The sequence below is a fragment of the Curtobacterium sp. RM9 genome (assembly GCF_054956955.1).
Window position 1 is genome coordinate 2,039,681 of the sequence record NZ_CM143271.1, and the last position, 114,331, is coordinate 2,154,011.

At 70.7% G+C, this 114,331-nt stretch carries 100 protein-coding genes, 3 tRNA genes, 3 rRNA genes and 2 pseudogenes (2 of these 108 cut by a window edge); 24 read left to right on the forward strand and 84 right to left on the reverse strand.

The window, feature by feature from the left end:
• Positions 1-1,946, forward strand: partial view of a 1,4-alpha-glucan branching protein GlgB gene (glgB, locus tag ACY3FI_RS09630; protein WP_462547308.1) — the 3' portion only. 823 nt of this gene lie to the left of the window's left edge; the window shows 1,946 of its 2,769 coding nt (coding positions 824-2,769); its start codon lies beyond the left edge, outside the window; the stop codon is at positions 1,944-1,946.
• A gap of 181 nt (positions 1,947-2,127) precedes the next feature.
• Here the strand turns inward: glgB and ACY3FI_RS09635 are convergent, their stop codons facing one another.
• Both ACY3FI_RS09635 and ACY3FI_RS09640 read right to left on the reverse strand, forming a co-directional pair.
• Positions 2,128-3,129, reverse strand: a complete 1,002-nt coding sequence (locus ACY3FI_RS09635) for a tetratricopeptide repeat protein (RefSeq protein WP_462547309.1) — start codon at positions 3,127-3,129, stop codon at positions 2,128-2,130.
• Entirely contained in the window at positions 3,126-4,865 is a 1,740-nt protein-coding gene (locus ACY3FI_RS09640; protein WP_462547311.1) for a DUF8094 domain-containing protein, read from the reverse strand. Before ACY3FI_RS09640 ends, ACY3FI_RS09635 begins: the two co-directional genes overlap by 4 nt.
• A 218-nt stretch (positions 4,866-5,083) precedes the next feature.
• Between ACY3FI_RS09640 and ACY3FI_RS09645 the strand changes: the two genes are divergently transcribed.
• Positions 5,084-6,946, forward strand: coding sequence for a coiled-coil domain-containing protein (locus ACY3FI_RS09645; protein WP_462547312.1), 1,863 nt, complete (start codon positions 5,084-5,086; stop codon positions 6,944-6,946).
• A gap of 48 nt (positions 6,947-6,994) precedes the next feature.
• Here ACY3FI_RS09645 and ACY3FI_RS09650 read toward each other — a convergent pair whose 3' ends face one another.
• From ACY3FI_RS09650 to ACY3FI_RS09695, 10 genes are all read right to left on the reverse strand, one after another.
• Positions 6,995-7,723: an alpha/beta hydrolase gene (locus ACY3FI_RS09650; RefSeq protein ID WP_462547313.1), complete on the reverse strand. Its 729-nt coding sequence runs from the start codon at positions 7,721-7,723 to the stop codon at positions 6,995-6,997.
• Positions 7,720-8,025, reverse strand: a complete 306-nt coding sequence (locus ACY3FI_RS09655) for an Rv1322 family protein (protein ID WP_462547314.1) — start codon at positions 8,023-8,025, stop codon at positions 7,720-7,722. The genes ACY3FI_RS09650 and ACY3FI_RS09655 overlap by 4 nt, the downstream gene beginning before the upstream one ends.
• A gap of 12 nt (positions 8,026-8,037) precedes the next feature.
• Positions 8,038-9,099, reverse strand: coding sequence for an aggregation-promoting factor C-terminal-like domain-containing protein (locus tag ACY3FI_RS09660; RefSeq protein ID WP_462547315.1), 1,062 nt, complete (start codon positions 9,097-9,099; stop codon positions 8,038-8,040).
• 72 nt (positions 9,100-9,171) lie between these two features.
• Positions 9,172-9,720, reverse strand: coding sequence for a DivIVA domain-containing protein (locus ACY3FI_RS09665; RefSeq protein WP_462547316.1), 549 nt, complete (start codon positions 9,718-9,720; stop codon positions 9,172-9,174).
• A gap of 81 nt (positions 9,721-9,801) precedes the next feature.
• Positions 9,802-10,797, reverse strand: coding sequence for a phosphatidate cytidylyltransferase (locus tag ACY3FI_RS09670; protein ID WP_462547317.1), 996 nt, complete (start codon positions 10,795-10,797; stop codon positions 9,802-9,804).
• Entirely contained in the window at positions 10,797-11,351 is a 555-nt protein-coding gene (gene frr / locus ACY3FI_RS09675; RefSeq protein WP_462547318.1) for a ribosome recycling factor, read from the reverse strand. Before frr ends, ACY3FI_RS09670 begins: the two co-directional genes overlap by 1 nt.
• 47 nt (positions 11,352-11,398) lie before the next feature.
• Entirely contained in the window at positions 11,399-12,118 is a 720-nt protein-coding gene (gene pyrH / locus ACY3FI_RS09680) for a UMP kinase (protein ID WP_462547319.1), read from the reverse strand.
• 108 nt (positions 12,119-12,226) lie between these two features.
• Complete coding sequence (gene tsf / locus ACY3FI_RS09685; protein WP_462547320.1) at positions 12,227-13,054, reverse strand: translation elongation factor Ts; 828 nt, start codon at positions 13,052-13,054, stop codon at positions 12,227-12,229.
• A gap of 80 nt (positions 13,055-13,134) precedes the next feature.
• A complete protein-coding gene (gene rpsB, locus ACY3FI_RS09690) occupies positions 13,135-14,037 on the reverse strand; it encodes a 30S ribosomal protein S2 (RefSeq protein ID WP_462547321.1) in 903 nt (300 codons plus the stop codon).
• 271 nt (positions 14,038-14,308) lie between these two features.
• Entirely contained in the window at positions 14,309-15,751 is a 1,443-nt protein-coding gene (locus ACY3FI_RS09695; protein ID WP_462547322.1) for a sugar porter family MFS transporter, read from the reverse strand.
• 268 nt (positions 15,752-16,019) lie between these two features.
• Between ACY3FI_RS09695 and ACY3FI_RS09700 the strand changes: the two genes are divergently transcribed.
• Complete coding sequence (locus ACY3FI_RS09700; RefSeq protein ID WP_462547323.1) at positions 16,020-16,664, forward strand: murein hydrolase activator EnvC family protein; 645 nt, start codon at positions 16,020-16,022, stop codon at positions 16,662-16,664.
• Positions 16,665-16,690: 26 nt separating this feature from the next.
• Here the strand turns inward: ACY3FI_RS09700 and ACY3FI_RS09705 are convergent, their stop codons facing one another.
• The 4 genes and pseudogenes from ACY3FI_RS09705 to ACY3FI_RS09720 all read right to left on the reverse strand — a co-directional run.
• A complete protein-coding gene (locus ACY3FI_RS09705; RefSeq protein ID WP_462547324.1) occupies positions 16,691-17,722 on the reverse strand; it encodes a tyrosine recombinase XerC in 1,032 nt (343 codons plus the stop codon).
• Entirely contained in the window at positions 17,719-18,960 is a 1,242-nt protein-coding gene (gene dprA / locus ACY3FI_RS09710; protein ID WP_462547325.1) for a DNA-processing protein DprA, read from the reverse strand. The genes ACY3FI_RS09705 and dprA overlap by 4 nt, the downstream gene beginning before the upstream one ends.
• Positions 18,957-19,295: a magnesium chelatase subunit ChlI family protein gene (locus tag ACY3FI_RS09715; RefSeq protein WP_462547326.1), complete on the reverse strand. Its 339-nt coding sequence runs from the start codon at positions 19,293-19,295 to the stop codon at positions 18,957-18,959. The genes dprA and ACY3FI_RS09715 overlap by 4 nt, the downstream gene beginning before the upstream one ends.
• A 51-nt stretch (positions 19,296-19,346) precedes the next feature.
• Positions 19,347-19,514 (reverse strand): annotated as a pseudogene (locus tag ACY3FI_RS09720) (ATP-binding protein); the annotation flags it as partial.
• On the opposite strand from ACY3FI_RS09720, the gene ACY3FI_RS09725 reads away from it, so the two are divergent.
• The 4 genes from ACY3FI_RS09725 (at position 19,455) to ACY3FI_RS09740 (ending at position 23,028) form a co-directional block, all read left to right on the forward strand.
• Positions 19,455-21,071 carry a recombinase family protein gene (locus ACY3FI_RS09725; RefSeq protein WP_462547327.1) on the forward strand — a complete coding sequence of 539 codons (1,617 nt, stop codon included), beginning with the start codon at positions 19,455-19,457 and terminating at the stop codon, positions 21,069-21,071. The pseudogene ACY3FI_RS09720 and the gene ACY3FI_RS09725 overlap by 60 nt on opposite strands.
• A gap of 59 nt (positions 21,072-21,130) precedes the next feature.
• The gene (locus ACY3FI_RS09730) at positions 21,131-21,760 is read left to right on the forward strand and encodes a hypothetical protein (protein ID WP_462547328.1); all 630 of its coding nucleotides are present in this window, start codon (positions 21,131-21,133) and stop codon (positions 21,758-21,760) included.
• A gap of 288 nt (positions 21,761-22,048) precedes the next feature.
• Entirely contained in the window at positions 22,049-22,408 is a 360-nt protein-coding gene (locus ACY3FI_RS09735) for a hypothetical protein (RefSeq protein WP_462547329.1), read from the forward strand.
• Positions 22,405-23,028 (forward strand): recombinase family protein, encoded by a 624-nt coding sequence (locus ACY3FI_RS09740; RefSeq protein WP_462547330.1) that lies wholly within the window; start codon positions 22,405-22,407, stop codon positions 23,026-23,028. The genes ACY3FI_RS09735 and ACY3FI_RS09740 overlap by 4 nt, the downstream gene beginning before the upstream one ends.
• Here the strand turns inward: ACY3FI_RS09740 and ACY3FI_RS09745 are convergent.
• The 6 genes from ACY3FI_RS09745 to ACY3FI_RS09770 all read right to left on the reverse strand — a co-directional run bounded on the left by ACY3FI_RS09745 (position 23,025) and on the right by ACY3FI_RS09770 (position 27,489).
• Positions 23,025-23,588, reverse strand: coding sequence for a hypothetical protein (locus ACY3FI_RS09745; protein ID WP_462547331.1), 564 nt, complete (start codon positions 23,586-23,588; stop codon positions 23,025-23,027). The genes ACY3FI_RS09740 and ACY3FI_RS09745 overlap by 4 nt on opposite strands.
• A complete protein-coding gene (locus ACY3FI_RS09750) occupies positions 23,585-23,989 on the reverse strand; it encodes a hypothetical protein (RefSeq protein WP_462547333.1) in 405 nt (134 codons plus the stop codon). Before ACY3FI_RS09750 ends, ACY3FI_RS09745 begins: the two co-directional genes overlap by 4 nt.
• 92 nt (positions 23,990-24,081) lie before the next feature.
• The gene (locus ACY3FI_RS09755) at positions 24,082-24,585 is read right to left on the reverse strand and encodes a hypothetical protein (RefSeq protein ID WP_462547334.1); all 504 of its coding nucleotides are present in this window, start codon (positions 24,583-24,585) and stop codon (positions 24,082-24,084) included.
• A gap of 158 nt (positions 24,586-24,743) precedes the next feature.
• Complete coding sequence (locus ACY3FI_RS09760; protein WP_462547335.1) at positions 24,744-26,150, reverse strand: DNA primase family protein; 1,407 nt, start codon at positions 26,148-26,150, stop codon at positions 24,744-24,746.
• Positions 26,147-27,145: a bifunctional DNA primase/polymerase gene (locus ACY3FI_RS09765; RefSeq protein WP_462547336.1), complete on the reverse strand. Its 999-nt coding sequence runs from the start codon at positions 27,143-27,145 to the stop codon at positions 26,147-26,149. Before ACY3FI_RS09765 ends, ACY3FI_RS09760 begins: the two co-directional genes overlap by 4 nt.
• Before the next feature lie 83 nt (positions 27,146-27,228).
• Positions 27,229-27,489: a hypothetical protein gene (locus ACY3FI_RS09770; RefSeq protein ID WP_462547337.1), complete on the reverse strand. Its 261-nt coding sequence runs from the start codon at positions 27,487-27,489 to the stop codon at positions 27,229-27,231.
• Between the two features lie 405 nt (positions 27,490-27,894).
• Here ACY3FI_RS09770 and ACY3FI_RS09775 point away from each other — a divergent pair, with 405 nt between their 5' ends.
• Positions 27,895-28,488: a hypothetical protein gene (locus ACY3FI_RS09775; RefSeq protein WP_462547338.1), complete on the forward strand. Its 594-nt coding sequence runs from the start codon at positions 27,895-27,897 to the stop codon at positions 28,486-28,488.
• The gene (locus ACY3FI_RS09780; RefSeq protein ID WP_462547339.1) at positions 28,485-29,261 is read left to right on the forward strand and encodes a hypothetical protein; all 777 of its coding nucleotides are present in this window, start codon (positions 28,485-28,487) and stop codon (positions 29,259-29,261) included. The genes ACY3FI_RS09775 and ACY3FI_RS09780 overlap by 4 nt, the downstream gene beginning before the upstream one ends.
• Here the strand turns inward: ACY3FI_RS09780 and ACY3FI_RS09785 are convergent.
• From ACY3FI_RS09785 to rplS, 10 genes are all read right to left on the reverse strand, one after another.
• The gene (locus tag ACY3FI_RS09785; RefSeq protein WP_462547340.1) at positions 29,258-29,707 is read right to left on the reverse strand and encodes a hypothetical protein; all 450 of its coding nucleotides are present in this window, start codon (positions 29,705-29,707) and stop codon (positions 29,258-29,260) included. The two genes, ACY3FI_RS09780 and ACY3FI_RS09785, sit on opposite strands and share 4 nt — an antisense overlap.
• Positions 29,708-29,903: 196 nt before the next feature.
• The gene (locus tag ACY3FI_RS09790; RefSeq protein WP_462547341.1) at positions 29,904-30,434 is read right to left on the reverse strand and encodes a hypothetical protein; all 531 of its coding nucleotides are present in this window, start codon (positions 30,432-30,434) and stop codon (positions 29,904-29,906) included.
• An 81-nt stretch (positions 30,435-30,515) separates the two neighbouring features.
• Positions 30,516-31,610: a hypothetical protein gene (locus ACY3FI_RS09795; RefSeq protein ID WP_462547342.1), complete on the reverse strand. Its 1,095-nt coding sequence runs from the start codon at positions 31,608-31,610 to the stop codon at positions 30,516-30,518.
• Between the two features lie 157 nt (positions 31,611-31,767).
• Positions 31,768-32,736 (reverse strand): YifB family Mg chelatase-like AAA ATPase, encoded by a 969-nt coding sequence (locus ACY3FI_RS09800; protein WP_462547343.1) that lies wholly within the window; start codon positions 32,734-32,736, stop codon positions 31,768-31,770.
• Positions 32,733-33,101 carry a YraN family protein gene (locus ACY3FI_RS09805; protein WP_462547344.1) on the reverse strand — a complete coding sequence of 123 codons (369 nt, stop codon included), beginning with the start codon at positions 33,099-33,101 and terminating at the stop codon, positions 32,733-32,735. The genes ACY3FI_RS09800 and ACY3FI_RS09805 overlap by 4 nt, the downstream gene beginning before the upstream one ends.
• Before the next feature lie 157 nt (positions 33,102-33,258).
• Positions 33,259-33,615: a histone-like nucleoid-structuring protein Lsr2 gene (locus ACY3FI_RS09810; protein WP_462547345.1), complete on the reverse strand. Its 357-nt coding sequence runs from the start codon at positions 33,613-33,615 to the stop codon at positions 33,259-33,261.
• A gap of 113 nt (positions 33,616-33,728) precedes the next feature.
• Complete coding sequence (locus tag ACY3FI_RS09815; RefSeq protein ID WP_462547346.1) at positions 33,729-34,052, reverse strand: DUF2469 family protein; 324 nt, start codon at positions 34,050-34,052, stop codon at positions 33,729-33,731.
• A gap of 35 nt (positions 34,053-34,087) precedes the next feature.
• Positions 34,088-34,792, reverse strand: coding sequence for a ribonuclease HII (rnhB, locus tag ACY3FI_RS09820; RefSeq protein ID WP_462547347.1), 705 nt, complete (start codon positions 34,790-34,792; stop codon positions 34,088-34,090).
• Entirely contained in the window at positions 34,789-35,535 is a 747-nt protein-coding gene (gene lepB, locus ACY3FI_RS09825) for a signal peptidase I (RefSeq protein WP_462547348.1), read from the reverse strand. Before lepB ends, rnhB begins: the two co-directional genes overlap by 4 nt.
• A gap of 121 nt (positions 35,536-35,656) precedes the next feature.
• Entirely contained in the window at positions 35,657-36,010 is a 354-nt protein-coding gene (gene rplS / locus ACY3FI_RS09830; RefSeq protein WP_462547349.1) for a 50S ribosomal protein L19, read from the reverse strand.
• A gap of 165 nt (positions 36,011-36,175) precedes the next feature.
• On the opposite strand from rplS, the gene map reads away from it, so the two are divergent.
• The gene (map, locus tag ACY3FI_RS09835) at positions 36,176-36,967 is read left to right on the forward strand and encodes a type I methionyl aminopeptidase (RefSeq protein ID WP_462547350.1); all 792 of its coding nucleotides are present in this window, start codon (positions 36,176-36,178) and stop codon (positions 36,965-36,967) included.
• 224 nt (positions 36,968-37,191) lie between these two features.
• On the opposite strand, the gene trmD is transcribed toward map, so the two are convergent.
• The 8 genes from trmD to aroA form a co-directional block, all read right to left on the reverse strand.
• A complete protein-coding gene (trmD, locus tag ACY3FI_RS09840; protein WP_462547351.1) occupies positions 37,192-37,881 on the reverse strand; it encodes a tRNA (guanosine(37)-N1)-methyltransferase TrmD in 690 nt (229 codons plus the stop codon).
• A gap of 7 nt (positions 37,882-37,888) precedes the next feature.
• Entirely contained in the window at positions 37,889-38,431 is a 543-nt protein-coding gene (gene rimM / locus ACY3FI_RS09845; protein WP_462547352.1) for a ribosome maturation factor RimM, read from the reverse strand.
• 19 nt (positions 38,432-38,450) lie between these two features.
• Positions 38,451-38,687: an RNA-binding protein gene (locus ACY3FI_RS09850; protein WP_022902329.1), complete on the reverse strand. Its 237-nt coding sequence runs from the start codon at positions 38,685-38,687 to the stop codon at positions 38,451-38,453.
• A 4-nt stretch (positions 38,688-38,691) separates the two neighbouring features.
• On the reverse strand, positions 38,692-39,108 hold the full coding sequence (gene rpsP / locus ACY3FI_RS09855) for a 30S ribosomal protein S16 (protein WP_462547353.1): 417 nt from the start codon (positions 39,106-39,108) through the stop codon (positions 38,692-38,694).
• Positions 39,109-39,276: 168 nt separating this feature from the next.
• The gene (locus ACY3FI_RS09860) at positions 39,277-41,400 is read right to left on the reverse strand and encodes an FAD-dependent oxidoreductase (RefSeq protein ID WP_462547354.1); all 2,124 of its coding nucleotides are present in this window, start codon (positions 41,398-41,400) and stop codon (positions 39,277-39,279) included.
• A 4-nt stretch (positions 41,401-41,404) separates the two neighbouring features.
• Complete coding sequence (locus ACY3FI_RS09865; RefSeq protein ID WP_462547356.1) at positions 41,405-42,229, reverse strand: SDR family oxidoreductase; 825 nt, start codon at positions 42,227-42,229, stop codon at positions 41,405-41,407.
• A gap of 88 nt (positions 42,230-42,317) precedes the next feature.
• Positions 42,318-43,487 carry an acyl-CoA dehydrogenase family protein gene (locus tag ACY3FI_RS09870; RefSeq protein WP_462547357.1) on the reverse strand — a complete coding sequence of 390 codons (1,170 nt, stop codon included), beginning with the start codon at positions 43,485-43,487 and terminating at the stop codon, positions 42,318-42,320.
• Complete coding sequence (gene aroA / locus ACY3FI_RS09875; RefSeq protein ID WP_462547358.1) at positions 43,484-46,735, reverse strand: 3-phosphoshikimate 1-carboxyvinyltransferase; 3,252 nt, start codon at positions 46,733-46,735, stop codon at positions 43,484-43,486. Before aroA ends, ACY3FI_RS09870 begins: the two co-directional genes overlap by 4 nt.
• 126 nt (positions 46,736-46,861) lie before the next feature.
• Between aroA and ACY3FI_RS09880 the strand changes: the two genes are divergently transcribed.
• A complete protein-coding gene (locus ACY3FI_RS09880) occupies positions 46,862-47,992 on the forward strand; it encodes a glutamate--cysteine ligase (RefSeq protein ID WP_462547359.1) in 1,131 nt (376 codons plus the stop codon).
• Between the two features lie 71 nt (positions 47,993-48,063).
• Here the strand turns inward: ACY3FI_RS09880 and ffh are convergent, their stop codons facing one another.
• Positions 48,064-49,623, reverse strand: coding sequence for a signal recognition particle protein (ffh, locus tag ACY3FI_RS09885; RefSeq protein ID WP_462547360.1), 1,560 nt, complete (start codon positions 49,621-49,623; stop codon positions 48,064-48,066).
• Positions 49,624-49,717: 94 nt separating this feature from the next.
• Between ffh and lipB the strand changes: the two genes are divergently transcribed.
• Together lipB and lipA are read left to right on the forward strand one after the other, a co-directional pair.
• Complete coding sequence (gene lipB / locus ACY3FI_RS09890; protein WP_462547362.1) at positions 49,718-50,425, forward strand: lipoyl(octanoyl) transferase LipB; 708 nt, start codon at positions 49,718-49,720, stop codon at positions 50,423-50,425.
• The gene (gene lipA / locus ACY3FI_RS09895) at positions 50,422-51,405 is read left to right on the forward strand and encodes a lipoyl synthase (RefSeq protein ID WP_462547363.1); all 984 of its coding nucleotides are present in this window, start codon (positions 50,422-50,424) and stop codon (positions 51,403-51,405) included. The genes lipB and lipA overlap by 4 nt, the downstream gene beginning before the upstream one ends.
• 99 nt (positions 51,406-51,504) lie before the next feature.
• Here lipA and ACY3FI_RS09900 read toward each other — a convergent pair whose 3' ends face one another.
• Both ACY3FI_RS09900 and ftsY read right to left on the reverse strand, forming a co-directional pair.
• Positions 51,505-51,663 carry a DUF4175 domain-containing protein gene (locus tag ACY3FI_RS09900; RefSeq protein ID WP_137767577.1) on the reverse strand — a complete coding sequence of 53 codons (159 nt, stop codon included), beginning with the start codon at positions 51,661-51,663 and terminating at the stop codon, positions 51,505-51,507.
• A 90-nt stretch (positions 51,664-51,753) separates the two neighbouring features.
• Positions 51,754-52,623, reverse strand: a complete 870-nt coding sequence (gene ftsY / locus ACY3FI_RS09905) for a signal recognition particle-docking protein FtsY (RefSeq protein WP_462547364.1) — start codon at positions 52,621-52,623, stop codon at positions 51,754-51,756.
• Between the two features lie 216 nt (positions 52,624-52,839).
• Between ftsY and ACY3FI_RS09910 the strand changes: the two genes are divergently transcribed.
• Positions 52,840-53,868, forward strand: a complete 1,029-nt coding sequence (locus ACY3FI_RS09910; RefSeq protein WP_462547365.1) for a TerC family protein — start codon at positions 52,840-52,842, stop codon at positions 53,866-53,868.
• Between the two features lie 176 nt (positions 53,869-54,044).
• Here the strand turns inward: ACY3FI_RS09910 and ACY3FI_RS09915 are convergent, their stop codons facing one another.
• The 7 genes from ACY3FI_RS09915 to ACY3FI_RS09945 all read right to left on the reverse strand — a co-directional run bounded on the left by ACY3FI_RS09915 (position 54,045) and on the right by ACY3FI_RS09945 (position 63,376).
• A complete protein-coding gene (locus ACY3FI_RS09915; RefSeq protein ID WP_462547366.1) occupies positions 54,045-57,854 on the reverse strand; it encodes an AAA family ATPase in 3,810 nt (1,269 codons plus the stop codon).
• Between the two features lie 32 nt (positions 57,855-57,886).
• Positions 57,887-58,936 carry a bifunctional DNA-formamidopyrimidine glycosylase/DNA-(apurinic or apyrimidinic site) lyase gene (mutM, locus tag ACY3FI_RS09920; protein ID WP_462547367.1) on the reverse strand — a complete coding sequence of 350 codons (1,050 nt, stop codon included), beginning with the start codon at positions 58,934-58,936 and terminating at the stop codon, positions 57,887-57,889.
• 4 nt (positions 58,937-58,940) lie between these two features.
• Positions 58,941-59,666, reverse strand: coding sequence for a ribonuclease III (gene rnc / locus ACY3FI_RS09925; RefSeq protein WP_462547368.1), 726 nt, complete (start codon positions 59,664-59,666; stop codon positions 58,941-58,943).
• A gap of 13 nt (positions 59,667-59,679) precedes the next feature.
• Positions 59,680-59,883: a 50S ribosomal protein L32 gene (gene rpmF / locus ACY3FI_RS09930; protein WP_071292475.1), complete on the reverse strand. Its 204-nt coding sequence runs from the start codon at positions 59,881-59,883 to the stop codon at positions 59,680-59,682.
• Between the two features lie 47 nt (positions 59,884-59,930).
• On the reverse strand, positions 59,931-60,524 hold the full coding sequence (locus ACY3FI_RS09935; protein ID WP_462547369.1) for a YceD family protein: 594 nt from the start codon (positions 60,522-60,524) through the stop codon (positions 59,931-59,933).
• An 88-nt stretch (positions 60,525-60,612) separates the two neighbouring features.
• Positions 60,613-61,107 carry a pantetheine-phosphate adenylyltransferase gene (coaD, locus tag ACY3FI_RS09940; protein ID WP_462547370.1) on the reverse strand — a complete coding sequence of 165 codons (495 nt, stop codon included), beginning with the start codon at positions 61,105-61,107 and terminating at the stop codon, positions 60,613-60,615.
• Positions 61,108-61,147: 40 nt separating this feature from the next.
• The gene (locus tag ACY3FI_RS09945; protein WP_462547371.1) at positions 61,148-63,376 is read right to left on the reverse strand and encodes an ATP-dependent DNA helicase RecG; all 2,229 of its coding nucleotides are present in this window, start codon (positions 63,374-63,376) and stop codon (positions 61,148-61,150) included.
• 96 nt (positions 63,377-63,472) lie between these two features.
• Between ACY3FI_RS09945 and ACY3FI_RS09950 the strand changes: the two genes are divergently transcribed.
• The gene (locus ACY3FI_RS09950) at positions 63,473-64,036 is read left to right on the forward strand and encodes an RsmD family RNA methyltransferase (protein ID WP_462547372.1); all 564 of its coding nucleotides are present in this window, start codon (positions 63,473-63,475) and stop codon (positions 64,034-64,036) included.
• Between the two features lie 56 nt (positions 64,037-64,092).
• Here the strand turns inward: ACY3FI_RS09950 and thiL are convergent, their stop codons facing one another.
• Positions 64,093-65,100, reverse strand: coding sequence for a thiamine-phosphate kinase (gene thiL / locus ACY3FI_RS09955; protein ID WP_462547373.1), 1,008 nt, complete (start codon positions 65,098-65,100; stop codon positions 64,093-64,095).
• A gap of 24 nt (positions 65,101-65,124) precedes the next feature.
• On the opposite strand from thiL, the gene ACY3FI_RS09960 reads away from it, so the two are divergent.
• Positions 65,125-65,610, forward strand: coding sequence for a DUF3515 family protein (locus tag ACY3FI_RS09960; protein WP_462547374.1), 486 nt, complete (start codon positions 65,125-65,127; stop codon positions 65,608-65,610).
• A 150-nt stretch (positions 65,611-65,760) separates the two neighbouring features.
• Here the strand turns inward: ACY3FI_RS09960 and ACY3FI_RS09965 are convergent, their stop codons facing one another.
• The 6 genes and pseudogenes from ACY3FI_RS09965 to leuC form a co-directional block, all read right to left on the reverse strand.
• On the reverse strand, positions 65,761-66,846 hold the full coding sequence (locus ACY3FI_RS09965) for a D-alanine--D-alanine ligase family protein (protein WP_462547375.1): 1,086 nt from the start codon (positions 66,844-66,846) through the stop codon (positions 65,761-65,763).
• Between the two features lie 61 nt (positions 66,847-66,907).
• Positions 66,908-67,918, reverse strand: a pseudogene (locus ACY3FI_RS09970) (NAD(P)H-dependent glycerol-3-phosphate dehydrogenase); the annotation flags it as partial.
• Positions 67,919-68,009: 91 nt separating this feature from the next.
• Positions 68,010-68,870, reverse strand: a complete 861-nt coding sequence (locus tag ACY3FI_RS09975) for a lysophospholipid acyltransferase family protein (RefSeq protein WP_462547376.1) — start codon at positions 68,868-68,870, stop codon at positions 68,010-68,012.
• 4 nt (positions 68,871-68,874) lie between these two features.
• Entirely contained in the window at positions 68,875-70,242 is a 1,368-nt protein-coding gene (murA, locus tag ACY3FI_RS09980; protein WP_462547377.1) for a UDP-N-acetylglucosamine 1-carboxyvinyltransferase, read from the reverse strand.
• Positions 70,242-70,838 carry a 3-isopropylmalate dehydratase small subunit gene (leuD, locus tag ACY3FI_RS09985; RefSeq protein ID WP_462547378.1) on the reverse strand — a complete coding sequence of 199 codons (597 nt, stop codon included), beginning with the start codon at positions 70,836-70,838 and terminating at the stop codon, positions 70,242-70,244. The genes murA and leuD overlap by 1 nt, the downstream gene beginning before the upstream one ends.
• The gene (gene leuC / locus ACY3FI_RS09990) at positions 70,838-72,301 is read right to left on the reverse strand and encodes a 3-isopropylmalate dehydratase large subunit (RefSeq protein ID WP_462547379.1); all 1,464 of its coding nucleotides are present in this window, start codon (positions 72,299-72,301) and stop codon (positions 70,838-70,840) included. Before leuC ends, leuD begins: the two co-directional genes overlap by 1 nt.
• Before the next feature lie 203 nt (positions 72,302-72,504).
• On the opposite strand from leuC, the gene ACY3FI_RS09995 reads away from it, so the two are divergent.
• Complete coding sequence (locus ACY3FI_RS09995) at positions 72,505-73,572, forward strand: FUSC family protein (protein ID WP_462547381.1); 1,068 nt, start codon at positions 72,505-72,507, stop codon at positions 73,570-73,572.
• Between the two features lie 270 nt (positions 73,573-73,842).
• Here the strand turns inward: ACY3FI_RS09995 and ACY3FI_RS10000 are convergent, their stop codons facing one another.
• The 4 genes from ACY3FI_RS10000 to ACY3FI_RS10015 are packed head-to-tail and all read right to left on the reverse strand — an operon-like array spanning position 73,843 to position 75,702.
• Positions 73,843-74,448 carry a histidine phosphatase family protein gene (locus ACY3FI_RS10000; protein WP_462547382.1) on the reverse strand — a complete coding sequence of 202 codons (606 nt, stop codon included), beginning with the start codon at positions 74,446-74,448 and terminating at the stop codon, positions 73,843-73,845.
• Positions 74,445-74,819: a fluoride efflux transporter CrcB gene (gene crcB / locus ACY3FI_RS10005; RefSeq protein WP_462547383.1), complete on the reverse strand. Its 375-nt coding sequence runs from the start codon at positions 74,817-74,819 to the stop codon at positions 74,445-74,447. Before crcB ends, ACY3FI_RS10000 begins: the two co-directional genes overlap by 4 nt.
• Positions 74,816-75,289, reverse strand: coding sequence for a fluoride efflux transporter FluC (locus tag ACY3FI_RS10010; RefSeq protein WP_462547384.1), 474 nt, complete (start codon positions 75,287-75,289; stop codon positions 74,816-74,818). Before ACY3FI_RS10010 ends, crcB begins: the two co-directional genes overlap by 4 nt.
• Before the next feature lie 5 nt (positions 75,290-75,294).
• The gene (locus tag ACY3FI_RS10015) at positions 75,295-75,702 is read right to left on the reverse strand and encodes a RidA family protein (protein ID WP_462547385.1); all 408 of its coding nucleotides are present in this window, start codon (positions 75,700-75,702) and stop codon (positions 75,295-75,297) included.
• A 72-nt stretch (positions 75,703-75,774) separates the two neighbouring features.
• On the opposite strand from ACY3FI_RS10015, the gene ACY3FI_RS10020 reads away from it, so the two are divergent.
• A complete protein-coding gene (locus ACY3FI_RS10020; protein WP_462547386.1) occupies positions 75,775-76,659 on the forward strand; it encodes an ATP-grasp domain-containing protein in 885 nt (294 codons plus the stop codon).
• 71 nt (positions 76,660-76,730) lie between these two features.
• On the opposite strand, the gene ACY3FI_RS10025 is transcribed toward ACY3FI_RS10020, so the two are convergent.
• From ACY3FI_RS10025 to ACY3FI_RS10035, 3 genes are all read right to left on the reverse strand, one after another.
• Positions 76,731-78,224 carry a reverse transcriptase family protein gene (locus ACY3FI_RS10025; RefSeq protein ID WP_462547387.1) on the reverse strand — a complete coding sequence of 498 codons (1,494 nt, stop codon included), beginning with the start codon at positions 78,222-78,224 and terminating at the stop codon, positions 76,731-76,733.
• 93 nt (positions 78,225-78,317) lie between these two features.
• A tRNA-Glu gene (locus ACY3FI_RS10030) sits at positions 78,318-78,393 on the reverse strand.
• A gap of 55 nt (positions 78,394-78,448) precedes the next feature.
• A tRNA-Glu gene (locus ACY3FI_RS10035) sits at positions 78,449-78,524 on the reverse strand.
• Positions 78,525-78,626: 102 nt separating this feature from the next.
• Here ACY3FI_RS10035 and ACY3FI_RS10040 point away from each other — a divergent pair.
• Positions 78,627-79,535 (forward strand): DUF72 domain-containing protein, encoded by a 909-nt coding sequence (locus ACY3FI_RS10040; RefSeq protein ID WP_462547388.1) that lies wholly within the window; start codon positions 78,627-78,629, stop codon positions 79,533-79,535.
• A gap of 354 nt (positions 79,536-79,889) precedes the next feature.
• Here the strand turns inward: ACY3FI_RS10040 and ACY3FI_RS10045 are convergent, their stop codons facing one another.
• The 6 genes from ACY3FI_RS10045 to ACY3FI_RS10070 all read right to left on the reverse strand — a co-directional run bounded on the left by ACY3FI_RS10045 (position 79,890) and on the right by ACY3FI_RS10070 (position 85,354).
• The gene (locus ACY3FI_RS10045; protein ID WP_462547389.1) at positions 79,890-80,525 is read right to left on the reverse strand and encodes an MBL fold metallo-hydrolase; all 636 of its coding nucleotides are present in this window, start codon (positions 80,523-80,525) and stop codon (positions 79,890-79,892) included.
• A 127-nt stretch (positions 80,526-80,652) separates the two neighbouring features.
• Positions 80,653-81,663: a LacI family DNA-binding transcriptional regulator gene (locus ACY3FI_RS10050; protein WP_462547390.1), complete on the reverse strand. Its 1,011-nt coding sequence runs from the start codon at positions 81,661-81,663 to the stop codon at positions 80,653-80,655.
• Between the two features lie 19 nt (positions 81,664-81,682).
• Positions 81,683-82,030 (reverse strand): hypothetical protein, encoded by a 348-nt coding sequence (locus tag ACY3FI_RS10055; RefSeq protein WP_462547391.1) that lies wholly within the window; start codon positions 82,028-82,030, stop codon positions 81,683-81,685.
• A 6-nt stretch (positions 82,031-82,036) separates the two neighbouring features.
• On the reverse strand, positions 82,037-82,948 hold the full coding sequence (locus tag ACY3FI_RS10060; RefSeq protein ID WP_462547392.1) for a carbohydrate ABC transporter permease: 912 nt from the start codon (positions 82,946-82,948) through the stop codon (positions 82,037-82,039).
• Positions 82,945-83,916 (reverse strand): carbohydrate ABC transporter permease, encoded by a 972-nt coding sequence (locus ACY3FI_RS10065; RefSeq protein WP_462550343.1) that lies wholly within the window; start codon positions 83,914-83,916, stop codon positions 82,945-82,947. Before ACY3FI_RS10065 ends, ACY3FI_RS10060 begins: the two co-directional genes overlap by 4 nt.
• 148 nt (positions 83,917-84,064) lie before the next feature.
• Entirely contained in the window at positions 84,065-85,354 is a 1,290-nt protein-coding gene (locus ACY3FI_RS10070) for an ABC transporter substrate-binding protein (RefSeq protein WP_462547394.1), read from the reverse strand.
• A gap of 352 nt (positions 85,355-85,706) precedes the next feature.
• Between ACY3FI_RS10070 and ACY3FI_RS10075 the strand changes: the two genes are divergently transcribed.
• Positions 85,707-87,023, forward strand: coding sequence for a glycosyltransferase family 2 protein (locus tag ACY3FI_RS10075; RefSeq protein ID WP_462547395.1), 1,317 nt, complete (start codon positions 85,707-85,709; stop codon positions 87,021-87,023).
• Positions 87,024-87,307: 284 nt separating this feature from the next.
• Here the strand turns inward: ACY3FI_RS10075 and ACY3FI_RS10080 are convergent, their stop codons facing one another.
• Entirely contained in the window at positions 87,308-88,630 is a 1,323-nt protein-coding gene (locus ACY3FI_RS10080; RefSeq protein WP_462547396.1) for a glycosyltransferase family 2 protein, read from the reverse strand.
• Positions 88,631-88,787: 157 nt separating this feature from the next.
• Here ACY3FI_RS10080 and ACY3FI_RS10085 point away from each other — a divergent pair, with 157 nt between their 5' ends.
• The 4 genes from ACY3FI_RS10085 to ACY3FI_RS10100 all read left to right on the forward strand — a co-directional run bounded on the left by ACY3FI_RS10085 (position 88,788) and on the right by ACY3FI_RS10100 (position 92,908).
• Positions 88,788-88,961 (forward strand): hypothetical protein, encoded by a 174-nt coding sequence (locus ACY3FI_RS10085; protein WP_462547397.1) that lies wholly within the window; start codon positions 88,788-88,790, stop codon positions 88,959-88,961.
• Positions 88,962-89,109: 148 nt separating this feature from the next.
• Positions 89,110-90,063 carry a beta-1,6-N-acetylglucosaminyltransferase gene (locus ACY3FI_RS10090; protein WP_462547398.1) on the forward strand — a complete coding sequence of 318 codons (954 nt, stop codon included), beginning with the start codon at positions 89,110-89,112 and terminating at the stop codon, positions 90,061-90,063.
• A 110-nt stretch (positions 90,064-90,173) separates the two neighbouring features.
• Complete coding sequence (locus tag ACY3FI_RS10095) at positions 90,174-91,622, forward strand: lipopolysaccharide biosynthesis protein (protein WP_462547399.1); 1,449 nt, start codon at positions 90,174-90,176, stop codon at positions 91,620-91,622.
• Positions 91,619-92,908, forward strand: a complete 1,290-nt coding sequence (locus ACY3FI_RS10100; RefSeq protein WP_462547400.1) for a glycosyltransferase family 4 protein — start codon at positions 91,619-91,621, stop codon at positions 92,906-92,908. The genes ACY3FI_RS10095 and ACY3FI_RS10100 overlap by 4 nt, the downstream gene beginning before the upstream one ends.
• A gap of 232 nt (positions 92,909-93,140) precedes the next feature.
• Here ACY3FI_RS10100 and ACY3FI_RS10105 read toward each other — a convergent pair whose 3' ends face one another.
• The 13 genes from ACY3FI_RS10105 to ACY3FI_RS10165 all read right to left on the reverse strand — a co-directional run.
• Positions 93,141-93,872: a glycoside hydrolase family 16 protein gene (locus ACY3FI_RS10105; RefSeq protein WP_462547401.1), complete on the reverse strand. Its 732-nt coding sequence runs from the start codon at positions 93,870-93,872 to the stop codon at positions 93,141-93,143.
• Between the two features lie 566 nt (positions 93,873-94,438).
• A complete protein-coding gene (locus ACY3FI_RS10110) occupies positions 94,439-96,826 on the reverse strand; it encodes a PIG-L family deacetylase (protein WP_462547402.1) in 2,388 nt (795 codons plus the stop codon).
• Positions 96,813-100,427 carry a glycosyltransferase gene (locus ACY3FI_RS10115; RefSeq protein ID WP_462547403.1) on the reverse strand — a complete coding sequence of 1,205 codons (3,615 nt, stop codon included), beginning with the start codon at positions 100,425-100,427 and terminating at the stop codon, positions 96,813-96,815. The genes ACY3FI_RS10110 and ACY3FI_RS10115 overlap by 14 nt, the downstream gene beginning before the upstream one ends.
• On the reverse strand, positions 100,424-101,386 hold the full coding sequence (locus tag ACY3FI_RS10120; protein ID WP_462547404.1) for a glycosyltransferase family 2 protein: 963 nt from the start codon (positions 101,384-101,386) through the stop codon (positions 100,424-100,426). The genes ACY3FI_RS10115 and ACY3FI_RS10120 overlap by 4 nt, the downstream gene beginning before the upstream one ends.
• Positions 101,383-102,300, reverse strand: a complete 918-nt coding sequence (locus ACY3FI_RS10125) for a glycosyltransferase family 2 protein (RefSeq protein ID WP_462547405.1) — start codon at positions 102,298-102,300, stop codon at positions 101,383-101,385. The genes ACY3FI_RS10120 and ACY3FI_RS10125 overlap by 4 nt, the downstream gene beginning before the upstream one ends.
• Before the next feature lie 346 nt (positions 102,301-102,646).
• Positions 102,647-105,364, reverse strand: a complete 2,718-nt coding sequence (locus ACY3FI_RS10130) for an alpha/beta fold hydrolase (protein ID WP_462547406.1) — start codon at positions 105,362-105,364, stop codon at positions 102,647-102,649.
• A gap of 367 nt (positions 105,365-105,731) precedes the next feature.
• Positions 105,732-105,803 (reverse strand) — tRNA-Gln (locus ACY3FI_RS10135).
• A gap of 63 nt (positions 105,804-105,866) precedes the next feature.
• Positions 105,867-106,829, reverse strand: a complete 963-nt coding sequence (locus tag ACY3FI_RS10140) for an NAD(P)/FAD-dependent oxidoreductase (RefSeq protein WP_462547407.1) — start codon at positions 106,827-106,829, stop codon at positions 105,867-105,869.
• A gap of 10 nt (positions 106,830-106,839) precedes the next feature.
• Positions 106,840-108,327, reverse strand: coding sequence for a glutamate--tRNA ligase (gene gltX, locus ACY3FI_RS10145; protein WP_462547408.1), 1,488 nt, complete (start codon positions 108,325-108,327; stop codon positions 106,840-106,842).
• Between the two features lie 98 nt (positions 108,328-108,425).
• Positions 108,426-108,542, reverse strand: a 5S ribosomal RNA gene (gene rrf, locus ACY3FI_RS10150).
• A 140-nt stretch (positions 108,543-108,682) separates the two neighbouring features.
• Positions 108,683-111,811: ribosomal RNA gene (locus ACY3FI_RS10155) — 23S ribosomal RNA — on the reverse strand.
• 432 nt (positions 111,812-112,243) lie between these two features.
• A 16S ribosomal RNA gene (locus ACY3FI_RS10160) occupies positions 112,244-113,765 on the reverse strand.
• Together the 16S, 23S and 5S rRNA genes form the textbook arrangement of a ribosomal RNA operon.
• 449 nt (positions 113,766-114,214) lie before the next feature.
• A protein-coding gene (locus ACY3FI_RS10165; RefSeq protein ID WP_462547409.1) for a fumarylacetoacetate hydrolase family protein crosses the window boundary here: on the reverse strand, positions 114,215-114,331 show its 3' portion. It continues 654 nt past the right edge of the window; only the last 117 of its 771 coding nucleotides appear in the window; its start codon lies off the right edge, out of view; it ends in the stop codon at positions 114,215-114,217.

Consider the following 114,331-nt stretch of genomic DNA (forward strand, 5'->3'; position numbering starts at 1 on the left):
GCCGGTACCGCGTCGAGGCCGACTACGACCCGGACCCGTCGACCGACACCGACGACACCACCTGGACGACCGACGACGCCTACCGCTTCGCGCCCACGATCGGCGAGCTCGACCTGCACCTCTTCGGCGAGGGCCGCGACGAGCAGCTGTGGCACCACCTCGGCGCACGCCTCCGCACCGTCGACAGCGTCGACGGCGTTGCCTTCACGGTCTGGGCGCCGCGAGCGACCGCCGTCCGCGTGATCGGCGACTTCGAGGGCTGGGAGGGCCGCACCACCGCGATGCGCCGCCTGAACGACCTCGGCGTCTGGGAGCTGTTCTGGCCCGGCGCGCTCGTCGGCCAGCGCTACAAGTTCCAGCTCCTGACCGACTCCGGCTGGGTGGAGCGCGCCGACCCGTTCGCGCGCCGCACCGAGGTGCCGCCGCTGACCGCCTCGGTCATCGACGACGTGCACCACGAGTGGTCCGAGGGCGACGCAGCGTGGATGGAACGCCGTGCGCAGACCACCACGCACGACCAGCCGATGAGCGTCTACGAGGTGCACCTCGGCTCGTGGCGTCCCGGGCTCTCCTACCGTGAGGCCGCCGACCAGCTCATCGGTCACGTGCAGTACCTCGGCTTCACCCACGTGGAGTTCCTGCCGCTCGCCGAGCACCCGTTCGGCGGCTCGTGGGGCTACCAGGTCACCGGGTACTACGCACCGACGGCCCGGTTCGGCTCGCCGGACGACCTGCGGTACCTGATCGACCGCCTGCACTCCGCGGGCATCGGCGTGATCATGGACTGGGTGCCCGGGCACTTCCCGAAGGACGAGTGGGCACTCGCCAAGTTCGACGGCTACGCCCTCTTCGAGCACCCGGACCCCCGTCGCGGCGAGCAGCTCGACTGGGGCACCTACGTGTTCGACTTCGGGCAGCCGCAGGTGCGCAACTTCCTCGTCGCGAACGCGCTGTACTGGCTCGAGGAGTTCCACATCGACGGCCTCCGGGTCGACGCCGTGGCCTCGATGCTGTACCTCGACTACTCCCGCACCGAGTGGCTGCCGAACGTGCACGGCGGGCGCGAGAACCTCGAGGCGATCTCGCTCCTGCAGGAGACCAACGCCACGGCGTACAAGCGCTACCCCGGCATCGTCATGATCGCCGAGGAGAGCACCTCGTGGCCCGGCGTCACCCAGCCGACGAGCGCCGGCGGCCTCGGGTTCGGGCAGAAGTGGAACATGGGCTGGATGCACGACACGCTCCAGTACATCGAGCGTGACCCCGCGTACCGCAGCTACCACCACGACGAGATCACGTTCTCGTTCGTGTACGCGTTCAGCGAGCAGTTCACCCTGCCGATCAGCCACGACGAGGTCGTGCACGGCAAGGGCTCCCTGTACGGCAAGATGCCCGGCGACGAGTGGCAGAAGCTCGCGAACGTGCGCGCCTACCTGGCGTTCATGTGGGCGCACCCCGGCAAGCAGCTGCTCTTCATGGGCCAGGAGTTCGCGCAGCCCTCGGAGTGGAGCGAGGCCCGCGGGCTCGACTGGTGGCTCCTCGACGACCCGGGCCACCGGGGCGTGCAGGACCTCGTCGCGGAGCTGAACCGTGTCTACCGCGACTCCCCGGCGCTGTGGACGCACGACGCCAGCGCGGAGGGCTTCGAGTGGATCGAGGGCGGCGACGCCCCGCACTCCACGCTCGGCTTCCTCCGGAAGGACGGCGACGACCGCATCGCGGTGTTCACGAACTTCTCGGGCGTTCCGGTCGAGCGGCGCTTCGGCCTGCCGGCGGCGGGCACGTGGCACGAGGTGCTGAACACCGATGCCGTGCAGTACGGCGGGTCGGGTGTCGGCAACCTCGGTGCCGTGACGGCGGAGGAGACGCCGTGGGCGGGACGCCCGGCGTCCGCGCACTTCGTGGTGCCGCCGCTCGGCGCGGTCTGGCTGCGGCTGGAGGGCTGACCCGCCCCACGACGGACGGGAGGCGCGGTGCCGGCTGGCACCGCGCCTCCCGTCCGTTCGGGGTCAGGTCCACGCTTCGACGCGTTCGTGCTCGTGCAGACCGTCCGTCGAACCAAGAAAGCGACGTCGGACCAGGCCGAGAGCCTGGTTCGACGTCGCTTCCGTGGCGCGTCGCGCCGCGTCAGTACAGCGCGTTCGCGAGGCGGCGGCGCGCCGCCACGACCCGCGGGTCCTCGCTGCCGATCAGTTCGAAGTACTCGACGAGTCGGACGCGGATCGCGTCACGGTCCTCGCCGAACACGGTCGGCACGAGGTCGAGCAGCCGACCGAACGCGTCCTCGACGTGTCCACCGGAGACGTCGAGGTCGGCCACGGCGAGCTGCGCCTCGACGTCGGACGGCCCCGCTGCCGCGGCTGCCCGGACCTCGTCCGCCGTCCGGCCCTGCAGCCGGTCGAGGAGCGACACCTGCGCGAGCCCGGCGACCGCCATCTGGTCGTGCGGGTCCTGCGCGATGGCGGTCTTGTACTCCTGGATCGCCGTCGCGTAGTCGCCCTGCTCGATGGCGTCGTAGGCGGCCTGGTGGTGCGGCGGCAGGGGCTCCGATTCCGGTTCGCCCTGCGGCTCGCTCGGCGCGGCACCGTCGACGGTGACCCGGCCGGAGACGCCGTTCTGCTCCGCGGCCGCGAGGACCTGCTCGAAGACGTCGCGCACCTGCGCCTCGGGCAGCGCGCCGACGAAGAGCCCGAGGGGGCGCCCGCCGATCAGCGCGGCCACGGTCGGGATCGACTGCGCCTGGAACGCCTGGACGAGCTGGGGGTTCGTGTCGGCGTCGACCTTGGCGAGCAGCACGCGGCCGTCGTACTCGGCGGTGAGCTGCTCGAGGATCGGCGAGAGCTGCTTGCACGGCCCGCACCACTCGGCCCAGATGTCCACGATCACGGGGACGACGGTCGAGAGCTGCAGGACGTCCTGGAAGGTCTGGTCGGTGACGTCGAGGACGAGCGACGGGACGGACAGGTCACCATCGGTCTCGGAGCCGACGACGTCGGCACCGGGGCCCGGGGTCCCGGATCCGGGTCCGGCACCCGGAGCGGGCGGCTGCGGCCGCTGCGCGCGGTCGACGAGGGACGACAGGTCGACGGCTCCGCGGAGACCGGACGGTGTCGGGGGGACGTTGGTCATTGCACCTCACTCGCTGCGGTCAGGCCCTGCGTGAACCCGAGCAGGACCACCTTCTCATCACTGCCCACCGGGGGCACGGAGAAGAGCAGCTGCACGCTGTAGGTCGCGCTGATGCCCTTCTTGCTGGAGTCGACGCCGGACAGCGCCTTCACGGCGCCCTCGGTGTTCACCTCGGCACCGGCCGCGGTCGGCGTGACCTTCTCGATCTCGTCGAGGTCGGCGGAGACCAGCGCACCGGCTCCGTCCGTCGCGATCGCGACGGCGCCGTCCTCGGGCACCTCGGACGAGTACTCGATCTTCGCGGTGTCCGGCAGCCCGCTCGACTTCTTGTCCTTGTAGGACTTGCCGATCGTGGACCGCAGACCGTCGCCGTCCGCCTGGAACAGGTCGGCGTACTCGCTGTCGTCGTCCTTCGACAGGATGTCGCCGTACGCGGCGGCGATCTGGTCGGGCTGGATCGTCAGGAGCTTCGAGTTCGGGGCGAGCAGCGCGGCACCGATCGACGTCGGAGCGAGGCTCGGGATCGTCGCGGCGGCCTCGAGCGACACGTCGTAGGCCACCTTGTAGTCGTCACGAGCGGAGTCCTGCACGAGCGTGAGGGCCTGCGGAGCCGACTTCGCCTCGCAGTCCTCGGCGACCACCGCGAACACCGTGCGTGGCCACGAGTCGGTCTGCTGCGGCAGCGCCACGCACACCTGCTCGGACGAGATCGCCGGCGGGGCGTCGACGTCCGAGTCCTTGCCACGGATCGTGTAGTTGGCCTTGCGGAGCTGGAGCGCCGCACCGGTGAACCGCTCGGCGGCGGTCTTCGCGTCGCGCTTCTCGTCGGCCTGCTTCGCGACCTCGGCCACGCGGTCGACGATCCGCGCGATCTGCTGCTTGGTCGCCGCCGTCGGCTCGTCGGACTCAGCCGCCCCGGTGGCCGACGCGCTGGGGGTCGGCGTCGCCGCGGCACCGCCGCCCTGGGGCCAGTACTCCGAGGAGCACCCGGCGAGGACCAGCGTCCCGACCAGCACGACCGGGAGTGCGACGAACGCCCGGCGTCCGCGACGACCGCGGCTCGGCACCTGGGCGCCGGCGGCAGCGGCACGACGGGACGCCCGCACGCGCGGCGGTCGGGAACCCCCGCTGCGTCGACGCGGACCGCGCCCGCGACGCTGGTGCACGAACGCCCAGACGAGCAGGGCGACGCCGCCGACGAGGAAGAGCCCGCCCGCGACGAGCAGCGGTCCCACCGACGGGGTCGCCGTGTCGCGCGGCCAGGTCACGGAGACGTCGGACGGTGCCGCGGACTTGCCGTCGCCGACCACGATCATCGAGACGTCATCGGGCAGCCGCACGGTGAACTGCCCGGCGCCGTCGTACTCCTGGTACCAGAGGTCGCTGCCGGCGGGGTCGGGCACCGAGGTCTCGGAGCCGGTGGTGCGCCCGACGAGTCGGTCCTGCTCGGCGTCGAAACGCAGCGTGGTGTGCTTCGCGTCCCCGACCCAGGCGTCCACGTCGCTCGTCTTGCCGTAGGCGGCGAACACCTTGCCGGAGCCGGAGACGTTGATGCGCTGGTACCCGGGGTTCGCGTTGAGTGTCGAACCGGGGATGACCGTCACGGGCGCGGAGCTCGTCGAGGGGGCGGACGCCACCAGCGAGGACGGTGGCGCGAACACGGTGCGCTGTCCGACCGCGAGCGCCACGAGCAGCAGGCCGATGACGAAACTGACGATCGCCAGGACGAATCGCACGGATCTTCTCCCTACCGCGCCGGGGGTGGGGGTCGGCGCGCGAATGCAGCGCCCCAGGATAGCGAGGGAGCCTGGACGGCGCATCCCCGTCCGTCCGACGCGGTCACCACCACCGGCCGTCCACGGCCCCGTCGACCGCTCAGCCCGACGTCCGGACCCGCCGCTAGGATCGTGCCCGGGCCGGACCGGGCCCTCCGCCGAACACCAGGAGCGACACAGTGGCGAACGACGAGGCCGAGTTCGGGACCGAGCTGCGCGGGTACCGCCGCGACGACGTGGACCGCGCGCTGAACGACCTCCGCCGCGAACTCATCAAGTCGAACAACGACCGCGCGGACGCCGCGAAGGAGATCCGTCTCCTGCAGGGCCGCGTCTCGGAACTGCAGGGCGAGCTCGACGAGGCCGGCACCCCCACGTACAGCGGACTCGGCACCCGCCTCGAGTCCACCCTCCGCGTCGCCGAGGAGCAGTCGACGCGCCTGATCAGCCAGGCGGACATCGACGCCCAGCGCCTGCGTGCCTCCAGTCGCGCCGAGGCCGAGCGCACCCTGCGTGAAGCACGCGACGAGGCACGCGACACGCTCGAGGACGCCCGGACCCGCTCCACCGACGAGCTCACCCGTGCCCGGGCCGAGTCGGCCGACACCATCGAGCGCGCCCGCGCCGAGGCCGGCCTGCTCACCCAGGACGCCCGCAACGAAGCCGCGGCGATCCGCGGGGCCGCCGTCACCGAGGCCGCCGAGGTCCGGTCGATCGCGATCCGCGAGACGAACGCGCTCCGCGCCCGGGCCGACCACGAGGTCGCCGAGATGCGCGAGGTCGCCCAGCGCGAGTCCGCCGACGCCCGTGCGGCCGCCGCCGACCTGCAGCGCGAGACCGAGCACCGCCGCAGCGTGTTCGAGGCCGAGCACGCTCGACGCGTCGAGGACCTCGACCGAGACGAGACGACCCGTCGCGCCGCCCTCGAGCGCGAGATCGCCGAAGGGCGCGCCGCCTGGCACCGCGAGCGGGACGACCAGCGCCGCGAGCACGAACTCGCGCTCGAGACCGGCCGCGCCGACCTGGCGTCCGAAGTGGACCGCCGTCGTGCCGAACTCGACGCCGAGCTCACCGACCGCCGCCGCGTCCTCGACGAGGAGCTCGCCGCCGCCCGGGCCGGGTGGGAACGGGAACTCGCGAGCGTCCGCACCGCGCTCGACCAGGAGATCGAGGCCGCGCGCGCCCAGCTCCGCGTCGACGAGGAGCAGACGCGTGCCGAGAACGCGAGGCTCGTGCAGGAGACCGCCGACCGGGTCGCCCGTGAACTCGAGGAGCACCGGGCGCGCATCGAGCGCGAGCGCGACGAGGCCGATGCCGCCCACGAGCGGGCCGTCCGCGAGCACGAGGACGAGCTGGCCGCGCGCCGCGAGCGCGAGCACGCCGAGGTCGACACCGAGATCGCCGACCGTCGCGTCGCCGAGCTCGGCACGCTCGAGGCCGAGCGCACCACCCTCCGCGAGGAGATCGAGACCGCCCGCGCTGACCTCGCCCGCGAGCAGGACGCCGTGCGTACCGAGATCGTCCGCGAGCGAGAGGAGGCCCTCGCCGCCCTCGAATCAGAGCTGACCGCGCGCCGCGACGACGCCGAGCAGGACTACCTGCAGAAGCACCACGAGACCGTCACCGAGACACAGAAGTACCTCGACGAGGCGAACCTGCAGCTCGCCGAGGCGACACGCCGCGCGACCGAGGCCCGCGAACGTGCCGAGCGGCTCCAGCAGGAGGCCGACGACCTCGAGCGCACGAGCACGTCCCAGGCGCAGGAGCACGCGCGCACCATCGTCGCCGACGCCCAGGACCGGGTCCACCGCATGGTCGCCGAGGCCGAGGAGCGCACCGCAGGCGTCATCGCCGAGTCGGAGGACCGGCTCGCGGCGATCCGGACCGAGCGTGACGCCGTCGCCGGCTACCTCGAGAACCTGCGGGGGGTGCTGACGCACGCCACCGGCCTGCTCGGCACCGACCCCTCGCACGCACCCCGCGATGCGGACGTGGTCGAGGCGGAGTCCGTCACCGACGGCGAGGAGCCGGACCGAGGCTGACCGGCGACCGGTCTGGAGGCGCGTGGCGCGCCTCCAGGTCGGCCCGCGTCAGTCGGCGACGTGCGTCGGCAGCGGCGCCGAGCCCGGGACCACCAGGTCCGCGACGGCGTCGAGCACGGTGCGGACGTACCGCTCCCCCACCCACAGGTGCTTCGCACCCGCGACCGGGACGACCCGGACGGCCGGTGCGATCGCGAACCGACGCGCCGCCTCGTCCGGCTGCAGGAAGTCGTCGTGCTCGGGCACGAGCGCGACGACGGGGATCCCCACGTCCGCCCACCGTGCGAGCTCGTCGTCGGACGTGCGGTGCAGGGGCGGCGAGAGCAGGACGACGCCCGCGACGGTGCCGGCCTCGACGTGCTCGATCGCGTGCTTGAGGATCACCTCGGTGCCGAACGACCACCCGACCAGCCACGGCGTCGGCAGCCCGCGGTGCACGACCTCGGCCACTGCGGCGCGCAGGTCGAAGCCCTCGGAGACCCCATCGCCGAAGACCCCCTCGGACGTCCCGCGCGGGGAGCTCACGGACCGGAAGTTGAACCGCAGGACGGCGATGTCCGCCAGGGCGGGAAGACGCGCCGCCGCCTTCTTGAGGACGTGCGAGTCCATGAAGCCGTGCGCCGTGGGCAGCGGGTGGAGCGTGACGACGGTGCCGCGGGCCTGCCGGTCGACCGGCTCGGCGAGCTCCCCGACGAGCGTCAGGTGGTCGTCGGTGACGAGTTCGACGTCGGTGCGTCGGGCTGGCAGCTCGGTGTTCGATCGGATCTCGGTGCTCACGCGATGCTCCAGCAGTGGTTGTGCCAGTGACGGCGCGACGCCAGGTCGGCCTCGTCACCGAGGACGCCGTCGGTCCGCCAGACCACCACGTGCGCGATGCCCGGCATCACCGTCCCGCCGCAGCCCGGGCAGACGTACTCCTTCTGCGCGGAGGCGGCGGAGATCGGCTGCACGAGGTACTCACGGCCGCGACGCACCTCGGTGCGCTTCCACGAGCTCATCAGCCGGTCGAGGCCGGTCTCCTGGTCGACGGGCTCGACGTCACGACCGCGTGGGCGCCGCGGCCGGTTGCTGCGCGGCACGCGGGGCCCCGATCAGTACCAGTTGACGGACTGGCTGTGACCCCAGGCGGCGCACGGGGTGCCGTAGACGCCCGAGATGTAGTTCAGACCCCAGGTGATCTGCGTCGCCGGGTTGGTCTGCCAGTCCGCACCAGCGGTGGCCATCTTGCTGCCGGGGAGCGCCTGCGGGATGCCGTAGGCACCGCTCGGGTTGTAGGCGTTCACGCGCCAGCCCGACTCCTTGTTCCAGAGCGAGACGAGGCAGTTGTACTGGTCGCTCCCCCACCCGCGGGCGCTCACCAGCTGCTGCGCGATCGCCTGGGCGCTGCCCGGGTCGGGTGCAGCGGCGACGGCGGCGAGGGTGTTGGTCGGCGTCACCGTGGCGGTCGCGGAGTCCGCGGTCGCGGCGGTGTCGTCCGTCGGGGTCACGACCGGCTTGGGCTTCGGCTTGGGCTTCGGCAGCGTCACGCCGTACTCGTCACGGGAGACGTCGAACGCGGCGTAGGTGCCGTGCGCCGTGTACTGCTGCGGCGCGACCGGGGCCTTGACGAGCACCGGAGCGGTGACCGCGGCCTGCGCGACGTCGGGCTGCATCGGGTTGAACAACGAACCGCCCACGAACCCGAACACGGCGAAGAACGAGAGCGCGGGGATCGTCGCACGCTTGCGCATGAAGGAGTTGACGCTGTTGACCGGCCGGGGCTTCGCAGCCGCGGTGGCGCGCCCACGGCGGCGCTGCACGATGCGCGGGTCCGCCGGGGTGGCGGGCACGGCCGCTGCCTGCGCGAACTCGGCGTCCGAGACGCGGTTCGCGGCGACGGACTTCGGCGCGATCGCGGGCGCCTCGTGCGGTGCGACGTCGGACGGGAGCGCGTCGACGGCGCTGCTGTCGGGGACCGTCGCGACGGGAGCGGTGCGCGTCGTGACCGGACCGGTCGCGATCGCTGCCGTCACGGTCGCGGGGTTCGCGTGGAGGACCGAGTTCGCCGCCGTGCGGGTTCGGTTCAGTGCCGCGCGGCGCTCACCGCCGGCCGAGAGGCCGGGGTTGTCGCGGGTGTCGCGGTCGGAGCTGATGTCTGCCGTGTGCCTGCCCATGAGTCCGATCAGGATAACGGAACGATCACGGGATGAGAAGCACCCCCACCTCCGCGTGTCCGCGGCGGGTCGTCAACGGACCGCGAGCATGACCTCGACGACGGCGTCGAGCAGCGCGTCGACCTGCCCTTCGCGGTAGCCACCGTGCTTCGGGCGGAAGACGACGGAGCGCACCTCGGTGAGGCTGAGCGCCTTGCCCTCGCGGAAGTAGCCGCTCAACCGCTGGGCGAAGGCGTCGACGTCCTTCGGGTGGTAGCCGGTGCCGAGGACGCTCGTCCGGCTGAAGCGCTGCCCGTCCGGCCGCTCCAGACGTGCGACCACGTCGGAGGCCTTCTCGCGTGCCTCGGCGTACCAGGCCTTCTTCCCCGTCTCCGCGATCTCCCGCTCACGCTCGCGCGCGGCGAAGGCGTCCTCGAGCCGCTCGAGCGCCGCGTCGACGTGCGTCGTCGAGTAGCCGCCCTTCCGCATCGAGAAGGCCGTGGCGCGGATCTTCGCGGCCTCGAGGCCCGGAGCGGTGTCGTTCGCCGTGTACGCACGTCGGGCGTCCTCGAGGAAGCGCTCGACCTCGTCGACGTCGTAACCCAGGGCGGAGCGGTCTGCGTTCGGGAAGGTGGTGGCCACGGCGACATTCTGCCAGCACAGGACCCGGGCGTGACCTGGACGCGCGGTCGTGCGGTCCCGCCGGACTCCCGAGCCGGACGATCAGTGCACGACGACCAGGAACATCACGTACGCGACGGCCGACGACGGCAGGATGCTGTCGATGCGGTCGAGCAGACCGCCGTGCCCGGGCAGGAACGACGAGATGTCCTTGATGCCGAGGTCGCGCTTGATCATCGACTCGGTCAGGTCACCGAGGGTCGCCGAACCGGAGATGAGCACCCCCAGGACGACACCCGTCCACCACGGCAGACCGAGCATCAGCCAGGACACGATGATGCCGACGATGATGCTCGCCGCGACGGACCCGGCGAAGCCCTCCCACGTCTTCTTCGGACTGATCCGCGGTGCCATCGGGTGCTTGCCGAGGTTGAGCCCCGTGGCGTACGCCCCGGTGTCCACCGCGACCACCACGAGGATGAACGCGATCACCCACAGCTCGCCGCGTTCCTGCGCGGACAGGAGCACCACGCAGGCGCCGAGCAGCGAGATGTACGCCTGCACGAACAGGCCGTTCGTCAGGTCGCGGACCACGTGCCCCGCCGGTGGCTTCTCCCGCGACAGGGCGACCTCGACCAGCCGCCACACCGAGATGAGGACGATGCCGCCGAGCAGCGTGAACAGCGCGACTACCTGTCCGCCGAGGTACGCGGCCGGCACGACGCCGACCGCGACGGCGACGCTGGGGATCCGCGGGACGTCACGTCCGGCGAACCGCATCGCGCTCGAGAGCTCGTAGACGCCGACGCCGAGCAGGAACGCCGCCACCACCATGAACGACGGCTTCCAGATGAGCAGCGTGCCGAGCATCACCACCGCGAACGCCAACGCGATCGCGATGGCCGCCGGGAGGTTCCGGCCGGTCCGTGCCGTCAGCGCCTCGTTGCGCGCACCGAACTCCGCCTTGCGCTGCCGGAGCTGCGCCTCGAAGTCGGTGCGCGCAGCGCGGGCGCGCGCATCGAAGTCCTGCCGGAGGCCCTTCTTGGCGGAGGGTCGCGGTGCTGTGGGGCGGTCGTCGCCCTGGTCTGGGAGCCGCATCAGACCTCGAGGAGTTCGGCTTCCTTCTTCTTCAGCGCGTCGTCGATCTGGTCGACGTGCTTCTTCGTCAGGGCCTCGAGGTCCTTGTCGCCCCGCGAGATCTCGTCGTCCGAGATCTCACCCTTCAGCGCGTCGAGGTCGTCCTTGGCGCGGCGGCGGATGTTGCGGATGACGACCTTGTGGTCCTCGCCCTTGCTGCGGACGAGCTTCACGAACTCCTTGCGGCGGTCCTGCGTGAGCTCGGGGATCGTCACGCGGACGATCTCGCCGTCGTTCGACGGGCTCGCTCCGAGGTTGGGGAACGTCGCGATGGCGCGCTCGATCTCCTTCAGGGCCGACTTGTCGTACGGCGTGACGACGAGCGTGCGCGCCTCGGGCGTCTGCATGGACGCCAGCTGCGCGAGCGGCGTCGGCGTGCCGTAGTAGTCGACCGGGATCTTCTGGAAGAGCGCGGGGTTGATGCGTCCGGTGCGGACGGTCGCGAAGTCGTCCTTGGCGACGTCGACGGCCTTCGCCATCTTCTCGGTGGCTTCGGTCAGGACATCACTGATCACGGTGGTTCTCCTTCGGTACTGGCGTCGAGTCTAGCGAGCGGCGGGGGTCAGTTGCTGACCACCGTGCCGATGCGCTCGCCCCGGATGGCCGCGGCGACGTTCCCGTCGCCCTCCATCCCGAACACGTGCATCGGCATGCCGTTGTCCATGCAGAGCGAGAACGCGGTGGCGTCGACGACCTTGAGGCCCTTGAGCAGCGCGTCCTGGTAGGTCACGTGGTGCAGCTTCTCCGCGCTGGCGTCCTTCTTCGGGTCGGCCGTGTAGACGCCGTCGACACCGTTCTTCGCGACGAGGACCTCGTGCGCGTCGATCTCGAGGGCGCGCTGCGCGGCGACGGTGTCGGTCGAGAAGTAGGGCAGCCCGGCACCGGCGCCGAAGATGACGATGCGGCCCTTCTCGAGGTGCCGCTCGGCCCGCCGCGGGATGTACGGCTCGGCGACCTGGGTCATGTTGATGGCCGACTGCACCCGCGTCGCGGCCCCGGCCTGCTCGAGGAAGTCCTGCAGCGCGAGGGCGTTCATCACGGTGCCGAGCATGCCCATGTAGTCCGCTCGACCCCGGTCCATGCCGCGCTGCGAGAGCTCGGCGCCGCGGAAGAAGTTGCCGCCCCCGACGACGATGGCGACCTCCACGTCCTGCGCGGCGACCGCGATGTCCTTCGCGATCGCGCTGATGACGTCCGGGTTCACGCCGAGGGACCCGGCCCCGAACGCCTCCCCCGACAGCTTCAGCAGGACCCGGCGGCGTCCGGTCTTCTCGTTCGTCATCTGTCGCACCCTTCGTCGAATGTCCTCGTGGGAATGTACTCGCGGCCCGTCCGGCGCGCGAAAACGGGGCCCGGAACCGATGTGGTTCCGAGCCCCGTCACGGGTTCGTTACGCGCCGACCTTGACGCGGGCGAAGCCCTGGATCGTGATGCCGGCGTTCTCGGCGGCCTTCGCGACGGACAGCTTGTTGTCCTTCGCGTAGTCCTGCTCGAGGAGCGCGACCTGCTTACGGTAGGCGTTGAGGCGACCCTCGACGATCTTCGGGAGGGCGGCCTCGGGCTTGCCCTCCTCGCGCGTGATCGCCTCGACGGTCGCGCGCTCCTTCTCGATGGCCTCGGCCGGGATCTCGTCACGGGTGAGGTACGTCGGGTTGGCGAACGCGACGTGCTGCGCGATCGAGCGCGCCTCGGCGGCGTCGGAGCCCGAGTAGGCGATGACGACGGCGATCTGCGGCGGCAGGTCCTGGCTCGTCTTGTGGAGGTAGACCTCGAAGGCGTCGCCCTCGACACGGACGACCGTGCGGAGCGCGAGCTTCTCGCCGAGCGCAGCAGCGGCCTCGTCGATCGCCTCGGCGACCGTCTTGCCCTCGAGCGGCGCGGCGTTGCCCGACGCGACGTCGGCGGCACCGGCGGCAGCGACCGCGGCGACGACCTTGTCCGCGAGGGTCGTGAACTTCTCGTTCTTCGCGACGAAGTCGGTCTCGCTCGCGAGCTCGACGACGGTGGCGGCGCCACCCTCGGTCGACGCGACGACGACGCCCTCGGAGGTCGCACGGTCGTCGCGCTTGGCGACGGCCTTCGCGCCCTTGATGCGGAGGAGCTCGACGGCCTTGTCGTAGTCGCCGTCGGCCTCGACGAGGGCGTTCTTGGCGTCCATCATGCCGGCCCCGAGGTCCTCACGGAGCTTCTTCACGTCAGCAAGGCTGTAGTTGGCCATTGACTGGAGTCCTTTCTGGACTGAGGTTGTGGAGAGAGGAGGAAGGGGCGCCGAGCCGACCGGCCCGACGCCCCGACCGGTCACTCGGCGGGGGTGGTCTCCGCTGCGGCCTCGGCCTCGGCCGTCGGCTCGGCGTTCTTGTCGGCGTCGGCGATCGGCTCGCCGATCTCCTTCGCGGCGACCTGCGCGTCGGCGTCGTTCTCCTCGACCGTCGCGCCCTCGCCCTGCGTCTGGCCGGCGAGGAGCTCCTGCTCCCACTCGGCGAGCGGCTCGGCCTCGGCCTCGTCGCCACCGTTGTGGCGGGTCTTCAGGCCCTCGGCCGCGGCGTCGGCGACGATGCGGGTGAGCAGACCGACGGAGCGGATCGCGTCGTCGTTGCCCGGGATCGGGTAGGTGATCTCGTCCGGGTCGCAGTTGGTGTCGAGGATGCCGATGATCGGGATCCCGAGCTTCTGCGCCTCGTCGACCGCGAGGTGCTCCTTCTTGGTGTCGACGATCCAGAGCGCGCTCGGGGTCCGCGTGAGGTTGCGGATTCCACCGAGGGTCTTGTGGAGCTTGTCCAGCTCGCGCTTCTTGATGAGGAGCTCCTTCTTGGTGAAGCCCTTCGTCGTGTCGTCGAAGTCGATCTCCTCGAGCTCCTTCATGCGCGCGAGGCGCTTGGAGACCGTCTGGAAGTTCGTGAGCAGACCGCCGAGCCAACGCTGGTTGACGTACGGCTGGCCGACGCGGGTCGCCTGCTCGGCGATGGAGCCCTGCGCCTGCTTCTTGGTGCCCACGAAGAGGATCGTGCCACCGTGCGCGACCGTCTCCTTGACGAAGTCGTACGCACGGTCGATGAAGGCCAGCGACTGCTGCAGGTCGATGATGTGGATGCCCGAGCGCTCGGCGAGGATGAAGCGCTTCACCTTCGGGTTCCACCGACGGGTCTGGTGTCCGAAGTGGACGCCGCTGTCGAGCAGCTGGCGGATGGTGACGACGGCCATGCCGTCCCTCCTTGTTCTCGGCGCGCGGCTCTCTGGCCGCGTGCACGGTTGCGGTTGTGTCGGTCACGACCGGAGGTCGTGGCCCCTGGCGCCCTGTCCGCACGGCCGCCCGCTCGTGAGAGCGGGACCGATGGCCACGGGACGCGAGTGGACGCGCGAAGTCAGCGCGCGAGAGCGCGCTGCGGTCGCAATGGTAGCAGGTCGCGGACGCACAGGAGGCGCGGTGCGGGTCGGACCCGCACCGCGCCTCCCGGCTGGTGGTGACGCTGCGTCAGGACTTGGCGTTGACCGTCTCGCCCTCGGCGGTGATGCCCATCTCCTCGAGGGAGCGGCCCTTCGTCTCCGGGATCTTCGCGATGACGAAGAACAGGGACAGCAGGGCGAACAGCGCGTAGATGCCGTAGGTGACCGTCAGGTTGAAGCCGGACAGGACCGGGAAGGTGATCGTGACGACGAAGTTCGCGATCCAGTTCGCCGCGGAACCGACGCCCAACGCGGTCGCACGGATGCGGTTCGGGAACATCTCGCCGAGCAGCACCCACATGAGCGGGCCCCACGTGGCGCCGAAGGACACGACGAACAGGTTCGCGAAGACCAGCGCGATGACGCCCCAGGCACCGGGCAGCTGCGGCTGGCCGTTCACGATGGACGCCTGCGAGAACGCGATCGCGACCATGGTGAGCGAGACGAACATGCCCGACGAGCCCGCCACGAGCAGCGGCTTCCGGCCGAGCTTGTCGACCGTGAAGATCGCGATGAAGGTCACCGCGACGTTGACGATCGACGTGATCGTCGAGATGAGGAACGACTGCTCCTCCTTGAACCCGACCGCCTGCCAGAGCGTCGTCGAGTAGTAGAAGATCACGTTGATGCCGACGAACTGCTGCAGCACGGCGAGGATGATGCCGACCCAGACGATGGGCTGCAGGCCGAAGCGGTTGCCCCGGATGGAGCCCTTCTTCTCGTTCGCTTCCTTCTTGATGCCGTCCTGGATCTCCTCCAGGCTCGTGTTAACGGTGTCACGCGGCACGATCTTGCCCATCACGTCGCGGGCGTCGTCGGTGCGGCCCTTCGACAGCAGGAACCGCGGCGACTCCGGCAGCGTGATGGCCAGGACGCCGTAGACCACCGACGGGACCACGCCGACGAGGAACATCCAGCGCCAGGCTGCGAGCCCGAGGACCTGCTCCGAGGCGCCGCCGGCGGTCACCGCGAAGAGCTGGTCGGAGAGCAGCGCGGCGAAGATGCCGAGTGTGATGGCGAGCTGCTGGAACGAGGCCAGCCGGCCGCGGATCGCCTTCGGGGAGACCTCGGAGATGTACGCCGGCGCGATGACCGACGCGGTACCGATGCCGAGACCGCCGACGAGACGCCAGATGACCAGGTCCCAGGTGGCGAACGCGAAGGCGCTGCCGATCGAGCTGACGAAGAACAGCACGGCTGCCCAGAACATCACGCGGGTCCGACCCCAGCGGTCGGCGAGGCGACCGGCGAAGTAGGCGCCGAACGCGCAGCCGATGAGCGCGGAGGCGACCGCGAAGCCGCTGGCGGCCTCGGACAGGCCGAACTCGCCCTTGATCGCGTCGACGGCTCCGTTGATGACGGAGGAGTCGAATCCGAAGAGGAAGCCGCCGACTGCCGCCGCGATGGCGAACAGGGTGACCTTCCCCTTGAACGCACGGTCCTCGCCGTGCTGGGTGGACGTGTTCGACACGGTGCTCCAGGTTCTTGCCGCCGTGCTGGGTGGCGCACGGTGCCCCGGCGGTCGGCTGGTTCGCCGTCCGAGCGGCGTTGCGTGTTCCGGAGCGGCCCCGATGGTACTCGCTGGTCGCGCGTGGGGCACATCGGGGAGATCCACGTCGCCGTGCCGCTGCGGCAGCGCCGCCGGTTGGTCGTCCCTGCACCGTGCTCAGCGGACCCCGGTTCTCCACCGGGGTCGCTGTCCGGCATCGGGCCCGATCGGTGCGCGAGAGGCTCGAGACATGCGCTGCTTCGTCCTCGTCCTCGTGCTCGCCGGCGCGTTCCTGCCGGGCGTGCCGCTCGCCGGTGCGCCGGGCCCGGCGGCAGTGTCCGGCTCGACCGGCTCGACCGGCTCGACCGGCTCGACCGGCTCGACCGGCTCGACCGGCTCGACCGGCTCGACCGGAGCGTCCGGCTCGACGGCGGCGTCCGGGTGGACGGCAGCGTCTGGCTCGACAGCGCAGGCCACGCCGTGGGTCTGGCCGACCGGGTCCCGCGTCGTCAGCCGCCCCTGGGAGGCCCCGGAGCACGACCACGGCCGAGGGCACCGTGGCATCGACGTCGCGGCGTCGATCGGGGCCCAGGTCGTGGCCGTCGACGACGGCACCGTGGACTTCGCCGGCCAGGTCGCCGGGCGCGGCGTGGTGACGATCGACCACGGCGACGGGCTCGTCAGCACGCTCGACTCCGTCGTCCCGCTCGTGGCCGCCGGCACGGTCGTCGAGCAGGGCGACCCGGTCGGGACGGTCGCGGTGGGCCACTGCCCCGCGTCCTCGCCCTGCCTGCACGTCGGTGCGCGGCAGGACGATCGGTACGTCGACCCCCTGCCGTTCCTACCGCCGGCGGCGTGGCCGGTGCTGCTCCCCGAGGACGCCTGGACGGGGTGAGTGGACTCCGGGCGGAGCGCGCCGGGTCAGGCCCGCGGGTGTGCCGTCCGGTAGACCTCCCGCAACCGCGCCGAGGACACGTGCGTGTAGATCTGGGTCGTCCCGAGGCTCGCGTGCCCGAGCAACTCCTGCACCGCGCGCAGGTCGGCCCCGCCGTCGAGCAGGTGCGTCGCGGCCGTGTGTCGGAAGGTGTGCGGCCCGCTCGGTCCCTCACCCGGCAACTCGCGCAGCACGCGGGCAACGATCCGGTACACGCTGCGCACGCCGAGTCGTGCGCCCCGGTCGCCGAGGAACAGCGCATGGTTCGCGCGGTCGCGGTCCGCGCGGTCGCGGTTGCCCGGCGAGGCGCCTCCCGCATCGAGCGCCGACGTGGTGCTGCTCGCGGCGAGCGCCGACGCGGTGAGCGCCGACGCGGTGCCCCTCGCGGCGAGCGCCGGCCGACCGCGCTCGAGCCACGCCTCGAGCGCGTCCCGTGCCGGCACCCCGAACGGCACGACCCGCTCACGACCGCCCTTGCCGAGCACCCGCACGGTGAGCCGGCCGCGGTCGACGTCGGACTCGTCGATGCCGACGAGCTCGCTGACGCGGATGGCCGCCGCGTAGAGGAGTTCCACGACGGCGAGGTCGCGGAGTGCCCCGGGATCGTCGGTGCTCGCGCGGGCCGCGAGGCCGTCGAGGATCTCGCGCACCTGGTCCGAGGAGACCACCCGCGGCAGGTGCGCCGCGCCCTTCGGCGCCCGGAGCCGTGCGCCGGGGTCGTGGTCGAGCACCCCGTTCTCGCTCGCCCACCGTGTGAACGCCCGGACCGAGGAGGACCGCCGGGCGATCGTGGAGCGTGCGAGACCGCGGTGGTCGGCGTCCCAGAGCCAGTCCCGCAGCAGGTCCAGTCCGAGCGCTTGCACACGGATGAGGCCACGTGTCTCGGCGAAGGCGACCAGTTGCTCGAGGTCGCTCGCGTACGCGCGCACGGTCTGCGCGCTGAGGCCCCGATCGTGCGCCACGTGGCCGAGGAACACCGCCACCACCGCCACCAGCCGGTCGTCCGTCCGATCCGTCACGGGTCCAGCGTAGATCGGGCGGGCCGGCACCATCCGTCCGCCACCGAGTCTGCCGCTCCCGCGAGTTGCGCCAGCGCGAGCGCGTCCACGGTGTCGTCGATCGACAGACCGCTCCGCCGGGCGATCTCGCCGACCGGCCTCGGCCGACGGTCGAGCGCGTCGACGGCTCGCCGCACGTGCGGATCCGACGCCGTGTCGAGCGCGGTCCGCGACACCCGTGCGGTCGGGTCGGCGAGCGGGTCGGCCCCCTGCGTGAGCACGGCGGCCACCGGGTCGTGCGGCGTCACCACGATCTGCGCTCCCCCGTCGGCGATCAGCCGGTGACACCCGACGGACGCCGCCGATGCGAAGGCCCCGGGCACGGCGAACACCGGTCGCCCGAGCTGCAGTGCGTGGTGTGCGGTGTTGAGCGCCCCGGACCGCGCCGCCGCCTCGACGACGACGGTGGCTCCGGCGAGCGCCGCGATGAGCCGGTTCCGCGCGAGGAAGCGCCATCGCGTCGGCCGTGTCCCGGGCGGCGACTCGGCGAGCAGTCGTCCGCGACGGCTGACGTTGCGGAGCAGTTCGTGGTGACCGGCCGGGTACAGCTGGTCGACGCCGCCGGCGAGCACCGCCGTCGTCGGGGTGCCGGCGGCGATCGCGACCCGGTGTGCGACCGCGTCGATGCCGTACGCGCCCCCGGACACGATCTCGAGTCCGGCGTCAGCTGCGCCGGACGCGATCTCCGCCGTCGCCTCCGCTCCCGCGACCGTGTTCGCCCGGCACCCCACGACGGCGAGGGCACCGCGGGTCTCGTCCTTGACGACCGACTCGCGGCGGTCCGACCGCGACCAGAGGACCATCGGCCGGTGCGGACCGAGGTCGTCGAGGCCGCTCGGCCACTCGTCGTCCTCGGGCACGAGTGCCCGCGCGCCGACGGCCCGCGCGGCGGCGATCGCTCCGGCGGGGTCGAGGCCGCTCAGCCGCGGGCGCCACCGTTCGAGCGCCGTGCCGAGCTCGACGTGTACCCGCTCCTCGTCACCGGCGAAGGAGACGCCGGCGTCGAGGAGCCCGGTGAGCATGCCGGCCCCGCTCTGCCCTGCTCGGCGGACCAGGTCGAGCGCAGCCGCGGGCCCGCAGGCTGCCACGAGCTCTCCGGCGACGGCGTCCCCCGGCTCGGCCAGGATGCTCCAGGCGACCCGGGCCGCCCGGGCATCGCGCGCGCCGGGGTCGCCGTTGTCGGCCGCCCTGCCGGTCACAGTGCGCTCCGGAGCGCCAGCGCACGACCGACCTCGTGCGCGCCCGGGCGGTCGACGTCGCCGAGGTCCGCCATGGTCCATGCCAGGCGCATCACGCGGTCCCACCCACGCATCGTCAGCGTCCCGAGGTCGAGCGCCCGGTCGAGCGGGTCGGTGGCCCCGCGTTCGGCACGGCCCTCCGAGCGGAGCCACGGGCCGGCCACCTCGGCGTTCGCCGCCCACCCGGTCCCCCGCAGCCGCTCGTGCATGCGCCGGCGCGCGGCGCGCACGCGTCCGGCCGCCTCGGACGTCGTCGGTGCCGTGCCGTCCGCCGCCCGCAGCGACCCGACCGTCACGCGGGGTACGGCGACACGGATGTCGATCCGGTCGAGCAGCGGCCCGGACAGCCGGCCGAAGTACTGGCGGACGGCGTTCGGCGGGCAGCTGCACGCCGGCCCGCCCCGCGTGCCCGCCCAGCCGCAGGGACAGGGGTTCGCAGCGAGGACGATCTGGCAGTGTGCCGGGAACTCGGCGCTGCCGCCGCTGCGGTGGATCGTGATGCGCCCGGACTCCAGCGGTTGCCGGAGGGCGTCGAGGACGGCGCGGGGGAACTCCGTCGCCTCGACAACGGATCACAAAATACAATCCGTCTGTCGGAAGGACATCTGATGGCTGGCACCGCCGCGATCTACGCGCGCATCTCGAAGGATAAGGAAGGCCGCCAACACGGCGTTGACCGTCAGGAAGCGCTGTGCCGTGAGCTCGCGCAGCGTCTTGGGCTCGCCGTCGGAGCCGTCTTCGTCGACAACGACATCTCTGCTTCTACGAACTCGACGAAGCCCCGTCCCCAGTATGAGGACATGCTGCGTCGAGCCCGTCATGGCGAGTTCTCGACGCTCCTCTCTTACTCGAACAGCCGGCTGACCCGGCGGCCGAGGGAGTACATCGACCTGATCGACCTCTCTACGAAGCTCGGCGTAATCATCCGCACTGTGGCATCAGCCGATGTGGATCTGAGCCGCGCCGAAGGCCGAGCGCTCGGGATCACGGTTGCCGCATGGGACGCAGCGGAAGCCGAACGCGCTTCCGAGAGAGTGCGAGCCGCAGTAACTCAGCGAGCAGCCTCCGGCAGATGGCACGGAGGGACCGTCCCGTACGGCTTCACGATCGAGAACGGACAGCCCGTTCCGAACCCGGCTGAAGTCACTGTGATCGAGGAGGCGGCACGACGGCTGCTCAGCGGCGACACCCTCTACTCGCTCGTGCAGGAGTGGAACGAGAGCAGCAGGACAACTCGAACCGGCAAGCATTGGCGGCAGACCAACCTCCGATCGATCCTGACCAACCGATCACTTCTCGGGGAGACCAAGACAGGTGTTCAAGGATGGGAGCCAATCCTTGACCGACGGACCTTCGACCGTCTTGGACGGTTGTTCGGCCAGCAATCGAGGAAGATCACGCACTCCCCCGGCGTCAAAGGCGGAAAGTACGCGATGGGCGGCGGCGTTACGGTCTGCGGCAGGTGCGGACACCGCCTCATCACCACCTCTCACCACGGCAAGATCGGGCTTCGCTGCTCGAAGCAGGTCAACGGCCCGACCGCCTGCGGACGCCTGACGGTTCCACATGACGCGCTTGAGTCTTACGTACTTGACCTTGTTACGCGCTCCCTAGCCGAGAGCCCGCGGTGGCAGCAGCGCAGGTCGGAGCCAAACCCTTTCGCTGAGGACTCGGTTGACCGCCTCAGCGAGCAGAAGGCCGACCTTGACGAGCAGCGGAAGCGTGCCAACGACGCGTTCGTTCGGGGGCTGATGGACGATCGCGAACATCGGGAGCACGTCTCTCGCATCCAAGCGGAAGTGGATCAGGTCGAACGACAGCTTGGTGAGGCGCTCGGAACCACTCACCTGGTCAATGCGCTCGCCGACGGACTCGACTGGCGCGCCTGGACGTCCATGAAACGGCGGAACTTCCTCCGGCTAGCGATCCAGCGTGTCGAGGTCGATCCGTGGCCGACCGGTGTCGTCGTGACGCTCAACCGTCGGCGCGGCGAGACCGACCAGCAACTAGACCAGCGTCGAGCCGAGCACACTCATGCCGTGCTGACACGCCGCGTGCGCATCGTCACGTAGGGTCGTCGGCGGTCGACGTTAGCCTGAGCCTTGCTCGACGCTGACCCGAAGGACTTTCAATGCACACCTGGCTGCTTGCGGCTGCAACAACGGCACCCTCTCCGTCCGATGGTCCTGGTTGGACGGACATCGGCGGTTTCTGGGTCAGCGTGGGTGGCTTCGCCCTGGCGATCGTGTTGGCGATCGTGGGCTGGGTTCAGGCCTACGGCGCAAAGGCGGACGCGAAGGTCGCGAAGGAACATGCGGACGCAGCGTCGACGACCGCGGAAGAAGCTAAACGTCAGAGCACAGCGGCAGAGAAGGCGGCAGAGGCAGCGGAGGCACAAGCGCGATCCGCTCGCGAAGCGCTCGATCTGGAGCGGGAGGCGAAGCCCGCGATCCGAGCTACTCATCAAGGTGCAGACACGACTACCTGGTGGGTCGTCAATCTTGGTCGTGGGTGGGCTACTCAGGTGAACGTCTACCTCAAGTTCGATCCGTCTCAGCGAGAGTTTGGGTACTTCCAGCTCGGTGACATCGGACCGGGTGCACGCAAGGAGATGAAGCCCTTGACGGAGTTTCCTCTGCTGTCCGATCTGATTGCAACTGGCCCCGGGAGAACTTTGGTCGGCACCAACGAGGTTGTGATCGAGTGGACGGTGCCGAACGGTCCGCGACGTTCATTGACGACGACGCCTGACTACGAATAAGGCCGAGCCCTTGGACAAGGGAGGGCCTTGGTCCGTCGGTGTCGGTTGGGCAGTCGCACCTCCGCCGGGGACTGCCTCCGACTCCTACGTAGAAGACGACCAGACGGCCCTCGATCTGCCAGCCGGATCAATCAGCAGCCGGCCTGATTCGTCCTGTCTGACGCACTCCTGACGCACTCCTGACGCCCTCCGTACAACAGACCAGCGATCGTTGTACATTTCACACAACACCTGGTTCTATTCGATCGACGGCAGCAGGTAGCTGCCACTGACGATCGGATCGAACTGATGACTGACACGACTCCCACCCGCACCGCAACGGCTCCCACGCGCAAGGATCTGCTGGACTCCTTGGCTGAGCGCGGCTACGCCGGACCCACCAGCTTCACGGCTACCATCCTGCGTCGAGTCCTCGTCTGGGTTCGTGCAGGCAGTCCAGCAGACCAGGCCGACGGTATCCCGACCGGCGTCCTCTACGCCATCCACCCCGACCTTCGTCCCCAGCCCGTCAAGGCCAAGCGGATCAGCCATCGGCAGCAGGCCGTCCTCGAGGCGCTGGTGCAGGTCCAGTTTGTCCTGTCGAACGACGGCGCAGCGAAGGCCAAGACCTACCTGGCCGACAAGATCGACGAGCTGTCCGCCGCGTGAAGGTCATCGGCTACCTGCGCGTCTCGACGCAGGGCCAGGAGTACGGGATCGAGGCGCAACGCTCTGCGATTGCGTCCCGTGCCCAGCAGCAGGGCTGGGAGGTTGAATACGTCGAGGACGCTGGACGATCAGGCAAAGACATCAACCGCCCCGGAATCACCCGAGCCCTGGAACTCCTTCGCACCAAGCAGGCTGACGCGCTGGTGGTATCGAAGCTCGACCGGCTCAGCCGCAGCCTGGCCGACTTCGCTCGTCTGATGGAGACCGCGTCGAAGCAGGGGTGGGGCGTCGTGGCGATCGACCTCGGCATCGATACAACGACTCCAACTGGTCAGCTGGTGGTCAACATCATGGCGTCCGTCAGCCAATGGGAGCGTCAGATGATCGGCCTTCGAACCAAGGAGGGATTGGCTGAGGCTCGACGCAACGGAGTCCGGCTCGGCTCCCCCGTTCGGATGGATCCTGCCGTTGAGCAGCGCATCCTGCTTGAGCGCCAGGCCGGCCGATCGCTAGCGGCCATCGCGCGCGGGCTCAATGACGACCAGATGCCCACTCCAACCGGGAGCGGCAGCTACTACCCCAGCACAATCAAGGCGGTTCTGACGCGCCTCTGCGGCTAGAACGTGTCTGGGAGCTTCACTTCGGCATGCTGTGGGTCGCCATTGGCATCGTGCCACGTGACGATGAAGGGCACGCCGAATAGAGCGCCGTCGTTAGTGCGTTGGCCGGTGAAGCGGAGCGCCGTAACTCCCTCTACCTCTTCCCACCTCGCCGCGTCGTAGAAGTGGAAGAAGCGATCGGTCGTATGCAGCTCAATGAAGCGAGCCACTGCGTCTCCAGCGGTGTTCGCGAGGATGTAGGTGTTGGGGCCGCCTTCTCGAGCCTTCCCGACAGTCCAGCGAGGCCGAGGAACCGGTCGTGCCCGTTCCTCGTCAAGCTCCTGCTGACGTCGATCCCACCCCGTCTGCTCACGAGCGCGGAGGCGCCTTGTAGTCGTGAGTCGAACAGTGAAGGGCCACTTCACGGCCCGCCACAGCCCTGAGCGGAAGCGCTGGCTCTTGATCCCGGCCCATACCAGGCCGACGATGAACAGCGTGAGCGACACGGCAAGCGGCCAAAAGTAGTTCTCTGCCAGGGGGCCGAAGATGACGTCCGTATCGGGTGACGGGGAGGAAGTCATGCGTCACCCTCATTAGCGAACTTCTCGAGCTCGTCCACTGCCTGAACGGCCTTCTCGCGGTTGTAGCGATCGAGATCGGCCCGAGCATCCTTTCGAGCTCGCGCCAGCCAGTCCCAGACTGCTGTGTCGCCGCGCCCGTGGTAGCCAGCCTCCGTAACGTCGACGACCATCAGGCGACCAGTATCGATGCCGTTGTAAGGCTGGAGAGCATCCTCCGATACGTCGACTGCGGTGGAACGAACGCGCATCAGCACGATAGAACGTTGAACCCGAACCCAGCCCTCCCCTTCCTCCCCTGACCATCCCCGGATCCAGGTGCGCATCCAGGGGTGCTCGTCGGAGGGCAGGTCGTACATCACGAGGAAGACGCGCAGCGGAGGGTGGACGTAACTCGAGCTCATGTCCGCGAGAGTAGCGGCTGCCCTCCCACAGAAGGGAGTCCCCTTACTTGTGACGAAGGGCCCCGGCCGTAGCCGGAGCCCTTCAGGAATAGCTACGCCCCGAGGTAGTCCATGACTTCCATAGCGACGGCCGGTCCATGAGCTGTCGAGAGGTCGTTCTCCAGGTCAGTGGCGGCCTTCCCCCTCGCGAGGCTTTCTCGAACCCAGCCAGCTAGCGCCCCGATCAAGGGCTTCTGGGTCTTCTCGAACCACGGGAACGCCTCTGCGACGGTCGAGCTGCCCCCCGAGTACGACCGAACGTTGAGGTAGATCGTGCCGTCGTTGAAGAGATCGTCGGCAGGCACGAGGTACTGGTCCTGACGAACGACCGGCTGCACCCTGCCGCCCTTCTCGATCCAGCCGAGCACGGCACGCTCGATGACCTCCCCTCGAACGTTGAGATAGTAGGCGCTAGCCTCGGTGGGCTCGTTGCCCTCGATCTGGCTAATGCTGGCGGTGATTTGCATGTGTGTTGTCCTTTCGAGACTGTTCATGGTCGTCGCGACGAGTCTCGCAGCGACGGAAGGTGGCGTGCAGTTCGACAGTTCAGGCTCCATCTGCGGGGTTTGTAGCTCAATAGAATTCTTCTACGCGAACTTTGGTACAAAATCGTCTTGAACTGTCGAACTGCACTCCGAAGCGCCCGATTTGACGAGATTCGGCGCTGATGGGCCGCCGACAGATGGCGACGGTCCATCAGGTCGAGCGAAGCGGCTCAGCGCTCCCAGTGGAGCCCGGTTACGTCCGGATCCGTAAGGCGGAAGCCCTGGAACCTTCGAGCGTCCTTCGTTACGGGCTGGCCGAGTTGTGTGCAGCGCTCGATGATGCGCTGGAACAGCGCACGACCACCGAGGGACCCGTCGTTGACTCGATGTCGTTGGTACGCGCGCTTCACGTCGCTGGCGAGCACCGAGTACCCATCGCCGAAGTCCACGAACGCATTGACGAACTCAGCTACGTGGTCGTTGTCGGCTTCGAGCTGACCCGTGGCGGCCACGACTGCCGCAGGTAGGCGTGAGTAAGCGGAACCCTCCCGCTGCTGATGTGTCCACCATCGGTGAGCGCCCCGAACCAGACTCGCGATGACTCCTTCCCTCTCGTCGCGAAGGATGCGGTCCGCCAGGTGCAGGTCCTTCTCCCATTCTTGGAGGCTCGGTCCTGAGGGGATCACGATGAAGCGACGCTTCAACGCTTCATCCCACTTCTCGATGTTCGGCGCCTCGTTCGTGCCGACGAGGATCGTCCACGTTGTCGCAATCTGTTCCTCCTGGTGATGAAGTCGACGCACGTTCTGTACGGCCGACCCGACGAGGGACTTGGAACGGGCCTCGTCGAGATCCATCGCCGCTTCTGTTTCGGAGATGCCAACGAAGCGCATCCCCTTCAGCGCGTACATTTCGGCGTCGTGGTGGCCGAACCGTTGTCGCGTGATGAGCTTCGGCTGAGATGCGATGGCATAGTCCGTGCCGAGCACCTGAATGAGAATCTCGATGAGCTGTGACTTACCCGTGGCCTTCGGCCCAAGCAGCATGAAGAACCTCTGCTCAGGGTTGGCTCCGACGAGCGCCATGTACCCGAGTGACATGCGCAGGAACTCCGCGGTGTCGTGTGTTGGGTCGTTGGCCGTCGTTCGATCGATCAGCTTCTCGAAGCCCGGACTGAACGCCTGCGGGTTGTAGCTGACCGCGATCAGCTTCGTCAGGCCGTCACTGGTTCGATGCTCTCGAAGCTCGCCGGTACGGAGGTCGATCGTGCCGTTGAGCACGTTGACCAAGTAGGGCTGGCAGTCGTAGGTGCCGGCGTCTACCCAAATGTCCTTCTCCGAGCGGATCCCGCGTGCCACGGCCGAGATTCGCGCTTGCGCCTGTGAAGCGACGGCGAACTTGCGGAGGCGATCACGGCGTGCGTCATCCGGTTCCCTCGCCACCTCATCATCCAGCGTGAGTACCACCTTCTTGACAAGAGCCATGATCCGTTCGTCCGTCTGTTGGAGCGCGAAGCGGCGGCCGTCCCATAGATACATCTCGTCACGGTCTGGGTCGTACTGAACGTGACGACCCCACTGGTGAACGAAGCGACGGACGAGGCCGAAGTCCGTGAGTGGATAGCTTGGCTCAGTCATGGGTGCCTCCGAACAGATCCAGCCCACGCATGACGTGCGCGCGCCTCCGGCTCGATGAATTGACGGGCGCGCTCGATCTTCTGCTCGACTGCCGGCCACGGATAAGGATCAGCGGGAGTCATGTCGGTGTTCGACCAGACCTCCCGTAGCTTGCTGACGACAAGCTCGCCGTGGGGCCAGTGCTGCGACCAGAGACGGCACGCCAGACGATAAAACCCGTCGTCTCGCTTCCCCACGCGGAAGCCGTCGCGCATCAGCTCCGCGGTAGGGGGCAGGCTCGATGCGTTCTGAGACGACGAGCCACCTCCCGTGCGGAATCGACCACCGTTGGCGTGGATGTCCGCGAGTAGGGCGCCTGGAGCCTTTGGCAGTTCGTCGAAGGAGCCCGCCACGAGGCGATACGGCTGGAAGGTCGCATCGTTCCCAAGACGACCCTTGACCTTTCGCCTCGACGGAGGCGCGGCGACCATCGCACCGTCGGCGCGCACGTCTACGCCGGGAAGCCACCCAACCGGGGACGGGCAGACCCCGGCGGTTGCGAAGAACAGGTGCATTCCGCCCGAGGGCGTGATTACTCTCGGCGCGGGCGGAAGCTGCACCCCGGTCTGGAACTCCCACTCGATCAGCGAGCGCACACCGTCTACGCCGTGCTTCACATCGACGTCTAAGACGAGCAGTCTATGACCCGTCGCGATGCCGATATTGGCGAACGGATCCATCCCGTTCGGTCCCCACCACGTTCCAATCTGCCGCGGATCGCGGGATCCAACGTGCTCGAACGACCCGAACGCTCCAACCCCACGATGAGGCCGGTTGTCGAGGCGACCAAGAGGCACGAGGCGGAAGGCCGTGTGTTCAACGAGCCAAAGCGCCGCCTCAAGAAAGCCCAGTTCAGCGGTTGGTTCTGGGATACAATCGACCTGGCGAAACTGTTCATGCCGCTTCTCGGCTTCGGCGCACTCAACGGGTGCGCCGAAGTTGTCTTCAGGAGTCATCACTGCTGCCTCCTGTCTCCGTGGCGCGCACGAAGGCGGCGACTCGGTCGATGACCTCGTCTGAGAAGTGCAGGATCGGCGCGTCAGCCACGGCGCACCGCCTTGCGTCCGCGCGGTCCCGCGTAGTCAGTCGCGAGGAGTTCTTCGTCGAACATCGCCTCGATGGGTAGGCCGAGAAGCTCGGGGAGCTTGGCTCGAACGTCGGCGTTCGGATGCGTCTTTCCCTGTAGGGCGTTGACGAGGTGGGACCGTGAGCAACCGATGAAGGTCGCGGCGTCAACAACGGTGATCTCGCGAACTACCAACATGCGGCGCGCCGGCTGACGCCGTCTGGTGAGACTCATGGGAGGGCTTCCCGCGCTGCTTCCTACACGAGCGACATGACTAGTCGTGTAGTGCGGCTTCGCCGTCTACTTCGTTTGAGCAGATCGGCTGTCTGGCCCTCAGAACCCCTGAGCAGGACTAATTATATCCCGTTGACCTGGCGAGGTAAATAGATAGTTGACAGGACTTGTGTCAACTTTTGGGGAGCGGCAGCACGCAGCAGCGCGGGCACCACCAGCACAGCTTCGTCGGGTGCGATTCGGCCTGCTGCAGACACGGAGGGCAGTTCGGCGTCCGTTCGAGATCGTCCTCCATTACGTCAGTCTCCCCCGGTACATCATGACGATTTCGGGCAGCGTGTCGTGTGGGTCGCCAGGGCTCCGTAGGTCAACATGTGATCGATCATCAAACTTGAGAGGGAGCACATGGACCCGAACGACGTGCTGAAGAAGGCCTGGAACGCGGTAGAGGCGTCTGGAGTCCCAGAAAGCTTGTATGAGACAGCTTTTCAGACCGCGGTCAAGCTGCTCACTCCGGGCGAGAACCCCAAGCGCGGCGAGCAGGAGCGCCGCGCCGATGACTCGCTGGCTCACGAAGAGAGTGAGATCAAGCGCGTGGACGATGCCGACTTCTTCGACGCCTTCGATCGCGAGACATCTATTGGGCGGTCCGAACTGGAAGAAGTGTTCTTCCTCGACAGCTCCGGAGAGCCGGGCCTCAATCCATCCGCCCGCAAACTGGGGAGTTCGACAGCGGCGCAGATTCGATCAGTAGCGATCCTCATTGCTGGGGCGCATGTCTTCGGCCTCGATCGAGCGAGCGCTTCGGTCGAGGTGATTCGCCAAGAGTGCGTGCGGCTGAACTGCTACGACTCGAAAAACTTTAAGCGCTACATGCGAGAGGTCCCGGGCTGGAACGCGACGGGACCGGATGACAAGCGGGTCCTGAAGCCCAGGTCCGAAGCTCAGCAGGAGCTGGCACGGGTGGTTGACGCTGTGCGCGGCGTGTCTGGCGCGTGACCACGACGCGACAGCTCGTCGAGCAGGGCATGATCGCCCAGGGTGTTCCCTCCGAACTCGTTGGCGAAACACTCGACGCCTTCAGTGAGGCGAAACGACGCTTCCATCTGGGCGACTTCCGGCCCCAGGCCGTTGATGGTGGCCGATTCTCAGAAGCCGTCGGACGTATCTTCCAGTGGGCCACCACGGGCAGCTACACGCCGCTGAATTCGAGCACCTTCAAGATGGACCAAGCCATCAAGGCCGCCGAGAGCGCCGCTCCCTCCTCAACAGCAACGGACTCGATGCGGTTGCACATCCCCCGGGCCGTGCGAGTGATCTACGACATCCGCAACAGGCGGAACACAGCGCACCTGCGTGATGGCATCGATCCGAACATCCAGGACGCGTCGCTCATCGTCGCCAACATGAGTTGGGTCCTGGCCGAGCTGGTACGGCATTACCACAATGTGCCTCCGGCAGAAGCTCAGCGCCTCATCGAGGAGCTTGTCAGCCGCGACGTCCCGATGATCCAGGAGTTCGATGGGTTCCCTCGAATCTTGAAGGACGTGCAGGCGTCTGATCACTTCCTCGTCGTCCTCTACTGGGCGGGGAAGAAGCTTACGAAGAAGGAACTCGGCGCGCTGGTGCCACAGAAGATGCGCTCCAACCTCCCTCGAACGCTCCGTCAGTTGCATGATCGGCACTACGTTCACTTCGACGGGGAAGTGGCCGAAATCACCTGGGTCGGCCAGCGCCGAGTCGAGACGGAAGGGCTTATCGCTCCTGTCTAGCGCCGTCGGATTGGGTTGGCTGACCCGACGATGTACGGCCGGAACGGCGCGCGCGGCTCGTCGGATTCGATGCGCTGGTCAACAATCCGTGGTTCGCCCGGCGCGGGCTCAGCATCCTCGACAACCTCAGCGTCGATGATGTTTGGGTCCTCCGACTCTCCCCCCGCCGCCAGTTCGGCTTCCGGCCGTCGGATGATGATGCCTTCCATCAGCTTCTCGTACGGCTTGACCTCGACCTCAAGCTTCGCCTCTCGACCGTAGCCCGTCCGGTCGAGCACGATTGTGATGGCGCGGAGCTTGTCGGCGTCCGTGGTCGTGTCCTTCTCGAGGATGCGATGGAGCTGGACGATAGCCGGATCCACCATCTCCATCAGCCGTTCTCGCGCACGCTTCTGCGTCTGAGGCGCGGTGCCACCGTGCTTACGACACACGGTGGTCCCACGCATGGCGTAGTTCTTGCACTGCTCCCCATTTCGGCGCGTCCGTCCGCACTTCAGACGCTCGGGGAGCGTCGCCGCCCCGGGCAGAGCGCTGGTGGCAGCCCGCTGCCCTCCGTGACGTTCACAACGGGTCGTGCCGTGCACTGCCCGACGTTGGCACTGCTTGCCGAAGTTGGGTCGACCTGGCGTTGATGCCGTCGCTTCACACTGCATGGTGTCGTTCCTCCCACTTCACGGTCGGGAAAATGCGCTCGAAGTAGGGCACGCACACCGCTTCGCAGAAGTGGAACTCAGCGATGTAGACCCCCTTACCGATCCACAGGACGCGGTACGGCTGACGGCTGACCGAGCCAGGGTGCAGCGGATTCGCGCACCGCTGGCACACATCAAACGCGGGTCGGAACCGACCGCGATTGGTAGGCGGCGTCACCTCATCCACGTCCGCTGCCAGCACGGTGTGGGCTTCGAGCTCCCAGCCTCGGACGTCCTCCACGTGGTCAGCGCGAGTGACACGCGGCACCGAGCCCGGGTGAACGAGCTCACGATCGAGCCGTTCGTGATCGACCTCCGTCCACTGCCCATGCACGTTGGAGGCGAGTGATTCGATGATGTACGGATCACCGACCTGCGGGTCGGCGAGCAGACGATTGGCCTCAGTCAGACGGCGAACTGTCTGCATGGTTGCCTCCATCTGATCGACGGCAGCAGCTAGGGACGGGCTCACACTGTTCATGTTCTTGCTCCTTTGCGGCGGGGAGTAGCGGGGAACTGCGTGGCACCGACTCCCCGCCAGGACCGGTGCCACGCAGGCTTGTCAGATCACGGGGCTCGTGTAGGTCGTGTCAGTGGTGACCTGCACGACTGCGGCTGCACCGCGGTGGCGGACCGCGATGCCGAAGCCGAGTTCGTAGACCGAATCGATCAGCGGGTAACGGTCACTGCCCGGAATCAGTCGGAGTCCCTGCGACTCGACGTTCACGTGACGGCGCAGAGCCAGCGGGTTCCGGACAGAGCCAGGTCCGCTGGTGGCGAGAGCGATGACGTACCCGTTCGGTACGTAGTAGTCCTCGATGATGAGGGCCTTGCCGTAGGAGCCGATGACAGGCAGGTTGTTGAACACCGCTGGCGGCTGCGACCCGATCACGTTCTCGCTGCTGAGGAAGGCGGGGGCACCTTCTGCCGGAATGAAGTCGAAGGGCGAGTTCGCCCCGATGCGGAAGCCGCGGATCGCAGCGCCCTGGTTCGGGTGAACCAGGATCACGACCTGTTCGTTGGCCGCGGTACCGTAACCGTGCTCCGTGATGTGACGGATGAGGTCCGCCAGATCTTGACCGTCGACCTGCGTGGACTGCGTGGTCAGGTAGTGCTGGTGACCCCCGCTGAAGGTCTGGCCTGCGTAGGCGGGCGGGATTGAATCGGCTGCCCCGTCCCACAACGGGTAGATGACGGCACCCGTCTCGTTGACCGGACGAGCAGCCGGGTCAGTCCGAGTCAGGAGGGCGCGGAAGGTGGCCACGTATTGCAGCTTGTTCGCCGCGGCCATCTGCTGGTCGTGCTGTGCCTCAACCTGCGCGGCGGGCGCGTCACGCAGGAACTTCCGCGTGTAGCGGGTCGCGCTGTCGTACCACTCGAGCGGGAATCCCATCGAGAGCACGTCGGAAGTTGCGCGCAGCGCCTTCGGGGCGCCGAACTCCGACTGGCGCTCGAAGCCATCGCTGTCTACGGCCTGGAGGATCGAGTCGCCCGAGGCCGTGGTCGAGAACGTGAACAGGTTTGCGATCGCGACAGGACGCTCGTTGTACATGTTCAGCGTCTGAACGAACTCGGACCAGATCGAGTTGAGGTCGCGCCCGTCAGGGGTGCGAGTCAGGAAGTCCCCTGACGTGCTGAAGCCGCTTCTGCGGGCCATGGCAGTCTCCTAGGTAGGACGAAACGTCGATGCGAAGTCGTCACCGCTGGTGACCGACGAGCCGGTTCCTCGGTAGGAGACCCAGAAGTGGGCCCTGCAACTGCCGATCATGCCGTGCACGTGACGTGGCCGCTGGCCTACATCCTCAGCAACAACTCTAGCAGGACAAACGTGGGACGGACTGGTAAATCAAATTCGTTGACTCGTCGAGGAAGAGCACGCCCCGGGTCGCCCGCGAGACCGCTCCTGGTCGGAGCAGTCCGGTTCCGCCCCCGATGAGCGCGACGGCGGACGCCGAGTGGTGCGGGGCCTCCCACGGCGGGCGGACGCTCCACGAGCGGTCGCCGAGACCGCTCACCGACCGGACGGCTGCGACCTCGAGCGCCGCGTCCGGGTCGAGGTCGGGCAGCAGCCCCGGCAGCCGCTCAGCGAGCATCGTCTTGCCGGCGCCCGGAGGTCCGACGAGCAGCACGTGGTGTCCGCCGGCGGCCGCGGCGATCACGGCGCGCACCCCGACCGGGTTCCCGACGACGTCCGCGAGGTCCCGCGGCTCCGGCACGGTCTCGGCGACCGGTGGCAGCAGGACGGGTTCGGTCTCGACGGTCGGCAGCAGCGCCCCGGCGAGGACGGCGGCCTCGCGGAGCGACGTCACGCCGGTCACCGCGACGCCCGGTACGACCCGTGCCTCGGCGAGGTTCCCGACCGGCACGACGACCTGCCGCAACCCGGCGTCACGCGCGGCGCAGACCATCGGGATCACCCCCGGTACCGGTCGCACCCGCCCGTCGAGGCCGAGCTCGCCGATGTACGCCGTGGCGCGGTCGACGGCCGGCGCGAGTCCCTCGGCACCGAGCACTGCCATCGCGATCGCGAGGTCGAACCCCGACCCGCGCTTCGGGATGGACGCCGGGGTCAGGTTCACGGTGATCCGCCGCGCCGGCAGGGGGCAGTCGGCCACCGCCCGCGCCGATCGGACCCGCTCGCGGGCTTCGCCGAGCGAGGTGTCCGGCAACCCGATGATCGTGAAGCCCGGCAGCTGGCTCGTCAGGTGCGCCTCGACCTCGATCACCCGCCCCTGCACGCCGAGCAACGCGATCGCGGCGGCGCGCCCGATCTCGACCGTCACAGCACACCCGCCACGTGCTCGACGGCGACGCGGTCGTCGTCCAGGTGCACCGCGACGACGTCGATCCGGATCGCGCGCGCCGTCACGCGCGGGTGGTCCGCGAACCACGCCGGCACGAGCCGGCGGAGCCGTGCGACCTTCGTCGCGGTGACCGACTCGAAGGGATGCCCCGTCGCCGCCGCGGTCCGGGTCTTCACCTCGACGAAGACGAGGGTGCCCGCGTCCCACGCGACGACGTCGATCTCGCCCCGGGCGCATCGCCAGTTGCGCTCGACGATGCGGTACCCGTTCGCCTCGAGCCAGTCGGCAGCGTGGTCCTCCCCGATCCGACCGACCCGGGTGTTGTGCAGCGGTGTTCTCTCCATGTCGTTGCCCTCCGACGGCAACGATGCATTCCCGCTCCACCTCCTCGACGACGCAACCGCGCGTCTGTGGACGACGACCGGTCAGGTGACCGACGTGGAGGACGCACGAACGGCCCGGGTGATGTCCTCACCCGGGCCGTTCGGTGTCACGCTGCGGTCAGTGTGCGGCTGCGTAGGCTTCCTGCACCTGCGTGGAGATACGCCCGCGGCTCGAGACCTCGTAACCGTTCTCCTTCGCCCATTCCCGGATCTTCGCGAGTTCCTCGGAATTGCCGCGCTTCGGTGCCGACTTCGGCGCCGAGGAGCTCGCACCGCCCGAACGACGACCGGAGACCTTGCGTGCCGCCGCCACGTAGTCGGAGATGGCCTCTCGGAACTTGTCGACGTTGTCGTCGGACAGGTCGATCTCGTAGTTCGAGCCGTCGAATGCGAATTCGACCGTGCGACCCGCCCCGTCGGTGATGGGGGAATCGTCGAGGTCGTCGACGAGCTGGACGGTGACCTTCTGTGCCATTGTGCTGCTCCTGGGATCGGGGGCGGGAGGAAATCGCGTCCACGATATCGCGTGCAGCAATTCCGCGCGCAATTGCGTCGGCGATCCTCAGCAATGCCCGAAGAACATGAAGGTCACTCGTCGAGTGCGAGTTCCTTCGGGAGTTCGAGTTCGCGCGCGGTGAGTTCCTCGACATTGACGTCCTTGAACGTCAACACCCGGACCGACTTCACGAAGCGGTCGGAACGGTAGACGTCCCACACCCACACGTCGTTCATCGACAATTCGAAGTAGAAATCGTGTTCGGTGTCGCGGCGGGTCAGTTCCACCTCGTTCGCCAGGTAGAAGCGCCGCTCGGTCTCGACCACGTACCGGAACTGCGACACGACGTCGCGGTACTCGCGGTAGAGGGCAAGTTCGACCTCGCGGTCGTAGTCGTCGAATTCGTCGTCATCCATCTCGCCGCCAGTCTACGGCGAGCGGCCGGACGGGTTCACCCCGAGGCGTCCGCGAGCTCCTCGAAGCCGTCCAGGGCCACGCTCGACGCCTGGTGCAGCCAGCTCTTCCGGTGCAGCGCGTGCGCCCCCATCGACCGGATCCCGTCGTAGTGCGCGGTGGAGCCGTACCCCTTGTTCGACGCCCACGCGTAGTGCGGTGCGTCGTCGTGCGCGGCCACCATGAGCGCGTCGCGCTCCACCTTCGCGACGACCGAGGCCGCGGCCACCGACGCGCAGTCGCGGTCGGCCTTCACCCTGACCACCACGTCGAGCGGGGTCGACGGGCGCAGCGCCGCCGGCACCGCGCGACTCAGCCAGTCGAACGACCCGTCCAGCACGACCACGGCGCCGTCCAGTTCGAGCCCGTCCGCCACGAGGGCTCCGAGCGCCGCAGCGCCGGCCTGACCGAGCGCCGGGACGATCCCCTGCACGTCGACCACCTCTGCCGATGCCATGCCCACGGCCGTCCGCGCCCACCGTCGCACGACCGGCACGAGTTCGGTCCGCCGTGCCGCACTGAGGAGCTTCGAGTCCGCGAGGCCCTGCGGCACCCGCGCCACGTCGATCGTGACCGCGGCGACGCCGACCGCGACGGGACCGGCGATCGCGCCGCGGCCGACCTCGTCCATTCCGATCACCGTGACCCGTCCTGCGCCGAGCAGCTTCTTCTCGACGCGCAGGGAGGGACGGACCGCGGTCACTTGCCGCGCTCCTCCACGCCGGCGAACACCTCGGGGTGGTCGTCGAGCCAGGTCCACCGGCTGGACGGCCACGAGATGACGAAGGCGCGGCCGGTCACGTCGGACAGCGGCACGAAGCCCTTCGAGGGGGTGTCCCCGTTGTACCGGGAGTCCTTCGAGTCGTAGCGGTTGTCGCCCATCACCCAGATCGTCCCCTTCGGCACGGTGACGGAGAAGTCGGTGCCGGACGCGCGGGTCTCCCCCGGCGGCAGTTTGAGGTAGGGCTCCTTGATCGGCACGCCGTTGACGGACATCTGCCCGAGGTCGTTGCAGCAGGACACCTTGTCACCGGGCAGGCCGATGACACGCTTGATGAGGTGGTCGTCGCTGTCACCGGTGCCGAGGCCGACCTGCGTGAGCAACCAGTCGATCGCCTTGGCGGGCTGCGTCGTGGGCGCGACGTTCGGCACGTCCGCGCCGGTGAGCCATCCACCCGGGTCCTTGAAGACGACCACGTCGCCGCGCTTGAGCGCCACGGTGCCCGGCACGAGTTCGTTGACGATCACGCGGTCGTTGATCTGCAGCGTGTTCTCCATCGACGCCGACGGGATGTAGAACGACCGGATCAGGAACGTCTTCACGAGGAACGACACCAGGAGTGCCGCGACGAAGATGATGACGAGGTCCCGGAGGAATGTCAGGACGCCGTTCCGCCGCTTCTCGGGTCGAGGCCTGCGCCCCGGCTCCTCGGTGATGTCCGTCATTTCCACTCTCGTCCAGACCACGCTTCCCCGGGAACGGGAAAGCCCCCCGCCGATGCACAACCGTACATGGGCGAGGGGCCGACAGCGGCGTCCGGCTCGCGGACGCTCACTGTGAAGGCGATCAGGAGTCGCGCTTCTCCTTGATCTTGCGGCGGGCCGCCTTGCCGCGGAGTTCGCGGAGGTAGTAGAGCTTCGCACGACGGACGTCACCCTTGGTGACGATCTCGATGTGGTCGATGATCGGCGAGTGCACCGGGAACCAGCGCTCGACGCCGACCTGGAAGCTCACCTTGCGGACCTTGAAGGTCTCGCCGAGGCCGTGGCCCTGACGCCCGATGACGACGCCCTGGAACACCTGGACACGCGAGCGCGTGCCTTCGATGATGTTGACGTGCACCTTGATGGTGTCGCCGGGACGGAAGTCCGGGACGTCGCTGCGCAGGGACGCTGCGTCGACGTGGTCGAGGAGCTGCATGATCGTTCACTCTCTGCGGACGCGCACGGGTCGCCGCGGATCGGTGTTTTGAAAAGAAGTGTTCGTGCCCGGAATCGGCGACTCCCCCGTGGCAGAGTCCAGCCAGGGCACAGCGGTCCATCTTGCCACAGAGAACCCCGTGGGCAAAACGACCAGGATGGACGCATGATCGAACTGCGCACCCCCGCCGAGCTCGACGGACTCCGGGCAGCCGGGCGCTTCGTCGCCGACGTCCTCGACGAGCTCCTGGTCACGGTGGACGTGGGTGTGAACCTGCTCGACCTCGACCGGGTCGCCGCCCGCATGATCGCCGACCGCGGTGCCGTGAGCTGCTACGTCGACTACCACCCCTCCTTCGGCAACTCGCCCTTCGGTCGGAACCTCTGCACGTCCGTCAACGACGCGGCCCTGCACGGGCTGCCGTACGACCGCGTGCTGGCCGACGGCGACCTCGTCAGCCTCGACTTCGCCGCGAGCGTCGACGGCTGGGTCGCGGACTCCGCGGTCACCGTGCAGGTCGGCACCCCGCGCGAGGAGGACCAGCGCCTCGTCGACACCGTCGAGCGCGCCCTCGCGGCCGGGATCGAGCAGTTCCGGCCCGGCAACAAGCTCGGCGACGTCTCGTACGCCATCGGGCGGGTCGCGAAGGACGCGGGCTACGGCGTGAACACGCAGTTCGGCGGCCACGGCGTCGGCCGCACCATGCACGGCGAGCCGCACGTGGCGAACGACGGCCGTCCGGGTCGCGGCCTGAAGCTGCGCCCGGGCCTCGTCGTCGCGATCGAGCCGTGGCTGATGCAGGGCACCGACGAGCTGTACCAGGACGACGACGGCTGGACGCTGAAGAGCGTCGACGGCTCGCGTGCGGCGCACGTCGAGCACACCGTCGCGGTCACGGACGCGGGACCCGAGGTGCTCACCCTGCGACGCGCCGAGCGCACCGCGGCGACCGCCTGACGGACGGGGCCCACACCGCCGGTCCCGGACCGACGGGCCAGCGGCGGGCCGGCCGTGCCGCGGACTGGAGGCGCGCTGCGGGCCCGCCCCGCGCCTCCAGTCCGTCGGCCCGGGATGCTCACGCGGAAGCGACAGATCACGCCGGACGGTACGCGGCAGCCCGTCGCTCCCCCGGTCCGACAGACCGCCGCGCGAGCGCCAGGGAGCGCAGCGAGGCGGCGCTGCTACTCGGGCAGCAGGTCGGGTCGGACGCGCCGCGTCCGCTCCACCTGCTGCTCGTGCCGCCACGCGGCGACGCGGGCGTGGTGCCCGCTGAGCAGGACGTCCGGGACCTCGAGGTCACGCCAGACGGCCGGCTTCGTGTAGGACGGGTACTCGAGGAGGCCGTCCTCGTGGGACTCCTCGACGAGCGACTCCGGGTTGCCGACCACGCCGGGGACGAGCCGCCCCACGGCCTCGATCATGGCCATCGCCGCGACCTCGCCGCCGTTCAGCACGTAGTCGCCGAGGGACAGCTCGACGACCGAGCAGCGCGACGCGGCCCACTCGAACACCCGGGCGTCGATCCCCTCGTACCGCCCGCAGGCGAACACGAGGTGGTCGGTCGACGACGCGAGCGAGCGTGCGATGGACTGGCGGAACGGGGTCCCGGCCGGCGTCGGCACGACGAGCGTCGAGGACCCGTCCGGACGGAGGACCGCCGACAGCGCCTGCGCCCACGGCTCGGGCTTCATCACCATGCCGGCGCCACCACCGTACGGGGTGTCGTCGACGGTGCGGTGCCGGTCCGTCGTCCAGGAGCGGAGGTCGTGCACGTGCACGTCGAGCAGCCCGTCGACGCGCGCCTTGCCGAGCAGGGAGACGTCGAGGACCGAGAAGAACTCGGGGAAGATCGTGACGATGTCGATACGCACGACGTGCCTACGAGATCGTCTCGGGCCGCGAGGTGTCCTCGGGGTCCTCGAACAGCCCGGTCGGCGGCGTCACCGTGACGGTGCCCGCCTCGATGTCCACGGACGGGACGATCGCGGACACGAACGGCACGAGCACCTCGCCGCGCGAGGGTGTGTCGATCGCGAGCAGGTCCTGCGCGGGCAGGTGGTCGACGCGGGCGACCGTGCCGACCTCGACACCGTCGCGGAGGACGCGGAGCCCGACGAGCTGGTGGTCGTACCAGGCGTCGTCCTCACCGGTCTCGGCGTCGGCGTCCTGCTCGACCCACAGGATGGCTCGTGCGAGGGTCTCGGCGGCGGACCGGTCCGCGACGCCCTCGAAGAAGGCCACGGGGTGGCCGTTGTACCAGCGGAGTTCGTCCAGCGTGATCGTCTTGCCGGACCACGGGGACTCCGCGGGGACCTGGAGCGTGAAGACCGCTCCGCGCGTGAACCGACGATCCGGGTCGTCGGTGTAGAGCTCGAGCTTGATGCCGCCCTTGAGCCCGTGCGCCTTCGTGATTCGACCCACCCGGAGCTGGGTCGTCTCCCTAGGAATCGGTGTCGACCACGTCGACCCGCACCCGCTTGCCGTCGGCGAGAGCCGAGACGAGGGTGCGGAGCGCCTTCGCGGTCCGTCCGGCGCGACCGATCACGCGGCCGAGGTCCTCGGGGTGCACACGCACCTCGAGGACCTCGCCCCGCGCGGAGGTGGAACTGGCGACGCGCACGTCGTCGGGGTGATCGACGATCCCCTTGACGAGGTGCGTCAGCGCGGATTCGAGCAAGGAATCAGGCCTCGGTCGTCTCGGCGGCGTCGTCGGCCGTGTCGGCGGCGGGGGCCTCGGGGGCCTTCTTCTCCGACTTCGGCTTGAGGACCGGCTTCTTGGCCGAGTCGGCGACGAAGGCCTGCTTCGGCTCGCGGACCTTGACCGTGGACTCGGTGTTGCCCTCGCCCTTGAACTTGCCCCAGTCGCCCGTGAGCTTGAGGAGCGCCGCGACCTGCTCGGTCGGCTGCGCGCCGACGCCGAGCCAGTAGAGCGCACGCTCGGACTCGATCTTGATGACCGAGGGCTCCTCGGTGGGGTGGTACTGACCGATCTCCTCGATCACACGACCGTCGCGCTTGGTGCGCGAGTCGGCGACGACGATGCGGTAGTACGGCGCACGGATCTTGCCGAGGCGCTTGAGACGGATCTTGACAGCCACAATTACTCCTGTTGCGTGTTGTTGTGGTTGAACCGGAACCGCGGGCGTGGGGGCACGCGCGGTGGAAGCTCGATGAGACCGTGCACCGCTGGATAGAGGGTCGAGCGGACACGATTCGACCGTTCATTCTTGCAGGTTTCCCGCCGAGAAGCGAGTCGGGACGCGCCGTCAGGGGGCGAGTCGCCGCACGGCCTCGAGCGCTTCGGCCGTCGCGCGGACCGCGTCGACGCTCCGGGCGTCCCGGGCACCCCCGACCGCCGCGAACGGCACGCCGGACGCCCGGAGTGCCGTCGGCAGGTCGTCGGCGTCGTCGATCGCCCGCTCCTGGCCCGCACAGACCACGACGGTGTCCGCGGGGACCGCGCGCTCGACACCGTCCTCGTCGCGGATGCGGAGCACCCCGGGCTCGATCGCCAGGTACGCCTGCACCCCGCCGACCATCCGGACACCGGCATCGCGGAGCCGCCCGAGCGCGACCCAGCGCGAGGTCAGGCCGATGCCCTGGCCGAACTTCCCGCTGCGTCGGAGCACGGTGACCTGCTCCCCCGGCCGGGTGGTGCGCCGCGCCGTCGGCTGGCGCTGGGGCAGGTCGCCGACGACGTCCTCGGCGACCGGGACCGCCCACCGGGCGGCGAACTCGCCCGCGCGGACGGTCTCGTCGGGCGACTCGGTGAGGAACGCCGCCGTGTCGACGCCGATACCGCCGCCGCCGATGATCGCGACGGTCCCGTCGGGGACGCCCTCGCGCAGGGCCTGCTCGTAGCTCAGCACGTGCGGCAGGTCGGCGCCGGGCAGGGCGACCGTGCGCGGGACGACCCCGGAGGCGAGCACGACGGCGTCGCTGCCGAGCAGGTCGTCCGCGGTGGCGGGACGGCCGAGGTGGACCACGGCACCGCGCTGCTCGAGCTCGGCGCGCGCGGCACGGACCGTCGCGGCGTAGTCCTCCTTGCCGGGCACGAGCGCGGCGAGGTCGAACTGTCCGCCGAGCCGGTCGGACGCCTCCCAGACGGTGACGTCGTGCCCGCGCCTGGCCGCGTCCACCGCCGCGGCGAGCCCGGCCGGACCGCCCCCGACGACGGCGACGCGCTTCGGCTCCGCCGTCGGGCGCGCCGGGTAGGCGACCTCTCGGGCGGCCCGCGGGTTGACCAGGCACGACACCGGCTGCCCGACGATGGAGCGGTCGAGGCACGCCTGGTTGCACCCGATGCACGTGTTCACGAGGTCGAACCGACCGGCGAGCGAGCGCTGCACGATCGCCGGGTCCGCGAGGAACGGGCGCGCGAGGGCCACCGCGTCGACCAGACCGTCGGCGAGCACCGCCTCGCCGTCGCGGAGGTCCGTCATCCGGTTCGAGGCGATCACGCGGACCTCCGGGTGGTCGGACTCCCGCACCACCGCGGCGATCCGGTTCGCCGTCGCGATCCACGCGCCGTGCGGCACCGATGCCTGCACGGTCGGGGTCCGGGACTCGTGCCAGCCGATGCCGACCGAGATGCCGTCGAGGCCGGTCGGCAGCAGCTCGCGGACCAGTGCCTCCACGTCCTCGGGGGTGGACGACCCGGGCATGAGGTCGTCGCCGGAGAGCCGGATCGTCACGGCGAGGTCCGGCACCGCGGCCCGGACGGCGCGGACGACCTCGACCGCGAAGCGCCGCCGCTTCGCCGGGGTGCCGCCCCACTCGTCGTCGCGGTGGTTCGTCAGCGGCGACTGGAACTGGTTGACGAGGTACCCCTCCGACGCCATGATCTCGACGCCGTCGAAGCCGATCGCCCGAGCGCTGCGGGCTGCGGCGGCGAAGTCCGCGATCGTCCGCTCGACCTCGGCGCCGGAGAGCGCGACCGGGACGACCCCGCGCGCAGCCGCCCACGGCAGCGCGGACGGCGCGACGGCCCGCTGCGGGTCCCCGTTCCGGTCGAGCAGCCCGGACACGAGCGCGTACCGACCGGCGTGGAAGAGCTGTGCGAGGACCACGCCGCCCTCCTGGTGAACGGCGTCGACGGCCACCCGGAACCGCTCGTCCGCTCCCCCGACGCCGAACACCGCGAAGTCGGGTCCGCCGCGCGCCTCGTCGCTCACCGCGATGCCGCCGGTGATGATGCACGCCGCGCCGACGGCCGCGCGCTCCCGGTAGAACGCCGCCATGCCGGCCCCGCCGTCGTCCTGCACCTCGAGCCCGGTGTGCATCGAGCCCATCACCACCCGGTTGGGCAGGCGGAGGGGGCCGAGGGTCCACGGCGAGGCGACGGCCCGCAGGGACGCGGGCACGACGGGGGCGGAAGCGACGCTGCTCATGGTCCTACTCTGCCGCAGGCAGCACCGCGTCACGGAGCGGCGAGGTCGTGTCGGCCCAGTACGGCGGCGCGATCACGGTCAGTCCGCCGTCCACCGAGAGCGTCTGCCCGGTGATGTACGACGCCTTGTCGGACAGCAGGAAGTCGATGGCGTCGGCCATGTCGTCCGCCGTGCCCGGCCGCTGCAGCGGGAGCTTCTCGAGCACGGAGTCCATCGGCGCCATGCCCGGCACGGCGCCGTAGAAGTAGTCGAGCGAATCGGTGTCGATGAGCCCGCCGTTCACGGCGTTGACGGTGATCTGCCGCGGACCGTACTCGACCGCCATGTACTTCGTGTACGCCTCGGTCATCGCCTTCGCCGCGCCGAGCGCCGCGTACGTCGGGAACGCCCGGAGCGAGCCGTAGCTCGTCACGACGACGATGCGGCCGCCGCGGTCCATGAGCTCCGCGGCCCGCTGCGCGCCGAGCACGAACGAGCGCGCGTTCGTGGCGTAGCTGCGGTCGAGGTGGTGCAGCTTGAGGTCCCGCACCGGCTTGAACGCACTGGCAGCGGCGTTCGCGACGAACATGTCGAGTCGGCCGTAGGTGTCGCGCACGACGTCGAAGAGCGCGTCGATCGACTCCGGCTGCTCGATGTCGACCTGCGCGGTGATCCCGTCGCCGCCAGCGGCACGGACGTCGGCGAGCGACTGCTCCGCCAGTTCGGCGTTGCCCTTGTACGTCACGACGACGGTGACGCCGCGCTCGCCCAGCTTGCGGGCGAGCAGGCGGCCGATGCCGCGCGAGGCACCCGTGATGAGTGCGATGGGTGCGTTGGTGGGGTCGGTCACGACGGTCCTTCTGCTCACGATGGTTCGGACGGACTGGAGGCGCGGGGCGGGCCCGCCCCGCGCCTCCGGTCCGGTGGTGGGGTGCGGTTCAGAACCCGGCCTGGCCGGTCACGACGGCGCGGCCGACGACGAGCTTCTGGATCTCGTTGGTGCCCTCCTCGAAGCGCTGCGCGCGGGCGTCGCGGTACACGCGCTCGATGGCGTTGCGCTTCCAGTAGCCCTGCCCGCCGTGCACCTGGAGGGCCTTGTCGGTGACCCGCGCGAGCATGTCGACGGCGACCATCTTCGAGGCGCTGGAGAGTGTCCCGGCGTCGGGCCGACCCTCCTCGTAGGCGCGAGCGGCCTCGAGCACGAGGGCGCGGGCCGCTGCGATGTCGGCGTAGTTCTCGGCCAGGTAGAACTGGATCGCCTGACGATCGGAGAGCTTCTTGCCGAACGTCTCGCGCCGGTTCGCGTACGCGACGGCGAGCTCGTTCGCGCGCTCGGCGAGCCCCACGGCGCTCATCGCGACGGACACGCGGCTCGGCAGGAGGAACCCGCCGAGGGCGACCTCGAGGCCCTGGCCCTCCTCACCCAGGCGGGCGGAGGCGGGGACCGGCGTCTCGGTGAACCGGAGGATCGCGTGGTCGGTGCCGCGGATGCCCATGGTGTCGGAGTCGTCGATCACCTCGGCACCCGGCAGTCCGATGTTCGGCATCAGGAACGCGACCGTGCCGTCCTGGCCGCTCGTACCCTCGAGCCGCGCGGCGATGAGCCAGAAGTCGGCCTGCACGCCGAACGTTATGAGGTGCTTCTCACCGTTCATCACGTACGTGTCGCCCTCGCGGCGGACCGTCGTCCGGATGTCCGCGCCGGTGCCCGCCGTGGCCTCGGTCAGCGTGAAGGCGACGAGCGCGTCCCCGGCGACGCTCGGCTTCACGACCTGCTCGATCTGCTCCGCCGTGGCGTACGGCTGCATCGCGCGCCAGGTGCCGTTGATGACGTGCACGAGCATGCGGATCGAGGCGTGCGAACGCGAGATCACCTCCATCACCTCGAGGTAGCGCGAGAACGGGAGGCCGCGTCCGCCGAGCTCGGCGGGAGCCGCGAGCGACAGCCAGCCGTTGTCCTTGAGCTCCTGGAAGAGCTCCGGCGCGACCGTCCCGGTGCGCTCGATCTCCTCCGCCCACTCCTCGCCGCGACCGCGCACCCACGCGGTGACCTCGGCCTTGAGCTGCTGGAAGTCCTGCTCGGTGGCGGTTTCCGTGACCAGCGTCATCGTGTCTCGTTCTCCTTCGTCCCGACGAGTGCGGCTGCCTGCTCGCGCAGGACGTTCTTCTGGACCTTGCCGACCGCGTTGCGCGGCAGCTCGGCGATGTACTCGAGTCGTTCCGGCCAGTAGTACCTGCTCACGCCGGCGGTGTCGAGCGCCTGCTGCATGGCGGTGAACGAGAGACGTTCTCCACCGGCAGCCGGCACCACGAAGGCGCACGCCCGCTCCCCCAGGCGCTCGTCCGGCATCGCGACGATCGCGACGTCGGTGACGAGCGGGTGCTGGTAGAGCAGGTTCTCGATCTCGACGACCGGGATCTTCTCGCCGCCGCGGTTGATGACGTCCTTGACCCGGCCGGTGATGGACAGGAACCCCTGCTCGGACACCGTCGCCAGGTCGCCGGTTCGGTACCAGCCGTCCTCCGTGAAGACGTCGTCGGTGAGGTCGGGCCGGTCGAGGTACCCGTCGAACATCGTCGGCGAGGTCAGCTCGAAGTTCCCCTCGGTGCCGGCCGGCAGCTCGTGGCCCTCGTCGTCGACGATCCGGATCCGGATGCCCGGCAGCGCCCGGCCGTCGTGTCCGTACGCGTCGGCCGGGTCGTCGCTCGGGCTGGACAGCGCCCCGAGGCAGGTCTCGCTCGTGCCGAACGCCCCGAGGATCGCGCTGCCGAGGACGGCGCTCGCCCGCTGTGCCAGCGCTCGCGGCACCGCAGCCCCGGTCGGCACGAAGACCCGCAGGCTCGCTGGTGCCGGAGCACCGGCCTCGACGAGGTCGACGAGGTCGGTGAGGAACGGCGTCGCGCACTGGACGAAGGTCGCCCGCGCCGCGCCGAAGGCCTGCTCGAGCGCCACCCGACCGTCCCACACGGGCTGGATCACCTGCGCCACCCCGAGCCGGAACGCCAGCAGCATGCCGTAGAGGAAGCCCGTCTGGTGCGCCAGCGGGGACGGGACGTAGACCCGGTCGGTACCCGTCAGCCCGGACCGGGCGACGTGCATCGCCGTCGCGAGCCCGAGCGTCCGGTGCGGGTGCTGCACGCCCTTCGGCTCCCCCGTCGTGCCGCTCGTGAAGAGCAGTTGGCACACGTCGTCCGGGCCGGGCGCCCGCGCGGCGATCTCGTCCGGGTCCACCCGTACGGCGTCGAGTGCGGTGTCGTGGTAGTGCCAGTTCCAGTTGCTCGCCGCCACCCGGGCCGTGGCGTCCGTGGGCAGCGGAGGCTGGTTGGTCGGGGTGTCGCCACGCCCGCGTGCCTCGGAGCGGAGCACGACGACGTGCTCGACCGACAGCCGTCGGCGCTGCGACCGCGCCTCGTCCACCACGTCGAGCAGTTCGAGCGCGGGGCGCCGCTTCCGGAAGACGTTCGGCAGGAAGACCACGCGGGCCTTCGACCGGGCGAGGGTCATCGTCGTCTCGCGCGGTCCGAACACGGGCATGATCGGCGTCGCTACCGCGCCGATCTGGATCGTCCCCAGCGTGATCGCGACGAACTCGCGCCAGTTCGGCAGCTGCATCGCGACGGACTCGCCGGTGCGGACACCGAGTTCGAGCAGCAGGGCGGAGACCCGGTCGGCCTCGTCCTGCAGCTCGCGCCACGTCGTCTCGACGGGCTCGGCCCCGCCGACCTCGACGACAGCGACGGCGTCGGGCGTCTCCCGGGACAGGCGTCGGACCTGCTCGCTGAGCACGAGCGGATCGGCGTCCACGCCGAGGGCCCCATCGGCGGTGCCGACAGCACCGGCGGCGGTCGAGGCACCTGCCCCGACGCGGTCTCCGTCCGGAGACGCCGGCGAGGGCGACCCGAGGTGGGTGCGTGCAGACGCCGGGACCCCGTGCCGACCGACGCGCGGAGCGCCCGACGCACCGGCCGCCGCGCGCCGACCGACGCCACCGGCGGCACCCGAGCCGGCCGGCGCATCGCCCACCGAGAGGTCGAGCCCGACCGCGTTCATGGCCTCGAGGAACGTCGGGTAGGAGATCCGGTACGCGTGCGGGTAGGTCAGCGAGGACGTCCCCTCGGCGCCGGCCGCCGCGACCGCGAGCGACATGAGCACGCGGTGGTCGTTGAAGGAGGACATCGGTGAGCCGTGCAGCGCCCCGCGGGGCACGCCGGTCACGCGTAGCTCGTCGGCGCCCTGCTCGGCGCGGCCCCCCAGCCGGTTGAGCTGCAGCATCGCCGACACCCGGTCGGACTCCTTGAGCCGGATGTGCGCGACGTTCCAGAGGCGTGACGTGCCCTCGGCGGCGGTCGCCATCGTGGACAGGACGGGCAGCAGGTCGGGGATCGGACGGCAGTCGACGTCGAGCGCTCGGAGCGGAGAGCCGTCGTGCTGGATCCGGACGAAGCCCGTCGCCGCGTCGATGTGCATCGGGACGCCCATCGCGGTCGCCAGGTCGAGGAACTCGCTCTCCGGGTGGTCCGTCTCGGCCGTGGTGGTCGTGGTGAGGCCGCGGAGCAGCACGTCGGACGGACGGGTCGCGGCAGCGGCGATGCCGAAGGCGGCCGACCCGATGTCCGGCGGGATGACGACGTCGTGCGGGGTGGCCTGCTGGCCGGCCGGGATCCGGTACTCGAGCCAGTCGTCGGAGACCTCGACGACGAGGCCGAACTGCCGCATCATCCGGACCGTCAACTCGACGTAGGGCTGCTCGTTGAGCCGCTCGCCCGTGACGTGGACGCGCGTCTCCCGCTCGGCGAAGGGCGCCACGAGCAGCAGCCCGGAGATCCACTGCGACAGGGTGCCTGCGATCGTGACGTCGCCGCCACGCGGCCGCTTCGGCTGGACGGTCACCGGCGGGCAGTCGTCGGTGGCCTCGAGTTCGACGCCCATCTGGGTGAGCGAGGTGAGCAGCGCCTTGATCGGGCGGCGCTGGAAGTACTTCATGCCGGAGAGCGTCATCGGCCGGTCGGCGAGCGACGCCAGCCCGGTCATGAAGTAGAGCGTGGTGCCCGACGAGCCCATGTTGAGCACGCCGTCCGCGCCGCGCGAGCCGTGGTCGACGACGTCCGTCGCACGGTAACGCCCCCCGAGCCCGGTCACGTGGTACGCGTCGCCGCGTCGCTTGACGTCGACGCCGAGGGCACGGAGCGTGCCGATCGTCCACTCGACCTGGCGGGTGGCGCTGATCCCGGAGACGATGCTCGTCCCCTCGGCCAGCGAGGCGAGCACCAGCGCGCGGTGCGCGTGGTACTTGGAGACGGGGACGTCGAGTTCCCCGACGAGTGGTGCGGACGTGCCGCGCACGACCAACTGCATGCGTACCTCATTCCCTGTGAGCGGTTCCACGGTAGTACCGCAGTGGAACTTTCGCTGACGCGAGGTGCACGACCGGCCGTCGAGTTCGTTGTGCACCACCGACGACCGACCGGGCAGGATGGCCGCATGGACATCCGCTTCACAGAATCCCACCCGTCGACCATCGGCGTCGAGTGGGAGCTGCCGCTGGTCGACCGCGACACGGGCGACCTGACGCCGCGGGCGCCCGCCGTCATCCGGGCCGTGCAGGAACGCCTCGGCGACCACGACCGGGTGACCGAGGAACTCCTCACCAACACGGTCGAGGTGGTGACCGGCGTGCACGAACGGGTGCGGGACGCGACCGCCGAGCTGTCCGGCATCATCGGCGAGGTCGTGGACGCCGCCGAGCCGCTCGACGCGCAGGTGATGTGTTCCGGCACGCACCCCTTCGCGGTCTGGGACCAGCAGGAGATCACGCCGGACAGCGAGCACTACACGACGCTGATCGACCGGACGCGCTGGTGGGGTCGGCAGATGCTCATCTGGGGCGTGCACGTGCACGTCGGCATCGACGACCGCGACAAGGCCGTCCCGATCATGAACGCGATGCTCGCCTACGTCCCGCACCTGCAGGCGTTCACCGCGTCGAGTCCGTTCTGGGGCGGCACCGACACCGGGTACGCCTCGAACCGGGCCCTGATGTTCCAGCAGCTCCCCACCGGCGGGCTCCCGCCGCAGATCGAGGCCTGGTCCGGCTTCGAGGGCGTCGTCGACGACCTGACGAAGACCGGTGTCATCGACGGCTTCAAGGACCTCCGCTGGGACATCCGCCCGTCACCGGGCTGGGGCACGCTCGAGAACCGGGTCTCCGACGGCATCTCCACCCTGCACGAGGTCGGTGCGGTCACCGCGTTCGTGCAGTGCCTCGTCACCGCCCTGTCCGACCGACTCGACCGCGGTGAGACCCTGCCGAGCATGCAGCCGTGGTTCATCCGCGAGAACAAGTGGCGCGCGGCCCGGTACGGCATGGAGGCCGAGATCATCACGAACGCCGCGGGCGACGAGCGGCTCGTCACCGACGAGGTCCACGACCTCGTGCAGCGGCTCGACCCGATCGCGGAGCGCCTCGGCTGCCAGGACGAGCTGCACCACCTCGACCAGATGATCGCGGACGGAGCGTCGTACCAGCGCCAGCTCATCGTCGCCCAGGAGAACGGCGGCGACCTGCGCGCCGTGGTCCGCCACCTGGTGACGGAGCTGCGCGAGTCGCTCTAGACGCTGCGGTGGACGGACGAGAGGCGCGGTGCCAGCTGGCACCGCGCCTCCCGTCCGTCAGGGGGTCGCGTCTAGCGACCCAGGAACTTCTGCAGGGACTGCATCTCTTCCTCGGTGGGCGCCTTGGTGCCCTTGGCGCCGCCGAAGCCGAAGCCCGACCCGCTCGGCGCCTGCTGCTGCGGCTGCGCGGCCGCGCCGGACGCGAGCGCCGCGCGCTTGGCCGGGTTGCCGACCTTCTTCTTCTTCGCGCCGCCGGCCTGCTGCTGCTTCTTCTTGCCGCCGTGCATGCCCGGGATCGGTCCCATGCCCGGCATCTGCGGAACGCCGCCCCGTGCGACGGTCTTCATCATCTTCGCGGCCTGCTCGAACCGGTTCACGAGGGCGTTGACCTCGGTCACGGTCGTGCCAGAGCCCTTCGCGATGCGGAGGCGACGGGAGCCGTTGAGGAGCTTCGGGAGTTCGCGCTCCTGCTTCGTCATCGACTGGATGATCGCCTCGGTGCGGACGATCTCGCCCTCGTCGAAGTTGTCGAGCGCCTCGCGCATGCCCTTGGCGCCCGGGAGCATGCCGAGCATGCCCTTGATCGACCCGGCCTTGCGGAGCTGCTGCATCTGCTCGAGGAAGTCGTTCAGCGTGAAGGAGTCGGTCGCGATCTTCTCGGCGACCTTGCGGGCCTCGTCCTCGTCGAACGCCGACTGCGCCTGCTCGATGAGCGACAGGATGTCGCCGAGGTCGAGGATGCGGCTCGCCATGCGGTCCGGATGGAACGGCTCGAAGTCGTCGAGCCCCTCACCCGTGGACGCGAACATGATCGGACGACCGGTGATGCTCGCCACCGACAGCGCCGCACCACCGCGGGCGTCGCCGTCGAGCTTCGACAGGACGACGCCGGTGAAGTCGACGCCCTCCTGGAAGGCACGGGCGGTCACGACGGCGTCCTGACCGATCATCGCGTCGATGACGAAGAGGACCTCGTCCGGGTCGACGGCCTTGCGGATGTTCGCCGCCTGCTTCATCAGCTCGGCGTCGACGCCGAGACGACCGGCGGTGTCCACGATGACCGTGTCGTACTGCTGGTCGACGGCGGCCTTGATCGCGTTCTTGGCGACCTTGACCGGGTCGCCGACACCGTTGCCGGGCTCCGGCGCGAAGACGTGCACGCCGGCCTGTTCGCCGACGACCTGGAGCTGTTGCACCGCGTTCGGCCGCTGGAGGTCCGCGGCGACGAGCATCGGGGTGTGGCCGTCCTTCTTGAGCCACTTGCCGAGCTTGCCCGCGAGGGTGGTCTTGCCCGCGCCCTGGAGGCCGGCGAGCATGATGACCGTCGGCGGCCGCTTGGCGAACTCGAGGCGGCGCTGCTGCCCGCCGAGGATGCCGACGAGTTCCTCGTTGACGATCTGGACGACCTGCTGGGCCGGGTTGAGCGCCTTGTTGACCTCGTCGGAGAGCGCACGCTCCCGGACGGAGGCGGTGAAGGACTTGACGACCTCGAGCGCGACGTCCGCGTCGAGCAGGGCCCGGCGGATCTCGCGGACGGTGCCGTCGACGTCGGACGGAGTCAGCCGGCCCTTGCTCCGCAGGTTGCGGAAGGTCTCGGTCAGCCGATCGGAGAGTGAGCCGAATTGCGCCATGATCCGTCGATCCTACCGCCCCGGCCATGGCGGCCTCTGCGCTGGAGACCAGGGGTTGTTGGACGCCGTCCAACAACGGGGGTACGGTGCTGGCATGCCGGAACTGGAGATCATCCGCTGGCCCGGGGTCCTCGACTACCCGGACGGCCTGGCCGTACAGCGCGCGTTCCACGCCGACGTCGTCGCGGGGCGCTCCCCCGGTGCGGTCGTCCTCTGCGAGCACCCGTCCGTCTTCACCGCCGGCCGCCGCACCGAGCCGGGCGACCTGCCCACCGACGGCTCCCCCGTGGTCGAGGTGGACCGCGGCGGCCGCATCACGTGGCACGGGCCGGGGCAGCTCGTCGCCTACCCGGTCGTCCGGCTCGCCGAGCCGCTCGACGTCGTGGCCTGGGTGCGCGCCCTCGAGCAGGTCCTCATCGACGCGGCGGCCGCGCTCGGCGTGCACGCCGAGCGGGTGCCCGGTCGGAGCGGCGCCTGGGTCCCCCGCCCGGTCGGGACGGCCGCCGACGGCGGTGCCGACCCGACCGGCGCGGCGGGGGCCGCGCACGACAAGGTCGGCGCGATCGGGCTGCACGTCGCCGAGGGGGTGTCCAGCCACGGCATCGCCCTGAACTGCGACAACGCGCTCGACGCCTACGCCGCGATCGTTCCGTGCGGCATCGCCGACGCCGGCGTCACCACGCTCTCCCGCGCAGCCGCACGCACGGTCACCGTCGACGACGCCGCCGCGCTCGTCGGCCCCGGCATCCAGCGCGCGTACGACGCCATGCACGACCGCACACGACAGGAGGTCACCGCATGACCATCGCCCCCGAGGGCCGCCGCATGCTGCGCGTGGAGGCCCGCAACGCCGAGACCCCCATCGAGGTCAAGCCCGCGTGGATCAAGACACGCGCCACGCAGGGTCCGGCCTTCCGTGAGCTCTCCGGGCTGGTGCGCGAGCAGCAGTTGCACACCGTGTGCCAGGAGGCCGGCTGCCCGAACGTCTTCGAGTGCTGGGAGGACCGCGAGGCCACGTTCCTCATCGGCGGCTCGCAGTGCACCCGTCGGTGCGACTTCTGCCAGATCGACACCGGCAAGCCCGAGGACCTCGACCGCGACGAGCCCCGCCGCGTCGCGGACTCGGTCGTGTCGATGGGACTCAGGTACGCGACCGTGACCGGCGTCGCCCGCGACGACCTCGACGACGGCGGCGCCTGGCTCTACGCGGAGACCATCCGGCAGATCCACGAGCAGTCGCCCGGCACCGGCGTCGAGATCCTGGTGCCGGACTTCAACGGCCGACCGGACCAGCTCGGCCAGGTCTTCGACGCCCGCCCCGAGGTCTTCGCGCACAACGTCGAGACGGTCCCCCGGATCTTCAAGCGGATCCGACCGGCCTTCCGCTTCGACCGCTCGCTCGACGTCCTCACGCAGGGGCACGACGCGGGGCTCGTGACGAAGTCGAACCTCATCCTCGGCATGGGCGAGGAGCGGGCCGAGGTCGAGGACGCCCTGCACCAGCTGTTCGACGCCGGGACGGACATCATCACGCTGACGCAGTACCTCCGCCCGTCGCCCCGACACCTGCCCGTCGCCCGCTGGGTGAAGCCGGAGGAGTTCGTCGAGCTCCGCGAGGTCGCCGAACGGATCGGGTTCGCCGGGGTGCTCGCCGGGCCGCTGGTGCGCTCGTCCTACCGGGCCGGCCGCCTCTGGGCTCGCGCCACGGTGGCGCGCGGCGGGACCGTCCCGCCGCACCTGGCGCACCTGCTCGACGCGTCGCCCGGACGGCAGGCCGTGTGAGGCGGTGGAGACGGCCGACGACACACGGGAGGCGCGGTGCCAGCCGGCACCGCGCCTCCCGTGTGTCAGGTGGTCGCGTCGGGACGCGACGGTCGGTCGCTACGCGCGGCCGCGGATGCTCCGGAGGAGCCAGCCGATGACCGCCAGCAGGATGAGCACGATGCCCACCCAGAGCAGGAACTTCAGCGCACCGACGAAGATGCCGCTGAAGAGCAGGACGAGGCCGACGATGATCGCGATGATCAGCAGTGCGGGCATGAGGGTCTCCAATCCCTGGAACGAGACCGAGCGGGTGCCCGGGCCGTCCGAGACGCTACTCGCTGCGGGACGATCGCGTTCGCTCGGTCGCTAGCCGACCAGGTTCTGCACGAACACGTGCGGCGTGAAGCCGGTGAGGTCGTTGATGCCCTCGCCCTGTCCGATGAGCTTGATCGGGATGCCCGTCTTCTCCTGCACGCTGAGCACGAAGCCGGCCTTGGCGGACCCGTCGAGCTTCGTGATGACGAGCCCGGTGACGCCGGCGCCCTCGATGAAGGCCTGCGCCTGCGCGAGCCCGTTCTGCCCGGTGGTGGCGTCGAGCACGAGCAGGACCTCGGCGATCTCGGTCTGCTTCTCGACGACGCGCTTGATCTTCGACAGTTCGTCCATCAGCCCGGCCTTGGTGTGCAGCCGGCCGGCGGTGTCGATCACCACGATCTCGGTGCCGTCGCGCATGGCCTTCTCGACGGTCTGGTACGCCACGGACGCCGGGTCCTGGCCGGGCTGCGACGGCCGGACGACCTCGACTCCGGCACGCTCGGCCCACGTCGCGACCTGCTCGACGGCGGCCGCGCGGAACGTGTCCGCTGCGCCGACCACGACCGTGCGGTCGTACGTCTTGAGGAACTTCGCGAACTTGCCGATCGTGGTGGTCTTGCCCACGCCGTTCACGCCCACGACGAGCACGACGGCGGGCCGGTTGCTGAGCTTGAGCGTCGTGTCGAGCTTCGACAGGCGCTCCTCGAGGACCTCGCGGAGCATGCGCTGCAGGTCGGCCGGGTCGGTGGTGCCGTACCGGTCGACGCGCGCGTGCAGGTCCTCGACGACCTCCTCGGTGATGTCCGGGCCGAAGTCGGCGCCGATCAACGCGGTCTCGAGGTCGTCCCACGTGGTCTCGTCGATCGTCTTGCGCTGGAACAGCCCGCGCAGCCGGGAGGACAGTGACCAGGTACTCGCCATGTTCCCAGCTTAGAGCGCGGCGGATGGGTGCCGTGCCCGGTATCGTTGGGTGCTGAAGGGGAGTACTCCACTTCGGCGCACCCGTCAGTACGGTCTGGGACGATCCAGGCCCGGGACGCCGGTCGTGTCGGACCACTCGGTCGACACGGCGGAAGAGACCTTCAGGCATCGGCGTACCCGCTTCCCGCGGTGCGCCCCGAACCTGAAGGACCTCCGTTGGACGTTCCCCTCTATGTCTGGCTCCTCACGATCGCCGGCATCCTCGCGCTGCTCGTGTTCGACTTCTACTCGCACGTCCGCACGCCGCACGTGCCGCACATCCGCGAATCCGCGTTCTGGTCCGCGTTCTACATCGGCCTCGCGATCCTGTTCGGTGTCGGCGTGCTGGTGTTCGGCGGCGGCCAAGCCGGTGGTGAGTACTTCGCCGGGTGGTTGACCGAGAAGGCGTTGTCCGTCGACAACCTCTTCGTCTTCCTCATCATCATGTCGAGCTTCGCGGTGCCGAAGGAGTTCCAGCAGAAGGTCCTCCTCGTCGGTGTCGCGATCGCGCTCCTCGCCCGCGGCGTGTTCATCGCCCTCGGCGTCACGATCATCGAGAACTTCTCGTGGGTGTTCTACCTGTTCGGCGCGCTGCTGTTCTGGCTCGCGTGGTCGCAGGCCCGCGGCAGCGGTGAGCACGATGCGTCCGAGGGCGACTCGCGCCTCATCCGCATCCTGCGTCGCATCATCCCGACCTCGAAGGACTACGACGGCGACCGGCTGACGACCCGCGTCGACGGCAAGCGCCTGTTCACCCCGATGCTGCTCGTGATGGTCGCGATCGGCCTCACCGACGTGCTCTTCGCACTCGACTCCATCCCCGCGATCTTCGGCCTGACGCAGGACGCCTTCATCGTCTTCACCGCGAACGCGTTCTCGCTGCTCGGGCTCCGCCAGCTGTACTTCCTCATCGCGGGGCTGCTGGAACGCCTCATCTACCTCGGGCAGGGCCTGGCCGTCATCCTCGCCTTCATCGGCGTGAAGCTCGTGTTCCACGCGATGCACGTCAACGAGCTGCCGTTCATCAACGGCGGCGAGCACATCGAGTGGGCGCCGGAGATCCCGATCTGGTTCTCGCTGACGTTCATCGCGCTGACGATCACCGTGGCCACGATCGCCTCGCTCGTCGTGTCGAAGAAGCGGCAGGAGCGCGGGCTCACCCCGACGGGGCAGCCGCGCGAGGCGGCGGAGGCCGACGCGAAGTAGTCGTCGTCCGCAACGGACGGGAGGCGCGGTGCCAGCTGGCACCGCGCCTCCCGTCCGTGGCCCGGTTCGTCGGACTTCACGCGCTGAGCGACACGTCACGGCGCCGTGGGCGCGTGACGTGTCGCTCAGCGCGTGAGGTCGTGCCGCGCGCCGTGGCGCCCCGCGGCGGCGCGGCGCTACGCGACCGCCGCGTCCGCGTCCGCGTCGGCGACCGCGTCGGCCGGCTCCGCCTGCCGGCGCTGCACGCGCTGGCCGACCACCGCCGAGACCCCGTCCTGCCGCATCGACACCCCGTACAGCGCGTCGGCGATCTCCATCGTGCGCTTCTGGTGCGTGATCACGATGAGCTGCGACGACTCCCGGAGCCGCTCGAACACGGTCAGCAGGCGCCCGAGGTTGGCGTCGTCGAGCGCCGCCTCCACCTCGTCCATGATGTAGAACGGCGACGGGCGCGCGGTGAAGATCGCCACGAGCAACGCCACCGCCGCCAGGGACCGCTCGCCACCGGACAGCAGCGTGAGCCGGTCGATCTTCTTGCCGGCGGGCCTGACCTGCACCTCGATGCCGGTGTGCAGCAGGTCGTCCGGGTTCGTCAGCGCGATCGATCCGGAGCCGCCGGGGAACAGGATCGGGAAGATGACGTCGAACGCCTCGCGGGTGTCGTGGAACGCGGACTCGAAGATCGTCTGCATCTTCGTGTCGAGCTCGTCGATGATCGTCATGAGGTCGGTGCGGGTCTTCTGCAGGTCCTCGAGCTGCTCGGTGAGGAACGCGTGCCGCTGTTCGAGCGCCTGGAACTCCTCGAGCGCGAGCGGGTTCACCTTGCCGAGCCGGCCGAGGTCGCGCTCGGCCGCTGCGAGGCGCTGCTCCTGCTCGGCGCGGACGTAGGGCACGGTCTCGACGTCGGCGAGGTCGACATCGTCGGTGGCGTCGAACTCGGGCAGCGCGGGGCCGCCGGGCAGCGTGGACTCGGCGTCCACGAGGTCCGCGTCGGTGCCGTCGTCGGCGTCGAGGCCGATCGCTGCGGCGTCGTCCGCCGCGGCGTCGTCGACGTCGGTCGCGGTGTCCCCGGCGTCCGGGACGGTGCCGTCGCCGCCCGCCGCCGCGGCGGCTGCCCGCGCCCGCTCCGCCTCGCGGTGCCTCCGCGCGAGCACCCGCGGGTCGACGAGCACGTCCACCGGCACCGGCACGGTCGGCCCGTACTCGGCGACGAGCACCGACTCGACGAGCCCGAGCTCGCTCTGCGCGCGGTCGAGGATGCCCGACACGTGCAGCTTCTTCTCGTAGATCTCCATCTCGAGCGAGTGCACACCGTCCGTGACGGTCTGCAGCCGGTCCCGCAGCTCGCGCTCCTCGTTCCGGATCGTCTGCAGCTCGACGTTGCGCTTCGACCGCTCGGACTCCTCCGTGGCCAGTCGCACCCGCGCCTCGGCGAGCGACCGGTCCACCGCCGCGAGCAGCCCGGGCAGGTCGGCGAGGACGTGCTCCGCGACCCTGATCTGCCCACGCCGGACCACTGCGAGCCGTGCGGCTTCCTCGGCTGCGGCCCGCTCGGCCTCGAGCTGGCGCTGCAGCGCATCGGCGCGCCGTCGTTCGGAGCGGACCCGCTCGCGCACCGTCTCGACCTGGATGCGCTGCTCGATCTCGCTGGCACGCGCGGCCTCGAGCGCGTCCTGGAGCGCCGGGCGGCCGGAGGCGTCGACCGTCGGACGCGGACGCTCGGTGAACGCGCGGTGCGCCGCCTCGGCCTCGGTGAGGGCCGCGTCCGCGGCCTCGACCGCGCCGTCCGTCTCGGCCAGCGCGGCACGCAGGCGCGCCACCTCGGCGACGGCGTTCTCCGCCTTCGCCCGGGTGGAGGCGCTGGTCCGGTCGTACTCGGCGGTCGCGCGCGCGTGCGCGCGGGCAGCCGCGTCGGCGTCGTCCGCCGTCCGGCGCGCGTCCTCGACGGCGGTCCGAGCGGTCTGGAGGCGCGTGGCCGCGTCCGCCGCGTCCGTCGCGACCGCGTCGCGACGGACACGGGCCGCGTCGCGCTCCGCGGCGAGCTCGATGCGCGAAGTCACTCGCTCCCCGCCGCCGGTCATGCGGACCGCACGGACGAGGTCACCGGAGGTCGTGACCACGGTGGCGTGCGGGGCGGCGGTGAGCACCGCCTCCAGGTCGACCGCGTCGGACTCCGCGACCAGCGTGTCCCGCAGGACGGCCGCGAGGGCGGGCGGACCCTGCACCACGTCGAGCGCGCGTCGCACGCCGGCGGGGAGCTGTGCGGGCAGGGTCGGCGCCGGACCGGTGGCGTCGGCGACGACGACGTCGATGCGGCCGAGGTCCGCGGCGCGGGCGTGCGCGACCGCGTCGAACGCGACCCGGCGGTCCTCCGCGAGCACGGCGTCGGCGAGCCCGTCGAGGGCGACGGCGACGGCGGCCTCGAACCCGGGAGCGACCGTCAGCCGGTCCGCGAGACGACCGACGATGCCGTCGCGTCCGGCCTCGACCAGCGCCTGCGAGCCGTCGCGGACGTCGATGGACATGCCGAGCGCGGCGACCCGGGCGTCCAGCGCGTCGCGCTCGCGTTCGAGGGCGTGCAGTCGGTCGCGGATCTCGTCTCGCGCGGCCTGCGCGGACTCCTGCTCGGCGCGGGCGGTCTCGACGGCGGTGGCCAGCGCCTCCTCGTCGACGCCCTCGCCGGGGTCCGCGCCGAGTTCCGCCAGGGCCGCGGCGGCACGGTCGGCACGCTCCCCCGCTTCGGCGAGGGCGCGCTCGCGACGCTCCCGGTCGGCGACGGACGACCCGCGCTTCGACCGGGCGACGTCGACGGCGCTGGCGAGTCGCTGCGCCTCGAGGTCGTGCTGCGACACGAGCGCGGCCTGCGCGGCGATCTGCTCGTCGAGGGCGTCGAGCCCGGCACGGGCGTCACGGACGGTCTGCGCCGCAGCCGCCATGCCGCCGGCCATCTCCGTCGCGCGGGCGTCCAGCCGGTCGGCCTCGTCGCGGACGCCCTGCACGCGCTCCGGCGTGATCGTCGGGCCCTGCTGCGGGGCATCGGCCTGCTGCGCGAGGAACATCAGGCGCTGGTTCGCCAGACTCGACAGTCCGCGGAGCCGCTCCTGCACGCTCTCCAGTCGGTGCACCACGGTGCGTGCCCGGTCGACGTCGTCGCCGACCATGCTCTGCTCGACGTGCTGCTGCCGGACGCGCGTCTGTTCGAGGCGCTCCTGGAGCACGATCCGTTCGGACTTCCGGCCGGTCTCGATCTCCTGGTGCTCGTGCAGCTCGCGGCGCAGCCGGACCACGTCGTCCGCCAGGATGCGGGCCTTGGCGTCGCGAGCGACGGCGGCGACGGACTGCGCCTTCCGGGCCACCTCGGCCTGGCGTCCGAGCGGCTTGAGCTGCCGGCGGATCTCCCCCGCGAGGTCGGACAGGCGCGTCAGGTTCGTCTGCATCGCCTCGAGCTTGCGGAGCGTCTTCTCCTTGCGGCGGCGGTGCTTCAGGATGCCCGCAGCCTCCTCGATGAAGCCGCGGCGGTCCTCGGGGGTCGCGTGCAGGACCTTGTCGAGCTGCCCCTGCCCGACGATCACGTGCATCTCGCGGCCGAGGCCGGTGTCGCTGAGGAGCTCCTGCACGTCGAGCAGCCGGCAGTTCTCGCCGTTGATGGCGTACTCGCTGCCGCCGTTGCGGAACAGCGTGCGGGAGATCGTCACCTCGGAGTAGTCGATCGGCAGGAGTCCGTCGGTGTTGTCGATGGTGAGGAGCACCTGGGCGCGGCCGAGCGGACCGCGGGTGGAGGTGCCGGCGAAGATGACGTCCTCCATCTTGCCGCCGCGGAGCGTCTTCGCGCCCTGCTCCCCCATCACCCAGGCCAGGGCGTCGACCACGTTCGACTTGCCCGAGCCGTTCGGGCCGACGATGCAGGTGACACCGGGCTCGAACGCGAACGTCGTCGGCTGCGCGAAGGACTTGAACCCCTTGATGGTGAGGCTCTTCAAGTACATGCGGGGCTCCGGTCGCTCTGGTTGGCGTCAGGCTAACGCGAGCGACGCCGCGGAGCGGGTTGGCACACGGGGCAGATGTGGCTCGACCGGTTCATGAAGGCCTCGCGCACGATCGTCGTGCCACACCGTGGGCACGGCTTCCCCTGCTGCCCGTAGACGTTCAGGCGCTGCGAGAAGTACCCGGACTTCCCGTTCACGTTGACGTACTGGGCGTCGAAGCTCGTGCCGCCGTCCTCGAGCGCACGGCCCAGCACCGCACGGACCTCGGCCAGCAGCAGCTGGAGCGACGCGCGCGGCAGTCGGTCCGCCGGGCGGTCGTAGTGCAGCTTCGCCGCCCACAACGACTCGTCGGCGTAGATGTTGCCGATGCCGCTGATGACGCCCTGGTCGAGCAGGACGCGCTTGATGCCGCTCGAGCGCTTCCGGGCCATCGCGGCGAAGCGGTCGTCGTCGAAGGCGGGGTCGAGCGGGTCGCGGGCGATGTGCGACACCTGCTTCGGGATCCACCGGCGCCAGGGGGCGTCCGGGTCCGTGGTGTCCACCGACCCCGCCGAGCCGGCGGGTGCGCCGTCGACCGTCGGGAGCATGGCGTCGATCGCCATCGAGCCGAAGGTGCGCTGGTCGACGAACTCGAGGGCGACGGGGCGCTCGGGAGCGCCGGTGCGGTCGGTGCCCGCAGGCTGTACCTCGATGAGGATGCGGCGGTGGCGGGAGGGCTCGTGGGCGGTCCCGCCGTCGGAGTCCGTCACGGCGTCCGCCTCGGTCTGCGGGACCGTGGGTGCGACGTCGCTCCCGCGTCGGAGCAGGACCTGGCCGCTCATGCCGAGGTGGGTGACGAGTGCCTCGGGGCGCTCGCTGCCGTCGGCACCGGCTCCGGGCTCCAGCGGGAACCACATGAACTTCCCGCGGCGGACGGCGGCGGCGATCGTCCGACCGGTGAGCCGCTCGGCGAAGTCCTCGGCAGGACCGTCGTGCCGGGTCAGGGCGCGGTCGTCGACGACATCGACGTGCAGCACCCGGGCGCCGGCGACGGCGGGTTCGAGGCCGGCGCGGACGACCTCGACCTCGGGGAGTTCGGGCACGCGGTCAGGCCGCCCGGCCGGAGAGTCGAGTCCACGCCTGGAGCGCAGCGGCCATCTCGGCGGTCTTCTTGCTCGACCCGCTGCCCGTCGAGACGTCCTCACCCTGCAGCACGACCGTCGCGTGGAAGGTCTTGTCGTGGTCGGGGCCGTCCTCGGTCACCCGGTACGACGGGTTGCCGAGCGACAGGCTCGACGCGAGTTCCTGCAGACTCGTCTTCGGGTCCATCGCGGCACCGAAACGGTCCGGGTCGATCAGCAGCGGCTCGACGAGCCGGAGCACGAGCTCCGTCGCCGGGTCGGGGCCGGCGGACAGGTAGGTCGCGCCGATGACCGCCTCGACGGTGTCGGCCAGGATCGACGACTTGTCGCGGCCACCCGTCTGCTCCTCACCCTTGCCGAGCCGGAGGTACTGGCCGAGCCCGATCATGCGGGCGATCTCGGCGAGGGCGACCGTCGAGACGAGGCTGGCACGCCGCTTGGCGAGGTCGCCTTCGTCGAGGTCGGGGAAGGACCGGAAGAGCTTCACGGTCACGGCCTGGCCGAGGATGGAGTCCCCGAGGAACTCGAGGCGTTCGTTGTGCCCGATGCCACCGTGCTCGTACGCGTACGAGCGGTGGGTCAGGGCGAGCTGCAGCAGCTCGGGGTCGATGTCGACCCCGAGCATGCTCCGCAGACGAACGACGTCCGGCCCCACGGGGCGGGACCCCGCGGCGCCGGACGTCGATGCCATGCGTGCTGTCCGATCAGACGTCGGCGACCTTGCGGCCCTTGTACTCCATGTACAGGGGGGTGCCGGCCGAGTCCTCGACGACCTTCGCGCGGTGCGGGAGGCTGTAGGTGACCTTACCGCCCTCGATGGTCTTCACGAGCTGGACCGGCGCGGCCTTCCACTGCGAACGACGGGCGTGCGTGTTGGCACGGGACTGCTTGCGCTTGGGAACGGCCATGGTGGTTCTCTTTCGGTTGGTCGGTGGTCAGGGCGAGGGCGCGGCGGTCAGTCGGCCTGGTCGGCGTCGGACCGCACCTGACCCTCGGTGGTCTGGGTGTCGTCGGTGCTGTCGGGGGCGGAGTCGCTCGGGGTGAAGGCACCCAGTGCAGCCCACCGCGGGTCCACGACCTCGTGAGCGCGCTGCTCGCCGATGTCGGCCAGGCGCTCACCCGTCACCGGGTCGAGTCCTGGGCAGTCCGGTCGGCAGACCGGCTGGAACGGCAGCGCCAGCACCACCGCATCTCGAACGACCTGTTCACAATCCACGTGGTCATCGTGAACGAAGAAGTCGAAATCCTCCGAGGCATCATACGCGAACAGCTCGGCGAAATCGACCTCGACGGGCTCGCTGATCTCGATCAGGCAGCGCGAGCACTCCCCGACCGCCTCGGCGGACGCGTGACCGGAGACGAGCACACCCTCGTGCAGGCCCTCGAGCCGCACGTCGATCTGCATCTCGGCGCCCTCGCGCACGCTGATGACGCCGGCACCCATCGCGTCGGGCACCGTGATGTCGAGCGTGTGCTCGCGCATCTCGCCCGGCCGGTGCGCGAGATCGCGCACGCGCAGGGCGTAGGGGCTGTTCACGGGGGAAGACACGATCGTCAAGCCTAGCGCGCTCCGGCCCGCGAGTCGAGGCGGGCGGGTCCGGCGTGGCGTGGCGGACCGGCTCCTCGCCGACCGGTGGTCAGTGCGCGAGGTGCTCCTGCAGCGCCGTCGCGACCGCGGCCGGGACGTAGGGCGTCACGTCGCCCCCGAGCGTCGCGACCTGCCGGATGAGCGAGCTCGACACGTGCGCCCGGGACGCCTCCGGCAGCAGGAACACCGTCTCCACGTCGGCCAGGTGCCGGTTCATGATCGCCATCGGCGTCTCGTAGGCGACGTCCTCGCCCGACCGGACGCCCTTGACGAGCACCGAGGCGCCCACCTGACGGCAGTAGTCGACCAGGAGCCCGGCGGTCCACTCCCCCACGCGCACGGAGCCGGGCGCGCCCACCTCGGCCAGCGACTCCTGGATCAGCCGCACCCGGTCGGCGGCCTGGAACATCGCCGGCTTCTTGTCGGGGTTGTGCACGACGAGGACGTGCACCTCGTCGAACAGCTTCGCCGCCCGCCCGATCACGTCGAGGTGTCCGAGGGTGACGGGGTCGAAGGAACCGGGGACCACCGCGATCTGCGCCATGGCCGCCACGCTACCGGTGCCCCGCCGTCGGCGGCTGTGGTCAGTTCTTGCCGAGGAACGCCGCGTCGGAGTCGTCCAGCCGGCGCGCCAGGGCCTCACGCAGGGCCGGGTGCCCCTCGAGCTGCGGGTCGGGTCCGAGCACGCGCTCGGCCTCCTCGCGCGCGTCGACGATGAGGTCGGCGTGCTCGACCACGCGCAGCAGGTTGAGCGAGCTCCGGCCGCCTGACTGCCGCTCGCCGAGGACGTCGCCCTCGCGCCGGAGCTCGAGGTCCACGCGCGCGAGCTCGAAGCCGTCGTCCGATGCGGCCACGGCGTCGACCCGCTCGCGGGCGGTCGTCTCGGCCTCGGCCGTGGTCACGAGGAGGCACACGCCCGCGTACTGACCGCGACCGATGCGCCCCCGGAGCTGGTGAAGCTGGGAGACCCCGAAGCGGTCGGCGTCCAGGACCGCCATCATCGAGGCGTTCGGCACGTCCACGCCGACCTCGATCACCGTCGTGGCCACGAGGACGTCCACGTCCCCGGCGGCGAACGAGGTCATCACGCGGTCCTTCTCGTCCGCCGTCATCCGGCCGTGCAGGACCTCGATCCGGCGTCCGTCGAGCACCGGCATCGCGCGCATCCGCTCGGCGGTCGCGAGCACGGTCGCCGGGGCGCGCTTCGGTGTCTCGTCGTCGTCGGCGTCCGGGTCCGGCTCGCCGTCGTCCTCGGCGTGGGCGTCGTCGATCGCCGGGCACACCACGAACGCCTGCCGGCCGGCTGCGAGCTCCTCGGCCATCCGGCTCCAGATGCGGCCCTCCCACCCCGGGTGCTCGGCCAGGCCCACCGCGAACGTCTCCACCCCGGCGCGGCCGGACGGCAACCCGGTGATCGTCGAGACGTCGAGGTCGCCGAACACGGTCATCGCGACCGTGCGCGGGATCGGCGTCGCGGTGAGGACGAGCACGTGCGGCGGGGTCGAGCCCTTCGCCCGCAGGGCCTCGCGCTGCTCGACGCCGAACCGGTGCTGCTCGTCGACGACCACGAGGCCGAGCTCGGCGAAGTCGACCCGGTCCCCGAGCAGGGCGTGCGTGCCCACGACGAGCCGCGAGCTACCGGACGCCGCCGCGAGGAGGGCCCGGCGACGTTCGTCGGTCGACTGCGACCCGGTGAGGATCACCGGTCGGAGGTCGGCCGCGAGGTCCGGCCCGAGGAACTTCACGATGGAGCGGAGGTGCTGCGCGGCGAGGACCTCCGTCGGGGCGATCAGGGCGCTCTGCCCGCCGGACTCGGCGACCGTGAGCATCGCGCGGATCGCCACGAGGGTCTTGCCGGACCCGACCTCGCCCTGCACGAGCCGGTGCATCGGCCAGTCACCCGCGAGGTCGTGCGCGATCTCGTCCCCCACCGCGCGCTGGTCGTCCGTCAGCGTGAACGGCAACGAGGCGTCGAACCGTTCGAGCACCCCGCCGGGCGACGCCGTGCGCGGGGTCGCGGCGGTCGCTCGCGCCGCGATGCGGCGCTGGACCAGGGCCGTCTGCAGCACGAACGCCTCGCGGTAGCGGAGGGCGTCCTGCGCGCGCTTGAAGTCGGCGACCTTCTCGGGCCGGTGCAGCAGCTCGAGCGCGCGTCGGAACGGCACGAGGTCGAGCCGGGTGCGCACACGCGCCGGGATCGGGTCAGGGACGTCGGGCAGCGTGTCGAGCACGATGCCGATCGACTTGGCGATCTGCCACGAGGACAGCGATGCGGTCGCCGGGTAGATCGGGATCGGCTGCCGGGACCACCGGATCGCCTCTTCGTCCTCGGGGTCGGCGGTCGCGCGTGGGTCGTCGCGGTCGAACAGCTCGTAGTCGGGGTGCGCCAGCTGCCGCGCGCCCCGGTAGTCGCTGACCTTGCCCGCGAAGATGCCACGCGCACCGGGCACGAGGTCCTTCGTCCGCCACCCCTGGTTGAAGAAGGTCAGCGTGAGCAGCCCCTTGCCGTCACCGATCTTCGCTTCGAGGATCGAGCCACGGCGGGCGCGCATGGTCCGCTCGCGCACGTCGACGACCTCGGCCACGATGGTCACGGACTCGCCGATCGCGAGCGAGTCGAGTGCCGTCAGTGCGCCCCGCTCGGCGTAGCGGCGCGGCGCGTGCTCGAGGAACTCACCCACCGTCCGGTAGCCGAAGGCCTTCTCGATCGCGCTCGCCGTGCGTCCGCCGAGCACACCGCTGAGCCGGGCGTCGAGGGGCGCCGGACCGAGGTCCGGCGTCGCCGCCGGTGCGGGGCTCGCGGAGGTGACCACGCGTCAACGGTACCCGGCACGGCCGACGTGCCCCGCGCCTCCAGACCGGCCTGTGGAGAACCCAGACGAGGTCGCCATGCCCGCTACGGTGGCTGCATGACCCGCATCATCGCCGGTGCCGCCGGTTCCACGACGCTCCGGGTGCCGAAGTCCGGCACCCGCCCGACGAGCGACCGCGTGCGCGAGGCGCTGTTCTCGTCGCTGGAGTCGCGCGGGCTCGTGGACGGCACCTCGGTCGCCGACCTCTACGCGGGCACGGGCGCCCTCGGGCTCGAGGCGGCGTCGCGCGGTGCGGCCGAGATCGTGCTCGTCGACCGTGCATCGGCAGCGGCGCAGGCATGTCGGGCGAACGCGAAGGCCGTGCTCCAGCGGGTGCCCGGAGTCCGGATCGACGTGCAGCCGCAGCCCGTGCTCGGGTACCTGCGCGGGACCGTGCGGACCTTCGACCTCGTGTTCATCGACCCGCCGTACGACGTCACCGAGCACGAGCTCGGCGAGGTGCTCGAGGCGCTCGTGCCGAAGCTGACGCGGGACGCGGTCGTGGTGGTCGAGCGGAGCAAGCGCTCCCCCGAGCCGACGTGGCCGGCGGGGCTCGAGCCGTTCAGCAAGCGGAGCTACGGCGAGACCGTGGCGTGGGAGGCCGTGCCCGCGAGCGTGTAGCGCCCGCCGCCCGCCGCCCGCGGCGCGGGGCGCGGGGCGCGGGACGCGGGGCCGGGTCAGCCCGCGGCGCCGTCCCAGTCGGCGTAGGGGTCCCAGCCGGTGGTCGGGACGGCCTCGCCGCCCCGCACGAGGTCGGCCTCGGCGCGGTCGCGGACGACGCCGATGCGCCGGAAGCCTCCCGGCAGCGCCGTGCCGGCGGGGAACGTCGCGAGCAGCCCGTGGTCCTCGCCGCCGTGCAGCGCGAGCTGATCGAGCGCGACCTCGGCGACGTCCGGCGCGTCGAGCTCGAGGGTGACCCGGCTGGCCCGGGCGAGCCGTCCGGCGTCGATCGCGAGCCCGTCGGACAGGTCGAGCATCGCCGTGGCACCGGCACCGGCAGCGAGCGGCCCGTCGGCGATCGGCGGGACCGGACGCCGCTGCCGTGCCACGTCCGGGTCGGCGTCCGCTCCGCTCGCGACCACGGCCTCGCGGGACGGCTCCCCGTCCACGTCGACCCCCTCGCGGAAGAGCCGTCCGAGCCCCCGGGCAGCGGGCCCGAGCGCACCGGACACCGCGAGGACGTCGCCGACCCGTGCGCCCGACCGGAGCACCGGGGCACGACCGTCGAGGTCCCCGAAGGCGGTGACCGACACCGTGAACGTCGCGGAGGTGGACAGGTCGCCGCCGACGACTCCGCACCCGGGCGCCAGGGCATCGACCGCTTCGCGGACACCGTCGGCGAAGGCCTCCAGCACGGCGACCGGGGTGTCCTGCGGTGCGGCGAGGGCGATCACGAGGCCGCTCGGTTCCGCACCCATCGCCGCGACGTCCGAGAGGTTCGTGACCGCGGCCTTCCAGCCGACGTCGGCCGGCGACGACCAGGCCCAACGGAAGTCGGGGCCGTGCACCATCATGTCCGTCGTCACGACGAACCGGCCGTCCGGAGCAGCGACGACCGCGCAGTCGTCACCCGGTCCGACCAGCGGAGCACCAGCGGGCAGCCGCCGGACGATGCGGTCGAGCACCGCGAGCTCGCCCACCTGTCCCACGGTGGGTCCGGCCCAGGCGTCGTACGTCGCGTCCACACGAGAACGGTAGCCTGGACGTCGATGGACACCGTGCGCCGCCCCTCCCGGAAGATCGCGATCGCGGGCGTCGTCGTGGCCCTGGCCGCCGGCCTCACGGGGTGCACCAACGCCGTCGCCATGTCTCCCGCACCCTCCGCGAACGACGCCGCGTGTGCCTCCGCGCAGGTCAGGCTGCCCGCGGTCGTCGACTCGAAGTACGACCTGCGGAACACGAACGCGCAGTCCACCGCGGCCTGGGGCGACCCCGAGGCGGTGGTCTACCACTGCGGCGTCGCCGTACCGACGGTGTCGGACCTGCCGTGCTTCTCGCAGGGCGGGGTCGACTGGATCCGTGACGACCGCGGGAAGCAGATCGTCTACACGTCGTTCGGCCGGTCACCGGCCGTGCAGGTCGTCATCGACACGACCAAGGCGACGCCGTCGGTGGTGCAGGACCTCTCGGACGCCGTGTCGACGCTCCCGAAGGACGGGCACCGCTGCCTCGACCCCTCCGACGTGCAGGGCTGACGCCGCTGGGTCCTCCCGAGACCCGGGCGGCCGCCGTCGAGACTCGGGACCAGCGACAGGTCTCGGGCGACGGGGCGCGAGGAGTGTCGCTCAGGCCGAGACTCGGGTCGACCGAGGCGCACGCGCAGCGCACGCAGCGGCCGGCGCGCGTCAGCGGACCGCCGCGCGCCCCAGCTCGATCAACTCGGTCACGAGCTCGCCGTAGGACACCCCGGACGCCGCCCAGCACCGCGGGTACATCGACAGCGGCGTGAAGCCCGGCATCGTGTTCACCTCGTTGACGACGAACCCGTCGTCGGTGAGGAAGCAGTCCACGCGCGCGAGTCCCGCGCCGCCGATGGCCTCGAACGCGCGGGCCCCGATCGACCGGATCTCGTCCGTCTCGGCCTCGGTGAGGGGCGCCGGGCAGAGCAGCGACTCGTCCCCGCCGAGGTACTTGGACGCGAAGTCGTAGAAGCCGTCCTCGGCGACGACGATCTCGCCGGGCAGGCTCGTGCGCGGGACGCCGTCGCGACCCTCGAGCACGGCGACCTCGACCTCGCGGCCGATCACCCGGGGCTCGACGATCACCTTCGAGTCGTGCTCGAACGCCAGGTCCATCGCGGCCCCGAGCTGCGACGGGTCGTCGACGCGCGAGACGCCCATGCTCGACCCGGCGCGGGCGGGCTTCACGAACAGCGGCCACCCGTGTGCAGCGACGACCTCGGCGACGTCGACCGGGTCGGCCGCCCACTCGCGGCGGAGCACGGTGGTCCACGGGGCGACCCGGAGTCCGGCGTGCTCGAGGACGGCCTTCGCGACGTGCTTGTCCATGGCGAGGGCGCTCGCGAGGACCCCGTCGCCGACGTACGGCAACCCGGCGATCTCGAGCAGGCCCTGGATCGTGCCGTCCTCACCGAAGGGCCCGTGCAGGATCGGGAAGACCACGTCCACGTCGGGCACGGTGGTGATGGTGCCGTCCGGGTGGGAGACGACGAGGTCACGGGACGCCGGCGAGGTCGGGAACGCGACTCGTGTGCCGTTGTCCGGGACGGTCGGCAGCGCCCCCTCGCGGAGCTGCCACTGCGCCGGATCGTCCGACTGCAGGGTGAAGGCGCCGTCCTTGGTGATGCCGATGGGCACGATCTCGTACTCGGACCGGTCGACGACGTCCATGATGCCGCCGGCGGTCACGCAACTGATCTCGTGCTCGCTGGACCGTCCGCCGAACAGCACGGCGACCGTGGTCGTGGTCATGGGAGCGCCTTCGGCGATGGTCGGCACGGCAGGCCTCTCTCGGTTCGGGACCGGACCGTCACTCGCCCTGGGGCTCGTCGGTCTCGGTGAGGTGCGGCGCGATGTTGCGCGGGTCGAGCCTACCGGCGAGGACCTCGGCCACCTGACCGACGATGGGCATGTCGACGCCGTTCGCCGCCGCGAGTTCGAGGATCGGCGCGACCGAGGCGAGTCCTTCCGCGGTCTGGTTCATCTGGCGCACGACCTCGTCGAACCGGTACCCCTGCCCGAGCAGCCGACCGGCGGTGTTGTTCCGGGACAGCGGGGACTGGCACGTGGCGATGAGGTCGCCGAGGCCGGCGAGCCCCGACAGCGTGGACGGCTGCGCACCGAGCGACACCGCGAAGTCGGTCATCTCGGCGAGGCCACGGGTGATGATCGACGCCTTCGTGTTCTCGCCGTACCCGACGCCGTCGACGATGCCGATCGCGACGGCGATGAGGTTCTTCAGCACGCCGCCGAACTCGGTACCGATCACGTCGGTGTTCGTGAACGAACGGAAGTACGGGTTCGTCGCGACCGCGGCCACGGCGGTCGCGGTGTCGAGCGAGGTCGACGAGACGACCGCGGCGGTCGGCTGCCGACGGGCGATCTCGAGCGCGAGGTTCGGACCGCTGGCGACGGCGATGCGGTCGCGGTCGATGCCGAGCCCCTCGTGCAGGACCTCGCTCATCCGCAGGCCGGTGGCCTTCTCGACGCCCTTCATGAGGCTGACGACCGGCACACCCTCGGGCAGCAGCGGCGCTATGGCCGACAGGTTCGAGCGCAGCGACTGCGAGGGCACGGAGACGTACACCTGCTCCGCCCCGTCGAGCACCGCCGACAGCGAGGTCGAGGCCGTCAGGGTGCGCGGCAGGTTGATGCCGGGCAGGTAGTCGGAGTTCCGCTTCGTCTCGGTGATCTCGCGCGCGACCTCGGGCCGACGTGCCCAGAGGACCGTCGTGGCACCACCCTCGGCGAGCACCTTCGCGAAGGTCGTCCCCCAGCTGCCGGCACCGATCACGGCGACGCGCGGCTTGTCGGTCGACTGCATGACGACGCGGATGGCGGCGGTGTCGACGGCACCGGGGGCGGCGACGACGGGGTCCGGGTGGTCGTCGTGCGGGCGCAGGCCCGGGCGCTGGTCACTCAAACTTCCCGGTCTCCTTCTGGTTGTTGGCCGCCGGGTCCCAGCGGTTCGCGGGGGCCTGCTCACCGCGCAGCTCCTCGAGCAGCTCGGTGATGCGCTGCATGAGCACCGCGGTGGCGGCGACGAGGGTCTGCTGGTCGAGGGGGCGCCCACGGTAGGCGGACAGGTCGATCGGGTCGCCGACGATGACGTCGACGCGCGACGGCGGGAACAGCCGGAGCTTCTTGCCGTAGCGCGCCATGATGTTCTGCGTGCCCCAGTGGGCCATCGGGATGAGCGGCACGTCGTTCTCGAGCGCGATCCGCACCGCGCCCGTCTTGCCGCGCATCGGCCAGAGGTCGGGGTCACGCGTGAGGGTGCCCTCGGGGTAGACGATGATCGCGCCGCCCTGCTCGATGACGGACCTGCCACCGCCCAGCGGGTCGCTGATGCGCGTCCGCCCGGAGCGTTCCACCGGGATCTGCCCCATGCCGGACATGAGCTTGCCGAAGACCGGGACCGTGAACAGCGACGCCTTCGCGAGGAAGCGCGGCGCGCGGCGGGACAGCCAGACGGCGGTGCCCACCACGAGCGGGTCGATGTTCGTGAAGTGGTTCGGCGCGAGCACGAACGCCCCGCCCTCGGGCAGGCGCTTCGGTCCGTGCCAGTGGTACCGCGCGGTGAAGCGGAACACCGGGATCACGACCGATGCGGTGATGCGGAAGGCGGTGTTCAGCTCCTCGCGGCGCCACCGGCGCCCCGGGTTCGGCAGGCCCGTCGACACCTGCGAGGCGGACGCGCCACGCGCCTCCAGACCGTCACCGGAGCCGCCCGACGACGGAAGCGACGGGTCCGTCGGACCCGACGAACGCGACACGGGTCTAACCCGCGAAGTCGAAGTCGGCGCCGAGCTTGCGCAGCTTCGGGATGAAGTGCTCGTACCCGCGGCTGATGATGCCGACGTTCGTGATGTGCGACTCGCCCTCGGCGGTCAGCGCCGCGATGAGGTGGCTGAACCCGCCGCGCAGGTCGGGGACGCGGACGTTCGCGCCGTGCAGCTTCGTCGGGCCGGTGATGACCGCCGCCTGCTCGAAGGGACGACGCGCGACGCGACGGTCGTGACCGGGCAGCCCCTCCTTGTGCACGACGATGTCCGCGCCCATCTCGTTGAGGGCGTCCGTGAACCCGAAGCGGTTCTCGTACACGGTCTCGTGCACGGTGCTCTCGCCCTCGGCCTGGGTCAGCGCGACGATGAGCGGCTGCTGCCAGTCGGTCATGAAGCCCGGGTGCACGTCCGTCTCGATGACGACCGGCTTGAGCGTCTCGCGCTCCCGGTAGAAGCGGATGCCGTCCTCTTGGACGTCGAACCCGCCGCCGACCTTGCGGAACACGTTGAGGAACGTCATGAGCTCCTGCTGGTTCGCGCCCTCGACGAAGATGTCGCCGTTCGTGGCGAGCGCGGCGGAGGCCCAGCTGGCGGCCTCGTTGCGGTCGTTGATCGCACGGTGCGTGTAGCCGCGGAGCGACTCGACGCCCTCGATGAAGATGACGCGGTTCGGCTCGACCGAGACGATGGCGCCCATCTTCTGCAGGATCGCGATGAGGTCCATGATCTCGGGCTCGATCGCGGCGTTGCGGAGCTCGGTGACCCCCTCGGCGAGGACGGCCGAGAGCAGGACCTGCTCGGTGGCGCCGACGCTCGGGTACGGCAGCTCGATGTACGCGCCCTTGAGGCCGTTCGGCGCCGTGAGGTGGATGCCGTTGAGCTGCTTGTCGACGACCGCGCCCATGGCCCGGAGGGCGTCGAGGTGGAAGTCGATCGGTCGGTCGCCGATGCGGCAGCCGCCGAGGTCGGGGATGAACGCCTCACCGAGCTTGTGCAGCAGCGGCCCGCAGAACAGGATCGGGATACGGCTCGACCCGGCGTGCGCGTCGATCTCGGCGAAGTGCGCCGACTCGACGTTCGCGGGGTCGAGGATGAGCTCGCCTCGTGCAGGGTCGGTGATCCGCACGCCGTGCACCTCGAGCAGTCCGCGGACCACCTTGACGTCCGAGATGTCCGGGACGTCCCTGAGGATGGACGGGGTGTCGCCGAGCAGCGCCGCGACCATGGCCTTCGTCGCGAGGTTCTTCGCGCCGCGGACCTCGATGCGTCCGACCAGCGGCTTGCCGCCGCGGATGACGATCTCGTCCGACTTGAGCCCGACGCGGGCCCCTGCGGCTGCTGCGTCCTGTACGAGAGAGTTCACTACTTCACCGGCAATGTCTTCGGCCGCCAACGGGAGCGGCGTGATTCGAACTCCGTGATCGCGGTCTCGTCACGGAGGGTGAGCCCGATGTCGTCGAGCCCTTCCATCAACCGCCAACGAGTGTAAGCGTCGATCTCGAAGGGCACGTCCACCGCGCCGAGCGACACGCGCTGGGCCGCCAGGTCGACCGTCGCCTCGACCCCCGGGTTCCGCTCGATCTCGGCCCAGAGCCGCTCGACTTCCGATTCGGTCACGATCGCGGTGACCAGGCCCTGCTTGCCCGCGTTGCCCTTGAAGATGTCCGCGAAACGAGGCGAGACGACGACCCGGAACCCGAAGTCGCGGAGCGCCCAGACGGCGTGCTCACGGCTCGAGCCGGTGCCGAAGTCCGGACCGGCGACGAGCACCTGCGCGCCCTGGTACACGGGCTGGTTGAGCACGAAGTCGGGGTCCTGCCGCCAGCCCGCGAAGAGTGCGTCCTCGAAGCCGGTCTTCGTGACGCGCTTCAGGTAGACCGCCGGGATGATCTGGTCGGTGTCGACGTTCGAGCGCTGCAGCGGCGCGGCGATCCCGGTGACGGTGGTGATCTTGTCCATCAGAAGGTCCCCTCGGTGGTGGCGGTCTCGGTGTCCGTGACCGACGCCAGCGCGTCGTCGGTCTCCAGGTCCCACGGGCTCGAGAGCGTGCCCCGCACGGCGGTGGCGGCGGCGACGAGCGGCGACACGAGGTGGGTGCGGCCGCCCTTGCCCTGCCGGCCCTCGAAGTTGCGGTTCGAGGTGCTGGCGCAGCGCTCCCCCGGCGCGAGCTGGTCGGGGTTCATGCCGAGGCACATCGAGCAGCCGGCGAAGCGCCACTCGGCACCGAAGTCGGTGAACACCTTGTCGAGCCCCTCAGCCTCGGCCTCGAGCCGCACCCGGGCGGACCCCGGCACGACCATGACCCGGACGCCGTCGGCCTTCGTGCGCCCCCGGATGACCGACGCGAAGGCCCGGAGGTCCTCGATGCGCGAGTTCGTGCACGAGCCCATGAACACGGCGTCGACGGCGATGTCCTTCATCGGCGTGCCGGCGGCGAGGTCCATGTAGTCGAGCGCGCGCTGCGCCGCAGCCTGGTCGTTCGGGTCGTCGTAGGAGTCGGGCGACGGCACGGACTCGGACAGCGAGACGCCCTGGCCGGGGTTCGTGCCCCACGTGACGAAGGGCTCGAGCTCGTCGGCGTCGATGAACACCTCGGCGTCGAACACCGCGTCGTCGTCGGTCGACAGGGTGTCCCAGTAGGCGACGGCGTCGTCCCAATCCTGGCCCGTCGGGGCGTGGTCGCGGCCCTGCACGTAGTCGTAGGTGGTCTGGTCGGGGGCGACCATGCCCGCGCGGGCTCCGGCCTCGATCGACATGTTGCAGATCGTCATCCGGCCCTCCATCGAGAGCGCGCGGATCGCCGAACCGCGGTACTCGAGCACGTAGCCCTGCCCACCACCGGTGCCGATCTCCGCGATGACCGCGAGGATGATGTCCTTCGCCGTGACGCCCGGACGCAGGGTGCCCTCGACCGTGATCGCCATCGTCTTGAAGGGCTTGAGCGGCAGGGTCTGCGTCGCGAGGACGTGCTCGACCTCGCTCGTGCCGATCCCGAACGCCATCGCGCCGAACGCCCCGTGCGTCGAGGTGTGCGAGTCGCCGCACACGACCGTGATGCCGGGCATGGTCAGGCCGAGCTGCGGGCCGACCACGTGCACGATCCCCTGCTCCTTGTCACCCAGCGAGTGCAGGCGGACGCCGAACTCCGCACAGTTGCGACGCAGGGTCTCGATCTGCGTGCGGCTCGTCGGGTCGGCGATCGGGCGGTCGATCGCGAGCGTCGGGGTGTTGTGGTCCTCGGTCGCGATCGTCAGGTCGAGACGCCGCACCGGGCGCCCGGCCTGGCGGAGCCCGTCGAACGCCTGCGGGCTGGTCACCTCGTGCACGAGGTGGAGGTCGATGTAGAGGAGGTCGGGGTTCCCGTCCTCGCCCTTGACCACGACGTGGTCGTCCCACACCTTCTCGGCGAGCGTCTTTCCCATCGGCCCGGCCCTTCCTCGTTGACGTTGCGGCACCGCTGTCGCGGTCGGTCCGGCGAGTCTAGCAGGTTGGTATACCAAGGAGCGTCCCTGCGGAGGGAAGGCACGTGGCGGGCCCGCCGCGCGCCTCCAGACCGCCGGTGGCGAGCGCCTGGAGGCGCGACCCGGGTCGACGACACCCGTCGCGGTGGGAGGATGGTCGGGACATGACGACACCTGCGCACTCGACCCGGACCGTGAACCTCGAGGGCGCAGCACGCGCCGCGATCGCCGGCGGCGCACCGCTCGCCCTGCTCATCGCACTCGGCCTCCCCGGGTACGCGGCCTTCGCGATGTTCGCCGGGTTCACCGCGATCTTCGGCGCGACCGAGCCCTACCGGCAGCGTGCGACGACCACCGGGGTCGCCGGGGCACTGCAGGCGCTGTGCATGGCCGCGGGCATCGCCGTCTCGCTCGCGGGCTCCCCGCTCTGGCTGCAGGCGACCGGCCTCGTCGTCGTGCTCGTCGTCGCCGTGTGCACGCTCAGCGCCCTGCAGACCATCCCGGCGCAGCCGATCTTCCAGGTCTTCGCGTTCTGCGTCTCCGCGCTCGTGCCGATCCGGCCCGCCGACGTCCCGCTGGTGGCGACGATCATCGTCGGCTCGGTCGCCTGGGCGTGGCTCGTGGCGATGTCCGGCGGTGTCATCCGGCGTGTCCTGCACCCCCGAGCACCGCACGTCTTCCGACCGATCGCGCCCCGCAAGCACCGGTCGCTCGCGGTCCTGCGCACCCCGGCGGTCTGGGAGACGATCGCGCTCAACGTCGTCGGCGCGCTCGTCGCCGGCGGCATCGCCGAGACGATCCCGTGGCTCGGGCACCCGTACTGGGCGGTCGTCGCGCTCGTGTCCACGCTCCCGGCGATCCGGCAGCGGCACACGGTCGTCCGCGCCGTGCAGCGCTTCGTCGGCACGATCGGCGGCACCGTGATCGCCGTCGGGATCCTGCTGCTCGAACCGGGCGCCTGGTGGATCGTGCTCATCGCGGTCGTCGGGCAGTTCTTCGCGGAGATCTTCGTCGCGCGTCACTACGCGGTGACGCTGCTGTTCCTCACGCCGCTCGCGCTGGCGGTCTCGTGGCTGAGCCTGCCCGAGGCGCCGGAGCTCCTGGCGCTCGACCGCATCGCGCAGACGCTGCTCGGTGCCCTCGTCAGCGTGGCGCTGCTCGTCGTCGGCCGCGCGGTGGAGCGGCGCCGCGGGCGCGCGCTCGGTGCCACGAGCGCGATCCGCACCGTCTGACGGACGGGAGGCGCGTGGCGGGCCCGCACCGCGCCTCCCGTCCGCCCGTGGGCCGGGCGGGCGTCGCCGCTCGCCTCCCGCCCGCCCGTCCGTCCGCCGCGGGCTGGGCGGGCGTCGCCGCTCGGCGCGTTCGCACCCCGGTCACGACGTCGCACCCCGATGTGGCGGGGTGCGACGTCTCCGCCGGGGTGCGTGACGGATGCACCGGGCAGGCGCCGAGCCCGCGGGTCGGGCGCCGGGCTGCTCCGGTCCGGTTCCCGCCCGACGACGTCAGGCGCCGGGGGTCACGTTCCAGGAGTCGATGACCGGGCGGCCGTGCTCGTAGCCGAGCGTGCTCACCGTCGCGGTGCCGAGCTTCAGCACGGCGCCGTCCTGCGGTGCGAGCCGGATCCACGCGGCACCGAGCGCGCGCAGGACGTGGCCGTGCGCGACGACGATGGCGTCCTGGCCCTCGGCGAGCACGGGACGGGCGCGGTTGATCACGCGCTCGACACGGACACGGACCTCGGCCGCGTTCTCGCCCGGGGTGTCCCCGGCCGGCACACCGTCGGTCCAGAGGTCCCACGGACCGTGGCGCTGCACCTTGATCTGCGGGGTGGTCAGGCCCTCGTACGCGCCGTAGTCCCACTCGTACAGGTCCTCGTCGAGCTCCGGGTCGACCCCGACGAGCCGCGCGGTCTCGCGCGCGCGCTGCAGCGGGCTCGACAGCGCCAGCGCGAACGACCGGTCCGCCAGGTACCGACCGGCCCGCTCCGCCTGCTCCATGCCGTGGTCGGTGAGCGGGATGTCGGTGCGGCCGGTGTGCTGGCCGCTCTTCGACCACTCCGTCTCTCCGTGGCGGACGAGGACGAGTTCGCCGGGGCGTTCCGAGGTCATGTGTTCCTTCCGAGGTACAGGCCGAGCGCGGCTGCGCCGACCGAGACGACGAGCATCCCGAGGCCGGACAGGACGGCGGTCCGGGTCTTGCCGGAACGGAGGAGCTGCACGGTCTCGACGCTCGCCGTCGAGAACGTCGTGTACCCGCCCATCATGCCCGTCCCGAGCACCGCGACCGCCGAGGGGCCGAGCACGCCGGCCCCGCCGAGGCCGGTGACGAAGCCGAGCACGAGGGATCCGGAGACGTTGATGACGAGCGTGCCGAGCGGGAACCGGCTGACCCGCGCCTTGACCACGCCGTCGAGCCAGAGGCGCAACGCTGCCCCCACGCCGCCGCCGAGGGACACCAGGAGCAGTTGGAGCGGGTTCACCGGGGCTCCCCCGTCGCGTCGCTGTGGAGTGTGCTCCGTGCAGCCCCGACGTGTCGGCCACGGTGCGCCACCCAGATGCCCGCCGCCGCGGCCACCAGCCCGAGGACGACGGACAGCAGCGCGTACCCGGCGCCGGCGCCCCACCGCCCTCCGTCGAGCAGCTGTGCGGTGTCGTCGGCCAGGGTCGAGTAGGTCGTGAAGCCGCCGAGCACGCCGGTGCCGACGAACAACCGGAGCGAGCGACGTCGACCGGTGTCCGGGCCCGGCTGCGCCAGCGCCTCCAGGAGCAGGCCGAGGCAGAACGCCCCGGCGACGTTGATCGCGAGGATCGTCCAGCTGACCCCGTGGACCGCGGGGAGCGCGGCGGCGAGGAGCGCCCGGACGCCGGTGCCGATCGCGCCGCCCAGGGCGACGAGCGCGAGGAAGCGCCAGCGCAGGTGCGGGGGACGTTCGCCGGTGTCGCGGTGCACGGCGGTCAGTCCCGGACCGCGGCGATGCCCTCGACCTCGACGAGCTGGTCGTCGTAGCCGAGGACGGTGACGCCCATCAGGGTGCTCGGGACGTCGTGGTCCCCCATGGCTGCGCGGACGACCTGCCACGCGGCGACGAGGTCGGCCTGCTCGTCCGAGGCCACCAGCACCCGGGTGTGCACGAGGTCGGACAGGCTTGCCCCGGCCGCTGCGAGCGCCGTCTCGAGGTTCGCCATGCACTGCGCCGCCTGGGCCCGGTGGTCCCCGACGGCGACGGTGCGACCCTGGTCGTCGAGCGGGCATGCGCCGGCGAGGAAGACCAGGCGGGCGTCCGCGGGCGCGGTCGCGGCGTACGCGTACTCGGCGACGCCACTGAGGCGGGCGGAGCGGATGAGCTGCACGGCGCTGGTCACCCCGTCAGCCTGGCACAGCGAGCACGACGCAGGCCCGCTCGACCGGCGCCGCACTCGCGGCAGACTGGACGGATGACGATCTCCACGCTCGCCTGGGTGACCACCGCCGCCGCTCGCGGACTCGACGAGGACGAGACCGCCGCCCTCGCCGCGCTGGGTCGGACGGGGGTCGCGGTGCGGGTGGTCGACTGGGACGACCCCGCCGTGGACTGGTCGACCTTCGACCGGGTCGCACTGCGCTCGACCTGGGACTACGACGACCGTCTCGACGAGTTCGTCGCCTGGCTCGCCCGGGTCGACGCGGTCACCGAACTCGTGAACCCGCTGCCGGCCGTGCTGTGGAGCACGGACAAGCGGTACCTCGGCGAGCTCGAGGCGGCGGGCGTGCCCGTCACGCCGACACGGTTCGTGCCGCCCGGCACCGTGCCGGAGTTCCCACCGGGACGCTTCGTCGTGAAGCCCGCGGTCGGTGCGGGCAGCCGCGGTGCCGCCTCGTTCGGGCCGACGCAGCACACGGCGGCCGCAGCCCACGTCGCGTCCTTGCACGCGGACGGTCAGGTCGTGCTCGTGCAGCCGTTCGTCGCGTCGGTGCCGATCGAGGGCGAGTGGCCGCTCGTGTTCCTCGGCGGGCGGTACAGCCACGCCGCGAGCAAGCGCGTCGCCCTGCCCGAGGCCGCCGTCATCGAGGACCTGTTCGCGCCCGAGACCACCGCTCCACACCGTGCGTCCACGGAGCAGGTCGAGGTCGCCGGTGCCGCGATGCGGATCGTCACGGAGCGGTTCGGTGTGCTGCCGTACGCCCGTGTGGACCTCGTCCGCGCCGACGACGGTTCGTCGCTCGTGCTCGAGGTCGAACTCGTGGAGCCGTCGCTCTTCCTGGCCGAGGCCGACCCCGGCGCGGCCGACCGGCTCGCCGACGCGCTGACCGGACCGCTGGTCGAACGGACGACGCGCTGACCGGACCGCTGACGGGACGGCAGACGCGCTGACCGTCGCGCCGACCGCACGGACGTAGGGAGCGCCGGTCGTCAGCGCCAGTCGATACGGTCGAACTCCGCGCGCAGTCGCGCTGCGCGCGCCGGATGTGTCTGCCCGACCCAGCCGATCCGCCCGAGCAGGTGCGCGCGGAAGTCCGCATGGCCGACGCGGTCCTGCGATGCGGGGCCGGAGCGGACACAGTTGTGGAGCACCGCGTGCAGCCGGTCGACCTCGGCACGACCGGGCGAGAGCCGGTCGTTGACGACGATGCCGGTGACCGTCTGGCGGACCCCGCGACGCCGGACCCGCGTCTTGTGCGGGTTCACCGCGTACCCCTGGTCGCGCACGATGCGAGCGACTCCGGCGACGAAGGCGTCCATCCGTGCCGCCAGTGGCGTGCCCCCGCTGAACGTCAGGTCGTCGGCGTACCGCGTGTACGTCGCGCCGACCAAGGCGGCCCACCCGGCCAGCCGCGCGTCGAGGTGCCGGAGCACGAGGTTCGCGAGGGCCGGCGAGGTCGGGGCACCCTGTGGCAGGTGCGGTCGTGCCAGAGCCCGCCGCAGCGCGACCCGCTCGTCGAGCGAGCCGGCACCGTCGCTCGGCATCGCCCGGAGCACGTGGGCCGGCACGTCGTGGACGCACAACCCGGTGAGCACGTGTGCGATCGGCTCGGCCAGCCCCGCCCGGCGCAGGACCCCGTGGACGCTCGGTGCCCGGACCGAGGCGAAGAAGGACGTGAGGTCCATCGTCACGACGACCTCCGCGCCGACGTGCTGGGCCGCTCCCGTGACGACGCTCCGCCCCGGGACGAACGCGTGCGCCGCGTCGTGCACCGGCAGGGTCGCGAGCAGGTCGTCGAGCACCCGCCGCTGCGCCTGGCGGAGCAGGTGCATCGGAGCCTCGATCAGCCGCGGCGTCCGCCCGGGCCGCACGACCCAGGTCGTCCGGTAGTGGTGCAGCGGACCTTCGGGGTCGGCGTGACGGTTCCAGCCCCTCGTGTCGGCGAGCCAGAGCAGCCGGCCGACGGTGAGGTCGAGGGCGCGGGCGAGCTCCGGCAGCGTGTCGACGAGCAGCGGCCCCTCGACGTGGCGTCCGGCGCGGACCGCGACCACCGCCCGCGCGAGGACCCGGACGGGACGGGTCCGCGCTCGCCTCCGGTGCAGTGCGACGAGCTTCGGCGCGGCGCCGAGGACCGCGGCGAGCAGACGCGGCGCGTCGGACGGCGGGCGTGGGAAGGCACCGAGCGCGGCCTCGACCGCGTGGCCGACGAACGCCCGCTCGACACCGACGACGTCGTAGCCCGCTGCCCGCAGTGCTGGTTCCTCCCAGGACCCGGCGGCGAGGAAGGCGTCGGCCAGCGCGGCGACGACGACCGACAGGGGCGTGGGGTTCCCGGGGGACCTGTCGGTTCCTCCGTGAGGCGTGGCGCGCGGAGCGCGCGAGCCCTCTCGGGGCGTGGTGTCCTGCTGGTCCTGCGTTCCCCGGGGTGACCCCGGAGAGGACGACGTCGCTCGGACGTCGTCCGCCTCCCCCGGGAACTCCACGCCGGTCACCGTACCGGAGCGCGCGGACACCGGACCGCCGGACACGGGAACGACGAAGCCCCCGCTCCGTGCGGAGCGGGGGCTTCGTGGTGCTGGTGACCCCAGCGGGATTCGAACCCGCGTTACCGCCGTGAGAGGGCGACGTACTAGGCCGCTGTACGATGGGGCCGCATGTCCGTCGAGACGGAGCACACTCGTTGTCGGACTCGGAGGCGAGCCACCTGTGGTGACCCCAGCGGGATTCGAACCCGCGTTACCGCCGTGAGAGGGCGACGTACTAGGCCGCTGTACGATGGGGCCGTTCCGACAACTCGACAAGTATGGCACAGCCCTCGTGCTGCTGCCAAAACGAGGCGTGTCGCCCGGGTGTGCCGTCCCGGGGCGCGGGCGTACGGTGGGTCGATGACCGGGGACCAGCAGGCCGTCGCACACGCCTGGCGGGTCGACGAGGGGCATCCGGCGACGCTCAGGATCGGCCTCTCAGGGTGGCAGTACGACGGCTGGCGCGGTGACTTCTACCCGGAGCGGCTCGCGAAGCGCCGGTGGCTCGAGCACGTCGCGGCGCGGTTCCCGACGGTCGAGCTGAACGGGTCCTTCTACTCGCTGCAGCGGCCGGAGCGGTACCGGGCCTGGCGTGCGGCGACGGCCGGGCAGCCGTTCCGGTTCGCGGTCAAGGGCGGGCGCTACGTCACGCACATGCTCCGGCTGCGCAACGTCGACACGGCGCTCGCGAACTTCTTCGCCTCCGGGCCGCTCGAGCTCGGGGACGCCCTCGGCCCCGTGCTGTGGCAACTCCCGGAGACGCTGCTGCCCACCCCCGAGGTGCTCGACGCCTTCCTCGCCCGACTCCCCCGGACGCACGCCGCCGCGGCGGAGCTCGCCAGCCACCACGACGACAAGGTCGCGGAGCCCCCGGCGCTCGTCGGCGACGGGCACGACCGGATCGAGCACGTCCTCGAGGTGCGCTCGGCAGGCCTGGCGCCGGAGCACCTCGACGTGCTGCGGCGGCACCGGACGGCGCTGGTCGACTCGCACGCGGGCGACTTCCCGCGGCTCGTCCACGACACCGGTGCCCGCATCGCCTACCTCCGGTTGCACGGCGCACCGCGGACGTACCACGACGGGTACTCGCCGCAGGCGCTCGGTCGGTGGGCGACGACGGTCGTCGACCACCTCGTCGCCGGACGCGACACGTACGTGTACTTCGACAACGACGCCGAGCGGCACGCACCGTGGGACGCGCTCGCGCTCGACCGCATCGTCGGCGCTCGCCTCCGGCAGCGCCGTCGCGCCGTCGCGCCGTCGCGCTGAGCCGACCGTCCGACGGACGGGGACCCGGTCCGGAGGCCGTCACCGGCAACGCCGTCGCGCCGTCGCCCTGAGCCGACCGTCCGACGGACGGGGACCCGGTTCGGAGGCCGTCACCGGCAACGCTGTCGCGCCGTCGCCCAGAGCCGACCGTCCGACGGACGGGGACCCGGTCCGGAGGCCGTCACCGGCAACGCTGTCGCGCCGTCGCCCAGAGCCGACCGTCCGACAGACGGAGACCCGGTCCGGAGGCCGTCACCGGCAACGCCGTCGCGCCGTCGCCCTGAGCCGGCCGTCCGGCGGACCGCAGCACGGTCTGGAGGCCGTGGGGCGCGCCTCCAGACCGGCCGCGGTCCGTCAGACGGTCAGGCTGTCGCCGGGGGCGAGGACCACCAGCTCCCCGGAGGCCGCGACCGCCTCGCGGAGGCGACCGACGTGCATGTCGCGGCCGACGTCGGAGAGGGTCGCCTCGTGGATCGGGAAGGCGCGTCGCGGCGCGACCGCCGCGACGTAGTCCATCGCCTCGCCGATCTTGAGCCACGGCGCGCCCAGCGGTGCGGCGAGGACCTCCACCGGCACGCCCGGCACCGTGTACGAGTCACCGGGGTGGAAGAGGACGCCGTTCACGAGCACCCCGGTGTTGTCGACGACGGGGACGGACTCGTGGATGAGGTTGTGCCGGGTGCCGTGGAAGTCGAGCGCGAACGGCCCGACGCTGCGGTGGTCACCGTCGGTCACCACGTCGACCGTGATGCCGTCTGCGGCGAGCGCCCGGGCGACCCCGGCCGGACCGAGGACGACGACGTCGGGGTTCCGCTCGCCGATGCGGTGGAGCTGCTCGGCGGTGGCGTGGTCGGGGTGCTCGTGTGTGACCACGACGGCGGCGACGTCGGTGGTGTCGACGGGGCGGGTGAAGCCTCCCGGGTCGACGACGAGGCGGGAGCCGTCCACCGTGACGACCAGGCAGGCGTGTTCGAGCTTGGTGACCTCCATGCCGCGAGCGTACGCGCGGTGGGGCTGCGGGGACGTCGCGCAGGTCGAACCACGTTCCCGACGTCAACGTCGCATCTGGTTCGACACGGGGTGCGGCGTCGCTCCCGCCGCGCCGGCCCCGCTTCCGCTACCGCCGCGGCGGCCCCGTCGTCGCGCGCACGACGAGGTGCGCCGGCGCCGCGGGCAGCACCCCGGGCGACCCGCCGTCGACCTCGGCGAGCACGGCCCGCGCCGCCGCCCTCCCCTGGGCCTCGGGGTCCTGCGCCACGGTCGTGAGGCCCACCACCGCGCCGTACTCGTGCCCGTCGATGCCCATCACCGAGACGTCCTCGGGCACGGCGAGTCCGGCGCGGGACGCCGCGAGCAGCACCCCGAGCGCCATCTCGTCGGACGCGCAGAACACCGCCGATGGCCGGTCGCGGGCCGACGCGGGACCGAAGAGCACCGCCCCGGCGTCCGCTCCCCCGGCGAACGAGAACCGCCCGTCGAGAATCCATCCGTCCCGCACGGCGAGCCCCCGCGCGTGCATGGCGTCGACGAAACCGTCCCGCCGGAGCCACGGCACGGCGACGTTCATGCCGGCCTCGTCCTGCCCGCCGACGTAGGCGACGTCCCGGTGCCCGAGGTCCGCGAGGTGCTCGACCGCGATCCGCGCCACGGCGGCGTCGTCGACCCCGACGTGCCGGAGGCCAGGCGCCGGCCCGCCGATCACGATCATCGGGTGCTGCGAGAGCTCGAGCTCGGCACGCTCGGTCTCGTCGAGGACGAGCGACAGCAGCACGAGGGCGTCGACGCGGTGCCGGAGCATCGACCGCCGGAAGGCCCGGTCGCGGTCACCGCCCGGTCCGCCGAGGTTGTACAGCACGAGGTCGTGCCCGGCCCGCCGCAGCTCGGTGTCGATGCCGCCGAGTGCCTTCACGTAGAACCACCGGTCGATGACCGGGACGACGACCCCGACGGCCCGCTGCCGTCCGGTCGCGAGGCCGGCCGCCGCCGAGCTCGGGACGTACCCGAGTTCGTCGGCGACCCGGCGCACCTCGACGATGGTGGTGTCGGCGACGCTCGACATCCCGCGCAGCGCGCGTGAGACCGTGGACTTGGACAGGCCGGTGACGGACGCGATCTCCTGGATCCCCATGGATCGCCCTGGAGGCGCGTCAGCCGTCGACGGGACGGGTCCCGCGTCCGACGTGGCCGGCGCTCGCCGGCACCACCGGTGCGGTGCGCGGGGTCGGTGCGGCTGGCGTCCGCGCGGCCGCCGGACCGGCGGGAGCGCCGCCGATCCCGTCGGCCGAGCGGGTGCGCCGCAGCACGGACATCCGCCACCGGTCGAGCACGACGACCGCGAGGACGCACACCAGGAGCGTCAGGGCCCAACCGAGCGCGGGACGACCGGTGACCTCGCAGAACACCGTGGCGCCGAGGAAGAGGATGCCGAAGGTCCCGACGAAGCCGATGGCCTCCTCGATCCGCGTGGTCGGCCGCTGCGGAGCTCGCTGTGCCACGGGTCCTCAGCCCTTCACGCCGCCGGCGGTGAGGCCGGCCACGATGCGTCGCTGGAAGACGAGCACGAGGATGACGAGCGGGATCGTGACGATCGTGCCCGCCGCCATCACCGCGGTGTACGGCTCCTGGTGCGGCTGCGACCCGGCGAACGACGCGATGGCGACGGTGACCGGCTGGGTGGCGTCCGACGAGAGCTGGGACGAGATGAGGTACTCGTTCCAGGACGAGATGAACGCCAGGATCGCGGTCGTGAACACGGCGGGGGCGGCCAGCGGCATGATGATCCGCCGGAACGCCTGCACGCGGGTGCAGCCGTCGATGCGGGCCGCCTCCTCGAGGTCCCACGGCATCTCCCGGAAGAACGACGCGAGCGTGTAGACGGTCAGCGGCAGCACGAACGAGATGCTCGGCAGGATGAGCGCCTGGTACGTCCCCATCCACCCGATGTCCGTGAACAGCTGGAACAGCGGCGAGATGAGGGCGACCCCGGGGAACATCGACGCGGCGAGGATCGCGCCGGCGATGAGGGACTTCCCCTTGAACTCGAGGCGGGCCAGGGCGTACGCCGCGCTCGTCCCGACGAGCAGCGCGATGATCGTCACGACGCCGCCGATGAACACGCTGTTGAGCAGCGCCCGCCCGAGGTGGTTGCCGAGGGCGGTCGAGAACGCCGTCGTGTAGTTGTCGAGCGTGACGTGCGTGAACCACGGCGTCGGGTCGAAGGTGTAGCCGACGTCGCGGAAGCTCGTGACGACCATCCAGTAGAACGGCAGCAGGCACCAGACCGCGATGACGACGGCCTGCACGCCGGTGCGCAGGCGCTGTCCGGTGTGACGCTGGACGCGGACCTCGGAGCGGTCGACCTCGCGGTCACGGCTCCGGGCCCCGGCACGGGGTCGGTCGGCGGCGATGCTCATCGGAGTTCACCCTTCTGCTGGGCTGCCTGGGTCTGCACCACGTTCGCGCCGAGGAACCGGACGAAGACGAACGCGACGAGGAAGATCACCAGGAACGTGATGGTGGAGAGGGCCGACGCGGAGTTGAACCCCTGCCGGATCTGGTCGACGACGAGCACGGACAGCGACACCGTGGCGTTGCCGGAGCCGCCGCCACCGCCGGTCATGATCGCGATGAGGTCGTAGATGCGCAGGGCGTCGAGCACGCGGAAGAGGACCGCGACCATGAGCGCGGGCTTCACGAGCGGCAGCGTGATGTTCCAGAACCGCTGCATCGTCGATGCGCCGTCCATCTTGGCGGCCTCGTAGACCTCGTCCGGGATGAGCTGCAGGCCGGCCAGGATCAGCAGCGCCATGAACGGCGTGGTCTTCCAGGTGTCGGCGATGATGATCGCCCAGCGGGACGCCCACTCACCGGAGAACCAGAGGACCTGGTGCCCGATGACGTGGTTCAGCACGCCGTTCGCGTCGAAGATGAAGTACCAGAGCTTGGCGGTGACGGCGGTCGGGATCGCCCACGGCACGAGGATCGCGGCGCGGACCAGGGCACGGCCGCGGAAGTTGCGGTTCATGATGATGGCCATCCACACGCCGATGACGGTCTCGAGTGCGACGGTCACCACGGTGAAGAAGAACGTGTTGCCCATCGCGACCCAGAACTGTGAGCCCAGGCTGCCGGGCGGGCAGGTCGTCTCCCCGCACCGCTGGCCGAGCCAGTGCAGGTAGTTCGTGATGCCGGCGAAGCCGCCCTGCACGAACAGGCCGGTCGCCTTGTCGAGGCCCTGGTCGAGCTGGAAGGACTGGATGACGGCGCTGACGACGGGGTAGCCGATGACGATGGCGAGGAGCACGATCGTCGGGCCGATCAGGTACACGGCCCAGCGGCCGTGCTCGGCGTTCAGGCCGCCGCGCCGCCGCTTCGGCTCCATGCCGGTGGGGTTCGGGATCGCTGCGGGGATCTCGGTTGCTGCTGACACTTCGACGGCCTCCTCAGGCGGGTGTCGGGACGCAGGAAGGGGCGGACGGGAGGCGCGGGGCGGGGTCGCCACGCGCCTCCAGTCCGTCGGTGGGTCGCGACTAGTTGCCGCTGCTGGTGGCGGACTTCAGGGCCGCCTGCATGTCCTTCACGGCTTCGTCGACGCTCTTCGAGCCCTTGAGTGCCGCGTAGCTGTTGTCCTGGATCGCCTTCGTGACGGCCGGGTAGAACGGCGTCACGGGGCGCGGCTCGGCCGACTGGATCGACTTCAGCAGGGTGGGCAGGTAGGGCAGCTTCGCGGTGAGCTCCGAGTCGGTGTAGAGGTCACCGACGACCGGGGCGAGCGAACCCTGGGTCGCGAAGAACTTCTGCGTGTCGTTCGAGATCAGGAACTCGAGGAAGTCGTGCGCCGTCGCCTTGTGCTTCGAGTACACGCTGATGGCCGCGTTGTGTCCGCCGAGCGTCGAGGCGCCGGTGCCGTCCTTGCCGGGGATCGGAGCGATGCCGAAGGTGTCCTTGACCTTCGACGAGCCGTCGGTCTTGGCGAGGTTGTACACGTACGGCCAGTTGCGCAGGAACAGCAGCTTGCCGTCCTCGAACGCGGTGCGGCCCTGCTCCTCCTGGTAGGTGATCGCCTCGGCCGGGATGTTGCCGTCCTTGAACGCGTCGACCAGGTTCTGCAGCCCGGCCTTGGCGTCGGCGGTGTCGACGTCCGGCGAGCCGCTCTTGCCGAGGATCGAGCCACCCGAGCCGTTGATCGCCTCGGAGGCGTTCACGGTGAGGCCCTCGTACTTGGCGAACTGGCCCGCGTAGCAGCCGATGCCGGCCTGCTTGGCGATGTCGCAGTCCTTCATCATCTCGTCCCAGGTGGTCGGGGGCGTCTTGACGAGGTCCTTGCGGTAGTAGAGCAGCGCGCCGTCGGAGGTCTGCGGTGCCGCGTAGAGCGTGTCGTTGTAGGTGGCGGTCTTCACCGTCGCCGGCAGCAGCTTCGAGGTGTCGATCTTCATGTCACCGGTGAGCGGGGTGAGCCAGCTCTTCGCGGCGAACTCGGCGGTCCACACGACGTCGACGTCGACCACGTCGTAGCTGTCGTCCTTCGCCTGGAAGTGCTGCACGAGGTCGTCGTGCTGCTGGTCGGCCTGGTCGGACTGCTCCTTGAAGGTGACCTTCTCGTCCGGGTGGGCCTTGTTCCACTTCTCGATCAACGGGCGGACCACGTTGGAGTTGTCCTTGCCCTGCACGTACGTGATCGGGCCGCGGCTGTCCTGGCCCGACTTGGCGTCACCGCCGCCACCGGCCGATCCGCCGGACGAGCACCCGGTCAGCACGAGGCCGATCACGGCGACGCCGGCGACCGATGCGGCACGCACCTTGGCGCGAGTTGTCTTCACAGCGTTGTCTCCTCATCGAGATCACCAGGAGACGTCGGTCGGGATGCCGACGACGCTGCCTGGAGCAGGCGACGCTGCCTGCTGGAGGAGGAAGTTACGCCCGCCCCGGGGCGAACGCAACCGGTTGCATCGGATCCGTGACCTGAGCGTGACCTGCGGACTCACCCTGATTTCCTGGGTGAGCGCTCACTGCCCGACACCCGTCGACGCGTCCCGCACCGCGCCTCCCGACCGGGTCCGACCGCTCCACGGACCGACCCGCAGCGGTCCGGATGCGGGAGTCCGCACGAACCCCGCCACGGGTCCACCGGGCCGTTGTCGGGTGCCGCCGCGCGCCCGTAGCGTCGCGGTCATGGCCTTGCTCGCACCCGTATCCGTCCCCGGCCCGCGCCGGGTCGTCAGCGTCGACCTCGACGCTCCGCTCCCGCCGCTCGTCGCCGACGGGAGCGGAGACTCCGCCCTGGTCATCGGCTACCGCGACGGCTTCCCGGTGACCACGCTCGACGTGCTCCTCACCGCGGACCCGGCCGACGCCGAACGGGCCATCGCGCCCCTCGCCGAGCAGGTCGGTACCCCCGTCGGACCGGCCCCCGTGCCGGACGCGGACCTGCCCTTCATCTCGATCGTGGTGTCGACCATCGTCACGCGCATCCCGGACATCGAGAAGCTGCTCGAGTACCTCGCGGCGCTCGACTACCCGTCCTACGAGGTCGTCATCGTGGACAACCGCGTGACCGTCCCCGCGGACGACAGGCTGCCCGGCCTGCTCGCCGGTCGGGACGTGCGCCTCGTCGTCGAACGTCGCCCCGGCTGCTCGGCCGGTCGGAACGCCGGCGTCGCGGCGGCCTCGGGCGAGGTCATCGCGTTCACCGACGACGACGTCCGTGTCGACCCGCAGTGGCTCCGGATGATCGGCACCCGCTTCGTCCGCGAGCCCGAGGTGGACGCGGTCACCGGGATGATCCTGCCCGCCGAGCTCGAGACCCCCGCACAGATCTGGTACGAGGCGTACTACGGCGGCTTCAGCGGCGAGCGGACCTTCGACCCGGTGACGATCGTCCCGGACGACGTCCCCGGGGTGATGCGGCACGCGCAGGCCTCGGCGGTCTCGCCGGACGGCACGGTCAAGAAGCACTTCGCGGTCTACGGCATCGGCGGCTACGGCGCGGGCGCGAACTGGGCCGTCCGGCGCAGCGCGTTCGACCGCGTCGGCGGGTTCGACCCCGTGCTCGGCGCCGGCGTCCCCGCCCGTGGCGGCGAGGACCTGGCGATCTTCATCGACATCCTGTGGGGCGGCGGGCAGATCGGCTTCGAGCCGAAGGCCGTCGTGCACCACCGGCACCGCCCGGACCTCGAGGGGCTGCACGGGCAGCTGCACTCGAACGGCGTCGGCTTCACGGCGCTGATGTGCGAGCTCATCGCGAAGGACCGACGGCACGCACTCGTGCTCGGGCGTCTGCTCCCCCGTGCCGGGCGCATCAAGCTGAAGCAGCTCGTGTCCCGGCTCGCCGGACGCCGCGACGCCGCGCCCGAGACGCTGACCGAGGCCTCGACGACGACGATCCCGCGCTCGCTGGCGTACCACGAGTTCCGCGGGTTCCCGAAGGGCCCGGCGGCGTACTTCCGGAGCCGGCGCTTCTGGGCCGAGGTGGAGCGCCGCGGGGCGTAGGCGCCGCGGGCACACGCATGCAGCGACGTCCCACGTGTCGTTCGACACGTGGGACGTCGCTGCATGCGCAGGCATCCGGTACGCGTGCATCGAGCGACGATGCACGCGTCGATCGCCCGGTGTCGTGTCGGATCATGCACCCGCATCGAGCCACGCCGGCGCCGGACGCACGCACGCACGCATCGAGCCGCCCCGCGCCGCACCGCACCGCACGGCGACGCCCCACGGACCAGCGGGTCCGTGGGGCGTCCGACGTCAGAACGGCACTCGCCGCCCGGGCCCGCCTACCGCGTGCCGAGCCGCCCGTGCACGTACCGCAGCGGCCCGCCGAGCGCCGCCACGAGCTCCGCCCGCTTCAGCCCCGCCGTCGCCGCACGGAACTCGTCGTCCACGGGCCACCCGCCGACGGCGTCCACCGCCGCGGTGACTTGGTCAGCACCGGAAGCACCGGAACCGCTCCCCTGCCCGAGGGCGCCCAGCTGCCGGAGCGCCCCGACCGCACGCCGCAGCACGGCCACAGCGGTCCGCGGGTGCAGCATCAGCTTCGCGACCCACGCCCCGAGCCCCGTGCCGTACCCGAGCGCCTGCGACCGCAGCGCCGCCCGGTCCGACCGGTGCCGGTGCCACACGATGGCCGATGGCTCCACGGCGAGCGCCCCGCCGGAGAACAGCACACGCGTGAACAGGTCCGGGTCCTCCCCTGCGCGGGCAGGCGTGCCGGGGCCGAGCGCGACGTCGAACCCGCCGAGGGCGAGCACCGCCGTCCGCCGGAGCGACATGTTCGCGCCGGTGCCGAACGCGCCGACCGAGAACGGGAACAGCGGCAGGTCCGCGGGCGGCGCCGAGGTGCGGTACACCCGGCGCTCCGTGTTGCGCGCCCAGGTCACCCGCTCGTCGAAGTACCGCTGCGTGGGGGTCCGCAGCTCGCCACTCGGCACGAGCCCGGTGACGCAGACCACGTCCGCGTCCCGCTCGTACGCCGCCGCGATCGCCGCGGCCCAGTGTGTGTCGACGACGACGTCGTCGTCGATGAAGGCGACCACCTCGCCGGTGGCGAGGGCGGCGCCGGCGTTCCGTGCGCGCGAGACGCCGGGTCGCGCCTGGCGGACGTACCGGACCCGCGGGTCCGCGAACGAGGCGACCACCTCGCGCGTCGCGTCCGTGGTGGGTGCGTTGTCGACGACGAACACCTCGAGGTCGGCCCAGCTCGACGCGAGCACGGACGCGACGCAGCGGCGCACGTCCTCCGGCCGGTCGCGGGTCCCGATGACCACGGAGATGCGGCGGACGGTGTCACCACCGGACCCGGACGGGAGGCGCGTGGCGCTGAGGGCGCGCAGGGCCGGTCCCAGCTCGGCCGGGTCCACGGCACCGGTCGGGTCGACGGCGACGTCGACGGAGCCGGCGACCTCCAGGCCGTCGCGGACGAGCAGGCGGGCGCGGCGGAAGCCGGCGGCCCCGGCGAGGCGCACGCCGGCGGCGTCGAGGGCCTCCTGGCGGTCCACCGCCCCGACCCACGCGGCACCGGCCCAGGAGGGCTGGTCGGCTGACGGCATCGCGGGCGCGAGCGTGAGCACGCGGGTGGTCGTCGTGCTGGAGTCGGTCATGCTCCGATGCTCCGGTGCCCGGATGGGCGGGTCAACGCGGCTGCCGGGGGTTGCGGAGACCCCGTGTCGTCTTGCGGTTTGCCGCGAAACCGGGCCGCGCGCCCAATAGGATCGGACGGACGACCCGGCGGCAGCGCGCCGGGCACGAGGAGGACGCATGCCGGCTGGCCCCAGGACCGAGCTCGGCACCGTGCTCCCGTCCGAACGGACCGTCCTCTCCGTCGACGTCTCGACGTGCGTCTGCGGACACGTGCAGGAGGCGCACGAGCACTACCGGCCGGGCAGCGACTGCGCGCTCTGCGACTGCCCGAAGTTCCGCCGGAAGCGCTGAACCGGGGCTCCGACGACGACGCGCCCGGGGCGCCGAGGAGGCGGTCCGGGACGTGCCTCCGGGGCGGGGGTGCGGGAAACCGCCGCGAACCCGCAGAGGCCCCGGACCGACCTGTCGGCCCCGGACGGAGCCGGGTTAGCGTCCCGTCATGGCCACCTCTCCCGCGGCTCCCGCGTGCATCGTCCTCGCCCACGAGGACCCCACGCACGTGCGCCGACTCGTCGAGACGCTCGACCCGTTCCCGGTGTTCCTGCACTGCGACGACCGCACGCCGGACTCGGTGTACCGCGAGATGGTCGACGGCCTGCCCGGACGCGTCCGACTGCTGCCGCGCATCCGCACCGGATGGGCCCGTTGGGAGAACGTCGCCGCCGAGGTCGCCGGGTACCGGGCCGCACTCGAGACCACGGACGCGACGCACGTCGCCGTCCTGACCGGGAGCGACTACCCGCTCGCGAACCCCGCCGAGATCAGCGCCTTCCTCGAGGACCACCGCGAGGAGTCCTTCGTCGACGCGCACCCGCTGCCGCACCCGGAGTGGGGCCGTGACGGTGGACGAGCCCGGATCCGGTACCGGCACTGGGCCTGGCGCAAGCACATGCTGCGGCTGCCGGTCCCCCGTCGGCGCCCACAGGGCGTCGTGTTCGCGGGCGCCTCGCAGCTCAAGGTCCTCGCGCGGAAGCACGCGGCCGCGGTCGTGGCCACCGTCGACCAGCGCCCCGACCTGGTCCGGTTCTGGCAGCGCACCTGGGTCGCGGACGAGACGTTCGTGCCCTCGGTCCTCAGCACGCCGTCCCTCGCCCCCGGGTTCGCCGACGAGCACGTGGCGCACCCGCTGTGGTGGATCGGCTGGGACGGCTCGGCACGGAAGAGCCCGCCGTGGCTGACGACCCCGGACGCCGGACGACTGCTCGAGCAGCGCACGCACCCGGACGGCCTGCCGTTCCTCTTCGCGCGGAAGTTCTCGACCGGACGCAGCGGCGACCTGCTCGACTGCATCGACGCGGCCTTCGGGCTGCGGCCGGACGCCGTCGCTGCGTCGGTCGCCGCGGCGACGGACGTGGCGGGTCCCGCAGCGACCGCGGGGGTGGCAGCCCAGTGACGTTGCCCCCGCAGACCCGACGCGAGGCACGCGCGGCGCGACTCGCCGCCGAGGCCGCGACCGACGCGCCGAGCGACGACGCATCCGTATCCGCTTCCGCTCCTGCTCCGGTGGACACAGCCGCTCCGGCCGACGCCGCCGGCGGTCAGGGCGCCGTGAAGAAGGGCGCCTCCGCCCTGTTCGGCCGCGGCCTGCTGTACGTCGTCGTCTGGTCGATGCAGCTCGTCGTGTCGTCGCTCATCTCCCCCGTGCTGGCGCACCTCATGCCGCCGGCCGAGTTCGGCGTGCTCGCGTCGGCGATCGCGCTGTACCAGGCGCTCGTCGTCCTCGCCGTCGCCGGTCTCGACCAGGCCACGGTGCTGCAGCGTGCCGAGGACGGCGAGGACCGGAAGGCCCGCGGGCTCCTGACCGTCGGCATGACCACCGCGGTGGTCGTCACGATCGCCGCGCTGAGCACCATCCCGGTCTGGGGCGACGCCGCCGGCTTCGTCGGCAACCACCCGATCCTGCTCGTCGCGGTGCTCTGGGTCGGGCCGGCCGCGATCGTGCAGATGTCCCTCGCGCTCCTCGTCGCCCAGGACCGCATCCGGATCTTCGCCGTGACGAGCCTGCTGTCGAGCATCGGCGGGTCGATCATCGGCCTCGGGCTGCTCACCTGGGTGCAGGCCGACGCCACCACCTACGCCTGGGGCGGCGTGTTCGCGCAGGTCGCCGCGATGATCATCGGCCTCGCCGCGACCCGCCCCCGCATCGCCGGCCTGTTCGACCGGAAGACCGCAGCGCGTGCCTTCCGGCTCGGGATCCCGGTCGCGCTCGGCAACCTGTCGTACTTCGTGCTGAACGCCGGTGACCGCGTCGTGGTGCAGCGGCTGCTCGGCCCGGACGAGGTCGCCCGCTACCAGATCGCCTACGTCGTCGGCTCCGCCGTGATCCTGCTGCTGACCTTCACGAACCAGGCCTGGGCGCCGCACTTCGCCGCGCTCCGCGACGCCGTCGCCCGCCGCGAACTCGCGATGCACTCCCGCGACGAGCTCTACCGGATGCTGGCGCCCGTCCTCCTCGCCGTGACGCTCGTGTCGCCGGTCGCCCTGCCGATCCTCGCGCCGGCGTCGTACCGGGTGCAGGAGCTCAGCGTCGTCGTGTTCATCGTCGCCGTGACCGCCCTCCCCGTCGTGGCGAGCGGCGCGACCGGCCGGTTGCTGCTGGTGGAGCGACGTGGCGTCGCCGTCGGCGTGATCGCCGCGATCGCCGGCGTCGTGAACATCGGCGCCAACCTGGTGCTCGTCCCCCTGCTCGGCATCGCCGGCGCGGGCGTCTCGACGGTCTTCGCGTACGTCGTGCTCTCCGCGATGCAGCTCATCGCGCTGCCCGACCGCCGCGAGTGGCGGGGACCGCACTTCCGGGTCGTGCTGCCGCTCGTCCTCGCGCTCGCGGTGGCCGCCGGCTCCCTCCTGCTGCCGCAGGACCTGTTCTGGAACGTGGTGCGCGTCGTCGGCGTCGCCGCGTGCATCCCCTGGTTCTTCCGACGACTCGCGACCGCACGTGGAGGTGCGTCATGACCCGCCCGAAAGCCCCGACCGACCCCGACCGACCCCTGCGCATCGGCGCGCTGGTGAGCGGCCTCGCGATCACCGGCGGCCTGGAGCGCTGTGTCCTCGAGGACACCCGCGAACTCCTGGACGCCGGCCACGAGGTGGAGGTGTGGCACCGGGACCCGCATGGCCCCCGCGCCGGTGAGGGACGACCGGCCTACGAGCGGATGGGCGTCCGACTCGTCGAGGCCTCCGACTACCGCTTCGGCATCCGGACCGCGCTCCGCGACGTCGTGCGGTTCGCGAAGGACGGGCTGCGCCTGCGCCGCTCCGGCCTCGACGTGCTGTGGCTGAACCGCCCCGAGTACCTGCCGTACGGCCGGGTCGTCTCGGCGGTCTCGCGCATCCCCCTCGCCGTGCACCTGCACCACGCGCCGAACTACGGTCGGCTCCGGCCGCTCGCAGGCGGGCGCACCCGGTTCCTCGCCGTCTCACACGTGATGGCGCGTGCGTGGGCGGCTGCCGGGGCACCCGTCGACAAGATCACCGTCGTGCCGAACGGCGTCGACACCGCCGACTTCCCGGAGCGCTCGCCGGAGCAGGTCGCGGCGGCCCGGGCAGCGCTCGGGATCGCACCGGGGACCCCGGTCGTCCTGTACTACGGACGACTCAGCCGGTCGAAGGGCGTCGTCGCGCTGCTCGACGCGTGGCAGGGCGTGCTCGCCGCGATGCCGGCCCGGCAGACCGTGACCGTCACCGCCGGCGCAGTGGGGACGGTCGGTGCCGCCGGAGGGACCGCGGGGGCCGCCGGGACGGTCGTGGCGCCCGAGGTCGAGGTCGTCGACGCCGCTCCGGGCCGCCCCGCTCCCCTGCTCGTCCTCGCCGGTGCGCTTTACCCGGACGAGGTCCAGGCGGTCGGTGACGCCGTCGACCGTCTGCCCGAGGGTTCCGTGCTCGTGCTGCCCGAGCGGGACGACGTGGTCCCGCTCCTGCACGCCGCCGACCTCGTCGTGGCGCCGTCCATCGAGCCGGAGGGCTTCGGCCGCACCGTGGTCGAGGCGATGTCCACCGGCGTCCCGGCGGTGGCCGCGGCGTCCGGTGGCACCGGTGAGATCCTCTCCGGCGAGTGGGCGCGGTTCACGGTCGACCCGACGGACACCGAGGCCCTCGGCCGGACCATCGTCGACGCCCTCGACGAGACGGCGTACGACCCGACGCTCGGCGCACGCTGCCGGAGCTGGGTCCGCGAGCGCTACGGCCGCGAGCCGCACGTCCGGGCGCTCCTCGCCGCGCTGGAGTCGCTCGCGCGCTGACGCGCCGGCCGCCCGCGGGCGGACCCGGTCACCCGCGGGCCAGCTCCGGCCACCCGCGGGCCAGCTCCGGCCACCCGCGGGCCGCGCGCATCCGCACGACCCAGCCCCGCGCCTCCAGACCGACAGCGCACCACACCACACCGCAGCCACGCACACGAACGGCGGGGTCGACGTCGTCCGACGTCGACCCCGCCGTTCCAGCTCGCGCACTCGGCGGCCCGGGGCGTCCGGCTCAGTCCCCCACGGCCCCCGGCCCCGGCAGCGTCGCCGCCGGCTCGCCCCCGGGCGCCGGCACGTCGATCGTCATCCAGTCGATGAGGAGCGACCCCTCGGCGTCGCGCGGCGGCACGCCCTCGAGCGAGCCGGTCTGCACGACGAAGTGCATCTTGGCCGTCGGGATGTCCTTCGTGGTGCTCCCGACGACGACCCCGTCGACGAGGAACGACATCCGGACCGGGGTCCACTCGATCGTGTAGGTGTGCCAGTCGGCGAGCGAGGCCCGCGTCTCGTGGTGGATGCACTTCTCGGCGGGGTCGACCAGGCAGTGCACGTTGAGCCACGCCGGCGCACCGAGCGCCCCCTCGGGGAAGTCGATCTCGCCGTCCGCCCAGACGTTCTGGTCGCTCCAGAGCAGCACCGCGACGCCGTACCCGTCGACCGCGTCGCTCTTCATCCGGATGCTGTACCGCCCGGCGGTCTGGCCGCCCCACTGCCCGTCGACCAGCGGCACGATCCCGCCGGCGAGCGGCGTGCCGCCCTTCGTGGTCCGCATCCGCATGTCGAGCATGCCGTCGTGGGCGGTCAGCGCCGAGGCCGAGTACCGCCCCGTGCCCGCGGTGTCCGCGAAGCCGTGGTACACCGAGAACCGGTCGGAGTACGCGTCCTCGAAGCCGCCCGTCGGGGTGCCGGTGGCGAAGTCCTCCGAGAAGACGCGCTGCCAGCCGCCGCCGTCGCTCGTGGGCATGTGCACTCCGCTCGGGTCGACGGGGTCGGGGGGCGCGGAGGTGGTCGCCGCGGCGACGACACCGGCCGCGACGACGAGGGCACCGGCGGCGAGCGCGATGCGCCGTGCACGGACCCGCAGGGGCCCCCGGTGTCGCGAGCGCCCCTGCCCGTGCGCGGGCGGGGCGCCGTGCGCGGCGGACGATTCGGGACGCAGCGGTCGGGGGTGGTCCGTGGCCGGACGGGAGGCGCGGTGCCCGTCCTCCTGGTCGGCTGCGGTCGCGGCAGGTGGTCGCGGCCACCCCGTCGGCGCGGCGGACGGAGCGGGTGCCGGTGACGGGTCGGACCCGGCTGACGAGGCGGCTGCCGACGAGGCGGCGGGCCCGTCCGCTGGGGCGGGCGGGGCCCAGAAGCCCGCCAGCAGGTCGTCCGACCGCCCGGCGGGGTCCGCTCCTCCGTCCTGAGCCCTCGGGCCGGTGCGAGCTCCGGCGTCCGCCTCGGCGTCCGGCCAGGGCCACCACGGCAGCAGCGTGCCGTCGGTGTGCCCTGCCCGGTCGGCGCCGTCACGGTCGTCCCCGTGGCCTGGCGTCACGCGGTCCCCCACGCCCGGATCTCGGCGAGCCCGGCGTTCTGCGTGCCGCTCGCCACACCGGTCACCGAGAACCGCACCCAGGTGACCTTCCGGGCCGTGAAGTCCACGGTGAGCGGTGAGCCGTCGTTCGGCAGCGAGCCGACCGACACCGTCGAGCCGTCGGAGAACGTCAGCGTCCCCTTCGTGATCCGGTCGGTGGTGTTCGGGCGGTCGTACAGCACGATGCGCTGCAGCGCCGTGGAGGACGACCAGGTCAGGCGGATCCACGTGCCGGTCTTCCCGCCCGGAGCCACCCACTCGGCGGTCGGCGCCGCCGGGTAGCCGGAGATCACCCCGTCGACGGCCTTCGCGACGGTCTGCCCGTCGGCGGGGTTGTCCGCCGACGCGGTCGGGGTGGCGGTCGAGGTGACGTCGCGGAGCGTCGGCGTCGGGGTGGGGGTCGGCGTCGGGGTGGGGGTCGGCGTCGGCGTCGGGGTCGGGGTGGGAGTCGGGGTCGGCGAGGTACCACCGCCCGATCCACCGTCCGTCGAGACCGTACCGATCGCCCGGAGCTCGGCGAGCCCGACGTTCTTCGTCGACGCGCTCACGCCGGTCACCGTGAAGCGCACCCACGTGACCAGGCGCGGTGTGAACGTCACCGCCTGCACGGCACCGCCGTTCGGCAGGGACGGCACCGCGACGCTCGAACCGTCCGAGAACGTCAGCGTCCCGGCGGTGACCTGGTCGTCGGTGTTCGGCCGGTCCGCGAGCTCGACGGACTGCAGCGTGGCTCCCCCGGCCCACCCGAGCTGGATCCACGTGCCGGTGCGACCGTTCGGTGCCGCCCACTCGGCGGCGGCGTTCGCCGGGTAGCCCGAGACGATGCCGTCCACGGCCTTGGCGGCGGTCTGTCCGTCTGCCGGGTTGTCCGCGCTCGCCGTCACCGTGGCGACCCCGGCGATGTTCGTCGGCGTCGGGTTCGTCGGGTTCGTCGGTGTGGTCGTCCCCGTGGGTGCGATCGCGCGCATCTCGGCGAGCCCGACGTTCTTCGTCGACGCGCTCACCGAGGTGACCGTGAAGCGGACCCAGGTGACCTGCCGCGCCGTGAACGAGACGCGCTGCACGGCGCCGCCGTTCTGCAGGGCGGGCACCGTGACGCTCGAGCCGTCGGAGAACGTCAGGGTCCCGCCGGTGACCTGGTCGTCCCCGTTCGGGCGGTCCGCGAGCTCGACGGCCTGCAGGGTCGTCCCGCCGCTCCACCCGAGCTGGATCCAGGTGCCGGCGCGACCGTTCGGCGCGACCCACTCGGCGGTGGGGGCGTCGGGGTAGCCGCTGACGACGCCGTCGACGGCCTTGCGGGCGGTCTGCCCGTCGGCGGTGTTCTCGGCGCTGGCGGTCACGGTGGCACTCGCGGCGACGTTGACGCCGGTGGTGCCGGGGTCGGTCGGCTGGGTGGGCACGGTCGATCCCGCGGTGTACTGCCGGGTCAGCCATGCCTCCTCCCACCGCCCGGCGCACGCGGCGGTGGTGGCGCAGGTCTCGGAGTCGTGCACCGCGTAGGTGAAGAACGCGTCCGTCTTCGCCTGCGTCTGCGCGGCCGTGAGGTTGCTCGGCCGGTCGCTGATCGGGTAGCCCATGTAGCCCGTGAAGGTGTGCGACCCGGTGTAGGCCTTCTGCGCCTCGTCGGTCAGGTACGCGACGGTGTGGTGGTCGCTGTGGTCGCCGTCACCGTAGTGGCCGACGTTGTCGAGCGAGTGGACGTCCGTCGGCGCGGTGGCCTGCACCAGGCCGAGGAGCGTCGCGCGGAGCTGCGCGAGCGTGTACGTCGCGGGGTACGACGCGTCGGCGACGGTGCTGATCGTCGGGATGTACCCCTGGTAGAGCGCCTGGAGGCTCTGGTAGCCGTCCGCCCAGAAGCCGTTCCCCTCGACGTTGCCGTCCGGCAGCTCGAGGAAGACCATGCTGATCTTCGGGTCGGTCGTCAGCGTGGCGGTGTGCAGGGTGCGCCCGGCGACGACGGTCGAGCCGGTCGACCAGGTCGACGCCACGCCGGCGATCCGCGCGTAGGCGGCCATCAGCCCGACCTGCCGCTCCTCCCAGTACGAGCGCGGCTTGCCGGCGTCCCCGGCCGTCACGACGACCGAGCGGACGCACTCCCCGGCGTCGATGTCGGCCCGGAGGTCGGTGCCCTGGAAGAGCAGGTCGTCGTCGGGGTGCGCGACGACGTTGAGCACGCTGCCGGTGCTGCAGTCCGCGCCACCGGCTGCGGCGGCCGAGTCGGACCGACCCGGCGCGCCGACGAGCACGGCGACGACGGTCGCGGCGACCGCGAGCACCGCGACGAGCGGGAGCGCCCTCGTCGTCCGTGCCGCGGGTCGTGCGCTCGGATGGTCACTCGGTGGCATGGCGGAGTCCTTCTGGGGTGAGCTGGTACATCGCGGTGGTGCCGGACGACCAGATGCGCTCCCAGTACGGCGAGGACGCCATGGCTCGGGCGAGCCGCTGGTAGTCCGCGTCCGACTGGTAGCCGTACCGCTCGTCGTAGGCGCCGAAGGGTTCGGCGACGAGGGCGTAGTACTTGGTGGCCGTCCAGTTCGAGACGAGCTCGCTGGTGAGGTCGGACACGTCGGCGCGGGCGTCGTAGTCCGCCTCGGCCGGGTAGGGGCCGAGCGCCTCGCGGGACAGGTAGCCCACGTCGAAGTACCGGGCGCCGGTGTTGCTCGGCACGGCGTTCGCGGAGCCCGTGAGGAGCATGACGGACCCCTTCGGGGCGGTCGCGTCGTACAGCTGCGTGGCTGCCGACTGGCTGCGGGTCATCACGCGGTTCCAGTCGAGCGCGGTCTGGCCGAAGGCGCCGATCCCGACGAGCACCGCGACCCCGAGGCCGGCCACCGCGAAGCGCACCGCGGTGGGCCGGGTCGCCCGTGCCACCAGCCGACCGACCGGGGCGAGGCGACCTGCCGGTGCCGGCAGGGCCGCTGCGAGGACGGCGAGCCAGGGGGTGGCGAACAGGACGACGCGGAAGATGCCCTCCTGGCCGTAGTTCGTCGCGACGAGCAGCGAGATCGGGCTCGCCGAGGCCGCGAGCAGCCCCCAGTGCAGGCGGTCGCGTCGCAGCAGCACGGTGAGGACGGCTGCGATGCCGAGCAGCACGAGCGCGGCGGCGGGGACGTCGAAGGCGAGCTGGGTGACGAGCGGCTTCGGCAGCACGGTCATGTCGTGCGACGGCGGCTGGACGTTGTCGAGCACCCGGCCGACGGCGGCGAGCGACAGGAAGCGGTCGAGCACGCTGCCGTTCAGCGCCGCGAAGACCACCGCGGGGACGAGCACGACGAGCGACACCCACCACGGGCGGACGAGGCGGAACACCATCAGCGCGACGAGGGCCGCGACGGTCAGGTACGGCGAGATCTGGTGCGTGACGGCCAGCACGATGCTGATCGCGCCGATCGCGATGACGTTCGACAGCCGCACCGCGGTGGGTCGGAGCACCCGCACGGGCTCGCCGTCGGGTCCGGTCACGGTGACCCGACGCAGCGGTCCGGTGGCGAGCACGAGGACGACGACGGAGAGCAGGATGCCCGTGGACTGCGGCGAGAAGTACGTCGTGTTCAGCGAACCGGTCATCGCCGTGATCAGCGCCGCGATCCACGGTCGGCGGTCACCAGGGAGCCAGTGCCCGGCGAGCACGCCGACGCCGACCGTCGTGGCGAAGGCGAGCAGCACCGGCACCCAGGCCGCGATGGTCATCGCGTTCACGATGCCGCCCACGTCGGCGACCCAGGCGCCGCCGGCGAACAGGCCGGACCAGGTCTGGAAGATGTCGGCGGCGGGGTTCGTCGTGCCGTACTGGCGGATGAACTCGAGGACACCGATGTGCCGCGCGGCCGCGGTGACGGTCGGCATCCCGTAGGTGATCGCCTGGGCGAGCTGGACGGACCCGCCGAGCACGACGACGGGGACCGCGACGCCACGACCGCGGACGAGGGCGACGACGGCCGCCGCGACGACGATCCCGAGGCCGATCGGCAGCCCGACACCGAGCGAGCCGAACAGTCCGGCGGGTACCGGGTCGCCGACGTGCGTGATCGCGGTGACCACGATGATGCCGAGGCCGAGCACCGACGCGGCGGTGACGGCGCGGGTCGTCGTCCAGGTCCAGCCGCGACGCTCGGGGGCGGCGGCGCGGGCCAGCATGCGCAGGTGCAGCTCGCGGACGTCGCGCGGCACGGCGGTCGCGATCGCGGCCGCGGTGAGCAGGACGACGCCGACGAACGGCACCGCGGGTGCCCAGAGGCCGGCGGTCGCCATGGTGTACCCGATCGCGATCGTGCCGACCAGGGAGCCGGTGACCGAGAACAGCGCGAACCGGGCGAGCGGCATCGGGCGGACGAGCAGCATCGGCGCGACGCCGAGCAGGGCGAAGAGGAAGACGCCGATCGCGCTCCCCCGCAGCACCGGCACGTCGAGCACGGTGCCGAGGGCCGCGACGAGCAGCGTGGCGACGACGAGGCCGGCGGCGGTGAGCCGTGCGCCGGGTCCCATCACGGCGGTCCCGGCAGGACCGACGGGTGCTGCCGGGATCCCCGGCGTGGCCGCGGCCAGCTCGTGCCGTCCGTGCCGCGAGCGGTCGATCGTGCCGGAGCCCGCGATCCGCTCGGCGAACGCCAGGGCCGGGCCGGCGAGCACCGACCGGCGCTCGACCCGGCGCAGGCGACGCGAGGTCGCGCGGAACTCGTCGTCGACGGCGTCGGTGGAAGCGTGCGCCGCGGTGCCGGTCCGACCGTCCGCGGTGTCCGTGCCGACCGGTCCGCGGCCGCGCGGGGCCTCCACGGCGTCGTCCTCCTGCTCGAGGCCGAGTCGTGCGAAGGCGCCGAGCGCCTCGGGCGCGGCGTCGACCGCCGCGGTGAGGCTGTCGCGGTCGAGGGCGTTCTTGGTCATCCAGGCTCCGAGTCCGTGGCCGCGGGCGGCGGCGGCCCGGCGGAGCGACGCGACGTCGTCCGGGGTCCGCTGCCACGCCACCGCGGCCGGTTCGACGGCGATCGCGTGTCCCGCGAAGAGCAGTCGGGTGAAGAGGTCGAGGTCGTCGCCGGCGCCGACGCGCGTGCCGGGTCCGAAGGCGGTGTCGAACCCGCCGATCGCGAGCGCGGCGTCGCGGCGGACCGCCAGGTTCGCGCCGCTGCCGGAGGCCGCGACCGCGAAGGGGCGCAGCGGGGTGCCGTCCACGTCGTCGGCGCGCCGGTACACGGAGCGCCGCACGGTGCGGGCGCCGCGACGGTGCTCGTCGTGCCAGCGCTGCGCGGGCGTGCGGAGCTCGGCGCTCGGCGCGGGCCCGGAGACCGCGGCCACGTCGGCGTCGGTGAAGGCACCGGCGATCGCGGACGCCCAACCGGGGTCGACCACGGCGCCCTCGTCGACGAAGGCCACCACAGCCCCACGGGCCGCGAGCAGCCCGGCGTTCCGCGCGGCGGCGAGCCGGAGCGGCCCGGAACCGGACGAGTCCGACGTCTCCGGCACCTGGATCGTCGTCACGGTCCGGCCGGCGATCGTCGTCGTGCCCGCTCCGTCTGCACCCGCGGACACGACGAGCACGTCGAGGTCGACGCCGGTGCACGCGAGCACCGAGCGCATCGTGGAGCCTGCGGCCCCGTCGGTGCACAGCACCACGGTGACGGACGGCAACGCCTGATCAGCGGCCGGCCGTCGGACCGCGGCCGGCATGTGCCGGACCGCGCGTTCGAGCGCGCGCAGGTCGACGGACGCCCCGGTGCGTCGCCGCACCGTGACGTCGGTCTCGACGAACCCGACGGGCTCGCCGTGGTCCCGGACGAGGAGCCGGGCGCGTCGGTAGCCCGCGCCGCCCTCGAGTCCGAGGACGTCGCGGTGCCCCACGGCGTGCAGGTCCTGGCGGTCCACCTCGCCGACCCACAGCGCGCCGTCCCAGGTCGGGACGAGCGTGCTGTGGACGACGGGGCGGAGCGCCCGGGTCACGGTCGCGCGGGTCATCGTGTGCCGATCGGCTGGCGCGCCGTGCGCGGCGCGGGAGCGGAGACGACGACGCCGCCGAACACCCGGCCGACGGCGTAGCCCGTCACGGTCGAGACGACCGACGCGACGATCGCCCACGCGCGGAGGAGCCCACCGTGGCCGACGGCACGCAGCTCGCGGCCGATCGCCCCGGGGATGACGCGCGTGAGGTAGGTCGACTCGCTCGACAGCGAGTCGCCGGTGCCGACGCGACGGCTCAGGACGGCCTTGGAGATGCCCTCGTAGTAGCTGCGGCGGAGCAGGTAGCGCATCTCGACGCGGTCGGGCGACACCCGGTGCGAGACGTTCGAGCGCGGCTCGTGTCGGATCCGCGACCCCGGACGGACCTGGGCGATGCGGATGCACAGCTCGGTCTCCTCGCACCCGAGCGGCTGGTTGCCGACCCGGCCGATGCCGGAGCGGAACCCGCCGGCGAGCAGGATCGCGTCGCGGCGGAACGCCATGCTCGACCCGATCACGTTGCGCACGTCGCCGGCGGTCTCGGGCAGTCCGGCGTAGCTGCAGCCGACGATCCAGAGCAGTTCGTCGGAGTACGGTCCGGCGCCCGTGGCGGTCGGCCACGACGGGGTGGCCCGCCCGCCGACGCCGACCACGTCGGGGTCGTCGAGCGCGGCGAGGAGGTGTCCGAGCCAGTCGGGGTCGGCGGTGGCGTCGTCGTCGAGGAACGCGATCACGTCGGCCTCGGTGGCGGCGACGCCGGTGTTCCGGGCGCCGGAGAGTCCGCGGTCCTCGGTGTTCTCGATGACCCGGAGCTCGGGCCAGCGGGCCTGGGCGCGCAGGAGCAGCTCAGGCTCGTGGTCGATGACGACGATGACCTCGGGGTGCTCGGGCTGGCGGACCGCCGACTCGACGCTGTCCTGCAGGTCGCCCCAGCGCAGCTGCGTGTAGGCGCAGATGACGACCGCGACGGTCGTCACGCCAGGTCCCCGTCGAGCACGCGAGCGGACTCGACCGACGAGGCCGACGACGCCGACGCCGCGGACGAGCCGCCCGCGACCAGCCCGACGATCGGCGCGGTGGGGGCGTCCACCGGCGACACCGGCGCGACCCCACGGGCGAGACGGGCGGCGGCAGCCGCACGCGACTTCGCGGCACCGGCGCGACGGCGCTCGTGCATGATCGACTTCAGCACGCGGATGCCGTCGGTCACTGCGTTCAGGTTGCTGTGGCCGTGCACACGGAGCTTCTCGTGGCTCGGGACCTCGGTGATGCGCAGCTGGGCCGCGGACCAGCGGCACGTGAGGACGGTCTCGATCTCGAAGCCGTCGCCCCAGAGCATGGCGCCGTCCTCTCGCTTGGGGAGCTTCGAGGAGAGGAGCGCGATCTCCGGCAGGGTGTCCGCCCAGAAGGCGTTGTAGCCGTAGCAGAGGTCGCTGTAGCGCGTGCCGAGGATGAGGTTGCACAGCACGTTCAGGCCGCGGTTGCCGAGGTTGCGGATGATCGTGATGTCGTCGCTGCCGCCGCCGAGCGCGTAGCGGGTGCCCTTGGCGACGTCGGCGCCGTCGACGAGCGCCTGCACGAAGCGCGGGATCTCGTCGGGGTCGGCCGAGCAGTCGGCGTCGAACATGACGACGACGTCGCCGGTCACCGCCTCGAACCCGCAGGCGAGGGCGTTGCCCTTGCCCTTGCGGGTCTGGTGGACCACGCGGATGTCCGGCATGATCCGCTGCGCGGTGGCGATCGTGTCGTCGACGGAGTTCCCGTCGACGAGGATGACCTCGTACACGGGCGGGAGCTTCGGGAGGATGATCTCGAGGTTGCGGGCCTCGTTGCGAGCCGGGATGACGACGGAGACGCGGGGGTCTGCGGGTCGGACGGTGCTCACGGACATGGGTGTTGCTCCTGTCGGGTTCAGGGTGCAGATCGAACGGTCACGTCGGCGCGACCGCCCAGGGTGCGGCGGCGGTCGCGACGCGACCGCCGGAGTCCGGCAGGGGCGCGGGTACGACGCCACCGGGTTGTCGGAACGGGTTGGGTACTCCCCGTCCTGTGTCCCACCATCGCCGGGGCGCGGGTGGTGGTCAATGCGGTCTCCAGGGGCTTGCGGACCACCGGTTGCGGATACGGAAACCCGCAACCGGTGCGGTCCCTGCACCACGCGCGCGTGGCGGACCGCACCGCGGACGCACGGGAGGCGCGGTGCGGGCCCGCACCGCGCCTCCCGTCCGACGGCTGGTTCAGCCCACCGCCGCGTCCTCGGTCGCGAAGGCGGCGCGCAGGGCCGCCGCCAGCTCGGCGACGTGCGGTTCCCGCAGGAGCGAGGTGTGCTCGGCGTGGATGCGGATCGTCTGCCGGTCGCCGGCGAGGAACCGGGCCCAGCCGTCCGCGTCCGGGTTGGCGTCCGCGACGACGTAGGTCGCCCGACCCGTGTACGGCGTCGGGTGGTGCCGCCTGGTGGCGATCGAGGCCTGGTCGAAGAAGGCGTCGAAGTCCTTCTGCCCGCCGAAGCGCAGGACGCCGGCGGTGTAGGCGCGGAAGCGCTTCGCGGCCTGCTGCCCGTAGGGCACGCCGGCGGGCATGATCCGCCGCACGATCCGGTCGAGACCCCGGCGGACCGTGCCCCTCGTCGGCTCACGCTGCTCGATGCGCCCGAAGTGCAGGCGGGCCTGCTCGGCCTTCGACCGCGGTAGATAGGTGTCGAGCATCGCGACGTGCTCGACCTCCTCTCCCGCCTCGGTGAGGAGCCGGGCGACCTCGAGCGCGACGAGGCCGCCGAGCGAGTGGCCGACGAGCAGGTACGGGCCGCGCGGCTGCACGACGCGCATCAGCGCGAGGTACCGGCGGGCGCTGCGGGCGACCGACCAGTCCGGCAGTCCGCGGCGCTCCAGGGCGTGCTGCTGGAAGGCGTACACGTCGTGGTCCGGGAAGTAGCGCGACAGCGGCAGGAACGTCAGCGCGAGCGCGCCGGCCCCGGCGAAGCAGAAGACCGGCCGGGTTCCGCTGATGCGCGCCTCGGAGACCTTCACGACGTCCTGGTGGCTCGGGAGCGCGCTCGTGCCGACGCGGACGCGCCGGGCGAACGAGCGGAGGGTCGGGTGCTCGAGCAGGTCGGCGCCGACGAGGTCCACCCCGAGGCGGTCCTGCACGATGGCGAGCATCTCCTCGGCGGACAGCGAGTCGCCGCCGAGCGCGGAGAAGTCCTCGTCGAGGTGCACGCCGGGCAGCCCGAGCACCTCGGCCCAGATCTGTCCGACCACGAGCTCCCACTGGTCGTACTCGTCCTCGGTCATCTCGGCCTCGACCGCGGGGGCCGCCGGCAGGGCCGCGCGGTCGACCTTGCCGCGCTCGGTGCGGGGCAGTTCGGTCATCGGGACGATCGCGGCCGGCACCATGTACTCCGGCAGCCGGTCGCGGAGTGCGCGGCGGATCGCGGCGGGTGCGGGTGTGCGCTGACCGGCGTGCCCGACGACGTGTGCGACGAGCCGGGTGGCCGCGGGCGGTGCGACCTGTGCGGTGACGACGGCGTCGGCGACGTCGGGCAGGGCACGGAGGCCGGCCTCGACCTCGCTCGGTTCGACGAGGTACCCACGCACCTTCACGGCGTCGTCCGCACGGCCGACGAGCACGATCCGGCCCTCGGCGTCGAAGCGGGCGAGGTCGCCGGGGCGCCACGCGGGGAACGTGTCGGCCGTGCCCGGCGTGAGGCGCTCCGCGGTCTTCTCGTACGCGCCCCAGTAGCCGGAGGTCATGCCGCGCGACAGCACGACGAGCTGCCCGGTCTCCCCGGGGTCCGCCGTCGTGCCGTCGGGCCGTTCGACGTGGACGTGCTTGCCCGGCAGGGCCCACCCGGCGGGGACGACGCCCTCGGGGACCGGGTCGTGCGGACCCACCGGGCAGTACGAGATGGCACCGGTCTCGCTCGACCCGAGCCCGTTCCAGTACGTGGTGGACGACCCGAGGTGCGGGCGGAACGCGACGATGTCGGCGCCCGTGACCGGTTCACCCACCGTGACGAGCGTGTCGATCCCCGCGAGCACGGACTCCTCGGCGGCTCCGGACCGGGCGCGCACGATCGAGCGGACCAGGTGCGGCGTGCAGGCGAGTGCCTGCGCACCCGAGCCCGTGAGCCGTGCCCCGAACTGCTCGACCCCGAGGTCGCGCGCGTCGAGCAGGACGACCTCGGCCCCCGCGAGCAGTGCGTTCACGGTGAAGGAGAACCCCGCGGCGAACGCGATCGGCAGCGCGACGGCCAGCCGGATGCCGGGGCGGAACCCGAGCGCGAGCGCATCGTGCTCGACGTTCTCGACGGCCTGCCGGTGCGTCAGCACGACGCCCTTCGGCATGCCCGTGGAGCCCGAGGTGAAGACGATGACGAGCGGGTCGGTGCCGCCCGGGCGGGTGGCCACGTCGGCAGCTCCGGGCGTCGTCGCCCCGAGTGCGTCGGCCCGCTCGAGCATCGCGTCGAGGTCGTGCGTCCGGCCGCCCCGCTCCGCGACGACCGCCGCCGCGGTCTCCGCGCGCGCCGCGTCGACCAGGACCTCGTCGATGCCCGCCAGGCGGGCGACGTGGTCGAGCCGCGCCGACGGCAGGTGCTCGTCGAGCACCACGACGGTCCGGCCGACCATCGTGACCGCGAGGAGCGCGAGCACCGCCTCGGTGGTCTGGCCCGCCATGATCCCCACCGGCCGCGACGCACCGCCGGCGACCGGTCCGACGCCCGCCCCGCCGTGGTCATCCGGCGTCAGCTCCGCAGCGAGCACGGACGCGAGCCCGCGCACCAGCCGGTCCGCTTCGGCGAAGGTGAGCGAACGACCCTCGCCCGCGAACGCCGGCGCTGCGCCGTGGTCGGCGACGACACGGTCCCAGCGGTCGAGGACCGAGTGGTCCGCGGCGGCGGGCACGACGGGATCGTGGTCCCAGCGGTGGGTCTCGGTCAACGGTTCTGCAGCGGTCACAGGGTCCCCAGGTCGTTCGGTGGCTCGCCCGTCGCGCGCGCGGCGGTCTTCGGACGGTACGACCGCGGGGCCTGTCCTGGCGAGCGTCCGGCGATCCGGTGCGGTGAACCGCAACCCACGACCGGGTGCGGTGCGGTCTCCGGCGGCCGCGCCGGTCGCGGGGCGATCGCCTCCACCCGCGCTGCGTTGCAGGATGCACCGTGCGGGAGGCCGCAAGCGACTCGGGAGCCCGATCGCGGATCCGGCCGCTCCGCTGCAGGCGGGCGTGTCGCGGCCGAGCGACGGCATCACGCGGCAGGCGAAGGACGCGTCGGGCCGTGGAACGAGAACAGCCCCCGGGGATCTCCCGGGGGCTGTTCATCGAGTGCTGGGGTACCTGGACTCGAACCAAGAACGACGGTACCAGAAACCGCTGTGTTGCCAATTACACCATACCCCAAAGGCCTCGCGGCCTTCGTACGGCCCGGAGGCCGCCTGTCCCGGTTGCCCGGGGCACGATCAACTACTGTACAGCATCCTGGAGGCCCGTGAGACCACCCACGAGGTCGCGGTGCACCGCGGCCGCCGTGACGGCCCCGTGCCCGGCCGCCACGATGAGCTGCTCGGGCCCGGGCGGGGTGACGTCACCGACGGCGTAGAGCCGCGGGACGCCCGTCCGGCCGGCCCGGTCGACCACGACGAGCCCCTCGGCGTCACGCTCCACCGGAGCGTCGAGCCAGTCGAGGTCGACGTGCCACACCGGTCGCACGAACCCACCCGTGCGCGGCTCCACGTGGCCGTCAGCGAGCCGGACGCCCGTCATGCCCGAGCGGTCGCCCTCGAGGTCGGCCACGGGTCGCTCGTCCACGCGGACACCGGCCGCGACGAGGCGCATCCGCCCGGCGTCGTCGAGCACCTGAGCACCGTTCGTGTAGACGACCAGGTCGTCCGACCATGCTGCGATCACGAGCGCCCGCTCCACGACGTCCGGCGTCTCGCAGAGGAACGCGAGCGGCTCGCCCGCCTTCTCGTAGCCGTCGCACTCCACGCAGCTGTGCACGCTCGTGCCGTAGAAGGCGCGCAGCGTCGGCAGCGCAGGGAACTCCTCACGCAGCCCGGTCGCCACGACGACGGCGTCGGCGGTCGCCTGCACCGCACTCCCCCGCCAGGACGCCCGCACGGACCACCGGTCCCCGTTCCGCGTCACGTGCTCGACCACGGCCTGCACGACCGTCGCCTCCGGGTACTGCTCGACCTCGGCACGGCCGAGCTTCCGGAGCTCGAGCGGTGAGATGCCGTCCCGCGTCAGGAACCCGTGCGAGCGCAGCGTGGCGGCGTTCCGCGGCCGGTTCGCGTCGAGGAGCAGCACCGTGCGCTTCGCCCGCACGAGGTTGAGCGCAGCGCTCAGGCCAGCCGGGCCCGCACCGACGACGACCACGTCGACGTCGTGCACGTCGGGTGCCGTCGACGGTGCTGCGGTGCTCACCGTGCGCCCGTCAGCGGTCCGCGAGGCGACGGAGCCGCGCGACGGTGGAGTCCTTGCCGAGGATCTCCATCGACTCGAACAGCGGCGGGCTGATGCGGCGACCGGAGACCGCCACGCGCAGCGGGCCGAACGCGAGCCGGGGCTTGAGCCCGAGCCCGTCGATCAGCGCCGTCCGCAGCGCGGCCTCGATCGAGGCGGTGTCCCAGGTCGTGAGCGACTCGAGCACAGCGATGCCCGCGCGGAGCACGTCGTCGGCGTCGGCCTTGAGCGTCGCAGCTGCGTCGTCCTCGACCACGAGCTCGTCGTCAGCGGTGAACAGGAAGCCGAGCAGCGCCGGCGCCTCGCCGAGGAGCTGCATGCGCTCCTGCACGAGCGGGGCCGCCTTCGTCAGGACAGCGAGCTGCTCCGGCGTCGCCGGGTCGGACACCACGCCCGAGAGGTACGGCAGGAGGCGGTCACGGAAGTCGTCGGCGTCGAGCATGCGGATGTGGTCCCCGTTGATCGCCTCGGCCTTCTTGTGGTCGAAGCGTGCCGGGTTCGGGTTGACGTCCGTCACCTCGAACGCGGCCACCATCTCGTCGATCGAGAAGACGTCGCGGTCCGGGCCGATCGACCACCCGAGCAGCGCGAGGTAGTTGACGAGCCCCTCGGGGATCATGCCCGCGGCACGGTGGTGGAAGAGGTTCGACTCCGGGTCGCGCTTCGAGAGCTTCTTGTTGCCCTCGCCGGTGACGTACGGCAGGTGCCCGAACAACGGGATGGACTCGGCGAGGCCGATCTCGTACAGCGCCTCGTACAGGGCGATCTGCCGCGGGGTGGACGAGAGCAGGTCCTCGCCGCGCAGCACGTGGGTGATGCCCATCAGTGCGTCGTCGACCGGGTTGGTGAACGTGTACAGGGGCTTGCCGTTCGGGCGGACCACCACGAAGTCGGGGAAGGTGCCCTGCTTGAAGGTGATCTCCCCACGCACGAGGTCCTCGAAGCTGAGGTCCCGGTCCGGCACACGCAGGCGCAGTGCCGGCTCACGCCCCTGGTCACGGAACGCCTGACGCTCCTCGTCGGTGAGGTCACGCTCGTGGTTGTCGTAGCCCTGCTTCGGGTCACGGCCGGCGGCCTTGTTGCGCGCCTCCATCTCCTCCGGCGTGACGAAGGACTCGTACACGTGGCCGGAAGCCTTGAGCTTCGCGACGACGTCCTCGTAGATGCCCGAGCGCTCCGACTGCCGGTACGGGCCGTGCGGGCCACCGACGTCGACACCCTCGTCCCAGTCGAGGCGGAGCCAGCGGAGCGCGTCGAGGATCTGCTCGTACGACTCCTCGCTGTCGCGCGCCGCGTCGGTGTCCTCGATGCGGAAGACGAGCTTGCCGCCGGTGTGCCGCGCGTAGGCCCAGTTGAACAGCGCCGTACGGATGAGGCCGACGTGCGGCGTCCCCGTCGGACTCGGGCAGAAGCGGACTCGGACGTCGGAACCGGTGGCGGTGGTGAATGGCGCAGTCATGACACCGTCGATCCTACCGGCGCTCGGCCGCACGCCGCAGAACGCAGGAAACCCCTGACCGGTGCCGGTCAGGGGTTTCCTGGTGGTGCAATGTTTGAGTCCGGCGGCGTCCTACTCTCCCACAAGGTCCCCCTTGCAGTACCATCGGCGCTGAGAGGCTTAGCTTCCGGGTTCGGAATGTGACCGGGCGTTTCCCTCTCGCTATGACCACCGGAACACCTTCGACTTGACCCTTGGATCAAGAAAGCTGTTCCCGCATGCATTGCGGTGTTCAGTTCTCGTGTTCCCGATCGTCTGTCGGGAACCACAAAGTGGACGCGAGCCCCACACCACGGATGGTGTTGGTAAAAAGTGTGTTGTCAAGTCTTCGGCTTATTAGTACCGGTCAGCTCCACGGGTCGTTAGTCCCCGCTTCCACATCCGGCCTATCAACCCAGTAGTCTGCTGGGAGCCTCTCACACTCAAGGTGCATGGAAATCTCATCTCGAAGACGGCTTCCCGCTTAGATGCTTTCAGCGGTTATCCGGTCCGAACGTAGCTAATCAGCGGTGCCCTTGGCAGAACAACTGACACACCAGAGGTTCGTCCATCCCGGTCCTCTCGTACTAGGGATAGATCTTCTCAAATTTCCAACGCGCGCAGCGGATAGGGACCGAACTGTCTCACGACGTTCTAAACCCAGCTCGCGTACCGCTTTAATGGGCGAACAGCCCAACCCTTGGGACCTACTCCAGCCCCAGGATGCGACGAGCCGACATCGAGGTGCCAAACCATGCCGTCGATATGGACTCTTGGGCAAGATCAGCCTGTTATCCCCGAGGTACCTTTTATCCGTTGAGCGACAGCGCTTCCACAAGCCACTGCCGGATCACTAGTCCCGACTTTCGTCCCTGCTCGACCTGTCAGTCTCACAGTCAAGCTCCCTTGTGCACTTACACTCGCCACCTGATTGCCAACCAGGTTGAGGGAACCTTTGGGCGCCTCCGTTACTCTTTGGGAGGCAACCGCCCCAGTTAAACTACCCACCAGGCACTGTCCATGAACCCGATCAGGGTCCTACGTTAGACATCCAGAGTGACCAGAGTGGTATTTCAACAATGACTCCACGAACACTAGCGTGCCCGCTTCACAGTCTCCCACCTATCCTACACAAGCCACACCGAACACCAATACCAAGCTGTAGTAAAGGTCACGGGGTCTTTCCGTCCTGCTGCGCGTAACGAGCATCTTTACTCGTAGTGCAATTTCGCCGAGTTCGCGGTTGAGACAGCTGGGAAGTCGTTACGCCATTCGTGCAGGTCGGAACTTACCCGACAAGGAATTTCGCTACCTTAGGATGGTTATAGTTACCACCGCCGTTTACTGGGGCTTAAATTCAGAGCTTCGCCCAAAGGCTAACCCCTCCTCTTAACCTTCCAGCACCGGGCAGGCGTCAGTCCGTATACATCGTCTTGCGACTTCGCACGGACCTGTGTTTTTAGTAAACAGTCGCTTCCCACTGGTCTCTGCGGCCTTCAACGCTCCACAACGAGAAGTCGTGTCACGTGTCCGGCCCCCCTTCTCCCGAAGTTACGGGGGCATTTTGCCGAGTTCCTTAACCACGATTATCTCGATCTCCTTGGTATTCTCTACCTGACCACCTGAGTCGGTTTCGGGTACGGGCGGCTGCAACCTCGCGTCGATGCTTTTCTCGGCAGCATAGGATCACTGATTTCCCCTTACGGGTACGCGTCGGGTCTCAGGCATATAGACGACGGATTTGCCTATCGTCAGCCCTACATCCTTACACCAGGTTCACCTTACGGATACCATCGCCTGGCTCAGCTACCTTCCTGCGTCACACCTGTTCATACGCTAGCCGCACCAGCATGGGGTCGAGCGTTAGACCGGCCACCATCACCCCGAAGGGATCCGGACAGTCCGGGTTAGGACTCTTAGCACCACTGGATTAGCTTGGGCGGTTGTTCGCCGGTACGGGAATATCAACCCGTTGTCCATCGACTACGCCTGTCGGCCTCGCCTTAGGTCCCGACTTACCCAGGGCGGATTAACCTGGCCCTGGAACCCTTGGTCTTTCGGAGGACGGGTTTCTCACCCGTCTTTCGCTACTCATGCCTGCATTCTCACTCGTGTGGCGTCCACGGCTGGATTACTCCGCCGCTTCACTCGCCATACGACGCTCTCCTACCACTCCGCACGACTGAACCACGAAGGCTTGTCTGTGTGCGAAATCTACAACTTCGGCGGTGTGCTTGAGCCCCGTTACATTGTCGGCGCGGAATCACTTGACCAGTGAGCTATTACGCACTCTTTCAAGGGTGGCTGCTTCTAAGCCAACCTCCTGGTTGTCTGTGCAACTCCACATCCTTTCCCACTTAGCACACGCTTAGGGGCCTTAGTTGGTAGTCTGGGTTGTTTCCCTCTCGACGATGAAGCTTATCCCCCACCGTCTCACTGCTGCGCTCTCACTCACCGGCATTCGGAGTTTGGCTGACGTCAGTAACCTGTTGAGGCCCATCGGCCATCCAGTAGCTCTACCTCCGGCGAGAAACACGCAACGCTGCACCTAAATGCATTTCGGAGAGAACCAGCTATCACGAAGTTTGATTGGCCTTTCACCCCTATCCACAGCTCATCCCCTCCATTTTCAACTGAAGTGGGTTCGGTCCTCCACGACGTCTTACCGTCGCTTCAACCTGGCCATGGATAGATCACTTCGCTTCGGGTCTAGGACATGCGACTGAATCGCCCTATTCAGACTCGCTTTCGCTACGGCTGCCCCACACGGGTTAACCTCGCCACATATCACTAACTCGCAGGCTCATTCTTCAAAAGGCACGCCGTCACATCAACAAGGATGCTCCGACGGTTTGTAAGCAAACGGTTTCAGGTACTATTTCACTCCCCTCCCGGGGTACTTTTCACCTTTCCCTCACGGTACTTGTCCGCTATCGGTCATCTGGGAGTATTTAGGCTTATCAGGTGGTCCTGACAGATTCACACGGGATTTCTCGGGCCCCGTGCTACTTGGGATACACATCCGGCCATAACACCATTTCGTCTACGGGGCTGGCACCCACTACGGCCCGGCTTTCAAACCGGTTCGACTATGATGCGCTGTAACCGCCCCAGTCCGGCAGAACTGAGCGACGTGTCCCACAACCCCGACCATGCAACGCCCGCCGGCTATCACACATGATCGGTTTAGCCTCATCCGCTTTCGCTCGCCACTACTCACGGAATCACATGTTGTTTTCTCTTCCTGTGGGTACTGAGATGTTTCACTTCCCCACGTTCCCTCTACCCGCCCTATATATTCAGGCGGGAGTCACCAGGTCACAAAAGCGCCCAGCGGGGTTTCCCCATTCGGAAATCCTCGGCTCACAGCTCGATTATCAGCTCCCCGAGGCTTATCGCAGATTTCTACGTCCTTCTTCGGCTCCAGATGCCAAGGCATCCACCGTTTGCTCTTAGAAACTTGACCACAAAGATTAAAATTGCGATCGACTCGAACAACAACAACCACCCCGAAAGGCGTCATCATCGTCACGAGCGATCTAAGATGCTCGCGTCCACTGTGTAGTTCTCAACATACGATCGGCACCACACTCCCCCGACACACAACGCGTCAGCTTCATGCAGCCCACCGAAGAACCCGCCAGGAAGATCAACTCCCCAACACGGCTCAACCCTCCCACCAACCGGCAGGAGAAGCCTGGTCCCTCAGGACCCAACAACGTGCACCAGCCGACCCGCTCACCCCGACCCGTTCCAACCCACCCCCGAAGAAGCAGACGTACTCAGGCCAGAAGCTACGCTCCCGACTGCACTGTCAATGTTCCACCCATGAGCTACCGGCGAGAACGTTCGTCTCGATCCGGCGCCTGGACACCAAACGGTGCCAGATGCTCCTTAGAAAGGAGGTGATCCAGCCGCACCTTCCGGTACGGCTACCTTGTTACGACTTAGTCCTAATCACCGATCCCACCTTCGACGGCTCCTTCCACAAGGGTTAGGCCACCGGCTTCGGGTGTTACCGACTTTCATGACTTGACGGGCGGTGTGTACAAGGCCCGGGAACGTATTCACCGCAGCGTTGCTGATCTGCGATTACTAGCGACTCCGACTTCATGAGGTCGAGTTGCAGACCTCAATCCGAACTGAGACCGGCTTTTTGGGATTCGCTCCACCTTACGGTATCGCAGCCCTTTGTACCGGCCATTGTAGCATGCGTGAAGCCCAAGACATAAGGGGCATGATGATTTGACGTCATCCCCACCTTCCTCCGAGTTGACCCCGGCAGTCTCCTATGAGTCCCCGCCATAACGCGCTGGCAACATAGAACGAGGGTTGCGCTCGTTGCGGGACTTAACCCAACATCTCACGACACGAGCTGACGACAACCATGCACCACCTGTACACCGACCACAAGGGGGCGACCATCTCTGGCCGTTTCCGGTGTATGTCAAGCCTTGGTAAGGTTCTTCGCGTTGCATCGAATTAATCCGCATGCTCCGCCGCTTGTGCGGGCCCCCGTCAATTCCTTTGAGTTTTAGCCTTGCGGCCGTACTCCCCAGGCGGGGCGCTTAATGCGTTAGCTACGACACAGAAACCGTGGAAAGGTCCCTACATCTAGCGCCCAACGTTTACGGCGTGGACTACCAGGGTATCTAATCCTGTTCGCTCCCCACGCTTTCGCTCCTCAGCGTCAGTTACGGCCCAGAGATCTGCCTTCGCCATCGGTGTTCCTCCTGATATCTGCGCATTCCACCGCTACACCAGGAATTCCAATCTCCCCTACCGCACTCTAGTCTGCCCGTACCCACTGCAAGCCCGAGGTTGAGCCTCGGGATTTCACAGCAGACGCGACAAACCGCCTACGAGCTCTTTACGCCCAATAATTCCGGACAACGCTTGCACCCTACGTATTACCGCGGCTGCTGGCACGTAGTTAGCCGGTGCTTTTTCTGCAGGTACCGTCACTTTCGCTTCTTCCCTACTAAAAGAGGTTTACAACCCGAAGGCCGTCATCCCTCACGCGGCGTTGCTGCATCAGGCTTTCGCCCATTGTGCAATATTCCCCACTGCTGCCTCCCGTAGGAGTCTGGGCCGTGTCTCAGTCCCAGTGTGGCCGGTCACCCTCTCAGGCCGGCTACCCGTCGTCGCCTTGGTGAGCCATTACCTCACCAACAAGCTGATAGGCCGCGAGTCCATCCCCAACCAAAAAATCTTTCCACCACCAGACCATGCGGCCAGTAGTCATATCCAGTATTAGACGTCGTTTCCAACGCTTATCCCAGAGTCAGGGGCAGGTTACTCACGTGTTACTCACCCGTTCGCCACTAATCACAGGAGCAAGCTCCTGATCATCGTTCGACTTGCATGTGTTAAGCACGCCGCCAGCGTTCGTCCTGAGCCAGGATCAAACTCTCCGTAAAAAATTACAACCAACACCGAAGTGTCAGCGAGTTGAAACTGACTGTAAAGACTGTCTACTGACAATCAATTCAATCCAAAAGGAATTGTCTCCGACGACCACAACCGAAGCTGCGGTCGCACGGGGTCAATAAATTGGCATTGACAATGTGCACGCTGTTGAGTTCTCAAGGACCAGACGCACCCCCCACTCGAACCGACGAATCGGATTCCGCCAGAGGGGCTGGAGTTCCTGTTACCCGGGCGAGACTCGGACGACCAACCAGCCGTTCCGTTCTCCGCCGCCGGGGCAACGAGAGATAACCATACGCGGACACCCCCACCACCGCCAACCAACCCGACACCCGGGCGTGTCGCGTCCGTACGCCGCTGCTGGCGGAGGCGAGCCCAGACGCGGAACGGCCCGCTCCCCCGGTGGAGGAACGGGCCGTTCGACAGCGTGCGCAGTCGGTCAGTGGCGGGCGATGACCGGGTTCTTGAGCGAGCCGATGCCGGAGATCGTCACTTCGACGACCTCGCCGTCGCGGATCTCGCCGACACCGGCCGGTGTGCCGGTCAGGATGACGTC

Excerpts from the sequence above, each read along its gene's own strand:
- ACY3FI_RS10080 (WP_462547396.1), bottom strand. The coding sequence starts at position 88,630 with ATGACCGACTCCAGCACGACGACCACCCGCGTGCTCACGCTCGCGCCC.
- ACY3FI_RS09950 (WP_462547372.1), top strand. The coding sequence starts at position 63,473 with ATGACCCGCATCATCGCCGGTGCCGCCGGTTCCACGACGCTCCGGGTG.
- ACY3FI_RS10090 (WP_462547398.1), top strand. The coding sequence starts at position 89,110 with ATGGCCACCTCTCCCGCGGCTCCCGCGTGCATCGTCCTCGCCCACGAG.
- map (WP_462547350.1), top strand. The coding sequence starts at position 36,176 with ATGATCGAACTGCGCACCCCCGCCGAGCTCGACGGACTCCGGGCAGCC.
- tsf (WP_462547320.1), bottom strand. The coding sequence starts at position 13,054 with ATGGCCAACTACAGCCTTGCTGACGTGAAGAAGCTCCGTGAGGACCTC.
- coaD (WP_462547370.1), bottom strand. The coding sequence starts at position 61,107 with ATGGCGCAGATCGCGGTGGTCCCCGGTTCCTTCGACCCCGTCACCCTC.
- ACY3FI_RS10040 (WP_462547388.1), top strand. The coding sequence starts at position 78,627 with ATGACCGGGGACCAGCAGGCCGTCGCACACGCCTGGCGGGTCGACGAG.
- ACY3FI_RS09960 (WP_462547374.1), top strand. The coding sequence starts at position 65,125 with ATGGACACCGTGCGCCGCCCCTCCCGGAAGATCGCGATCGCGGGCGTC.
- ACY3FI_RS09815 (WP_462547346.1), bottom strand. The coding sequence starts at position 34,052 with ATGGATGACGACGAATTCGACGACTACGACCGCGAGGTCGAACTTGCC.
- ACY3FI_RS09790 (WP_462547341.1), bottom strand. The coding sequence starts at position 30,434 with ATGAACAGTGTGAGCCCGTCCCTAGCTGCTGCCGTCGATCAGATGGAG.
- ACY3FI_RS10105 (WP_462547401.1), bottom strand. The coding sequence starts at position 93,872 with ATGCCCACGAGCGACGGCGGCGGCTGGCAGCGCGTCTTCTCGGAGGAC.
- gltX (WP_462547408.1), bottom strand. The coding sequence starts at position 108,327 with ATGACTGCGCCATTCACCACCGCCACCGGTTCCGACGTCCGAGTCCGC.
- aroA (WP_462547358.1), bottom strand. The coding sequence starts at position 46,735 with ATGCAGTTGGTCGTGCGCGGCACGTCCGCACCACTCGTCGGGGAACTC.
- ACY3FI_RS09915 (WP_462547366.1), bottom strand. The coding sequence starts at position 57,854 with ATGTACTTGAAGAGCCTCACCATCAAGGGGTTCAAGTCCTTCGCGCAG.
- lepB (WP_462547348.1), bottom strand. The coding sequence starts at position 35,535 with ATGACGGACATCACCGAGGAGCCGGGGCGCAGGCCTCGACCCGAGAAG.
- lipA (WP_462547363.1), top strand. The coding sequence starts at position 50,422 with ATGACCATCGCCCCCGAGGGCCGCCGCATGCTGCGCGTGGAGGCCCGC.
- ACY3FI_RS09805 (WP_462547344.1), bottom strand. The coding sequence starts at position 33,101 with ATGGAGAGAACACCGCTGCACAACACCCGGGTCGGTCGGATCGGGGAG.
- ACY3FI_RS10110 (WP_462547402.1), bottom strand. The coding sequence starts at position 96,826 with ATGCCACCGAGTGACCATCCGAGCGCACGACCCGCGGCACGGACGACG.
- pyrH (WP_462547319.1), bottom strand. The coding sequence starts at position 12,118 with ATGACGAACGAGAAGACCGGACGCCGCCGGGTCCTGCTGAAGCTGTCG.
- ACY3FI_RS10125 (WP_462547405.1), bottom strand. The coding sequence starts at position 102,300 with ATGTCCGTGAGCACCGTCCGACCCGCAGACCCCCGCGTCTCCGTCGTC.
- ACY3FI_RS10060 (WP_462547392.1), bottom strand. The coding sequence starts at position 82,948 with ATGAGCATCGCCGCCGACCGACCCCGTGCCGGGGCCCGGAGCCGTGAC.
- ACY3FI_RS10075 (WP_462547395.1), top strand. The coding sequence starts at position 85,707 with ATGGCCTTGCTCGCACCCGTATCCGTCCCCGGCCCGCGCCGGGTCGTC.
- ACY3FI_RS09755 (WP_462547334.1), bottom strand. The coding sequence starts at position 24,585 with ATGGAGCCTGAACTGTCGAACTGCACGCCACCTTCCGTCGCTGCGAGA.
- ACY3FI_RS09745 (WP_462547331.1), bottom strand. The coding sequence starts at position 23,588 with ATGACTTCCTCCCCGTCACCCGATACGGACGTCATCTTCGGCCCCCTG.
- ACY3FI_RS10065 (WP_462550343.1), bottom strand. The coding sequence starts at position 83,916 with ATGGAGCCGAAGCGGCGGCGCGGCGGCCTGAACGCCGAGCACGGCCGC.
- ACY3FI_RS10020 (WP_462547386.1), top strand. The coding sequence starts at position 75,775 with ATGACGATCTCCACGCTCGCCTGGGTGACCACCGCCGCCGCTCGCGGA.
- ACY3FI_RS09765 (WP_462547336.1), bottom strand. The coding sequence starts at position 27,145 with ATGACTCCTGAAGACAACTTCGGCGCACCCGTTGAGTGCGCCGAAGCC.
- ACY3FI_RS09730 (WP_462547328.1), top strand. The coding sequence starts at position 21,131 with ATGCACACCTGGCTGCTTGCGGCTGCAACAACGGCACCCTCTCCGTCC.
- ACY3FI_RS10050 (WP_462547390.1), bottom strand. The coding sequence starts at position 81,663 with ATGGGGATCCAGGAGATCGCGTCCGTCACCGGCCTGTCCAAGTCCACG.
- ACY3FI_RS10100 (WP_462547400.1), top strand. The coding sequence starts at position 91,619 with ATGACCCGCCCGAAAGCCCCGACCGACCCCGACCGACCCCTGCGCATC.
- ftsY (WP_462547364.1), bottom strand. The coding sequence starts at position 52,623 with ATGGCGAGTACCTGGTCACTGTCCTCCCGGCTGCGCGGGCTGTTCCAG.
- ACY3FI_RS09770 (WP_462547337.1), bottom strand. The coding sequence starts at position 27,489 with ATGAGTCTCACCAGACGGCGTCAGCCGGCGCGCCGCATGTTGGTAGTT.
- ACY3FI_RS09670 (WP_462547317.1), bottom strand. The coding sequence starts at position 10,797 with ATGCGGCTCCCAGACCAGGGCGACGACCGCCCCACAGCACCGCGACCC.
- ACY3FI_RS09660 (WP_462547315.1), bottom strand. The coding sequence starts at position 9,099 with ATGGGCAGGCACACGGCAGACATCAGCTCCGACCGCGACACCCGCGAC.
- ACY3FI_RS10000 (WP_462547382.1), bottom strand. The coding sequence starts at position 74,448 with ATGACCTCGGAACGCCCCGGCGAACTCGTCCTCGTCCGCCACGGAGAG.
- ACY3FI_RS09775 (WP_462547338.1), top strand. The coding sequence starts at position 27,895 with ATGGACCCGAACGACGTGCTGAAGAAGGCCTGGAACGCGGTAGAGGCG.
- lipB (WP_462547362.1), top strand. The coding sequence starts at position 49,718 with ATGCCGGAACTGGAGATCATCCGCTGGCCCGGGGTCCTCGACTACCCG.
- ACY3FI_RS09735 (WP_462547329.1), top strand. The coding sequence starts at position 22,049 with ATGACTGACACGACTCCCACCCGCACCGCAACGGCTCCCACGCGCAAG.
- ACY3FI_RS09700 (WP_462547323.1), top strand. The coding sequence starts at position 16,020 with ATGCGCTGCTTCGTCCTCGTCCTCGTGCTCGCCGGCGCGTTCCTGCCG.
- ACY3FI_RS10085 (WP_462547397.1), top strand. The coding sequence starts at position 88,788 with ATGCCGGCTGGCCCCAGGACCGAGCTCGGCACCGTGCTCCCGTCCGAA.
- ACY3FI_RS09860 (WP_462547354.1), bottom strand. The coding sequence starts at position 41,400 with ATGAGCAGCGTCGCTTCCGCCCCCGTCGTGCCCGCGTCCCTGCGGGCC.
- rpmF (WP_071292475.1), bottom strand. The coding sequence starts at position 59,883 with ATGGCCGTTCCCAAGCGCAAGCAGTCCCGTGCCAACACGCACGCCCGT.
- ACY3FI_RS10115 (WP_462547403.1), bottom strand. The coding sequence starts at position 100,427 with ATGACCCGCGCGACCGTGACCCGGGCGCTCCGCCCCGTCGTCCACAGC.
- ACY3FI_RS09995 (WP_462547381.1), top strand. The coding sequence starts at position 72,505 with ATGACGACACCTGCGCACTCGACCCGGACCGTGAACCTCGAGGGCGCA.
- ACY3FI_RS09635 (WP_462547309.1), bottom strand. The coding sequence starts at position 3,129 with ATGACCAACGTCCCCCCGACACCGTCCGGTCTCCGCGGAGCCGTCGAC.
- ffh (WP_462547360.1), bottom strand. The coding sequence starts at position 49,623 with ATGGCGCAATTCGGCTCACTCTCCGATCGGCTGACCGAGACCTTCCGC.
- ACY3FI_RS09785 (WP_462547340.1), bottom strand. The coding sequence starts at position 29,707 with ATGCGTGGGACCACCGTGTGTCGTAAGCACGGTGGCACCGCGCCTCAG.
- leuC (WP_462547379.1), bottom strand. The coding sequence starts at position 72,301 with ATGGGAAAGACGCTCGCCGAGAAGGTGTGGGACGACCACGTCGTGGTC.
- ACY3FI_RS09965 (WP_462547375.1), bottom strand. The coding sequence starts at position 66,846 with ATGACCACGACCACGGTCGCCGTGCTGTTCGGCGGACGGTCCAGCGAG.
- ACY3FI_RS09750 (WP_462547333.1), bottom strand. The coding sequence starts at position 23,989 with ATGAGCTCGAGTTACGTCCACCCTCCGCTGCGCGTCTTCCTCGTGATG.
- rnc (WP_462547368.1), bottom strand. The coding sequence starts at position 59,666 with ATGGCATCGACGTCCGGCGCCGCGGGGTCCCGCCCCGTGGGGCCGGAC.
- ACY3FI_RS10045 (WP_462547389.1), bottom strand. The coding sequence starts at position 80,525 with ATGGAGGTCACCAAGCTCGAACACGCCTGCCTGGTCGTCACGGTGGAC.
- leuD (WP_462547378.1), bottom strand. The coding sequence starts at position 70,838 with ATGGACAAGATCACCACCGTCACCGGGATCGCCGCGCCGCTGCAGCGC.
- ACY3FI_RS09880 (WP_462547359.1), top strand. The coding sequence starts at position 46,862 with ATGGACATCCGCTTCACAGAATCCCACCCGTCGACCATCGGCGTCGAG.
- ACY3FI_RS09870 (WP_462547357.1), bottom strand. The coding sequence starts at position 43,487 with ATGACGCTGGTCACGGAAACCGCCACCGAGCAGGACTTCCAGCAGCTC.
- rpsB (WP_462547321.1), bottom strand. The coding sequence starts at position 14,037 with ATGGCCGTCGTCACCATCCGCCAGCTGCTCGACAGCGGCGTCCACTTC.
- ACY3FI_RS09810 (WP_462547345.1), bottom strand. The coding sequence starts at position 33,615 with ATGGCACAGAAGGTCACCGTCCAGCTCGTCGACGACCTCGACGATTCC.
- ACY3FI_RS09795 (WP_462547342.1), bottom strand. The coding sequence starts at position 31,610 with ATGGCCCGCAGAAGCGGCTTCAGCACGTCAGGGGACTTCCTGACTCGC.
- ACY3FI_RS09900 (WP_137767577.1), bottom strand. The coding sequence starts at position 51,663 with ATGCCCGCACTGCTGATCATCGCGATCATCGTCGGCCTCGTCCTGCTC.
- ACY3FI_RS09760 (WP_462547335.1), bottom strand. The coding sequence starts at position 26,150 with ATGACTGAGCCAAGCTATCCACTCACGGACTTCGGCCTCGTCCGTCGC.
- rplS (WP_462547349.1), bottom strand. The coding sequence starts at position 36,010 with ATGCAGCTCCTCGACCACGTCGACGCAGCGTCCCTGCGCAGCGACGTC.